A 108,367-nucleotide genomic window follows, 5' to 3' on the forward strand; every position below is an offset into this window, starting at 1 on the left:
CCTCGAACAACGAAAACGCGGCGTAGCCGCCGGCGCTGTCGGCGATGGAGGTGGAAATGCCCGCGTGCAGGTAGCCGTTCTGCTGGCAGAGATCGGCCCGGAACGGCAGTTCGATGTCGACCTGCCCGGGCTCGACCCGCGACAGTTTCGCGCCGAAGGCGGCCATGACCGTCTGCCGGGCGAAGCTGTCGTGAACCCGCTGCAGCGCGGCCTGCGCCGCGTGCGGATCGAGGGCGGCGTTCATGCCGGCTTGCGGGTGTACAGGTTGACGATGCTGGAGAAATCGAGCTTGCCGCTGCCGCCCGTGCTGTGCAGCGAATACAGGTTGCGGGCCAGTTCGCCCAGCGGAATGGAAGAGCGCGACGACAGCGCCGATTCGGCGGCCAGGCCCAGGTCTTTGAGCATCAGGTCGACGCCGAAGCCGCCCGCGTAGCCCTTCGAGGCAGGGGCGTGGTCCATCACGCCCGGCCAGGGGTTGTAGAGCTCGGTCGCCCAGTTGCGGCCCGAGCTTTTGGCGACGATGTCCGACAGCACTTTGGGATCGAGGCCGTTGGCCACGCCCAGCGCCAGCGCTTCGGAGGTGCCGGCCATCAGGATGCCCAGCAGCATGTTGTTGCAGATCTTGGCCACCTGGCCGGCGCCGGCGGCGCCGGCGTGGAAGATGTTCTTGCCCATGTTCTGCAGTACCGGCATGGCCCGCTGCAGCGCGGCGGCCTCGCCGCCCACGATGAAGGTCAGCGTGCCCGCGGCGGCCCCGCCCGTGCCGCCCGAGACCGGCGCGTCGATCATGGCCAGGCCGCGCGCCTGCGCGGCGGCGGCCACCTTGCGCGCCGAATCGGGGGCGATGGTGCTGCATTCGATGATCAGGGCGCTGGCATCGATGCTGGACAACAGGTCGTCGGCCAGGTACAGCGCTTCGACGTGCTTGCTGGCGGGCAGCATGGACACCACGATCTCGGCGCCGCGCACCGCTTCGGCGGCCGAGCCGGCCGCGCGCGCGCCGGCGTCGGTCAGGCCCTTGACCGCGGCGGGCACCAGGTCGAACACGGTGAGTTGATGGCCGGCCTTGATCAGGTTGTGCGCCATGGGCGCGCCCATGTTGCCCAGGCCGATGAATGCGATGCTGCTCATGTCGGTGTCTCCTTTGGATGGGGGTGCGGTGTCGGGGCGCCGGCGGGGCTCAGGTTTCGGCGGGCCCCAGGTCGGCCAGCGGATGCGCCTGGCCGGCTGGCCAGGGGGCTTCGAAATAGCGCCGCACCCAGGTGTCGGAGGCCTGCTCCAGGGTGGCCGGATTCCATTTGGGCTGCTTGTCCTTGTCGATGAGCAGCGCGCGTATGCCTTCGGCGAAATCGCCCTGCACCGTGCAGGCCAGCGCCGCCACGTATTCGATGCGGAAGACGTCCGCCAGCGAGCGCAGCCGCGTGTGCTGCTGCAGGGCGAACGCCAGCCGCGCCGAGCCGGGCGAGCCCGCCAGCATGGTGCCGGCGGCGCGCGCCAGCCAGGGGTCGGCGTGGTCTTTCAGGGCGGCGATGGACTGGTAGATGTCGGGCAGGTCGTTGCCGCTGCACAGGCTGTTGATCTGGAAAGCGTGCTGGCGCAGCGGCCCGGGCTGCAGCGGCGTGGCGGGCTCGTGGGCCAGCAGCGCGCGGCGCAGCAGCCCGTCGTTGATGGCGCGCGGCGGCGGCGAACCGTCGCCCGGGCCGCCGGCCTGGCCCGCCCAGGGCGTGTCGAGCAGGGTTTCGGCAAAGCGCGGCCAGTCGGCGGATTCGAGGCGGAAATCGGCAACGCCGGCGTAGAAGGCGTCGGAGGCGTTGAGCTGTGCGCCGGTCAGGGCCAGGAACAGCCCGGTGCGCCCCGGCATGCGGTTCAGCAGCCAGCTGCCGCCCACGTCGGGAAACAGGCCGATCGAGATTTCAGGCATGGCGATGCGCGTGGTTTCGCTGACCACGCGGTGGCTGGCGCCCATCATCAGGCCCACGCCGCCGCCCATGACGATGCCGCTGCCCCAGCACAGCAGGGGCTTGGGATAAGTGTGGATGCGGTAGTCGAGCCGGTATTCGCGTTCGAAGAAATCGCGCGCGTGCTGGTTGGCCCAGGCGCCCTGCCCCTGGTGCTGCTGCATGCTGCGGTACAGGCCGTGCAGGTCGCCGCCGGCGCTGAAGGCCTTGCCGCCGGCGCCCTGCAGCACCACCATGGCCAGCCCGGCATCGTGCGCCCAGGCGTCGAGTTGCGCGGCCAGCAGGTCGACCATGTCGAGCGACAGCCCGTTGAGCGTTTGCGGCGCATTCAGCGTGGCGAAACCCAGCCGCATGCCGTTGGCAGCGGTTTTTTCTTCGAACAGCACCGGGGAGTTCATCGGATGTCGGCTCCTTTTTCGAGCAATTGGCGGGCCACGATCACGCGCATGATTTCGTTGGTGCCCTCGAGTATCTGGTGGACACGAGTATCGCGCACCAGGCGCTCCAGCGGATAGTCGCGCAAGTACCCATAGCCGCCATGGATCTGCTGGGCGTCAAGGCAGACCTGGAATCCCATGTCGGTGGCAAAGCGCTTGGCCATGGCGCAATAGGTGCCGGCGTCGGGCAGGCCCGCATCGAGCTTGCAGGCGGCCAGCCGCACCATCTGGCGCGCCGCCACCAGGTGGGTGGCCATGTCGGCCAGCTTGAACTGCAATGCCTGGAATTCGGCCAGGCGGCGGCCGAACTGGCGCCGCTCGTCCATGTAGCGCCGCGCCGCGTCCAGCGCGCCCTGGCCGGCGCCCACCGAGCAGGTGCCGATATTGATGCGGCCGCCGTCCAGCCCTTTCATGGCGATCTTGAAGCCTTCGCCCTCGCTGCCCAGCATGTTGGCCGCGGGCACGCGCACGTTCTCGAAAGTGATGGGACGGGTGGACTGGCTGTTCCAGCCCATTTTTTCTTCTTTGCGGCCGTAGCTGATGCCGGCGCTGTCGGCCGGTACCGCGAAGGCGCTGACGCCGCCCGGGCCTTCGCCGCCGGTGCGCGCCATGACCACCAGCAGGTCGGTGTCGCCGCCGCCGGAAATGAACGCCTTGGCGCCGTTCAGGACGTAATCGTCGCCGTCGCGCTGGGCCCGCGTGGACAGCGAGCCCGCGTCGGACCCGGCGCCCGGTTCGGTCAGGCAGTAAGAGGCGAGTTTCTGGCCGCTGGCCAGCAGCGGGCCCCAGGCCTCGCGCAGGGCCGGCTGGCCCCATTGGCCCACCATCCAGGTGGCCATGTTGTGTATGGTGAGAAAAGCGGTGGTGGAGGGGTCGACGGCGGCCATTTCCTCGAACACCAGGGTGGCGTCCAGCCTGGGCAGGCCCAGGCCGCCGATGTCTTCCGCCGCGTAGATGGCACAGAAACCGAGCTCGCCCGCGCGCGCGAAGGCTTCACGCGGGAAGATGCCCTCGGCGTCCCAGTGCGCCGCGTGGGGCGCCAATTCGCCCTGGGCGAAATCGCGCGCCGCCTGGGCGAAGGCGCGCTGCTCGTCGGTGAGTTCCAGATCCACGGCTTTGTCTCCTGTTGGGGCGATCTTGGTGGCGCCGCGGCCGCCTTGTGAGCCGCCGCGCCTGCCTAGCGCCGATTTTGCATGACGTTAACGTAAACGTAAACCTATCGCCGCCATCTTACGCCGGATTCCGGGCCGGATTTTGTCTTGCCGAAGACAATGCGCGAGCGGGCCGCGCGCCTTTACAGCAGCCCGGGCGGCCGCTCGCGACCCTGGCGGGCGGCCTTGGCCCGCCGGTGCTCGGCGCGGCGCCGGCGCGACACCTTGGGGTCGAACGCCAGCGGCCGGTAGATTTCAACGCGGTCGCCGTCGGCCAGCGGGGTATCGGCCTGGCACAGCCTGCCGAACACCCCTACTCCCAGTTGCCAGGCATCTTTGCCCGGAAACCGCGCCGCGAAGCCGCTGGCCCGCACGGCGTCGCCCACCGTGGCGTGCGCGGGCAAGTCCAGCGTGCGCTGCCACACCGCCGCCGCGGATTCGGCGTGGCATACGCAGACGCGCAGCGGGCCGTCATTCGCCATAGACGGCCTGCGCGCGCTTGGTGAACGAATCGATGAAACTGGTGGCAATGCGGTTGAACACCGGCCCCACCACCATTTCGAGCGCCCGGTTGGAAAACGCGTATTCCAGGGTGAACAGCACCTTGCAGGCGTCGTCGGCCAGGGCCTGGAACTGCCAGTGGCCCACCAGCATCGAGAATGGCCCGTCCACCAGTTCGAGGTCGATGCGCTCGGGGTAGTCGTGGGTATTGCGGGTGGTAAAGCGCTGCTTCATGCCGGCGAAACTGATCAGAATCGACGCCTGCATGCCGTTTTCGCTGCGCGACTGCACTTCGGTGCCGCCGCACCAGGGCATGAATTCGGGATACTTTTCCACGTCGGCCACCAGGTCGAACATCTGCGCGGCGCTGTAGGGAACCAGGACGGATCGCTGTACTTTGTGCATCGGCTATCGCAAATCGCTAGAATGATCGGATTTTACCGGTAGCGCCGCTACCTACGGATTTTCCGCCGCATACCTGCCTCATGAGCATTATCGATAATCGCAAGGCCACGCACGACTATTTCATCGAAGACCGCTTTGAAGCCGGCCTGGTCCTGCAAGGCTGGGAGGTCAAGGCGATCCGCGACAACCGCGTGCAGCTGAAAGAAAGCTACGTCATCGTGCGCGACGGCGAGCTGTTTCTGCTGGGCATGCATGTCAGCCCGCTGCCCACGGCATCCACGCACATCCACCCCGACGCCATGCGCACCCGCAAGCTGCTGCTCAAGGCCGAGGAAATCAGCAAGCTCATCGGCAAGGTCGAGCAGCGCGGCTATACGCTGGTACCCCTGAATTTGCACTACAAAAACGGGCGTATCAAGCTCGATTTTGCCCTGGGGCGCGGCAAGAAGCTGTACGACAAGCGCGACACCGCGCGCGAAAAAGACTGGCAGCGCGAAAAAGAGCGCATGATGAAGCACGACACGCGCAACTCGCGTAAAGATAAAGAGTGAGCAGGTGCCTGGCTCCCGCAGGGCGCCAGGCACCGGAGTGTGCGGCAACTGTCTCAACAGCACGGTGTCAGGCGCCGGAGCCTGACACCTGGCGCCCTGAGGCGCCACGGGCTTCGTCTCAGGCGGCCTTGCCGGTTTTCACGATGGCCATGGCCGAGGCGATCAGGCCGCCCACATCCGACAGGTTCGACGGCAGGATCAGCGTGTTGCCTTCTTTGGCCACGTTGCTGAACGCGTCGACGTAGCGTTCGGCCACCTTCAGGTTCACGGCCTCCATGCCGCCGGGCTGGCGCACGGCCTCGCCCACTTGCGTAATGGCCTTGGCCGTGGCTTCGGCGATGGCCAGCACGGCCGCGGCCTCGCCCTGGGCCTGGTTGATCTGGGCCTGTTTCTCGCCTTCGGAGCGGGCGATGGCGGCCTCGCGCTCGCCGGTGGCGATGTTGATCTGTTCCTGGCGGCGCCCTTCGGACGCGGCGATCAGGGCGCGCTTTTCGCGTTCGGCCGTGATCTGCGCCTGCATGGCCCGCAGGATCTCGTTGGGCGGCGTCAGGTCTTTGATTTCGTAGCGCAGCACCTTCACCCCCCAGTTCAGCGCGGCTTCGTCCAGCGAGCTGACGATGGTGCTGTTGATGAACTCGCGCTCTTCGAAGGTGCGGTCGAGCTCGAGTTTGCCGATGACGGAACGCAGGGTGGTCTGCGACAGCTGGGTGATGGCCGAGATGTAGTTCGACGACCCGTACGACGCCCGCATGGCATCGGTGACCTGGAAGTACAACACCCCGTCGACCTGCAGCTGGGTATTGTCGCGCGTGATGCAGACCTGGCTGGGCACATCCAGCGGGATTTCTTTCAGCGAGTGCTTGTACGACACCCGCTCGATGAACGGAATGACGAAGCCCGCGCCCGGCGACAGCACGCGGTCGAACTTGCCCAGCCGCTCGACCACCCAGGCATGCTGCTGCGGCACGATGGCGATGGCCTTGACGATGATCAGCAGCGCCAGGACGACCAGTACGATCAGGACGATGGTGGAAGTATCGAGCATCATGAAGGGATTCCTGCGTGGATGATGAGGTAAGCCGGCTCAGGCATGACCGGCGGTGGGCCTGGGCGCCAGCACCAGGCGTGTGCCCCGTACTTCGGCGATGACGTGCAGGCCCGGCCGGCGCGGCTGCCCCGCGGCCAGTTCGGCCTGCCAGTGCGCGCCGCGGTACCAGACCCGCGCCACGCCGGCATCGGACCAGGCTTCGACCTCGACCGTCTGGCCGATGTCCATGTTGACGTCGGCGTTGCGGCCGGCGTCGACTTCGCGCTTTTTAAGGACGCCCGTGCGGCGCAGCACCAGCAGCCCGGCCAGCGCCACGGCCGCGCAAGCCACGAGCTGCCATTCGAGGCCGGCCGCCAGCCACGCGGCAATGCCCCCGGCGGCCAGGCCCAGCGCCACCAGCAGCAGATAGAACGTGCCGCTGGCAACTTCGCCGATCAGTGCGGCCGCCGCCAACCCGAACCAGATCCACATCGTTTTATGCCTTGTTCAAGCCGAGTACCGCGTCGATTGTACGGATTTCCGCCCTGCCCCGGTGCGAAATCGTGCCATGGCGACTATCATCATGTCCATGAACGCCTTTGCCGCCCCTGCGCTGCCGGTCCTGATCCTGCACACCGGCGATCCCGACGACACCCTGCGCGACCGCCACGGCGACTACGCGCAGATGCTGCGGCATGCCGCGGGCCTGGGCCCCGACGCCGTGCACATCGTGCGGGCCGATGCGGGCGAGCGGCCGCTGGCGCCTGCCGCCTACCGCGCCGTGCTCATCACCGGGTCGCCCGCCATGGTCACCGACCGCGAGCCCTGGAGCGAGCAGGCCGCCGATTGGCTGCGACAGGCCGCCGCCGCCCGCCTGCCCATGTTCGGCGTCTGCTACGGCCACCAGTTGCTGGCCCACGCCCTGGGCGGCGCGGTCGACTACAACCCGCGGGGGCGCGAACTGGGCACGCAGAACATCGAATGCCTGGCGGCCGCCGCCGGCGATCCGCTCATGGCGGGGCTGCCGGTCAGTTTTCCCGCGCAGCTGCTGCATGCCCAGACAATTACCCGCCTGCCCGCGGGCGCGGTGGCCCTGGCGCGCTCGGCGCTCGATGATCACCAACTGGTGCGGCTGGCGCCGGGCATCTACTCGGCCCAGTTCCATCCCGAGTTCGGCCCGGAATTCATGCGCGACCACCTGCTGCGCTACCAGCCCGACTACGCCCGCGAAGGCCTGGACGCCGGCGCGCTGGCCGCCAGCCTGAAGCCCACGCCCACCGCGGCCAGCCTGCTGCGGCGGTTTCTGAACCTGCGGCAGCACGCCACGGCGCAACACTAGGCCAGGCAGGCGCCCGCATAAAAAAAGCCCCTGCTTCGCATGAAGCAGGGGCTTTTTGCCATGCCCGCCCGGCGCGCCGGACAGGCATGGATCATTTGGCCAGGCGCTGCCAGGTCTCGACCACGGTATCCGGGTTCAGCGACATGGACAGGATGCCTTCGTCTTTCAGCCACTGGGCGAAATCGGGATGATCGCTGGGGCCCTGGCCGCAGATACCCACGTATTTATTGGCCGCCAGGCATGCCTTGATGGCCCGGCGCAGCATGAACTTCACCGCGTCGTCGCGCTCGTCGAAGTCGGCGGCCAGCAGCTCCATGCCCGAATCGCGGTCCAGGCCCAGCGTGAGCTGGGTCATGTCGTTCGAGCCGATGGAGAAGCCATCGAAGTACTGCAGGAACTCATCGGCCAGCAGCGCATTGGACGGCACTTCGCACATCATGATCAGCTTCAGGCCGTTTTCGCCGCGCGCCAGGCCATGCCCGGCCAGCAGCTCGACCACGCGGCGCGCCTGGCCCACCGTGCGCACGAACGGCACCATGATCTCGACGTTGGTCAGGCCCATTTCGTCGCGCACCTTCTTCAGGGCTTCGCATTCCATGCGGAAGCACTCGGCGAAGTCGGCCGCGATGTAGCGCGAGGCGCCGCGGAAACCCAGCATGGGGTTTTCTTCTTCGGGCTCGTAGCGCGAGCCGCCCACCAGCTTGCGGTATTCGTTCGACTTGAAGTCGGACATGCGCACGATGACAGACTTGGGCCAGAACGCCGCCGCGATGGTGGCGATGCCTTCGGCCAGCTTCTCGACGAAGAAGGCGCGCGGGCTGGCATAGCCGCGCGCCGCCGACTCGACCGCCTTTTTCAGCTCGCCGTCGACATTGGGGTAGTCGAGCACCGCCTTGGGGTGGATGCCGATGTTGTTGTTGATGATGAATTCCAGGCGCGCCAGGCCCACGCCCGAATTGGGGATCTGGGCGAAATCGAACGCCAGCTGCGGGTTGCCCACGTTCATCATGATCTTGACGTCGATGGGCGGCATTTCGCCGCGGCGCACTTCTTCGACCTCGGTCTCGATCAGGCCGTCGTAGATTCGGCCTTCGTCGCCTTCGGCGCACGATACGGTGACCGCCTGGCCTTCTTTCAGCACGTCGGTGGCCTCGCCGCAGCCCACCACCGCCGGGATGCCCAGCTCGCGGGCAATGATGGCCGCGTGGCAGGTGCGCCCGCCGCGGTTGGTGACGATGGCCGAGGCGCGCTTCATGACCGGTTCCCAGTTGGGGTCGGTCATGTCGGTGACCAGCACGTCGCCGGGCTGGACCTTGTCCATTTCGGAAATGTCGGCCACCACCCGCACCGGGCCGGCGCCGATCTTCTGGCCGATGGCGCGGCCCGTCACCAGCACCTGGCCGGTGGCCTTCAGGCGGTAGCGCTGCTGCACGTCGTTGCCGCTTTGCTGCGACTTCACGGTTTCGGGACGCGCCTGCAGGATGTAGATCTTGCCGTCGACGCCGTCGCGGCCCCATTCGATATCCATGGGGCGGCCGTAGTGCTTCTCGATGATGACGGCGTAGCGCGCCAGCTCGGAGACCTCGTCATCGCTGAGCGAATAGCGGTTGCGCTCGGACACCGGCACGTCGACGGTGCGCACGGCGCGGCCTTCGGTACGCTGGGGGTCGAATTCCATCTTGATCAGCTTCGAGCCGATGCGGCGGCTGACGATGGGATAGTGGCCCTGTTCGAGCGTGGGCTTGAACACGTAGAATTCGTCGGGATTGACCGCGCCCTGCACCACGGTTTCGCCCAGGCCGTACGACGAGGTGATGAACACCACGTCCTGGAACCCGGACTCGGTGTCGATGGTGAACATCACGCCGGCGCTGCCCTTGTCGGAACGCACCATGCGCTGCACGCCCGCCGACAGGGCCACTTCGGCGTGCGCGTAGCCCTTGTGCACGCGGTAGGAAATGGCGCGGTCGTTGTACAGCGAGGCGAACACGTGGCGGATCTTGTCCAGCACGTCGTCGATGCCCACCACGTTCAGGAAGGTTTCCTGCTGGCCGGCGAACGATGCGTCGGGCAGGTCTTCGGCGGTGGCCGACGAGCGCACGGCGAACGAGCCCTTGCCGTCGGCATCGAGCGCGGCGAAGGCGGAGCGGATCTGCTGTTCGAACTCGGACGAGAACGGCGCCTCGACGATCCATTGGCGGATCTCGGCGCCAGCCGAAGCCAGTTCGCGGACGTCTTCGGGATTGAGCGTGCTGAGGCGGGTGGCGATGCGCTGATCCAGGCCCGATGCCTTGAGGAAGTCGCGGAAAGCCTCGGCGGTCGTGGCGAAGCCGCCCGGTACGCGGACGCCCGCGCCGGACAGCTGGCTGATCATTTCACCTAGCGATGCGTTTTTGCCTCCTACCGAGTCCACATCCGTCATGCGGAGCTGCTCGAACGAAACGACATACGACATTGAAGTCACCTTTTACAATGGAGAGAAAGCGAGTTTGGTCAATGCATCCGGATGCGCTGACCAAACTGGCCTTGGACCGCTCTTGGGGTGACTTATATCGGGGTCAGATTGTACCCGGTCGGGCACCATGGCTTTCCCCTTTGGTTGGAATATTTTACATATGGCTTCGCCCCCTATCGAACGGACTGTCTACATCGTTTCGGACAGTACCGGCATCACCGCCGAGACCTTCAGCCACTCGGTGCTTTCGCAATTTGAGCAGGTGCATTTCAGGCCGGTGCGCCTGCCTTTCATCGACACCGTGGAAAAGGCCCGGGAAGTCGCCGCCCGCATCAACCGCAACGCCCAGGAAACCGGGGTGCCGCCCATCGTTTTCAGCACCCTGGTCAACCCGGCCAGCATGGAATGCGTGCGCAGCGCCAATGGCATCTTCCTGGACCTGTTCGGCACTTTCGTAAGCCACATCGAACAGGCCCTGGGGCTGAAATCCAGCCACTCGATCGGCCGCTCGCACATGGCGGCCAATTCCGAGCAGTACCGCAACCGCATCGATGCCATCAATTTCAGCCTGGCGCACGACGACGGCCAGTTCATCACCCAGCTCGACCAGGCCGACGTCATTCTGGTGGGGGTGTCGCGCTGCGGCAAGACGCCCACCAGCCTGTACCTGGCCATGCAGTACGCCATCAAGGCGGCCAATTTCCCGCTGACCCCCGACGATTTCGAGCGCGGCGTCCTGCCCTCGACAGTGGCGCCGCACCGGGCCAAGCTGTTCGGCCTGTCGATCCAGCCCGAGCGCCTGGCCGAAGTGCGCAACGAGCGCCGCCCCAACAGCAAGTACGCCAAGCTGGAGCAGTGCCGCTACGAAGTGGCCGAGGCCGAGCGCATGATGCGGCGGGAAGGCATTTCATGGCTGTCGACCACCACCAAGTCGATCGAGGAAATCGCCACCACCGTCATGCAGGAAGTGGGGCTGGACCGCTCGAATTGACGGGGGTCAGGTGTCAGGCTCCGCAGGTGCCTGACACCGCTGTGTGCTACCGCTGTCTCGGTCGTACGGTGTCTGGCACCCTGCGGGAGTCAGACACCTGTACGGGGGCCCGGGCCTGCCGGCGTTGTTCGAACAGGCACAGGGCGGCCGCCACCGCCACATTGAGCGATTCCACCGCCGGGGCGTGATCGATGCGCACGCGCAGCGTGGCGGCCTGCTGCAGGGCGGGCGCCACGCCCTGCCCTTCGTGGCCGAACACCCAGGCGCAGGCGGGCGGCAGGCCGGTGGCGTACAGGTCTTGGGCGCCGTCCAGGGTGGTGGCCGCCAGCGGCACTTCGAGCCGCGCGGCGCAGGCCTGCAGGTCGGCGTGTTCATGCACCGCCAGCGCGAAATGGGCGCCCTGGCCGCCGCGCAGCACTTTGGGCGACCACGCCGCCGCGCAGCCCGGCGACAGCAGCACCCGTTCTATGCCCGCCGCCGCGCAGACGCGCAAAATGGTGCCGACATTGCCGGGGTCTTGCACCCGGTCCAGCCACACCATGGATTGGTTCAGCCGCGCCGGCAGCTCAGGCGCCGGCGGTTCTACCACGAACAGCACGCCCTGCCCGGTTTCAACGGTTTCCAGGTGGTGCAGCAGCCGGGGCTCCAGCAGCAGCACCTGCCGCGGCGGCAGCGCTGCCAGCAAGGCGGCCAGTTCGGGCCGCTGCGCGCGCTCGGCGTCGAAGGCGGCCAGCAGCGGCGCGCCGCCCTGGGCCAGCCAGGCCTGGCACAGGTGCACGCCTTCAAGAATGGCCGGCTCGCCCCGGCGCCCCGCGTGCCGCGCCAGGCGCTGCAGCTGCTTGAACTGGGGGTTGTCGCGCGAAGCGATCTGCTTCATGGCAGGATGGCGAGCCGCTCGCGCACGGGCGCGAAGCTGCGCCGATGTTCGGGGCACGGGCCGTGTTCGCGCAGCCGTTCCATGTGCAGCGGCGTGCCGTAGCCCTTGTGCTGGTCGAACCCGTACTGCGGGTACAGCGTGTGCAGGCGCAGCAGGTCGGCGTCGCGCGCCGTCTTGGCCAGGATCGAGGCGGCCGAAATGGCGGGTACCAGCGCGTCGCCCTTGATCACTGTCTGCACCGTGCAGCGCAGCCTGGGCGCCTGGTTGCCGTCCACCATGGCCACCTGCGGCGCGTGGCCCAGGCCCTCGACGGCGCGCTGCATCGCCAGCAAGGTGGCGCGCAGGATGTTCAGCGTATCGATCTCGAGCACGCTGGCGCTGGCCACGCACCAGGCCAGCGCCCGCTCTTGTATGTGCGCGGCGAGTTCTTCGCGCCGCTCGGGGGTCAGCACTTTGGAATCGGCCAGGCCGTCGATGCAACGGCCCGGGTCCAGGATGACGGCGGCGGCATAGACCCCGCCGGCCAGCGGCCCGCGCCCGGCCTCGTCCACGCCGGCCATCAGGATGCCGGTGAAATCGGGCGCCTCGGCGAACAGGCTAGGCTGCGCCATGGGCCACCTCGAGGATGGCGCGCGCGGCCAGGCGGGCCGTGTCGCGCGTCAGGTCGCGATGCAGGACGGTAAAGCGCGCCTCGATGCGGGCCGCGTGGGCGTCGTCGGTCAGGGCCGTCCAGGCGGCGTCGGCCAGTTTGTCGGGCGTGGCGTCGTCCTGCAACAGCTCGGGCACCGCGAAATCGCGCAGCAGCACGTTGGGCAGCCCCACCCACGGCAGGTAAGGACGCTGCTGGCCGGATTTCCAGGCCATGATGCGCCGCATCCAGGGCGACAGGTAATACGAGATGACCATGGGCCGCTTGAACAGCGCGGCCTCGAGCGTGGCGGTGCCGCTGGCCACCAGCACGGCGTCGCTGGCCTCGAGCGCGCTCCAGGCCACCGGCAGGCCGCCGGCGGCCGCGTCTTCGGCGGTCAGGCAGCGCAGCCTCGGCACCGGATGCCGCGCCAGCACGGCTTCGAACTCGGCGCGCCGCTGGGCGTTGACCATGGGCACCACGCACACCAGGCCGGGATCGCGGCGCTGCAGCTGCTGCGCCGCCTGCAGGAAGCGCGGCGCCAGGATGCGGATTTCGGACGAGCGGCTGCCCGGCAGGATGGCCAGCACCCGCGCATGGGCGTCCAGCCCCAGCCGCTGGCGCGCCGCGGCGCGGTCGGGCTGCATGGGAATGGCGTCGGCCAGCGGGTGCCCGACATAGGTGACCGGTATGCCTTCTTTGCGGTACAGCTCTTCTTCGAACGGGAACAGCACCAGCATGTGCGAAACGGCTTCGCGGATCTTGTGGATGCGCTCGTAGCGCCACGCCCAGATCGACGGCCCCACGAAATGCACCGTGGGCGTGCCGGCCTGGCGCAGCGCGAGTTCGAGCTTCAGGTTGAAATCGGGCGCATCCACGCCCACGAATACCGAGGGGGGCCGGGCCAGCCAGCGCCGCTTGACGTCGCCGTAGGTGCGCAGCAGGCTGGGCAGGCGCTTGAGCGCGTCGACATAGCCGAATACCGTGAGCGCATGCATGGGGTGCCAGGCCTCGAAGCCGGCGGCCTGCATCGCGGGCCCGCCGATGCCCTGGCACTGCAGGCCGGCCTCGTTCTGGCGCAGCCCGGCAATCACCCGGCTGGCCAGCAGGTCGCCCGAAGGCTCTCCTGCCACCATGCCTATGGACAGGCTCATGGCCGGATGATGCCCCGGTTGGAGGCGTCGAGGAAATCCAGCAGCACCTGCAGCGCATCTTTGGCGTCGGGGTGCGACTGCTGCCGGGCGCGCAGCTCGGCGCGCGCCTCGTCGAGCGACAGGCCGCGCCGGAAGACGATCTTGTAGGCTTCGCGCAGGCTGGAAATGACCGGGGCGCTGAAACCGCGCCGGCGCAGGCCTTCGACGTTGACGCCCACCGGCCGGCACGGGTTGCCCGCGCCCAGCACATAGGGCGGCATGTCCTGCATCAGCGAGCTGTTGCCGCCCGTCATGCTGTGGGCGCCGATCTTGCTGAACTGGTGCACGCCGGTCAGGCCGCCGATGATGGCCCAGTCGCCCACGTGCACGTGGCCGCCAAGCTGCACCGAGTTGGCGAGAATCGTGTTGTTGCCGATGTGGCAGTCGTGCGCGATGTGCACATAGGCCATGATCCAGTTGTCATCGCCCAGCGTGGTGGCGCCGCCGTCTTGCACGGTGCCGGTATTGAAGGTGGTGAACTCGCGCACCGTGTTGCGGTCGCCGATCACCAGGCGGGTGGGTTCACCCGCGTATTTCTTGTCTTGCGGCATGCCGCCGATCGAGCAGAACCGGTAGAAGCGGTTGTCGCGGCCGATGGTGGTAATACCGTCCAGCACGCAATGCGGGCCGATTTCCGTTCCGGCGCCGATGGTCACGCCGGGGCCCACGACGCAATAAGGCCCGATGCGCACGCTGCCGTCGACCTGCGCGGCAGGGTCGACCAGGGCGGTGGGATGGATGTTTCCGGACATTTAGGGTCCTACGCTTCCAGACTGCGAATGGCGCACATCAGCTTGGCCTCGGCCACGATCTGGCCGTCGACCAGCGCGCGGCCCTGGTACTTGCAGATGGCACGGCTCAGGCGTTCGGCCTGCACTTCCAGGCGCAGCTGGTCGCCCGGCACCACCGGGCGGCGAAAGCGCGCCTCGTCGATGCCCACCAGGTAATACGCCGTCTTGGCGCTGTCGCACTTCAGGCCGCCATCGTCGTCGGTAAACGAGAACAGCGCGGCCGCCTGGGCCATGGCTTCGGTGATGAGCACGCCGGGCATGACAGGATGATGCGGGAAATGGCCTTCGAAGAACGGCTCGTTGATGGACACGTTTTTGATGGCGACAATGGACTTGCCGGGCACGATATCCAGCACGCGATCGATGAGCAGCATCGGATACCGGTGCGGCAGACGCTCCATGATCGCCTTGATGTCGAGTTCCATTTCGTAAAGTTTCCTACCGTTTTGAATTATGTTGCCGCCCCGCCGCCATCTGGCGGCGGATCAGGCTTTTTCCAGCGTCCGCAGGCGGCGGCGCAGTTGCGACAATTGTTGTATCACGGCCGCGTTGCGCTGCCATTCGCCGTGTTCGGCGTAAGGATACACGCCGGTGTAGCGGCCCGGCTGCGAAATACTGGATGTGACGGCGGTGCCGCCCGAAATATGGACATCGTCGGCCAGCACCAGGTGCCCCGACAGCATGGCCGCGCCGCCGATGGTGCAGCGCGCGCCGATGACCGTGGACCCGGCCACGCCCACGCACGCCGCCATGGCGGTGTGCGCGCCGATGCGCACGTTGTGGCCCAGCATGATCTGGTTGTCGAGCTTGACCCCGTCGCCGATGTCGGTGTCTTCGAGGGCGCCGCGGTCGATGGTGGTATTGGCGCCGATTTCGACGTCGTCGCCGATGCGCACTCCGCCCAGCTGGGCGATCTTGCCCCAGGCGCCCTGCCCCAGCGTGGGATCGGGCGCGAAGCCGAAGCCATCGGCGCCCAGCACCACGCCGCTGTGCAGAATGGCGCGCGCGCCGATGCGCACGTTGGCATACAGGGTGACGCGAGCATGCAACAGGCAGTCAGGCCCCAGGCTGGAGCCCGCGCCGATCACGCAGCCGGGACCCAGCGTGCTGCCGCGGCCGATGCGCGCACCGGATTCCACCACGCAGTGCGGGCCGATGCGCACGTCGTCTTCGACGACGGCATCGGGCGCCACCACGGCCAGCGGATGCACGCTGGCCGGCAGCCTGGGCTGGCGCGCGGCATCGAACCATTGCGCAAGCCGCGCGTACAGCAGGTAGGGATGCGGGCACACCACCCGCGCGCACGCGGGGGCGTCGGGATTACCGGCCAACGCCTGGGCGGCGTCGGGCGTGACGATGACGGCGGCCGCCCGCGTACCGGCCAATTGGCTCTGGTAGCGCGGGTTGGTCAGGAAACTGATTTCTTCGGGCCCGGCCGAAGCCAGGGTGCCGATGCCGCGGATCACGGGCAGCGCGCCACCCGCGGCCGCTTCGATACGCCAGTCCAGCCCCTGTGTGTTGGCGGCCGCCAGCAGTGCGTCCAGGGCCGGTGCGCGGGCGGGATCCAGCAGGATCGGCATGCGTTCGGCGCCAGCGCTTATTTGCCGAGGGCCTGGATCACCTTGTCGGTGATGTCGACGCGCGGGTTGACGGTAACCGCATCCTGAACGATCAGGTCGTAGTTTTCCTGTTCGGCGATGCGCTTGATGGCCTGGTTGGCCTTGGTGACGATGGCCGAGAACTCTTCGTTGCGACGGCGGTTGAAGTCTTCCTGGAACTCGCGGCGCTTGCGCTGCAGTTCGGTATCCAGGCGCGACAGCTCGCGCTGGCGGCTGGTGCGGTCGGACTCGGACAGCACGGGGGAATCTTTGTCGAACTTTTCGGCCTGGGCGCGCAGGTTGCTGCTCAGGCGCTGGAGTTCGTCGTCGCGCTTCTTGAATTCGGACTCGATCTTGCTTTGGGCAGTCTTGGCCGGCGCGGACTCGCGCAGGATGCGCTCGGTGTTCACGAAGCCGATCTTGGTGCCTTGCGCGTGGGCGGGCAGCGCCACGGCGGAACCCAGGAGCAGCGCACCCGCCAGGGCCAGCGTACCGCGCAGTTTGCCGGCGCGCTGGCCGCGTGCCGGGCTCGAGGTGTTGAGTGCGGAATCAGACATCATGAAAATCTCACCTTCCAATGAGGTAAAGCAAAGCCATTATTGTGCCACTAAACGGGCCGGATGCCGGGACGGGGCGCCCTGCCCATGTGATCAGGCGTAACCATCAGGAGATTAAAACCCCGTGCCGATCTGGAATTGGAAACTCTGCTGGTCGTCGCCCGACTTGGCATTGAGCGGGCGGGCGTACGATAGCTGCAGCGGCCCCAGCGGCGACTGCCACGACAGGCCGATACCGGCCGAATAGCGCCAGCCGCAGGGATCGTCGACCTCGTTGCCGGGTTCGCCGGCCGTGCACTTCATGCCGCTGCCGGCGGCCACCTGGCCCGCGTCGGCGAACAGGAACCAGCGCAGCGTGCGGTCTTTCGAGGCGCCCGGGAACGGCAGGTACAGCTGCGCGTTGGCCACGATGCGCCGCGAACCGCCCAGGTAATCTCCGGTGAGCGTGTCGCGCGGGCCCAGCGAGGCGCCGTCGTAGCCGCGCACCGTGCCGATGCCGCCGGCGTAGACGTTCTTGATGACCGGATAGTCCAGGCTGCCGTAGCTGCGGCCGTAGTCGACCATGCCGTTGAGCGCCAGCGTGTAGCTGCGGCCCAGCGGGATGTAGTACTGCTGCTGGGCGGTCAGCAGGTAGTACTTCAGGTCCATGGTGGAGAAGTCGCCCTTCAGGCGGGTATACGAACCCTTGGTGGGCGCCAGCGCGCTGTCGCGCGTGTCTTTCGACCAGCCGACGTTGAAGATGAGCGCGTTGGTGCTGTCGCCGTACTGGTCGACGAAGTCGCGGTAGGCCAGCGGCGAATTGTCGTACAGGTCGATCTGGTTGCGTTCGAACGTGGCGCCCAGGAATACGCGGTCGTATTCGGAGATGGGCACGCCGAAGTTCATGCCCAGGCCCATGGCCTTGACGCGGTAGTCGCCGTCGTTGTTGTCCCAGGGCTCGGTGACCCGGTAGTAGGCCGAGGTGGTGCGGCTGATGCCGTCTTTGGTGAAGTACGGGTCGGTGTGCGACAGCACGGCCGCGCGGTTGGTCTTGCTGGTGTTGAACTGCAGCGTCAGGTTGGTGCCGCTGCCGAACACGTTGTCTTCGCTGATGCCCGCCGACAGGATGGCCTTTTCGGACGAGCCGTAGCCCACGCCCAGGTTGATCATGCCGGTGGGCTTTTCCTTGACGTCGACGTTGACGTCGACCTGGTCGGGCGAGCCCGGCACCGGGTCGGTGGACACGTTGACTTCGCTGAAGTAGCCCAGGCGGTCGATGCGGTCGCGCGAGATTTTCAGGTCGCCCGAGTCGTACCAGGCGGCTTCTTCCTGGCGCATTTCACGGCGCACGACTTCGTCGCGGGTGCGCGTGTTGCCGCCGATCTGGATGCGGCGCACATAAACGCGGCGGCTGGGGTCGACGTAGAACGTGACGTCGGCTTCGTGCTTGGCGCGGTCGAGCGTGGGATTGGGGTTGACGTTGGCGAACGCGTAGCCCAGCTCGCCCAGGTAGTCGGTGATGGCCTTGGCGGAATCGTTGGCCTGGGCCGCCGAGAAGGTTTCGCCTTCCTTGACCTGCACCAGGTTGTTGATTTCTTTGTCGAGGCCCAGCAGGTTGCCGGCCAGCTTGACGCTGCGCACCTTGTAGGGCTCGCCTTCATGCAGCGTGACGGTAATGTAGATGTCTTTGCGGTCGGGCGAGATGGTGACCTGCGGCGGCTCGACCGAGAATTCGAGGTAGCCCTGGTCGAGGTAGAACGAGCGCAGGCGCTCGATGTCGCCCTCGAGTTTCTCGCGCGAGTATTTGTCGGTGTTGGTGTACCAGGTCAGCCAGCCCGGCGTGGTGAGATCGAACAGGTCGAGCAGCTCGCTTTCCGAGAAGGCCTTGTTGCCCACCACGCTGATCTGGCGGATCTTGGCGACTTCGCCTTCGAATACGTCGAAGCTGACGCCCACGCGGTTGCGCGGCAGCGGCGTGACGGTGGCGGTGACTTCGACGCCGTACTTGCCCTTGCCCAGGTATTGTTCCTTGAGCTCGAATTCGGCGCGCTCGAGCATGGACTGGTCGAAGATGCGCCCTTCGCCGAAGCCCACCTGCATCAGCGACTTGGTGATCGCCTTGGAGTCGAATTCGCGCATGCCGTTGAACGTGACCGACGCGATGGTGGGCCGCTCTTGCACCACGACCACCACGACATCGTTGTCGGTCTGGATTTTGACATCGCTGAAGAAGCCCGTGCCGTACAGCCGGCGCACCGCCTCGGTGGCTTCGGCTTCGGTGAATTCTTCGCCGACCTTGACCGGCAGGTATCCGAACACGGTGCCCGCGTCGGTGCGCTGGATGCCTTCTACGCGGATATCCCGCACGACAAAAGGGTCGAACGCGTGAGCCAGGGCCGGCATGAGCAGCGCGGCGAGCAGGCTCGGCATGACGCCCTTCTTGTGATGAAACATCCGAAAAGACATGTCCTTGGCTATCCTAGGTCGAGCAAATGGCGGAGGATTTTATTCGATCGCCAGTCAGGTGAACAGACGGGCGAAATCGTTGAACAGCGCCAGCCCCATGAGGCCCGCGAGCAAACCGATGCCGGCGCGCTGCCCGATGTCGATCCAGCGGTCCGGCGGCGGGCTGCCACGCACAATTTCGACGAGATAGTACAGCAGATGCCCGCCGTCCAGCATCGGAATCGGCAACAGGTTGAGTACGCCCAGGCTGATGCTGATCAGCGCCAGATACGCCACGTAGGCGGCGATGCCCAGGCGTGCGGTCTGGCCGGCGTAATCGGCGATGGTGACCGGGCCGCTGATGTTGCGCCAGGACACTTCGCCGATCACCATGCGCCCCATCATGCGCAGCGACAGCCAGGCCGTGTCCCAGGTGCGCGCCGCGGCGCGCCCCATACTCTCGAACAGTCCGTAACGTACCGTCACCATGGGCAGGTCGCCGCCCAGCTGCACGCCGATGCGGCCGATGGTTTCGCCCTGCACCGTTTCGGCGCGCGGCACCACGGTCAGCGAGACTTGCGCCCCGTCGCGCAGCAGGGTCAGCGCCAGGGGCTGCCCGGCGTGGTGCTGGATGATGTCGACCAGTTGGGCGGTGCCCGGCTCGGGCGTGTCGCCGGCGCGGATGATGCGGTCGCCATTGCGCAGGCCCGCGTGCTCGCCTTCGCCGCCCGCGATCACTTCGCGCACGACCGGCTTGGGCAGGGCCAGCCGCAGCCCGGCATCGGCCAGGGGGTCGCCTTGCGCCGGGTCCATGCGGTTGCCGGGCACCTGCAGGGCGCGCTGCTGCGTGGCGCCGCTGGCCGCGCGCACCTCGACCCGGGCCTGGCCGCCGGCCGACAGCACATCGAGCAGGCGCCAGCGCGCGTCGTTCCAGGAGGCCACCTGGCGCCCGTCGATGGCCAGGATGCGGTCGCCGCCCTGGAAACCGGCCTGCTCGGCCGATGAGCCGGCGGCAGGCGGGGCGATGACGGCGGCGGGTTCCTGGGTGCCGGCCAGGTTCAGCCCGGCATAGAGCAGCACGGCCAGCACCAGGTTGAATATCGGGCCGGCCGCCACGATGGCGATGCGCCGCCCCACCGGCTGGGTATTGAACGATTGCGCGGCCACGGCGCGCGGCGCGCCGGCCGGCGGATCGTCCTGCATTTTGACGTAGCCGCCCAGCGGAATGGCCGATACGGCCCATTCGGTGCCGTGCCGGTCGGTGCGGCGCAGCAGCACCTTGCCGAAGCCGACGGAAAACCGCAGCACGCGCACGCCGCACAGGCGCGCCACCCAGTAGTGCCCCAGTTCGTGGAACGTGATCAGTATGCCCAGGGCGACGATGAAGGCAAGCAGGGTGAAAAGCATGGATAAATTTCTGAGGGCGCGGCCAGGTCAGGCCAGGCCGAGATTGCCCGCGTAGGCCCGCACCGCGGCATCGAGCGCCAGGACGTCGGCCAGGCTATCGAGCGTAACAGAAGACTGGCGCTGCTGCCATTCGAGCGCGGCGGTGATTACCCGGGGAATCCAGGTATAGCGCAGGCGGCCGGACAGGAACGCGTCGACCGCCACTTCGTTGGCGGCGTTCAGGGCCACGCAGGCGGCCTGCCCGGCGCGCAGGGCGTCGAAAGCCAGTTGCAGGCACGGAAAACGCTGCATGTCGGGGGTTTCGAACTCGAGCTTGCCCCAGCGGGCGAGGTCCAGCGCCCCTACCCCGCTGTCCAGGCGCTCGGGAAAGCCCAGGCCGTAAGAGATGGGCGTGCGCATGTCGGGCTGGCCCAGCTGCGCCAGCACCGAGCCGTCGTCGTACTCGACCATGGAGTGCACCACGCTTTGCGGATGGATCAGCACCTGGATGCGCTCGGCCGGCATGGCGAACAGCCAGTGGGCCTCGATGACTTCGAGCCCTTTGTTGACCATGGTGGCCGAATCGACCGAGATCTTGCGCCCCATGCTCCAGTTGGGATGGGCGCAGGCCTGGTCGGGCGTGACGTCGTGCAGGTCTTGGGGGTCGTGCCGGCGGAATGGCCCGCCCGAGGCGGTGAGGATCAGCCGCCGCACGCCGCGTGCCGGTTCGCTGGGCGCGCCGGCGCGGCCGCCGTGCGGCAGGCATTGGAAGATGGCGTTGTGCTCGCTGTCGATGGGCAGCAGTTCGGCGCCGTGCGCGCGCACGGCCCGCATGAACAGCGCGCCCGCGGCGACCAGGGCTTCTTTGTTGGCCAGCAGCACGCGCTTGCCGGCGTGGGCCGCGGCCAGCGCGGCCGGCAGGCCCGCCGCGCCGACGATGGCGGCCATGACCGTGTCGCAGGCCGCGTCGGCGGCGGTGTCGGCCAGCGCCTGGGCGCCGACGCGGATTTCGGGCGGGGTGCGCCCGGCGGGCCAGGCGGCCAGGAAGCGCTGCCGGGCGGCCGTATCGGGCACCACCACCACCGCCGCGCCGCTGGCGGCGGCCTGCCCGGCCAGGCGTTCCATCCGGCTGCGGGCCGACAAGGCGAATACCGCCAGCCGCTCGGGATGACGGGCGATGACATCCAGGGTGCTTTCGCCGATCGAACCGGTAGAGCCCAGGACAGCAACGCGTTGGAAACGACTCAAGACAGCACTCCAGACAACAGCAAGGCGAACGGCGCGACCGGGAGAATGGCGTCGATGCGGTCGTAGACCCCGCCGTGACCCGGCAGCAGCGCGCTGGAATCTTTGCGGCCGGCGCGGCGCTTGAGCAGGGATTCGAACAGGTCGCCCACGATGGATATGGCGCCCAGCAGCGCCGCGGCCGGCAACGCCAGCCAGAGGCCGCCCCGCTCGACCAGCAACTGGCCGAAACTGCCTGTCCACAGGCTGGACAGCCAGACCCAGGCGACCGCCCCGGCTATGCCGGCCACGGCCCCCGCCACGGTCTTGCCCGGGCTGACCCTGGGGGCCAGTTTACGCTTGCCGAATGCCCGGCCGGCGAAATAGGCGGAAATGTCGGCCACCCAGACCAGGGCCAGCAGCGACACCACGAACCAGCCGCCGCGCGCCATGAACATCAGGGCCAGCACCGACCAGGCGGCCAGGACGGCCGGCACGCTGAACAGCGACCAGCCCAGGCTGGCGGCCGGCGCGTCGGCGCGGCCGCGCACCACGGCGGTGGTGGCGGCCAGCAGCCATGCCAGGACCACCGCCGGCACCAGCCAGCGCACCACGGCGGCCTGCAGCGCCGCCGCCGCGGGCGCGCCCGACAGCCAGGCCCAGGCCAGCCACAGCATGATCGCCAGCAGCGCGGCCGCGGCCCCCACGCACAGCGCGCGCGAGGGCGGCTGGGGCACGGTCAGGCGCAGCCATTCCCAGCAGGCGCAGGCAGCGGCTGCCGCCAGCAGCGCCACGAACCACCAGGGGTTGCCCGATGCCAATGCGGCGGCCAGGACGGCCAGCAGGACGATGGCGGTAAGGACTCGTTGGCCGAGCATGGGGTCTCCGTAGCCTGGGGCCTGTTTACGCTAGCGCGCAGCGTCTTCGCGCAACTGGGCGCTGGTGCGCCCGAAACGGCGTTCGCGGGTGCGATACCACTCGAATGCGGCGTCGAGCTCGGCCGCGCCGAAATCGGGCCAGTACTGGTCGGTGAAGTACAGCTCGGCATAGGCCAGCTGCCAGATCAGGAAATTGGAAATGCGCTGCTCGCCGCCGGTGCGGATGAACAGGTCGGGCTCGGGCGCCCATGCCATGGACAGGTGGTCGGCCAGATGCGCCTCGTCGATGCGCTGCGGGTCGCGGGCCAGTTCGGGGTGCTGGCTGAGCATGGCGCGGGTGGCCTGCAGGATGTCCCAGCGCCCGCCGTAGTTGGCCGCCACCGACAGGTGCAGGCGGTCGTTGCTGGCGGTGCGCGCCTGGGCGTCGGCGATCAGGGCCTGCAGGCGCGGTTCGAAGCGCGACATGTCGCCCACCACGTGCAGGCGCACGCCTTGTTCATTGAGCTTGTCGACCTCGCGCTCGAGCGCCTGCACGAACAGGCGCATCAGCAGCGAGACTTCTTCGGGGGGGCGCCGCCAGTTTTCGGAACTGAACGCGAACAGGGTCAGATAGCGCACGCCGCGCCGCCCGCAGGCCTCGACCACACGCCGCACGGCCTGCACGCCCTTGGCGTGGCCCGCGGTGCGCGGCAGGTGCCGGCGCGTGGCCCAGCGGCCGTTGCCGTCCATGATGATGGCAACATGCTGGGGAACCGCCTGCGTGGCGGGGACTGCCTGGGTGGAACTGATAGCCATGAGCAGAAAGCGTCGCGCCCTCGGTACCTGGCCGTGCTTATACGGTCATGATTTCCGCTTCTTTCTGGGTAATGAGCTTGTCGATCTCGGTGACGTTGCGGTCGGTGAGCTTTTGAATGTCGTCTTGCGCGCGGCGCTCGTCGTCTTCCGAGATTTCCTTGTCCTTGACCAGTTTCTTGAGCGATTCGTTGGCTTCGCGGCGCAGGTTGCGCACGGCGATCTTGGCGTCTTCGCCCTCGCCCTTGACCACCTTGGTCAGGTCGCGGCGGCGTTCTTCGGTAAGCGCCGGCATCGGCACGCGGATGCTGTCGCCCAGGCTCATGGGGTTCAGGCCCAGGTCGGATTCGCGGATGGCCTTCTCGATGGCCGCGGCCATGGGCTTTTCGTAGGGCTGCACGCTGATGGTGCGCGCATCGACCAGGTTCACGTTGGCAACCTGGCTCACGGGCACCGGCGAACCGTAGTATTCGACCTGGACGTGGTCCAGGATGCCCGTGTGGGCACGCCCGGTGCGGATCTTGGACAAGTTGACCTTCAGCGTGTCAAGCGACTTGGCCATCCTGGTTTCGGCGGATTTACGGATTTCTGCGACGCTCATGAGGATTTCCTTTGCTTAAACGTGTACCAGGGTGCCTTCGTCTTCGCCGCTGACCGCGCGCTTGAGCGCGCCGGACTTGTTGATCGAAAACACCTTGATGGGCAATTTCTGGTCGCGGCACAGCGCGAACGCGGTGGCATCCATGACTTCGAGCCGGCGCACGATGGCCTCGTCGAAACTGATGCGCGCATAGCGCGTGGCGGTGGGATCTTTATTGGGGTCGGCGCTGTAGATGCCGTCGACCTTGGTGGCCTTGAGCACGATCTCGGCGCCGATCTCGGCGCCGCGCAGCGCGGCCGCGGTATCGGTGGTGAAGAACGGGTTGCCCGTGCCGGCCGCGAAAATGACGACCTTGCCTTCTTCGAGGTAGCGCAGCGCCTTGGGGCGGATGTACGGCTCGACCACCTGGTCGATGTTCAGCGCCGATTGCACCCGGGTGTCGACATCTTTGTGCTTCAAGGCATCCTGCAGGGCCAGGGCGTTCATGATGGTGGCCATCATGCCCATGTAGTCGGCCGTGGCGCGGTCCATGCCCTGCGCGCCGGGCGCCACGCCGCGGAAAATGTTGCCGCCGCCGATGACGATGGCCAGCTCGACGCCCAGCGCCACCACTTCGGCGATTTCATCGGTCATGCGCACGATGGTGCTGCGATTGATGCCAAAGGCATCTTCGCCCATCAGCGCTTCGCCGGAAAGTTTGAGAAGAACCCGTTTGTATGATCTGCTGCTCATAGGTGATGTCCCAAGGACCGATCCGACGAAAGTGTAAGACAAGAAATAGGGCCGGACTAGATATTTTCTAGCCGGCCCTGGGTACCACGACCTATCAGGCGCGGCCGGCAGCGGCAGCGGCGACCTCGGCGGCGAAGTCGCTGGTCTTCTTCTCGATGCCCTCGCCCACCACGAACAGCACGAACTTGCTGATCAAGGCGTTCTTTTCCTTGAGCATCTGTTCAACGGTCTGCTTGTCGTTCTTGACGAAGGGCTGCGACAGCAGCGTGACTTCTTTCAGGAACTTCTGCACCGAGCCCTCGACCATCTTGGCCACGATCTCGGCGGGCTTGCCCGACTCGGCGGCCTTCTGCTCGGCCACCGAGCGTTCGGCGGCGATGTCGGCGGCCGGCACGCCGTCGGCGTTCAGGGCGCGGGGCTTGGTGGCGGCGATGTGCATGGCCAGGTCTTTGCCGATTTCTTCGGCGCCGGCGTATTCGACCAGCACGCCGATCTTGCCGCCGTGCACATAGCTGGCCAGGGCGTTGGCGGTGTCGATGCGTTCGAAGCGGCGCACCGAAATGTTTTCGCCGATTTTGCCGACCAGGGCGGTGCGGGTGGTTTCAACCGTGCCCTCGCCCATCGGCAGCGCCGACAGCGCGGCCACATCGGCGGGCTTCTGGATGGCGGCCAGTTCGGCCAGCTGGTTGATGAACGCGACGAAATCGTCGTTCTTGGCCACGAAGTCGGTTTCGCAGTTGACTTCGATGATGGCGCCCTGCTTGGCGTCGGGCGAGATGTACAGGCCGATCAGGCCTTCGGCGGTGACGCGCGCGGCGGCCTTGCTGGCCTTGTTGCCCAGCTTGACGCGCAGGATTTCTTCGGCGCGGGCCAGGTCGCCCTCGGCTTCGGTCAGGGCCTTCTTGCACTCCATCATGGGCGCGTCGGTCTTTTCGCGCAGTTCCTTGACGAGGGCGGCGGTAATTTCAGCCATGATTGCTCCAGTTTCGCTAAGACATGCCCCGGCGGGCCGGGGCACATGGATTGATTCGACAAGACGCCCGCGCTGGCGGGCCGTGAGACGGGAGCCCGTCTCGAGACTTCCGGCCGGCCCGGGCGCGCGGCGCAATGCCCGCCGCGCCCGGCCCGCCGGATCAGGCTATTAGCCCTGGTTGTCCTGCACTTCGACGAACTCTTCCGAACCTTCGCCGGCCTCTTCGACCAGGCCGTTAAGGTTTTGTTCGCGGCCTTCCAGCACGGCGTCGGCGATGCCCTTGGCGTACAGCGCGATGGCCTTGGCCGAGTCGTCGTTGCCCGGGATGACGTAGTCGATGCCATCGGGCGAGTGGTTGGTGTCGACCACGGCCACGACCGGGATGCCCAGCGTGCGGGCTTCGGCCACGGCGATCTTGTGGTAGCCGACGTCGATGACGAACAGCGCATCAGGCAGGCCGTTCATGTCTTTGATGCCGCCGATGGACTTGTTGAGCTTGTCGAGTTCGCGCTGGAACAGCAGGCCTTCTTTTTTGATCATGCGCTCGGCGCCGCCCTCGGCGACGACGGCTTCCATGTCTTTCAGGCGCTTGACCGAGGTTTTCACCGTTTTGAAGTTGGTCAGCATGCCGCCGAGCCAGCGGGCGTCGACGTAGGGCATGCCGCAACGGGCGGCTTCGGCCGCGACCAGTTCACGGGCGGCGCGCTTGGTGCCGACGAACAGGATGTTGCCGCCGCGGGCAGCCAGCTGCTTCACGAACTTGGTGGCGTCCTGGTACTTGGCGACCGTTTGTTCCAGGTTGATGATGTGGATTTTGTTGCGATGGCCGAAGATGTACGGGGCCATCTTGGGATTCCAGTAGCGGGTCTGGTGGCCGAAGTGGACGCCAGCTTCCAGCATTTCGCGCATGAGGGACATGAGTTTCTCCGAGGGTTGGTTCTTGCGCTACGCCTGTACCCGCCCATGCATGGCATGGGCCGGCACCCTGGGTGGCATAACGCGCGATTTCCTGGCGCCGGTATCCGACGCCAGGATGAAAAGCCCGAAACCCGGTGGCCGATCGCCGCGGCGAACCCTGCGGCGAATAAACCCAGACGGCCGTGGCGGCCAGGGCCTACAATGGAAAAACACCCTGGCTTTGCCCCCGGTTTTTAGGCAAGCCTATAATTCTACTATTTTTCCACCCAGTTACTCAAGCCACCTACATGGGCCTCGTTACCAATCCCGCCGACCTGGACAAGATGCGCGCCGCCTGCCAGGACGCCGCGAAGATACTCGATTTCATCACCCCCCACGTCAAGCCCGGGGTCACCACGGGCGAGCTCGACCGCCTGTGCCTGGAATACCTGACCGACGAGCTGAAGGTGAAATCGGCCACGGTGGGCTATGCCCCTCCGGGCTACCCCCCCTTCCCCGGCGCCATCTGCACCTCGGTCAACCACCAGGTCTGCCATGGCATCCCGGGCGACAAGGTGCTGAAAAACGGTGACGCACTCAATATCGACGTCACCATCATCAAGGACGGCTGGTTCGGCGACACCAGCCGCATGTATCACGTGGGCGAGCCGTCGATCCAGTCGCGCCGCCTGGCCGAGATTACTTTCGAATGCATGTGGAAGGGTATCCAGCAGGTGCGCAACGGCGCCACCCTGGGCGATGTCGGCCACGCCATCCAGAAGCATGCCGAATCCAACGGCTATTCGGTGGTGCGCGAGTTCTGCGGCCACGGCATCGGCCAGCGCTTCCATGAAGACCCGCAGGTGCTGCACTATGGCAAGCCGGGCAGCGGCGTGCCCCTGACCACCGGCATGATCTTCACCATCGAACCCATGATCAACGCCGGCCGCCGCGAAATCCGCCAGCTGGCCGACGGCTGGACGGTCGTGACGCGCGACCACAGCCTGTCTGCGCAGTGGGAACACACGATCTGCGTGACCGACACCGGCTATGAAGTCCTGACCCTGTCGCCGGGCGTGCGCCAGCCGCCGGCGTTTGTTGCCGAACCCCTGACGCTGCCCGCCACCTGACCGGCAAGCCCCATGACCGCAGCCGCCCCGCCTTCGCTGCCTGACCTGCGCCGGCGGCTGCAGGCCGCCCGCGGCGAGGCCATTGCCCAGTTCCGCCAGCACCGGCGGCCGGACACCCTGCTGTTCGGATTGCGGCGCATCGTCGACCATGCGCTGCGCGACCTGCTCAAGCTGCACCCCCTGCCCGCCGGCGCCACGCTGGCGGCGGTGGGCGGGTATGGCCGCGGCGAGCTCTATCCGCATTCCGACGTCGACCTGCTGATCCTGCTGCCGCACGCGCCTTCGCCCGGCGACGCCACCGCGATCGAGACCCTGGTGGCGGCCCTGTGGGACCTGGGCCTGGAGCCCGGCCACAGCGTGCGCACCCTGGCCGACTGCGAACAGGAAGCGCAGGCCGACATCACCGTCGAGACCGCTCTGCTGGAATCGCGCTGGCTGGCCGGCAGCCGCGCCCTGATGAAGCAGTTCGAGGCGGCTATCCAGGCCCAGCTCGACGCCCCGGCGTTTTTCCAGGCCAAGCGCGTCGAGATGCAGCAGCGCCACGCGCGCTACCAGGAGACCCCCTACGCGCTGGAACCCAATTGCAAAGAATCGCCCGGCGGGCTGCGCGACCTGCAGGTGATTCTGTGGATGGCGCGCGCCGCGGGCTTCGGCCGCACCTGGCGCGAAGTGGCCCAGGCCGGGCTGCTGACGCCGTCCGAGGCGCGCGACCTGCGCCGCGCCGAGCAGGCGTTCAAGCGCCTGCGCATCGAGTTGCACCTGCTGACCGGCCGGCGCGAAGACCGCGTGCTGTTCGACCTGCAGCCCGGGCTGGCCGAGGTCTACGGCATCCAGGCCACCGCCACGCGGCGCAGCAGCGAATTGCTGATGCAGCGCTATTACTGGGCCGCGCGCCTGGTGACGCAGCTCAATGCGATTCTGGTGCCCAGCATCGAAGAGCGGCTGTTTCCGCGGCCCGACACCGGCGCGCGCGAGATCGATGACGATTTCCGCAACCTGCGCGACCGGCTCGACATCGTGCGCGACGATGGCTTCGAACGCAATCCCACGCTGCTGCTGCGCGCCTTCCTGGTGATGCAGCAGCATGCCGAACTGACCGGCCTGACGCCGCGCACGCTGCGCGCCATGTGGCATTCGCGCCATCGCATCGACGCGCAGTTCCGGCGCAACCCGGTCAACCGCAAGCTGTTCCTGCAGATCCTGCAGCAGCCGCGCGGCATCGTGCACGAGCTGCGGCGCATGACCATGCTGAACATCCTGCCCCGCTACCTGCCGGTGTTCCGCCGCATCGTCGGGCAGATGCAGCACGACCTGTTCCACGTATACACGGTCGACCAGCACACGCTGACGGTGGTGCGCAACATCCGGCGCTTCACCATGCCCGAGCATGCGCAGGAGTACCCGCTGGCCAGCCAGCTGATCGCCAACCTGGAACGCCACTGGCTGCTGTACGTGGCGGCGCTCTTTCACGACATCGCCAAGGGCCGCGGCGGCGACCATTCCGAACTGGGCGCGCGCGAAGTCAGGCGCTTCGCGCACGAGCACGGCCTGGAACCCGACGACGCCGAACTGGTCGAGTTCCTGGTGCGCCAGCACCTGCTCATGTCGGCCGTGGCGCAAAAGCGCGACCTGTCCGATCCGGGCGTCATCAAGGATTTCGCGGCCACCGTGCGCGACGAGCGCCACCTGACGGCCCTGTATCTGCTGACCGTGGCCGATATACGCGGCACCAGCCCCAAGGTTTGGAACGCCTGGAAAGGCAAGCTGCTGGAAGACCTGTACCGCCTGACCCTGGCCGCGCTGGGCGGCTCGCCGGCCGACACGCACACAGTGCTGACTGAACGCAAGGAAGAAGCGGCGCGCCTGACGCGGCTGGCAGGCCTGCGCGACGACGCGCGCGCGGCCTTCTGGAACGAGCTGGATGTGGCGTATTTCCTGCGCCACGATGCGTCGGACATCGCCTGGCACACCCGCCACCTGTATTACCAGGTGGCTCCTGACGGCCCGGTGGTGCGCGCGCGCCCCACCGAACACGGCGAAGGGCTGCAGATCATGGTGTACACGCGCGACGTGCCCGAACTGGTGGTGGCGATCTGCGCTTATTTCGACGCCAAGTCGCTGGGCATCCAGGACGCGCGCATCCACACGACCCGGCACGGCTGGGCGCTGGACAGTTTCATCGTGCTGCTGCCCGAGGGCAGCACCGACCTGCGCGCCCAGGCCACGCTGGTCGAACATGAGCTGGCGCAGCGCCTGCGCGACCCGCAGGACGCGGCCGGCGCGCGCGGCGCGTACGGCGCCCCGGCGCGCCGGCGGCAATCGCGCATTTCCAAGGTCTTTCCTGTCATGCCGCAGGCCGAACTGCAGCCCGACGAGCGCAGCCAGTCATGGCGGCTGTCGGTCACCGCCACCGACCGACCCGGCCTGCTGCACGCGCTGACGCGCGTGTTCGCCAGCCATGGGGTCAGCGTCAGCATGGCCAAGATCATGACCCTGGGCGACCGGGTCGAAGACGTGTTCATCCTGACCGGTTCGGCGCTGGAACGGCCCCGCACCCAGATGCAGTTCGAACGCGCCGTGCTGGACGCCCTGGCCGGCGACGACGCGCGCCAGCGGGCCGCGTAAGGCCGAGCTGCGGGAGGTTTCCGGGCGGAACCGCCCAGGTGTCTGGCGACACTTGCCGAGCCGGCCAGGGCGGACCCCTCAGTGCTTTCAGGCAGCCTGCCGCCGCGCGTCGCGGGCTTCCTGCAGGCGGGCCGCGGCGTCGCGCAGCGCGGTGCGCAGGCCCTCTTCCACCACGGGATGGTAGAAAGGCATGTCCAGCATCTGCGCGATGGTCAGCTGCTGCTGCGCGGCCCAGGCCAGCAAGTGGCCGATGTGCTCGGCCGCCGGCCCCACCATCTCGGCGCCCAGGAATTGCCCGGTCTCGCTGTCGGCGTACACGTGCAGCATGCCCTTGTTCTTGAGCATGACGCGCGAGCGGCCCTGGTCGCCGAAATCGACTTCGCCCGTCACGAAGCCGTCCCGCGGCAGGCGCGCATACGGAGTGCCGACCAGCGCGATCTGCGGGTCGGAGAACACCACCGCCAGCCCCGCGCGCCGCAGCCCGGGCCGCACATCCGGATAGTGCGCCGCGTTCGTCCCGGCGATGCGGCCTTCGTCGGCGGCCTCGTGCAGCAGCGGCGCGTCGGCATTGGCATCGCCCGCGATGAAGATCGGCGCCGCGCCGGCCTGCAGGGTGGTGCGATCGAATTCGGGCACGCCGCGAGCGTCGCGCGCCAGACTGGTGTGGTGCAGGTCGAGCCGGTCGACATTGGGCCGGCGGCCGGTGGCCACCAGCGCATAATCGAAACATTCGGTGCGCTCGGTATTGTCCAGCGCCACGTAGCGCACTTCGACCTGGTCGCCGACGCGGCGGGTGGACAGCACGCGGGCATCCGGATCCAGGTAGAACTCGCCCTGGAAACTGCGGCGCGCGCGCTGGCGCACCGCCGGATCGCCCAGGCCGCCCAGGCTGCCGCTGACGCCGAACACCCGTACCCGCACGCCCAGCCGGGCCAGCGCCTGGCCCAGTTCCAGGCCGATGACGCCGGGGCCGAACACGGCCACGCTGCGCGGCAGGTCCTGCCAGGCGAACACGTCGTCGTTGACGACCAGGCGATCGCCCAGCGCTTCGAACGGCGGCGGCACCGACGGCCGCGAACCGGTGGCGATGACGACGCTGCCGGCGCGCACCTCGATGCGTTCGTCCACGCGCAGCACCGTATCGGATACGAAGCGCGCATAGCCGGCCAGCTTGTCTTCGGCGGGGATGTTTTCCACGCCTTCCAGCACGAACCCGACAAAGCGGTCGCGCTCGCGGCGCACCCGCGCCATGACTTCGCGGCCGTCCACGCGGACAGCGCCATCGACATGCACGCCGAACGGGGCCGTATGCGCGGCGGCATGCGCGGCCTCGGCCGCCGCGATCAGCAGCTTGGAGGGCATGCAGCCCACGCGGGCGCAGGTGGTGCCGTACGGGCCGCCTTCGATCAGCAGCGCCCGCTTGCCGGCGGCGCGGGCCGCGCGATAGGCCGCCAGGCCGGCCGTGCCGGCGCCGATGACGGCGATGTCGGTATGCAGAATGTCCATGACTGTCCCATGCTGTGCCGGCTTCGCCCTGCGGCGACGCCGGAAGAAAAAAAGCCCGTGCCGGGCAGGTACGCGCCCGACTCCCGAGGGGTGTCGAGCACGGTACGGTTGATGCAGTTGCCGCCGGCGCCGGTGCCTGACACCTTTCGGCAGTCAGACCCCGGCGCGATGCGCGGCGCTTTGGGGGTTACAGATAGGCTTTCAGGTCTTCCAGGCCGCCGATCAGGCTGCCGTTGATGAACACCTGCGGAGCTGTGCCCTTGCCCGAGACCGCGCCGATGACCCGGCCGCGCACTTTGTGCTCCAGCGGGATCTCGATCGGGTCGTAGCCCTTGTCGGCCAGCAGCGCCTTGGCTTCGATGCAGAACGGGCAGCCGGGCTTGGAAAACACCACTACCTGGTCGGGCTTCCTGGCTTGCGGGGCAATGTAGGCCAGCATGGTGTCCGCATCCGAGACTTCGAACGGGTCGCCTTCTTTCTGGGGCTCGATGAACATTTTTTCGATCACGCCGTCTTTCACCAGCATCGAATAGCGCCAGCTGCGCTTGCCGAAGCCGAGATCGCGCTTGTCGACCAGCATGCCCATGCCTTCGGTGAAATCGCCGTTGCCGTCGGGCAGCAGCGTGATGTTGCCGGCTTCCTGGTCTTTGGCCCATTCGTTCATGACGAAGGTATCGTTGACCGACACGCACACGATGGCATCCACGCCCACGCCGGCAAAGGTTTGCGCCAGTTCGTTGTAGCGCGGCAGGTGGGTGGACGAGCAAGTGGGGGTGAAGGCGCCCGGCAGCGAGAAGACCACGACGGTCTTGTTCTTGAACAGATCGTCGGTGGTGACCTGTTTCCAGTCGTTGCCCTGGCGGATGGGGAAGGTCACGTTGGGGACCCGCTGGCCTTCGCGATTCTGCAGCATTCAATCATCTCCTAGAGTGGTTTGGTGGCCTCACCACCATGGAAGAGATGATAAATATCCGCTATCGATATATCAAATTTAATTATTTAACTTAATTGATAGCCAGGGCCAATCGGGCCCTGGCTGCGCCGGCGCCTACGCCACTGGCTGGGCGTCGTAGCCGGCCTGCTCGATGGCCGCGCGCACCGGCTCGGCGGCCGGCGCATTTTCGACCGTGACGCGGCGGGTGGACAGATCGACCGCGACGCGGGCGCCGGGCACGGCCTGCTGCACGGCCTGTGTGATGGTGCCGACGCAATGGCCGCAAGACATATCAGGCACGCTGAACTGGAAAGACATGGCAACTCCTGTAGAAAAAGCAGTGGAAAGGCACAACGGAACCCAGCTTAAACCTTCCCATCATGGCAAAGTCAAGCGTAAAATAGGGCTTGACCTTCCCATCATGGTAAGGATGAAACTGCTGGCATATCCTCTTTCCGGAGCTGCAGCATGACTGCCCTCGCCCTTGTACAGACTGAACTCGCCATTGAAGGCATGACCTGCGCCTCGTGCGTCAAGCGGGTCGAGAAAGCCCTGTCGGCCGTGGCCGGCGTGGGCTCGGCCAGCGTCAACCTGGCCACCGAAAGCGCCCGGGTCGACCATACCCCGGACGCCGACACCCAGGCGCTGGTGGCAGCGGTGGCGCGCGTCGGCTATACGGCCCATCCGATTGCCGCGCAGGACGGCCACGAAGCCCGCCAGGAACAAGCCCGCGCCGACGAAGCGCGCAGCCTGCGCCGCGCGTTCACCGTGGCCCTGGTGCTGACGCTGCCGGTTTTCGCGCTGGAAATGGGTTCGCACGCCATTCCCGCCGTGCACCACTGGGTGGCCACGCGGCTGGGCATGCAGAACAGCTGGCTGCTGCAGTTCGTGCTGACCACCGCCGTGCTGGCCTGGCCGGGCCGGGCCTTCTTTACCAAGGGGCTGGCGGCGTTGTGGCGCCGCGCGCCCGAAATGAATTCGCTGGTTGCGGTGGGCGCCGGCGCGGCCTGGGCCTATTCCGTGGCCGCCACCTTTGCTCCGCAGTGGCTGCCCGAAAACGCCCGCTATGTGTATTACGAAGCGGCGGCGGTGATCGTCACGCTGATCCTGCTGGGACGCATGCTGGAAGCGCGTGCCAAGGGGCGCACCGGCGCCGCCATCAAGCGCCTGGTCGGCCTGCAGCCCCGCACCGCGCGCGTGCTGCGCGACGGCCAGGCGCAGGACGTGCCCATTGAACAGGTGCGCCGCGGCGAGCACGTCGTGGTGCGGCCCGGCGAGAAAATCCCCATCGACGGCGACGTCATCGAAGGCAGCTCGTATGTCGACGAATCGATGCTCACCGGCGAACCCATGCCCGTGGAAAAACGCGCCGGCATGCGCGCCACCGGCGGCACGCTGAATACCTCGGGCAGCTTTACCCTGCGTGTCACGCACACGGGCGCCGACACCATGCTGGCCCGCATCATCCACATGGTGCAGACGGCCCAGGGCGCCAGGCTGCCCATCCAAGCGCTGGTCGACCAGGTCACGGCCTGGTTCGTGCCCGCCGTGATGGCGATCGCGCTGCTGGCCTTCTCGGCGTGGCTGGCCTGGGGCCCCTCGCCCGCCCTGCCGCTGGCCCTGGTCAACGCCGTGGCCGTGCTGATCATCGCCTGCCCGTGCGCCATGGGCCTGGCCACGCCGACCTCGATTATGGTGGGCACCGGCCGCGCCGCGGACCTGGGCGTGCTGTTCCGCCAGGGCGATGCGCTGCAGTCGCTGCGCGACGTCGAGGTGGTGGCGTTCGACAAGACCGGCACGCTGACGCTGGGCAAGCCGGCCCTGGCGGGCCTGCAGGCCGCGCCCGGCTTCGACGGCGACCAGGTGCTGGGCTGGCTGGCCGCGGTGCAGGAACGTTCCGAACACCCCATCGCCCGGGCGATCGTGGCGGCGGCGCGTGAGCGCGGCCTGCCCGCGCAGCCCGCCGACGACTTCCAGGCCGTGACCGGCGCCGGCGTGCAGGCGCGCGTGGACGGCCGGCAGATCGTGGCCGGCGCGGCCCGGCTGATGGACCGGCACGGGGTCGATCTGGCGGTATTCGGCGACCAGGCCGCGAACTGGGGCGCCGAGGGCAAGACACCGGTGTATGTGGCGGTGGACGGGCGCGCGGCCGCGCTGGTGGCGGTCAGCGATCCGCTCAAACCGTCGGCCGCCGGCGCGATCAACGCCCTGCATGCGCTGGGCATCAAGACCGCGATGATCACCGGCGACAACGCGCTCACCGCGCACAGTGTGGCGCGGCAGCTGGGCATCGATGAAGTGCGCGCCGAAGTGCTGCCCGACGGCAAGGTGGCGGCCATCGAGACGCTGCGCGCCGGCGGCCGCAAGCTGGCCTTCGTGGGCGACGGCATCAACGATGCGCCTGCGCTGGCCGCGGCCGATGTGGGCATTGCCATCGGCACCGGCACCGACGTGGCCATCGAAGCCGCCTCGGTGGTGCTGATGGCCGATGACCTGCATGGCGTGCCCAATGCCATCGGCCTGAGCCGCGCCACGCTGGCCAACATCCGACAGAATCTGTTCTGGGCCTTTGCCTACAACGCCGCCCTGATCCCGCTGGCGGCCGGCGCGCTGTATCCCGCCTTCGGCCTGCAACTGTCGCCGGTATTCGCCGCAGGCGCCATGGCCTTGTCCAGCGTGTTCGTGCTGGGCAATGCACTGCGCCTGCGCGCATACCGCCCTGTCCACCCCATTGCTGATGGAGGCCCGCAGTCATGAATATCGGACAAGCCGCAAGCGCCACGGGCATCTCGGCCAAGATGATCCGCTATTACGAAAGCATCGGCCTGATCGGCCCGGCCACGCGTACCGAGGCCGGCTACCGGGTGTACAGCGAAAACGACCTGCATACCCTGCGCTTCGTGCGACGCGCCCGCGACCTGGGGTTTTCGGTGGAACAGATGCACGAGCTGCTGGCGCTGTGGCGCGACCGCGGCCGCGCCAGCGCCGACGTCAAGCGCGTTGCGCTGGACCATGTGCAAGGCCTGGAGCGCAAGGCCGCCGAACTGCAGCAGATGGCGGACAGCCTGAGGCACCTGGCGCGCCATTGCCACGGCGACAGCCGCCCCGATTGCCCCATCATCGAAGAGCTGGGCGGCGGCGCGGGCTGAACGCGCCGGGCCCGGCCCGGCGGCGGCCATCGGCTTCGACAGTGGGCGCGGCTCCGCAATGGGGCCGCGCCTTTTTTTGCCATTCGGCGGCATCGGCACGCCGGCGCGCGACGCCTCTGCACGCCCCCACTTTCCGGCCATCGGCCTTCAAAAAAGGGTTTGCACAAAGCTATCCGTTCTTTTATAAATATATTTATAAAGGCTTTAAATAATACAAAACAGGTATTTTTGTATGCAAAATCAGCCCGCGAGCCAGGTAAGCCGCGCCAGCGCGGAGCCGCCGCCCGATATCGCGGCCATCCAGGTGCTGCTGCGGCGCGCGGGCATCCCGGCCAGCGATGCCGAGATCCGCGCCGTGGCCAGGACGCTGGCACGGCTGGCGCCGCCCGCCGAGGCACGCGCATGACACCGGCCGGGCTGCCCAATACGATCCACGCGTTGCGGCAACTGCTCGCCAATGCGGAATTGAGCGTGGACGAGGCTCTGGCCAGGCAGCGGCGCGCCTTTGCCGCCGACACGTCCCATTGCGCCGTCAGCCTGCTGCGCGCCGGCCCCCCGGCCGACCCGGCGCTGCCGCTGGCGGGCGTGGGCCTGGCCCACAAAGACATCTATACGCTGCCAGGCCGCGCGCCGGAATGCGGCGCCGGGCGCCCCTGGCCGGGCTCGCCGCCGCTGGCCGCGACCGTGATCCGGCGGCTGCACGCCGCCGGCAGCAGCCCGCTGGCGGCGCTGGCGATGGCCGAACATGCCTGCGGCGCCACCGGCGAGAATCCCAACTACCCGCTGCCGATCAATCCGCTGGCTCCGGCCGCCGCGGTGGGCGGGTCGTCCAGCGGCTCGGCGGTGGCCGTGGCCAGCGGGCTTTGCTATGGATCGCTGGGCACCGACACGGCGGGCTCGGTGCGCATTCCGGCAGCCACCTGCGGCGTGCTGGGGCTGAAACCCACCCGCGACCTGCTGCCGCGCGACGGGGTGGCCCCCCTGGCGCCCGCGCTGGATACCGTGGGCATCATTGCCCGCAGCGCCCCCGATGCGGCGGCGCTGCTGCAAGCGCTGCAGCCGGCCGCCGAGCCTGGGGCCCCGGCCCCGCCCGCGCCGGGCCACTGGCGCATCGCCACCTGCTGGCGCCACCCCGACCCTGGCGTGCAGGCCGACACACCCATCGTGGACGCACTGGAGGACTACGCCGCCGAATGCAGCGCGCGGGGCCGGCGCCGCGAGCACCGCCTGGGCCAGTTGCCCGAATGGATGCGGCTGGCCCAGATCCTGCTGTATGCCGAAGCGGCCACCAGCCACTCGGCGGCGCTGCGCGGCCAGACGGCGCCCCTGTCGCCCTTGCCGCGCACACTGGCGCTGGCCGGCGCCGCCCTGCCCGCCGCCTGGCATGCCGAGGCCACGCAGCGGCGCGCGGGCCACGCGCAGGCTTTCCTGGCCGACGTGCTGCAAGACTGCGACGTGCTGCTGACCCCGGTGCTGCCGCGCGGCATACCCGATTGGGCCGAGGTCATCACCACATCGCCGGGCTTTGTGCCGCGCCGCCTGCTCGATCTGTTCTGCTGGCTGTCGTTTGTGAATTACCTGGGCCTGCCGGCCATTGTGTTTCCCATCGCCCAGGGGGCCGACGGGCGGCCCATCAGCGTACAGGCCATTGCGCGCCCCGGCGCCGAAGGCCTGTTGCTGGCGCTGGCTCGGCAGGCCGAACACAGCCGTTTCGGCGCATCGGGCTACGCCGGCATGCGCCCCGCTTTCTCATCTGGAGGTTGAACCGCACCATGCCATCGCTCTCTGCCTCGCCCGCGCTGCGCCGTTTCCGCGTGCTGGACCTGTCCCGCGTGCGCGCGGGCCCCACTTGCGTGCGCATGCTGGCCGATTTCGGCGCAGACGTCATCCGGATCGAACCGCCGCCCGGCGTCGATCCGAATGAAGCCATGTTCGCCGCCGACCGCTGGAGCGGCGATTTCCAGAACCTGAACCGCAACAAGCGTTCGCTGACGCTGAACCTGAAAAAGCCCGAGGGCCTGGCAGTGCTCAAGCGCCTGGTCGCCGATGCCGATGTGGTGGTGGAGAACTGGCGGCCCGATGTCAAGGCGCGCCTGGGCGTCGATTACGAGGCGCTGCGCGCGCTGAACCCGCGCATTATCCTGGCCAGCATCTCGGGCTTCGGCCAGTCGGGCCCCTACGCGGCCCGGCCTGGCTTCGACCAGATCGTGCAAGGCATGGGCGGGCTGATGTCGGTGACCGGGCTGCCGGGCCAGGGGCCGGTGCGGGCCGGCCTGGCCGTGGCCGACTCGAGCACCGGCCTGTACACGGCGATCGGCATTCTGACGGCCCTGCTGGAACGCGAAGTGTCGGGCCAGGGCCAGTGGGTGCATGCCTCGCTGCTGCATGCGCAGGTGGCCATGATGGACTTCCAGGCCGCGCGCTACCTGAACGATGGCGACATTCCCCGGCAGGAAGGCAACGACCATCCCACCAGCAGCCCGATGGGCCTGTTCCAGGCCAGCGACGGCCCGTTCAACCTGGGCGCCTCGGGCGAAGGCAACTGGAAGCGGTTCTGCGAGGCGCTGGGCCGCTCCGACTGGCTGGCCGATCCGGAATACGCGACCGAAAAGTTGCGCGTCAGCCATCGGCAGCGGCTGAACCGGGAAATCCAGGACGTGTTCATGACCGCCACCGTGGCGCACTGGGTGGAGCTGCTCAATGCGGCCGGCGTGCCGGCCGGCCCGGTGTACACCGTGCCGCAGATGTTCGAGGACACCCAGATCCGCCACCTGGGCGTTGCGCGCCGCTGCGATGCCTGGCAAGGCGGCCAGCGCAGCATGATCACTCAGCCGGTCACACTGGCGCGCACCCCTGCCGACATCGCGCGCACCGCGCCCGGATGGGGCGAACATACCGACGAAGTGCTGCGCGAAGCCGGCTACGGCGCAGACGACATCCGCCGCCTGCGCGATGCAGGCGCCATCTGAACATCACCGCGAGCACCACCCCATGCCTACCGATACCGCACCTCCCGGCCGCCTGGACATCGAGGCCGACGCCGGCCTGCTGCGCATCCGCATCGTCAATCCGGCGCGCTACAACGCCATGTCGCTCAGCATGTGGGAAGCGCTGGGCGCCGCCGTGGCCGACGCGCAGGCGCGCCCGGGCCTGCGCGCCATCGTGCTGGAAGGCGACGGCGAGCGCGCGTTCGTGTCGGGCGCCGATATTTCGGAATTCGGCGCGCAGCGCGGCGACCCCGCGCAAGTGGCGCGCTACGACCGGGCAGTGGCCGGCGCGCAGCAGGCGCTGACCGCCAGCACGGTGCCCACGGTTGCGCTGATACGCGGCATCTGCATGGGCGGCGGCATGGGCCTGGCGCTGGCCTGCGACCTGCGCTACTGCAACCAGGGCGCGCGCTTCCGGATGCCGGCCGCCCGCCTGGGGCTGGGCTACGCGCTGGGCGGCGTCAAGCGTATGTGCGACGTGCTGGGCGGCGCCCGCGCGGCCGACCTGTTCCTGACGGCCCGTACCTTCGACGGCCGCGAGGCCGCGCGCATCGGCCTGGTGCAGGAGGTGTTCGCGGACGCCGATTTCAATGCCGCCGCCGCCGAACGGGTGGCCGCCGTGGCCGGCAACGCGCCGCTGACCGTGCGCGCCGCGCGGCTGGCCCTGCAGCATTTGCAAGGCGGCGGGCAGGCGCCGTCGGCCGAGGCCGTGCACCAGGCGGTGCGGGCCTGCTTCGACAGCGACGATTACCAGGAAGGCCAGGCCGCTTTCCGCGAGAAGAGAACACCGGTTTTCAAGGGCCGCTGACGTGCCATGCGCGCGTGGGCGGGCCGCCATCGATCGGCCACGCAGTTTCATCGGCCACACTGCAGTCTGCACCAGGGGGAAACGTATGAAAACGCTCTACCGGACAGCCTCGGCCGTCCTGATTTCCGGATACATGGCAAGCGCCGCCGCGGTCGGGCCGCAGCCCGCTCCCGCGCCGCAAAAACAGACCCTGACGATCGGCTATGTGAAGGTCGGCCATCTGTCGCCCATGCTGTTCGTGTCCGAGCCGCTGAAAGCCTGCAACGTCGACGTGCGCCCGGTCGAGTTCGTGCGCTATGCCGATGCGCGCACGGCCCTGCTGTCGGGATCGATCGACGTGTCGGGCATCGGGCCGGCCGACCTGGCGATCGCCCTGGCCCAGGGCAGCGACAAGCTGGTGGGCCTGACCGGCGTAGCCTCTTCGCCCAAGTACCTGGTCACGCGCAAAGGCGTGAAAATGGACGACTGGAAAGACCTGGCCGGCAAGCGCGTCGGCATCGCGCCGGGCTCGGCCGTATGGTTCCAGTGGGCCGCCACGCTGGCCGAAAAGGGCATCCCGTACAACACCTTTACGGCCGTGAACATCCAGGGCGGCGGCACCGCCTTCGTCCAGGCCCTGCAGCGCGGCGACGTGGACGCGGTCGCGCTGTGGGAACCGTTCGAATCCCAGCTGGTGGCCGACGGCACGGCGTTCTTCGCCAAGAACCTGGAATACAGCCAGTCGAAAGCGGTGGGCGCCGAACTGGGCCTGCTGGCCGCCACCCGCGATGCCCTGAAGGACAAGCGCGAGGCCGTCAAGTGCTTCCTGTGGGCCTACAAGCAGGCTGAAGAACGCCTGGAAAAAGACCCCAAGGCGTTCGCCGAAACCTACTCGAAGTACACCGGCCTGCCGCTGCCGGTGACACAGGAATCGGTCAAGCTGATCAAGCTGGGGGGCGTGCTGGACCTGGACCAGCTGCGCCGCCAGGCCAAGACCTTCAATGAGCTGGGCGTCATACCCAAGGATGTCAGCGGCGAGATCGATAAAGTGTGGGATCCGGGCCTGGTGCAGGAAGTCATGTAAGACGGCCGCCCGCCCAAGGAGATGCAGGTGAGTTCATCCACATTGAAGCAGCCGGCCGCGATGCGCCCGCGCCAGCCGGGCCCGGCACCGCGCTCCCGGGCGCTGCGCCGGGCCGGCCTGGGGCTGGTCGTGCCCATATTGATACTGATCATATGGCAGCTGGTGGGGCAGTCCGACGCCATGGCCGGCGTGGTGCCCACGCCCGTGCAGGTGGCGCGCGCCTGGTATGCCTGGATATTCGGCAATCCCGGCATGGGCCTGAACCCCTACCAAGGGACCTGGCTGGCCAACGTGCAGTACTCGTCGCTGCGCGTGGCGCAGGGCTTCGCCCTGGCCATGGCGCTGGGCATTCCCCTGGGGCTGGCCATCGGCTGGAGCCGGCTGACCGCGCAGCTGATGGATCCGCTGATCCAGGGGCTGCGGCCGATTCCCATCACCGCGTGGCTGCCCTTTTCGATCGCCCTGTTCGGCATCCGCGACATGGGATCGATTTTCCTGATCTTCCTGGGCGGCTTTTACGCCATCGTGGTCAATACCACGCAGGGCGCGCGCGACGTCGATCGCAACCTGGTGCGCGCGGCCAGCATGATGGGCGCCTCGTCGGCCCAGCTGCTGCGCCGCGTGGTGCTGCCGGCCGCGATGCCGTCGATATTCACCGGCCTGCGCATCGGACTGGGAATTTCCTGGACCGCGGTGATCGTGTCCGAAATGGTGGCGGTCAAGTCGGGCCTGGGGTACGTGCTGTGGGACGCCTATTACGTGGGCCGTATGGACATCGTGCTGGCCGACATGGTGTCCATCGGCCTGATGGGCTTCCTGAGCGACCGCCTGATCGTCGCCATCGAGTATCGCGTCCTGGCGTGGCGCATCCTGCAGAATCATTGAGGCCCGCATGTCGCACATCTCGATTTCGCAACTCAGCAAGACCTACCCGGGCGCCACGCCGGTGCAGGCCCTGGACGGCATCGACCTGCAGGTGGCCCAGGGGGAATTCATCGCGCTGCTCGGGCCTTCCGGCTGCGGCAAGTCCACGCTGCTGAACCTGGTGGCGGGTTTCGAGGCGCCGACCGCCGGCCGCCTGCAAGTGGGTGGCAGCGACATCGAGCGGCCCGGCCCGGAACGCGGCGTGGTGTTCCAGGAAGCCGCGCTGTTTCCGTGGCTGAACGTCTGGGAAAACGTGGTGTTCGGCCCGAAGATCGCCGGCCAGCCGAAAAGCGAGTACGCCGCGCGCGCCGACGAGATGCTGGAAATTACCGGCCTGTCGGCGTTCAAGCAGCATCTGCCGGTGCAGCTGTCGGGCGGCATGCGCCAGCGCGTGGGCATTGCCCGGGTGCTGACACTGGGCTCGAAGGTGCTGCTGATGGATGAGCCCTTCGGCGCGCTGGATGCGCAGACCCGCCTGACCATGCAGGAGCTGCTGCTGTCGGTATGGCAGAACCTGCGCACGACCGTCGTGTTCGTCACGCACGACATCGACGAAGCCATTCTGCTGGCCGACACCATCTATGTCATGTCGGCGCGCCCCGGGCGCATCGCCACCCGCATCCCGGTGCCCATCGAGCGGCCGCGTTCGCTGGACCTGATTACCGGCGAAGTGTTCAACACCTTGAAACGCGACATTCTCAAACAGATGCGGCATTGACCCGCCCGGAGCCCGCCATGTCCAACCCCCGCATTCCGCATGCCTTCCCCGATGACCGCGCGCCATGCGCGGCGCCCGACGGCGGCCGCATCATGGTGCACCTGGTCGTCAACGTCGAAAACTGGCGCTTCGACCAGGCCATGCCGCGCAGCATCATCACGCCGCCGCACGGCAAGGAAACCGTGCCCGACGTGCCGAATTTCAGCTGGGCCGACTACGGCATGCGCGCCGGCCTGGCGCGCATGCTGCAGGCCATCTCGGACCGCGGACTGCCGGCCTCGACCAGCTGCAACGCCAGCGTCATCGATGCCTATCCCCGCGCCGCCGAGGCCATGCTGAAGGCCGGCTGGGAATTCATCGGACACGGCATGCACCAGCAGTCGCTCGACGCGGGTTCGGGCGAGCGCGAACTGATCATGCAGTGCCTGGAAAAACTGCGCGCCTTCACCGGCGCCCTGCCGCGCGGCTGGCTCAGCCCCGGCCTGCGGGAAACCGCCGACACCCCGGACCTGCTTGCCGCCGCCGGAGTCGAATACGTGTGCGACTGGGTGATCGACGACCTGCCCAACTGGATGCGCGTCAAGCAGGGCAGCCTGATCCAGATGCCCTACAACCTGGAACTGAACGACTCGGTGATCTACGCGGTGGAAAAGCACTCGTCGCCGGAGTTCCTGCTGCGCCTGCAACGCACCCTGGAACTGTTCGAACGCGAAGCGCGCCGCTGGCCGCGCGTGCTGGCGCTGGGCCTGCACCCGCACCTGATGGGCGTGCCCCATCGTTTCGGCTACTTCGAGCAGATGCTGGACCTACTGACCGGGCACCCCGACGTCGTGTTCATGGCGGGCGGCCAGATCGCCGACTGGTTCAAGTCCCAGTACCCCGCCCCCGCCGCCTGAACCCGTCCGGCCCTGCGCGCCGGGGCCGGCAAGGAGAAACAACCATGCCTGTTGCGTCGACCGACGATGGCGTCAAGCTGCATTATGAAAGCGTGGGCGCCGGAACGCCGGTGGTGTTCGTGCACGAATTCGCCGGCGACCACCGCAGCTGGGAGCCGCAGCTGCGCGCCTGCGCGCGGCGCCACCAATGCGTGGTCTACGCGGCGCGTGGCTACCCGCCATCCGATGTGCCCGCGGATGCGGCCGCGTACTCGCAGGCGCGCGCCGTGCGCGACCTGGCCGCGGTCATGGACGCCGCGCGCCTGGACAGCGCACATATCGTGGGCTTGTCGATGGGCGGCTTCAATGCCCTGCACTTCGGGCTGGCGCATCCCGCCCGCGCGCGCTCGCTGACGATAGCCGGCGCCGGCTACGGCGCCCTGGCCGCCGACCGGCCGGCATTCCAGGAAGTTTCGCGCGCCGCCGCCGGTCAGTTCGAACAATTGGGCAGCGCCGTCTACGGCCCCATCTACGCCGAAAGCGCCGCCCGCGTGCAATACCAGAACAAGGATCCGCGTGGCTGGCGGGAATTCGCCGCCGCGCTGGCGGCGCACGATGCCCGCGGCTCGGCGCTGACGCTGCGCGGCGTGCAGGCCGAACGGCCGGCCCTGGACACCATGGCCGACGCCTTGCGCGCCATGCGGGTGCCGGCGCTGATCATCGCCGGAGACGAAGACGACCACAGCCTGATGGCGTCGCTGTTCCTGAAGCGCGCCTTGCCGGCCAGCGGCCTGCTGGTGCTGCCCAAGACCGGGCACACCATCAACCTGGAAGAACCGGATGCGTTCAACCGCGCGGTGCTCGATTTCATTGCCCAGGTCGAGGCCGGCCGCTGGCCGCCGCGCGATGCCCGCGCGAGCGGCGAGGCCCTGAAGGTCAGCTAGCCGCCGCCGCGGCCTCGGCCTCTTTCTGCCGGGCTCTTTCCTGGGCCGCCAGCACCTCGTCGGCGGGCAGCGACTCGAATACCGCGATCGATTCCACGTGGCCGGTGTGCGGGAACATGTTGATCACCCCCGCGCTCTTGAGCACATAGCCGCCTTCGTGAACCATGATGGCGGCGTCGCGCGCCAGGGTGGCCGGATTACAGGACACGTACACGATGCGGCGCGGCCGCTCGGCGGGGCCCAGCAGCGCCAGTGCCTGCGCGACCGCCTGCGCGCCTTCGCGCGGCGGGTCGATCAGCATGCGGTCGAAGTAGCCCAGGCCGCGCAGCCACTCGATATCGACTTCGAACAGGTTCAGCGTCGCGAAGCGGGTGCGATCGGCCAGGCCATGGCGTTCGGCCGCGGCCAGGGCGCGGTCGGTAAGGGCCTTGCTGCCCTCGACGCCCACCGCTTCGCGGCCGCGCGTGGCCAGCGGCAGAGTGAAGTTGCCCAGCCCGCAGAACAGGTCTGCCACGCGGTCTTCGGGCTGCACGTCGAGCAGCATCAGCGCGCGCGACACCATCGCCCGGTTGATGGCATGGTTGACCTGGGTGAAATCGGTGGGCCGGTACGGCATGCTGAGGCCGAACTCGGGCATGGTGTACGACAGCGTATCGGCGTGCGCGGGTTCGAGCGGATGCACGGTGTCGGGCCCCTTGGGCTGCAGCCACCATTGCACGCCGTGCTGGGCGGCGAACTGCCGCAGCACGGCCAGGTCGCCGTCGGTCAGGGGCTCGAGATGGCGCAGCACCAGCACGGTGACCCGGTCGCCCAGCGCCACTTCGATCTGCGGCATGCGATCGGGCGCCGACATTGCCGCAATCATGGCGCGCAGAGGCATCAGCATGCCGCTGACATGCGGCGGCAGCACATGGCATTCGCGCATGTCGGCCACGTAGCTGCTCTTGCGTTCATGGAACCCCACCAGCACGCCGCCTTTCTTGGGCACCACCCGCACCGACAGGCGCGCCCGGTAGCGGTAGCCCCAGGTGGGGCCGTGCAGGGGCGGCAGGATGCGCTGGGGCCGCAGCTTGCCGACATGCCAGAAGGTGTCTTCCAGCGCCCGCTGCTTGATGGCCACCTGCGCGGTGGGTTCCAGGTGCTGCATGGCACAGCCGCCGCACACGCCGAAATGCGGGCAGCGCGGCGCCACCCGCAGGGCCGACGGCCGCAGGATCTCTTCCACGCGGGCGATTTCATACGAGGGCTTGCGCCGCACCGTCTGCGCGGTTACGCGCTCGGTGGGCAGCGCTCCCTCGACGAACACCACCTTGCCGTCGCGGCGGGCGATTCCCCGGGCTTCGAGGTCCAGGGATTCGATATTCAGTACTTCGGCCATCTCTTGTGCAATCCAGGCTGATACAGGCAACCGGGCATTGTAAAAGAGGAAACCGGGGCGCGCCGCCGCCCGCCCCGGGGCCGTCCGCCTAGAACGACCGGGCCACCGAGAACACCGCCCCCAGCCGCCCTGACGGATGGCCGTTCTTGGTGGGCAGCCAGTTGTCCGCGCTGGCGCCCACGGCGGCCAGGCCCAGCACCCAGCCGTTCAGGTCTTTGGTGACGCCCAGCTTGTAGTCCACATAATGGCCCAGCGAATCGCCGTCCATGTCGGTCTGCTGTTTCAGCTTCTGGTAGCCCAGGTGCGCCACCAGCCCCCAGCCGTCGCCCAGGTCGAAATTGGCGGTGCCGTCGAGATACCAGGTGCCTTTGCTGTCCGGGGTGCTGAAGAAGTCGCTGGGCGTGTACGAGTACTTCAGGGAATAGTTTTCATAGCTCAGGCCCACGTACAGGTCGGTGTTGTTGTAATTGCCGCCCTTGGGCGAAGACGAGCCGGGATAGTAGTAGTACAGCGCGCCCACATCCAGGCCCAGGCCATGCCCCAGGTCGCCCTTCCAGCCGCCGTAGAAATCCATTTCCAGGTTGCCTTCCGGAAAGACGAAATCGGAAACGTTGGAGTTCCAGTTACCCAGGTAGAAGCCCGAACTGTGCGCCAGGTCGAAGCCCAGTTGCACGGCCGGCCGGAAATTGGTCTGGGAATAACCGCGGAACCGGTAGTCGCTGACGATGGCGGCATTGCCGCTGAGCGAGAATCCCGCCCCCAGGTCGGTGGGCTCGGCGTGGGCAATGGCGGTGAAGCCGGCGCATAGCGCCAGGGGCAAGGCAAGCAGCGTGCGTTTCATGGTGCGGATCCTGTGCATAGGAAGCAGGCGCCGGCAGGGCTGCCGGCGCGGGCGGCCGGGTTTCTTTTCAGAAAAATGACAGCGGCCCGTCCTGCCTCAAGCACCTTTCGTGCCAACCCGGCCGGCCCGGCGCGGCCCCGGCGGCGGGCCGCGGGCCGCACCATCGCGGTGCCGGATGCGCATGCCGCCGCACAGTTTCGGCGCGGCGGGCCCCATGCCTGCGCCCCGGCGGGCCTGGTCCGCGGCAAAAAAAAGCGCGGCATGCAGCCGCGCGGCGTCGTGTCTGTTCGTCAGGAGTCCGCTATTGCCAAGTGTCCGGCTCCCGTCAGGGTGCCAGACACCGCACGGCTGAAACAGCTGCCGCGCACAGCGGTGTCAGGCTCTTGCGGAGCCTGACACCTTTCCTGGGGACACCCTCTCAGGGGATCAGTTGGCCGGAGCAGTCTGTGCCGCCTCGGGAGCCGCCTTGCCGGCGTGGCGGGCCTGCATCTTGGCAACGCGTTCCTTCATGCGGGCCTGGCGCGCCTTGACCAGCTCGGCAACCTGCTGGCGCTGGCTGTCGTTCAGAGTATCCCAGGCGGCCAGCCATTTGCCGCGCACTTGCTCGGCCTGCTCGCGGAACTGGCCGCGGCCTTCGTCTTCGCGGGCCGCCAGAGCGCGCGGATCGAGCTTGCCGCTTTCCAGCTGGCTATCGAGCAGCTGGTGCCGCTTGGCGCCGGCGTCGCGCATGGATTTGTGCAGTTCGCCCTGCGCCTGCTTTGCCGCATCGAAGGCCGCCTGCTGCTTGGCATCGAGCTTGAGCGATTCGACTTGCTTCTTGGACAGCGGACCCACGCCCGGGATCATGAAGCCATCGCGCATTTTCATGCCCATGTGATGGCGGCCATGCTTGCCGTCGTAGTGCCGGCCCTGTTCGTGGCGCACGGAATCGGCATCGGGCGCGGCCAGGGCGGTGCCGGACAGGCCGGCGGCGGCCACCACAAAACCCAGGGCAGCAAGGGAAGAACGGATCGCGTATCGGGACATAGTGGTCTCCTGAAAAAGTGAACGCGAGACCATTGTGGGCCGGGGCCCGTTACGAGTGGATTTCTTGGGCGCGTGCGATATTTCAGTCGGTTGCAGCGCCGCGCGGGCCGTTCAGTCCGCGTCCCAGGCCGCCAGGTAAGCGCGCCAGTGGGCGCCCTCGCTGGCGGACAGCGTGTCGCGCACCAGGTCGATTTCGGCCTGGTAGGCAGCCGCGTCGAGCTCGCCGCGCAGAAAGCGGAAGCGGCAATACACCAGCCAGGTGTTGACCACATCGGTTTCGCAGTAGGCGCGCACCTCGTCGGCCTTGCCCTGCTGCCAGGCCGGCCATACCTGCCCGCCGTCCATGCCCAGCTTGCCGGGAAAGCCGCAAAGCTTGGCCAGTTCGTCCAGCGGCGCATTGGCGCGGCCGTTGTACTTGGCCAGCAGGTCCATCAGGTCGATGTGGCGGTTGTGGTAGCGGCTGATGTAGTTGTTGAACTTGAATTCGCGGTCGTCGTCGCCGGTGTCCCAGTAGCGCGGGGCCGGCACGCCGTGTATCAGGCTGCGGTAATGCAGCACCGGCAGGTCGAAGCCGGAGCCGTTCCAGCTGACCAGCCGCGGCGTATAGCGTTCGATGGTCTTGAAGAAGCCGCTGATCAGAGCGGCTTCCGGGTCGTCGGGCTGGCCCAGCGTCTTGACGCGGAAGCCCTGGTCATCGCGGAACACGCAACCGATCACCGCGATGCGCTGCAGGTGCAGCGGCAGGAAATCGTGCCCCACCGCCTCGCGGCGCGCCTGGAAGGCACGTTCGGCGACCTCGGCATCGGGCACGTCGGCGCCCCAGCCGTTGAGCTTGCGCAGCCCGTCTGTGTCGGGCAGCGTTTCCAGGTCGAAGACCAGGGTGGGCGTCATCGCGGCGGCAGGTACTGCAGCGGGTCGACCGGCGTGCCCTGGCGGCGGATCTCGAAGTGCAGGCGCGGCGAGGTGGTGTCGGTCTGGCCGACTTCGGCGATCTTGGCGCCGCGCTTGACGGTCTGGCCGGTTTTGACCAGCAGCGTCCGGTTGTGCGCGTAGGCGGTGATGAAGCCGTTCTGGTGGTTGATGATGATGAGGTTGCCCAGGCCGCGCACGCCGTTGCCGCTGTACATGACCTTGCCGTCGGCGGCCGCGGCGACCGGATCGCCCAGGGCGCCGCCGATGTCGATGCCCTTGGTGCTGCTGTTGAAGGTTTGCATGACCGGGCCGCTGGACGGCCAGCCCCAGCTGATCAGGCTGGCATCGGAGGCGCGCGGCGGCGTGGGCACCGGCGCGGGCCTTTCGGCGGGCGGCGTGGTGGCCGGCGGGGTTTCAGGCTCGCCCAGCGGAATGGGCTTGGGTTCGGCGCTGGGCGCCGGCGACGGGGTGGCGGCCGACGCGGCGGCGCCGCTGCCCGACAGCTTCAGCACCTGGCCCACGGCCAGCTGGGTGGGATCGGTGATGTTGTTCCAGCGTTTGATCTCGTTGACATCGACGTTGTTGTTGCGGGCGATCTGGTACAGCGTATCGCCGGGCTTGACCACGTACGTGCCGCCAGGCTGCGCGGCAGCCGGCTGGTTGGACAGGTCGACGACGGGGGCGCGGTTCTTGGTGAACGAACACCCGGCCAGCAGTGCCAGGCCGAACATGCCGGCCAGCCAGGCGGCTCGCGGCAAGCGTGCGGCACGCGCCGCGGAAAACGAAAAGTCGGTCAGTGGCAACTGCCCGTTGAGCATGTGCTTCTCCTGGTTGCTCAAGATTGTATTCCTGCCCTCAGCGGTACGAAACGCACGGCTTCGAGCTCGGTGCGCTTCCAGTTCGAGGCGCCGGTGCGTTCAATGAGCACCAGCCTCTGGTTGGAGGCACCTTCCGGGGCGATCAGGCGTCCGCCCGGCGCCAGCTGGTCCAGCAGCGCTTGCGGAATGGCCAGACCGGCCGCAGCCACAACAATAGCATCGAACGGCGCCACGCCGGGCAGGCCCAGCATGCCGTCGCCGTGGATCAAGCGCACGCGGGTAGCCAGGCGCAAGGCGCGCAGATGGGCGCGCGCCAGTTCGAACAGGCCGCGGATGCGCTCGATGGCGTGGACTTCGCGCACGAACTGCGCCAGCACCGCGGCCTGGTAGCCGCACCCGGCGCCGACTTCGAGCACGCGCGTGGGGCTGCGGTCTTCGCAGGCCGCGGCGATCATGCGCGCCACCACCCATGGCTGCGAAATGGTCTGCGAATGGCCGATGGGCAGCGCGGCGTCTTCGTAGGCGCGGCTGGCCAGCGCTTCGTCGACGAACAGGTGGCGCGGCACGGCGGCCATGGCGTTGAGCACGCGCTCGTCGGTAATGCCCTGCGTGCGCAGCCGCTGCACCATGGCCTGGCGCAGGCGGTCGGAATTCAGGCCCAGGTTGCCGCCCTGCCCGCCCGCGCCGCCGGCGGGCGCCGGCCGCGCCAGCGTGGGCGGCGAGATGCGCGTATTGCTGTTGGCGGCCGTGATGCCCGGCGCCAGGGCCGTCGAGCCGTAGTGCGGGCCGCGCGCGCCCGGCGGCTTGCCGGGGGGAGTCACAGGCTTGCGCATAGCGGCTCCGCCCAGTGCCGGACTTCGTCCAGCTGGCTGTGTTGGGTCAGGTCCAGCCGCAGCGGCGTGACCGATACCGCGCCCTGGGCCACGGCGTGGAAATCGGTGCCCGGCGCGGCGTCGGCGGCCAGGCCCACCGGCCCGATCCAGTAGACCGTGTCGCCATAGGGCGTGGTGGTGCGCACCACCGGCTCGGAAGGATGGCGCTTGCCCAGGCGCGTGACCTGCAGGCCGCCCAGGGCCTCGAACGGCCGGCTGGGGATATTGACGTTGAGCAGCACCGGCGCGGCCAGCCGCTGGGCGATCTGGCGCTCGACCACCTGGCGCGCCACGCGGGCGGCTGCCTCGATATGGGCCCAGCCCTTTTCGGCCAGCGAGAACGCGATGGCCGGGATGCCGAACAGATAGCCTTCGGCGGCGGCCGCCACAGTGCCCGAATACAGCGTGTCGTCGCCCATGTTGGCGCCGTTGTTGATGCCCGAGACGACCAGGTCGGGGCGCGTGTCCATCAGGCCGGTCAGGGCCACGTGCACGCAGTCGGAGGGCGTGCCATTGACGCACACGAATCCGTTGGCCGCGGTACGCACGGTAAGCGGCCGGTTCAGGGTCAGGGAATTCGAGGCGCCGCTGTGGTTGGTTTCAGGCGCCACGACGGTAAGTTCGCCCAACCCCTGCAGGGCCTGCACCAGCGCCTCGAGGCCCGGGGCGGTGTAGCCGTCGTCGTTAGAAACCAGAATTCGCATTGTGCATCCAGAAGAAAGCGCGCTCGATGAAACGCGACCGATTGTACCGCCGGAACCTTGCCGGCTTGCATGACAGCGGCAGCTGCCGCGCTCTGCGGTTCTCATGGATAACCCGCAGACGCCGCCCCGGGCCGCGCGGTAGAATCCGCAGCCACGATCCCTTACACAATGGACGCTTCCCATGGTGCAGACCGCCCCTTCGCTTTTCCTCAGCGCCGCGCTCATCGCGCTGGCCTACCTGATCGGGTCGATTCCCTTCGCGGTGGTGGTCAGCAAAGTCATGGGCCTGCAAGACCCGCGCAGCTACGGGTCGAAAAACCCCGGGGCCACCAATGTGCTGCGCACCGGCAACAAGGCGGCCGCCGCGCTGACCCTGCTGGGCGACGCCGCCAAGGGCTGGTTCGCCCTGTGGCTGGCCCAGCTGCTGGCGCCGGGCCTGTCCTGGACCGTGTTCGCCCTGGTGGCGCTGGCCGCGTTCCTGGGCCATCTGTACCCGGTGTTCCTGGGCTTCAAGGGCGGCAAGGGCGTGGCCACGGCGCTGGGCATCCTGCTGGCCGTTCATCCCGGGCTGGCGCTGGCCACGGTGGCCACCTGGGTCATCATTGCCGTATTTTCGCGCTATTCGTCGCTGGCGGCGCTGGTGGCGGCGTTCTTCGCGCCGGTGTATTACCTGTTCGGCTCGGGCGTGGCCTGGTATGCGCAGGCGCCGGTGGGCGTGGCGCTGGCCATCATCACCCTGCTGCTGTTCTACCGCCACCGCGCCAATATCGCGCGCCTGCTGGCCGGCACGGAAAGCCGCATCGGCGCCAAGAAGAAATAGCCGCCCGGCCCGGGGCCCGTCCACGCTAGGCCGGAGCGTCGGCACAGATATCGGCCAGGTCCCAGCGCGGCCTGACCGTGAAAGCATGCTGGCCGGCCTGCAGCGGCGCCAGCCCGGCCTTGACCCGCTCGGCGGCCGCGAACGCGATCATGGCGCCGTTGTCGGTGCACAACGCCAGGGGCGGGAAATAGGCGCGCGCGCGCAACGGCTTCAGGGCCTGCGCCAGCAACTCGCGCAGCAGCTGGTTGGCGCCCACGCCGCCAGCCACCACCAGCCGTTTCAGGCCGGTTTGCTTGAGCGCCCGCACGGCCTTGGCCACCAGCACTTCGACAATCGCCGCCTGGGTGGTGGCGGCCAGGTCGGCGCGCGCGCCTTCGTCCAGGCCGCCGGCGCGCTCGGCTTCTTTCACGCGCGTCAGCACCGCGGTTTTCAGGCCGCTGAAGCTGAAATCGAGGTCGCCGCTGTGCAGCATGGGCCGCGGCAGCGCGAAGCGGCGCGGGTCGCCGCTGGCCGCCAGGCGCGACAGCGCCGGCCCGCCCGGGTAGCCCAGGCCCATCAGCTTGGCGGATTTGTCGAAGGCCTCGCCGGCCGCGTCGTCGAGCGTTTCGCCCAGCAGGGCATAGCGCCCCACCCCGTCGACCCGCATCAATTGTGTATGGCCGCCCGACACCAGCAGCGCGACGAACGGGAAATCGGGGCGCGGGTCGTCGAGCAGCGGCGACAGCAGGTGGCCTTCGAGGTGATGGATGGGAATGGCCGGCAGCCCGCGCGACCAGGCGAAGGCCTGCGCCACGCTGGCGCCCACCAGCAGCGCGCCGGCCAGGCCCGGCCCGGCGGTGTAGGCCACGGCATCGACGTCCTGCAAGCCCAGGCCCGCCTCGGCCAGCACCTGGCGCGCCAGCGGCACAGCGCGGCGGATGTGGTCGCGCGAGGCGAGCTCGGGCACCACGCCGCCATATTCCTGGTGCATGGCGATCTGGGTATGCAGGGCGTGCGACAGCAGGCCGCGTTCGGTGCTGACGGCGGCCACGCCGGTTTCGTCGCACGAACTTTCGAAGCCAAGGATGATCATGGCGGGAAGTTTACATCTGGTGCGAAAATGGCGGCTTCATAACCACACACCGATCAACCACCGGGGACCTGAAAAATGCTGGAGAAGCTATTCAAATTGCGCGAACACGGTACGAACACCCGTACCGAGATCGTGGCCGGCCTGACGACCTTCCTGACGATGTCGTACATCATCTTCGTCAACCCGGACATCCTGTCCTCGACCGGCATGGACCGCAATGCCGTGTTCGTGGCCACCTGCCTGGCGGCGGCGCTGGGCTCGCTGATCATGGCGCTGGTGGCCAACTGGCCCATCGGCATGGCGCCGGGCATGGGGCTGAACGCCTTCTTCGCGTTCACGGTGGTCAAGACCATGGGCTACACCTGGGAACAGGCGCTGGGCGCGGTGTTCATCTCGGGCGTCATCTTCCTGCTGCTTACCGTGACCGGCGTGCGCGCCTGGCTGATCAAGGGCATTCCGCATTCGCTGCGCAGCGCCATCGCCGCCGGCATCGGGCTGTTCCTGGCCATCATCGCGCTGTCCAACGCGGGCATCGTGGTGCCGCACCCGGCCACCAAGGTCACCCTGGGCGACCTGCGCGGACATGCGCCGCTGTTCGCCATATTGGGCTTCTTCATCATCGCCTCGCTGGATGCGCTGCGCGTGCGCGGCGCCATCCTGATCGGCATACTGGCGGTCACGCTGCTGTCGATGGCGCTGGGCTACAACGAATTCCACGGCGTGTTCTCCAGCCCGCCCAGTCTGGCGCCCACCTTCCTGCAGCTGGACATCATGGGGGCCCTGCACGCCGGCTTCGTGCATGTCATTCTGGTGTTCGTGCTGGTCGAGGTGTTCGACGCCACCGGCACGCTGATGGGCATTGCCAAGCGCGCCGGGCTGGTGCCCGAAAACCGGCCCAACCGGCTGGGCCGCGCGCTGTTCGCCGACAGCACCGCCATCGTGGCCGGCTCGATGCTGGGCACCAGCAGCACCACGGCCTACGTCGAAAGCGCCTCGGGCGTGCAGGCCGGCGGCCGCACCGGCCTGACGGCCCTGGTGGTGGGCCTGCTGTTCCTGGCCGCGCTGTTCATTTCGCCGCTGGCCGGCTCGGTGCCCGCCTATGCCACCGCGCCCGCCCTGCTGTACGTGGCCGGCCTGATGATGCGCGAGCTGATCGACATCGACTGGAACGACGTTTCCGAAGCCACGCCGGCGGCCCTGACCGCGCTGGTCATGCCGTTTACCTATTCCATCGCCAACGGGCTGGCGTTCGGCTTCATCAGCTATGTCGTGCTGAAAACCTGCACCGGCCGCGGCCGCGAAGTGCACGCCGCGACCTGGCTGGTGGCGGCGCTGTTCGTGATCCGCTACGCGTTCTTCCCGGGCTGAGCCCGGCCGCGGACGGCCCCTGGCACGCCGCTTGCGGGCCATTGACCCAGGCTATCGACCCGATCGACCACAAGGTTGATCGGGCAACGGGTTGATTTCGCCGATACACTCTCCATGTATAGAACAGGCGCCCGTCGATCCGGGCGCCTTCTTGTCATGACCTGGAGACCCACCCCATGACCGAACTGGCCCGCGTGCCGTTTTCCGTGCTGGACCTGGCACCCATCGTGCAAGGCGGCGATGCCGCGGGCGCGTTCCGCAATACGGTCGACCTGGCCCAGCATGTCGAGCGCTGGGGCTACCGGCGCTTCTGGCTGGCCGAACACCACAACATCACCGGCGTGGCCAGCAGCGCCACCGCGGTGATCATCGGCCAGGTGGCGGCCCACACCCAGACCCTGCGCGTGGGGTCGGGCGGCATCATGCTGCCCAACCACGCCCCGCTTATCATCGCCGAACAGTTCGGCACGCTCGAAAGCCTGTTTCCCGGCCGCATCGACCTGGGCCTGGGCCGCGCGCCCGGCAGCGACGGCGCCACCCAGCAGGCCTTGCGGCGCGGCCCGCGCAGCGGCCTGGAATTCCCGGCGCTGCTCGACGAGCTGCGCGCCCTGCTGGCCCCGGCCCGGCCCGGCCAACCGGTACGCGCCATTCCGGGCGCCGGCCTGGACATCCCGATCTGGCTGCTGGGCTCGAGCGACTTCAGCGCCCGCCTGGCGGCCGAGCTGGGCCTGCCCTTCTCGTTCGCCGGCCATTTCTCGCCCGAAGGCATGGCCGCCATGCGGCTGTACCGGCACCTGTTCAAGCCATCGGCCGCGCTGCAGCGCCCCTATGCCATGATCGGCGTGCCGGTCATCGCCGCCGACACCGACGAGCAGGCGCAGTACCTGGCGACCACGCAGCAGCAGAAGTTCCTGTCGCTGATCCGCGGCAACCGCCTGCCGCTGCAACCGCCGGTCGACAGCATGGACGGCGTCTGGAACGAATGGGAGCGCCAGGCCGTGCAGCAGAAGCTGGCCGCCTCCATCGTGGGCGGACCCGATACGGTCAGACAAGGTTTGCAGGCACTGGTCGCACAGACCGAAGCCGACGAGGTCATGATTGTTTCGGACTTCTATCGCCACGCCGACCGCCTGCGGTCGTACGAAATACTTGCTTCACTGAAAAACGGCGCCGGCACGGCCACCCAGGCCGCCGCATAGCTGTACAGCCCGCCCTGCGGGGCGGGAAACCGCGCGGGCCCACCCCGCCCAACCGGCCGAACCGGCCATCGACGCCGCCCACCCGGCGGCAAGGAAGCCAAGCATGAGCAGCATTGTTGAACTGACCAAAGATTCCTTCCAGGAAGCCATCAAGCCCGACAACACCTTGATCGTCGATTTCTGGGCCCCGTGGTGCGGCCCCTGCCGCGGCTTCGCGCCCGTGTTCGAGCAGGCCGCCGAGCAGAACCCCGATGTCACCTTCGCCAAGGTGAACACCGACGTCGAGCAGGAACTGGCCGGCGCGCTGGGCATCCGCTCGATTCCCACGCTGATGGTGTTTCGCGAGCAAGTCCTGCTGTTTTCGCAGCCCGGCGCCCTGTCGGCCGGCCAACTGGACGAGCTGCTCGAGAAGATCAAGGCGGTGGACATGGCCAAGGTGCACCAGGAAATCGCCGCCGCGCAAGACGGCAGCGAAAAGTAGGCCGGCGCCGGGCGCGCTATGGAGCCGGCGGGTCCTGTACCTGCCAGCGGGCGCGCCCGCGCGTGATGTCGGCCACGGTGCCCGCCAGCCCTTGCAGCGCCTCGCGTGGAACGGCCAGCGTCAGCGCGACGCCGTCGCCGTCGAACGACTCGGCCTGCACCGATGCGCCCGCCTGGGCGGCGCGCGCCTTCAGTAGCGGCAGTTCGGCATAGTCGCAGCGGCAGTTCACCGCCACCGTCTCGATGATGGCCACGCGCGGCCCCAGGCGCAGGCATTGCGCGGCGCAGCCCCCATAGGCGCGCACCAGCCCACCGGCGCCCAGCTTGACGCCGCCGAACCAGCGCACCACCAGCACCCCCACCCGGTCCAACCCCTGTCCTTCGATGGCCTGCAGGATGGGGCGTCCGGCGGTGCCGCCCGGCTCTCCGTCGTCATTGAACCGATAGGCCTGGCCGATGCGGTAGGCCCAGCAATTGTGGGTGGCCGTCGGGTCGCCGTGCGCGGCGAAGAATGCCATCGCCTCGGCCACGCTGGCCACGGGCGCCGCATGGGCCTCGAAACGGCTTTTCTTGATGTCTTCGAAATAGGCGCAGGGCCCGCTGAGTGTGTCGCTCATACGCCGCGATTGTAGGCCGCATGGCGGGCCGGCTGGCAGTGACGCCGCGCGCCTGCGTTCGCAGCTTCAGCCGTGGCAGTCGGGCACTTCCTGGTCCAGGTAGACGTCGAAGGCCACGTCGCGCGCCCATTTCCGGATCATGGCGGTCCAGACGTCGTGCTGGCGCCATTGGCGCATGGCGGCGGCCAGCCAGCGCACCGAGGCCTCGTCGGCGGCCCGCGCCAGCCAGACGCGCTCTGCCCCGGGGCCATCCAGAGGCAGCGTGGCCGAGAATTTTTTCCATTCGGGGAACTGCATCAACGGCTCCCAGGCGGCATCGTCGATCAGGCCGAGGTCGCAGGCGCCTTCGCGCACCGCCACCAGCGCGTCGGACGGCACCCGGAAGGTGCGCACCGTGGCGCCCCAGCGCTCTGCCAGGGCCCTCGCCTGGAAGGCGGCGCCGGCCATGCATACACTGCGGCCCTTGACCTGCGGCCAGCTGCGCAGCTTAGTATCGCTGCGTATCACCGCCCGGGGCCGGGCCTCGTAGCCGGCCGGCACCACCGCCACGCCCGGATCATCCAGCCCCGGCGCCGATTGCCCGGCGACGCGGTCGGCCAGCAGCAGGTCTACCGTGCCGTCGGCCAGCGCCGCGGCGCGCCGCCCCGCTTCGATCTGCACCACAGTGACCGGCAGTCCCAGCCGTTCGCCCAGCCTGGCCGCCAGGACGGTGTCCAGCCGCTCGGGCGTGCGCACCTTGGCGCCCGCCGCGGCCGGCGGCGCCAGGTAAGGCACGCCCACCACCAGGGCGCCGCGCTCGCGCGCCTGCGCAAAAGGCTGGCTGGATGGCCCGGCGGGCGCCAGCGCCGGCGAGCCCAGCAGCCCCGCCAGCGCGGCCGCCGCCAGCGCCGGCCGGCCACAACGGATGAGAAAGCGCAACCAGGGCTTCATGGCGTGCGGCGGGCCCGCGCCCGCCGTTCCTTTCTAGACGTACTGATACCGCAGCAGGCGGTGCTTGAGGTTTTCGAGCACGAACTGGTCGATCAGCGCCGCCAGGATGGCAATGACGAGGATATTGGCCATGACGCCCGTCATGTCGGCGATCTCGCCCGAATAGGCCAGCGAGCGGCCCAGGCCCTTGCCGAAGCCGATCAGCATCTCGGCCGAGATCAGGGCGCGCCAGGCATTGCCGAACGCCAGCTGCGCGCCCGTGATGAGCTCGGGCATGACGGCCGGCAGGTACACGCGCTTGATCAGGCCCCAGGGCGTGGCGCCCATGACGCGGGCGGCCGACACATGCACGCGCTGCACCGACTCCGTGGCGTTCATGACGCTGAGCGCGGCGGGAAAGAACGCCGCCAGCGCCACGACCACGATGATGGGCGTATTGCCGAAGCCCATCACGATGAGAAACAGCGGCACCCAGGCGATGGACGGGATCGACTGCAGGATGACGATGGCGCTGCGCAGCACTTCGCGGAAGAAGTACAGCACGGCCGCCACCAGGCCGAAGCCGATGCCGGCCAGCAGCGCCAGCCCATAGCCGGCGCCCAGGCGCCCCAGCGTGCCCACCAGGCTCTGGTGGAAGGACGATTCGCCAAGGTCCTGCACCAACCGGCTCACCACGGTGGGCACGCCCGGCATCAGGAAGTCGGGCAGCGCCCAGGCGGCCGCCTGCCACAGAAAAAAAATGAAGGCCACGCCAAGCACCCCCGCGAGGTGCTTGCGCAGGCCGGTTACGCGGGTCGAGGAACTCAAAGCTTGCGCGCCTCTTGCCAGGACAGGTCGATGATGCTCGATACGTCGTACGGCTTGCCGTCACGCGTCTTGAGCGAACCCTGGTCTTGCAGGATGCCGGCGATTTCCTGCATGCGCGCGGTGTCCTTGTCGGTGAGCTTGGCCGTGAAGACCTGGGTCTTGATGGCTTCGGCAATCACTGTTTCGCGCGGCAGCTCGCCGCGCTCGCGCGTTTTCAGGGTGGGTTCGGCGATGAAGTACGAGGCGATCAGCTTGGAAGCCTGGTCGGGCTTCTGCTGCAGCAGGTCGATGGCGGCCTTTTGCGCGTCCAGCGCCTTCCAGACGTCATCCTTGCGCTTGTCCAGCACCTCGCCCGAGGTGATCACGACCATGCACGGGAACGGCCAGGCCTGGCCCACTTCGTAGATCTGCTTGACCGGCGCCACCAGCTGGGCGATGCGGTCATAGGGCTCGAACAGGAAGGCGGCGTCGACGCGCTTGCCCACCAGCGACTGCACCGCCACCGCCGGGCTGACGCCCATGATGTTGACGTCGGACGGCTGCAGGTTGCCTTCTTTCAGCACCACGCCCTTGAGCACGACGTCGGCCGTGCTGCCCTCTTTTTGCGAAGCCAGGCTCTTGCCCTTGAGATCGGCGATGCTGTCGATACCGGCATCGTCGCGCACCACCAGCGAGTGGTAGCCCTGCTGCGCGCCGCCCACCACCTTCAGGTCGGCGCCCTTCGAGGCCCAGGCCACCGCGTTGGTGAAGCCCAGCACGCCGATGTCGGCCTGGCCGCCCACGATGGCCTTGATGAGGTCGGTGCCCGACTTGAACTCGATCAGTTCGGTGTCCAGCCCCGCTTTTTTGTAGAAGTCGCCTTCCTGGGCCACGATGGCCTGGGCGTCGTCCATGACGCGCAGATAGCCGACGCGGAATTTCTCGGCGGCCATGGCCGGGGCGGCCGCCACCAGTGCCGCGGCCAGCGGCAGGGCCAGCCATTGCTTCATTTTCATCACGTGCTCTCCAGTGCTTGGAATAATAGGTATGGAATGGATCCGGCCGCGCGGGCCGCGAGTCCCGCCGCGGGGCCGCGGCGGGCGGTCAGGCCGCCAGCGCCACGTCGCCTTCGGCGACCTGGATGCCCAGCAGGCTGAGAATTTCGCGCTTTTCGCCGGCCAGGTCGGACAGGTCGTGCGTCTTGCGGCGGTGCTTGAGGTTGAATTCGCGCAGCACCCGCGCCGGGCGCTGGCTGAAGACCACGATGCGGTCGGCCAGGAACAGGGCCTCGTCGACGTCGTGGGTGACCAGCAGCACCGAAGGTTTTTCCTGCTGGATCAGCTGCCGCAGCACGTCTTGCAGGCTGAGGCGGGTCAGCGCGTCCAGCGCGCCGAACGGTTCGTCCATCAGCATGGTCTTGGGCTGGGCGATGAAGGCGCGGGCCAGCGCCGCGCGCTGGCGCATGCCGCCCGATACCTGTTGCGGGTAATAGTTTTCAAAGCCGGCCAGGCCGACCCGGGCCAGCCAGGCCACGGCCTTCTGGCGCGCATCGGCCTTGGGCACGTTCTGGAATTCGAGCGCCAGCGCCACGTTGTCGCGCAGCGTCAGCCAGGGGTACAGCGCATGTTCCTGGAACACCAGGGTGCGGCTGGGGTGCGGCCCGGCCACCGGCTTGCCGTCGGCCAGCACCTGGCCCTGGCTGGGCTTTTCCAGGCCGGCCGCCATGTGCAGCAGGGTTGATTTGCCGCAGCCCGACGGCCCCACCAGGGCGACCAGCTCGCCAGTCTTGAATTCGCTGGAAAACCCGTCCACGACCTGCAGTGCGCCGAAGTTCTTGTGGACGTGGTCGAAGGTAAGGTTCATGTGACAGGCTCGCGCGCGGGGGCGTGGAATAGGGAAACCCTAATCTAACAACCTGTTATATGAACCCAAACTATATTTTCATAATGCATTAACAACTTCTAGTTATATGAAAATACGGCCGCCCCGTCCGCCCTAGCCTTCGATGCCGCGCGAGGCCAGGTAGTCTTCGTAGCCGCCACGGTAATCGACGATTTCGCCGCTGGGCAGGATCTCGATGACGCGGGTGGCCAGGCCGGACACGAACTCGCGGTCGTGCGACACGAAGATCAGGGTGCCCTGGTATTTTTCGAGCGCGAATTGCAGCGATTCGATGGATTCCATGTCCAGGTGGTTGGTGGGCTCGTCGAGCAGCATGACGTTGTGCCGGCCCAACATCAGACGGCCGAACGTCATGCGGTTCTTTTCGCCGCCCGACAGCACCTTGGGGGCCTTGGGCAGGTCGTCGGCCGAGAACAGCAGGCGGCCCAGCACCGAGCGGATGGACTGGTCGTCGTCGCCCGGCTGGCGGTATTCGCCCATCCAGTCGAACAGGTTGATGTCGGTTTGCTGGAACTGGTCGGAGACGTCTTGCGCCATGTAGCCCAGGTCGGCGTTGTCGGACCACTTGATGGAGCCCGAATCGGCCGCCAGGTCGCCCGCCAGCATGCGCAGCAGCGTGGTCTTGCCCACGCCGTTGGCGCCGATGATGGCGATTTTCTCGCCGGCGTCGATCATGGCCGAGAAATCGCGGATGACCGGCGCGTCGTACGACTTGGACAGGCCTTCGATGGTGGCGGCCAGGCGGTGCATGACCTTGTTCTGCTCGAAGCGGATGTACGGGTTCTGGCGCGACGACGGCTTGACCACGACCTGCTCGGCCTTGATGCGGTCGATCTGCTTCAGGCGCGAAGTGGCCTGGCGCGACTTGGACTTGTTAGCCGAGAAGCGGCGCACGAAGTCCTGGAGCTCGGCCACGCGCTCTTTGGCCTTGGCGTTGTTGGCCACCAGGCGTTCGCGGGCCTGCGTGGAGGCCAGCATGTAGTCGTCGTAGTTGCCCGGATAGATGCGGATCTCGCCATAATCCAGGTCGGCCATGTGGGTGCACACCTGGTTCAGGAAGTGGCGGTCGTGGCTGATGATGATCATGGTGCTCTGGTAGCCGTTGAGCACGGTTTCAAGCCAGCGGATGGTGTTGATGTCGAGGTTGTTGGTGGGCTCGTCGAGCAGCAGCACGTCGGGGTTCGAGAACAGCGCCTGGGCCAGCAGCACGCGCAGCTTCCAGCCCGGGGCGATTTCGCGCATGGGCAGCTGGTGCTGGTCGACGCCGAATTCCAGGCCCAGCAGCAGTTCGCCGGCGCGGGCCTCGGCGGTGTAGCCGTCGTACTCGGCGAACTTGGCCTCGAGTTCGGCCGCGCGCATGTAGTCGTCTTCGGTGGCCTCGGGGTTGGCGTAGATGGCGTCGCGCTCGGTCATGGCGGCCCACATTTCGGTGTGGCCCATCATCACGACGTCGAGCACGCGCTGGTCTTCGAAGGCGAACTGGTCCTGGCGCAGCTTGCCCAGCCGCACGCCGGGTTCCAGCGAGACATTGCCGGCCGACGATTCGAGGTCGCCGCCGATGATTTTCATGAAAGTCGACTTGCCCGAGCCGTTGGCCCCGATCAGACCATATCGGTTGCCTTCCCCGAACTTGACGCTGACGTTCTCGAAAAGGGGCTTGGGGCCGAACTGGATAGTGAGATTGGCAGTAGAAATCACGGCTTGTATATAGAAAGTCGAAGCGCCCGCGAACGCGCAGGCTAAACCCGGTAGTGTAGCAAGTACCGGTTTCCCGTCGAGACACGGAGGCCGGCCCGGCCCGTTTGCATTCCCCGGGCGCCGCCCGCCCAGGCGGCAAGGGCGGGCCGGCACCACAAACTTCAAGCCTCAAGCAACAAGCACAAAACCGTCCCTCGGCCCCATAGGGGTTATTCCCGACCGTCAGACAATTGTCAGATTACGTTCAGCACGGTTTAATCCGGAGGCGTCCCATGTTTGCGCTACCAGCGCCACATCCGGCCGCCCCGCACCATGCATTGCGCTTTGTTCTTGCTTCATGCTGCCCCACAAGTTGTTCACAACAAGCTGGTTCATGCAGTCCACTCCGGAGACAACAAGCCATGCAACACCCCACCTCCTCCCGCCGTCGCTTCATCGCTGGCGCCACCTCGGTCGGCGCCGCGGCGCTGGGATTTCCCGCCGTCAGCCGCGCCCAGGGCTCGCCCATTTCCCTGCGCTTCCAGAGCACCTGGCCGTCCAACGACATCTTCCACGAGTTCGCGCAGGATTACGCCCGCAAAGTCAATGACATGGCCGAAGGCCAGCTGAAGATCGAAGTGCTGCCCGCCGGCGCGGTGGTCAAGGCTTTCGACCTGCTCGATGCCGTATCGGCCGGCACCCTGGACGGCGGCCATGGCGTGGTGGCCTACTGGTACGGCAAGAATACCGCCGTGGCCCTGTGGGGCTCGGGGCCGTCGTTCGGCATGGACGCCAACATGCTGCTGGCCTGGCATGAATATGGCGGCGGCAAGGAATTGCTGACCGAGATCCAGAAAGCCATGGGCGTGAACGTGGTTTCGATGATGTACGGCCCGATGCCGACCCAGCCGTTCGGCTGGTTCAACAAGCCGGTCACCAAGTCGGATGACGTCAAGGGCCTGAAGTTCCGCACCGTGGGGCTGGCCATCGACATGTATACGGCCATGGGCGCGGCCGTGAACGCCCTGCCCGGCGGCGAAATCGTGCCGGCCCTGGACCGCGGGCTGCTCGATGGCGCCGAATTCAACAACGCCTCGTCCGACCTGGCGCTGGGCTTCCAGGACGTGTCCAAGATCTGCATGCTGCAGAGCTTTCACCAGAGCGCCGAACAGTTCGAGATCCTGTTCAACAAGAACAAATACGAATCGCTGCCCAAGCACCTGAAGCACGTGCTGGCCTATGCGGCCCAGGCCGCCAGCGCCGACATGTCGTGGAAGGCGGCCGACCGCTATTCCGCCGACTACATCAAGCTGCAGAAGGACCACAAGGTCAAGTTCTACAAGACGCCCGACGCCATCCTGCAGCAGCAGCTCAAGATCTGGGACGACATGATCGAGAAGCGGTCGGCCGAGAATCCGCTGTTCAAGAAGGTGCTGGACTCGCAGCGCGCGTTCGCCCAGCGGGCCGGACGCTGGCACAACGACACGTCCGTGAACTTCCGGATGGCGTTCAACCACTACTTCGCGCGCAAGCCTTCGGCCTGACCTGCCGCCGGCTGATGCACTGCCGCGGCCTTGCACCCGCCTGTCCCGGGCCGGATCCCGTATCCGGCCCGGCAGGCGGGTGCGCCGTTGCCGCCGCCCTATTTTCTGATCTGGATTGCGCCCGATGCTCAAGCTGATACGCATGGTGGACCGCCTGTCCACCTTCGTGGGCCAGGCTTTCGCCTGGCTCATCGTGATACTGACCGTGCACATATGCTGGGAAGTGATGGCCCGGTATTTGTTCAACACCCCCAGCGCATGGGCTTTCGATCTGCAGCTGATGTACTACGGCGTGTTGTTCATGATGGCCGGCGCGTACACGCTGGCCAAGAACGGCCACGTGCGCGGCGATATCCTGTACGGCTTCCTGCCGCCGCGGGTGCAGGCCGGGCTGGACATCATCCTGTACATCGCGTTCTTCATTCCGGGCGTGGTGGCGATGGTGTGGGCCGGCTGGTACTACGCGGGCGAATCCATCGCCATCCGCGAGCATTCGTCGCTGATGGCGGACGGGCCGCCCATCTATCCCTTCAAGTCGTTCATTCCCATTGCGGGCGCGTTCCTGCTGCTGCAGGGCCTGGCCGAGATCGCGCGCTGCGCCTTGTGCCTGCGCCATGGCGCCTGGCCGTCGCGCGCCGAGGACGTGGAGGAAGTGGACGTCGACAAGCTCAAGGAAATGGTGCACGTCAAAGACGAGGACATCGCCGAGCTGGACCGTTTTGTCACCGATGAGGAGAAGGCCAAATGAAGATCCACAAGGCACTGTGGTTCGGCCTGAGCTGCATCGGCATCGTGGTGGCGATGATCGGCTTCCTGACGCCCTGGCACGACATCACCACCGGCCACCTGGGGCTGCTGATGCTGGCGCTGATCGTGGTGGCGATCATGCTGGGCTTTCCCACCGCGTTCACGCTGATGGGCATGGGGGTGATCTTCACCTTCCTGGCCTATTACCTGCAAAACGCGGACGCCCAGCATTCGGTGCGGCAGACGCTGGACCTGATGGTACAGCGCACCTATGCCACCATGACCAACGACTCGCTGATCTCGGTGCCCCTGTTCGTGTTCATGGGCTATCTGGTCGAGCGCGCCAACCTGATCGAGAAGCTGTTCCGGTCCATGCACCTGGCCCTGGCGCGGCTGCCCGGCGCGCTGGCGGTGGCCACCCTGACCACCTGCGCCATCTTCGCCACCGCCACCGGCATCGTCGGCGCGGTGGTGACGCTGATGGGGCTGCTGGCCATGCCGGCCATGCTGAAAGCGGGCTACAGCGTACGCCTGACGGCGGGCTCGATTACCGCGGGCGGCTGCCTGGGCATCCTGCTGCCGCCCTCGGTGATGCTGATCGTCTATGGCGCCACCACCGGCGTGTCGGTGGTGCAGCTCTATGCCGGCGCGTTCTTCCCCGGCCTGATGCTGGCCGGCCTGTACGTGACGTACGTGATGGTGGTGGCCAAGCTGCGGCCCGACATGGCGCCGCCGCTGACGGCCGAAGAGCGGCGCATCGCCCTGCCGGCCGGCGCCGAGGCCCTGTCGCGGCAGGGCTACACGCATGCCATGACCGGCATGCTGGCCGCGATGTTCAAGGGCCGCCGCAACAGCGCCGTGTCGATGCGTTTCCTGTCGCGCAACATGATGCTGGCGCTGGCCCCGCTGATGGCCTTCGTGGTGCTGACCGGGTCGGTGTACTACATGGTGACCGAGCCGCCGGCGGTGTACGAGATACCCGATGAATTGCGCCTGGGCGGCGGCGGCGACTACAGCAGCGGCCTGGCCGAGCCGCCCATGGAAGACGGCGGGCTGGCCGAGCCTCCGCCGGCCGACGGCGGCGTGGCCGAGCCGCCCGGCACGCCGGCCGCGCCCGGCGCGGACGCGGCGGCGCCGGGCGAACCGGCCGCCGAATCCGGGCCGGCGCGCGAACCGGCGCCCGACGGCTACTGGATATTCTTCGGCATCTGCCTGGCGCTGCTGGCGGTCTTCTACGCCCTGCTGACCTGGGCGCGGCTGGAGATCTTCAAGATGCTGATGGGCTCGTTCTTCCCGCTGGCGCTGATGATCGCCGCGGTGCTGGGCTCGATCACCTTCGGCCTGGCCACGCCCAGCGAGGCGGCGGCCATGGGCGCCATGGGCGGCGCCCTGCTGGCGCTGGCCTACCGCCGCCTGAACATGCCCGTACTGAAGGAATCCGTCTTTCTCACCGCCAAGACCAGCGCCATGGTGTGCTGGCTGTTCGTCGGGTCGTCGATTTTCTCGGCGGCGTTCGCGCTGCTGGGCGGGCAGCGCATCATCGAAGAATGGGTGATGTCGCTGGGGCTGACGCAGATCCAGTTCATGCTGCTGGCGCAGGCCATCATCTTTTTGCTGGGCTGGCCGCTGGAATGGACCGAGATCATCGTGATTTTCATGCCGATCTTCGTGCCGCTGCTGATCACCTTCGACATCGACCCGCTGCTCTTCGGCCTGCTGGTGGCGCTGAACCTGCAGACGGCGTTCCTGTCGCCGCCCGTGGCCATGTCGGCCTTCTATCTGAAGGGCATATCGCCGCCGCACGTGACGCTGAACCAGATTTTCCTGGGCATGATGCCGTTCATGCTTATCCAGGTGGTGGCGATTTTCCTGCTGTATGTGTTTCCGGAAATCGGCCTGTGGCTGCCCACCCTGTTGTACCGTTGAGCTTCACCTGCCCTTGAAGGAACCCGCAAATGCTGCAAACGCTGGAAGTTGCGTACGGGCCCCAGACCGCGGTGGTCTGGCTGGCCCGGCCCGATGTGCGCAACGCGCTGGATGCGCGCCTGATCGCCGAGCTGACCGAAACGTTCATGACCCTGGGCGACGACAGCGAAGTGCGCGCCATCGTGCTGGCCGGCCGCGGCAAGGCCTTCTGCGCCGGCGCCGACCTCAACGCCATGCGCCGCAGCGCGCAGGCCAGCCAGGCCGACAACCGGGCCGACGCGCTGGCCATGGCCACGCTGCTGCACACCATCCATACCTGCCCCAAACCCACCATCGCGCGGGTGCATGGCGCCTGCATGGCGGGCGGCATGGGGCTGGCGGCGGCGTGCGACATTGCCGTGGCGGCTCGCGAGGCGCGCTTCGCCCTGACCGAGACCCGGCTGGGGCTGATACCGGCCATGATCTCGCCGTACATTCTGCGGGCCATCGGCGCGCGTGCGGCCAGCCGCTGGTTCCTGAGCGCCGAAGTGTTCGAGGCTGCCGAGGCCTGGCGCATGGGCCTGGTGCACGAGCTGTGCGAAGCCGACGAACTGGACGCCCGCATCAATGCCCTGCTGGGCAGCTTCATGCTGGCCTCGCCGCAGGCCCTGGCGGAATCGAAGCGCCTGATCCGCGAATTGTCGGGCCGGCCCATCGATGCCGCGGTGCTGGAAGACACCGCCGCCCGCCTGGCCGCGCAGCGCGCCACGGAAGACGGATGCGAAGGCATCGCGGCCTTCCTGGAAAAGCGCGCGCCGCGCTGGGTGCCGCAAGAACAGGAGTAAGGCGCGGGCGCCTGGCTAGTGGCGGTGCTCGTCGATGACCAGGTGCGCCATGCCCGGCTCGGTGGCCAGGCCCACCTTCTTGCCGATGGGCAGGGTCGCCTTGGTGTCGATGTGCCCATACGGCAGCCCCGTGACCACCGGCACTTTCACCGTGCGGCGCAGCCACTTCAGCACTTCCGGCATGTCGTAGCCGGCATCGTGCGGCGCCAGGCGGTAGTTGGTGAAATAGCCCAGCACAATGGCCTTCTGCCGCTGCAGCACGCCCGCCTGCCACAGCTGCGCCAGCATGCGCTCGACGCGGTACGGGTGCTCGGCCACGTCTTCCAGGAACAGGATGCCGCCGCGCACGCGCGGCATGTACGGCGTGCCCAGCAGCGAGACCAGCGTGGCCAGGTTGCCGCCCCACAGCACGCCGCGGCAGTCCACCGGGTCGGCGTCCGGCGTTTCGAAACTCAGGATCTCGAGTTCGCCGCGCATCAGTTCGCCGAACAGCGCGGCGGTCAGGTCGTCGACCTGGTCGCCGCCGAAATCGGCCACCGCCGTGGCGCCCGAATAGCTGACCGCGCCGGTCTGCGCCAGCAGCGCCAGGTTGAACGCCGTGAAGTCGCTCATGCCCACGAAGCGCTTGCCGCTGTCGGCCATGGCGCGCCAGTCGATGTCGGGCAGCAGCCGGCTCAGGCCGTAACCGCCGCGCGTGACCATGACAATGGGGTGCTTCTGGCGGATGGCGCGCGCCAGGCCGGCCAGGCGCTGCTTTTCGGTGCCGGCGAAGCGCTGCCGCACCGCCAGCGCGGCGCGGTCGACAGTGGTCTGGAAGCCCTCCTGCGCCAGGCGCCGGCAGGCGCGCTGCACGGTGGCCGGATCGCGCACGGCCGAGGACGGCGAAATCAGGTAGATGCCGCCAGCGGCGGGCGCCGGGCCGTGGCCATGCTGCCCGTGGCCGCAGTCTTCGGCGCAAACATGGCCATGCTGCCCATGCGCGGGGTGATGCGGGGTGCTCATGAAAGGGATTCCTTGGCGCGGCGCACGCGGAAGAACTGGCGCAGCAGGTCGCCGCACGGTTCGGCCAGCACGCCGCCGGTAATGGTAGTGTGATGATTGAGGCGCACGACCGCGCCCACGTCGAGCACGCTGCCGCAGGCGCCGGTCTTGGGGTCGGCGGCGCCATAGACCACCCGCGCCAGCCGCGCGTGCAGCATGGCGCCGATGCACATGACGCAGGGTTCCAGCGTGACGTACAGGCTGAGGCCCGGCAGCCGGTAATTGCCCAGCTGTTTCGCGGCGGCGCGCAGCGCCACGATCTCGGCGTGAGCGGTGGGGTCGCTGTCGGTGATGGTGCGGTTGTAGCCGGCGCCCAGCACCCGCCCCTGCGCATCGACCACCACGGCGCCCACCGGCACTTCGCCGGCCTGCCCGGCGGCTTCGGCCTGGCGCAGCGCCAGGGCCATCATGTCGGTGTCGCCGGGCTGCGGCGCGGCCGGTAGCGGCGCCAGGCCGGCGTCAGCCACGGTACACCCGCGATTTCAGGGCGATGCGCCCCGCCAGGCTGGTGACGGCCTCTTCCAGCCATTGGTACAGCTCGGCATTCTCGTCGTAGCGCGCCTGGTTCAGGTTGGACACGCGCCCTTCTTCGATGAAGCCCCAGGCCCGGCTGCGCTTGTCGCGGTGCTTGGGATCCCATACGCCGAAAGCGAAGCCGCCGGCGCGGCGGATCAGCGAAAAACACGGAATATCGGTGTAGCCGTCGCCGACAAAGACCATCTGGTCGAACGGCACGCGCAGGCGGTCTTCGGGCACCTTGCGGTTGACCTCGAAGGGCTTGTTGCGGAATTCGCGTCCGATGATGCCTTTCTGGATATGGAACAGGTAGCGGGTCTTGTCGGTAAAGCTGACCAGCCGGCGCGGGAATTCAATGCCGCCGTCGGCGCCGTAGACGAATTCGGAGGCCCAGATTTCGGTGAATTCGTGGGCGATGGGCGTGGCGCGCACCACGTCGCCGATGCCGCTGGAAATCAGGTAGAACTCGAGCTGCACCTGCGGGTGCTCAGCCCGCACCGCGGCGCGCAGCCGCTGGAACAGCGTGGGCACGCCATCGTGCAGCGGCAGGCTGGCGCCCCACTGTGCCAGGCGCTGCTGCGTGATGAGCCCGTGCGCGCCGCTGCGCGAGAGCTCAATCATCTGGTGCAGATAGGCCGGCACCGGGTCCCAGTCCTGGCTGGACAGCAGCGGGTCGACCTTGTCTTTCCAGAAGGCGGCCGTGTCCACCCCCATGCTGTCCAGGAAGCCGGACGTGCTGTCGGGGGCCAGCGTATCGTCGAAATCGAATATCAGGGCGATGACGTCGGACATGGATGCGGCGGAAAGTCGTCAATAGGCGACATTTTGCCTGATTGCGGCCGCGGGCGGTGCCGCGGCCCCCGTCCGGCCCGCCGCCCTACTGCACCGGCACGGGCGTGGCGGGCATGCCCGGCGCGGTCGTGCCGGGGGCCGCGCCCGGCGGCACCGGGATCACGGTTTCGCGCAGCACGCCGCCGCTTTCGATGCTGCCCTTCACGCTGGTGGGCGACGACATCTGGCGCATGCAGTCCGCGCGCTGGGTCTGCGGCAGGTTGTTGCAGCGGGCCGTGGCGTTGGCGCCGTAATTGGCCGACTGGCCGTTGTCCAGGCGCTTGCGCTGCGCCTCTTCGCGCGCCGCCCCGGCTTCCCGCAGGCAGGTAGCCCGGTCCTGGTTGGTCTGGCCGCTGTTGCAGCGCTGCACGTCGTATTGGTACTGGGATTGCACAGAGCCGGACGCCGCCGCGCCGGCTGCCTGGGCGGCCGTCATGCCGGCCAGGCCCCCCGCGCCCAACATCAGGGCGCAGTACAGTTTCTGCATACGTCGCATGTTCATCTTCCGCTCCTTGTTGCGTTGCCGCGCCGGGCGCGGCCGTCTATTTACGGTACGGGAAAGCAGCGGCCAATAAGGAATGCAGATGTTACAAATCCGTCTGGCGGTTACCTGCCCCAGGCGGCGTAGCGGTCGGATACGATTCACCGCGCCGGCGCCGGTCGCGGTAGACCGCCGCGCGCATCAGCAGCATGGCGGTCACCGGCGATGAGATGAACAACAACAGCGTGATCAGGATTTCGTGCACCACCGGCCGCTGCTGCAGCGCCGAAAAAACCAGGATCGACGCCACCAGCACGCAGCCGGCGCCCATGGTGTTGCCCAGGGTGGGCGCATGGATGCGGCAGAAGAAATTATTGAAGCGCAGCAGCCCGGCCGAGCCGACCAGGGCCAGCAGGCCGCCCGCCACCAGCAGGATGCTGGCGGGAATGCCCGCCCACAGGGGGATGTCGGCGTTCATGGTTCGATTACCTCGCCGCGCAGCAGGAACTTGGCCATGGCGGTGGCGCCCACGAACCCGAACAGGGCGATCAGCAGCGCCACGTCGAAATACACCGGCGTGCCCGAGCGCACGCCGAAGGTCAGCGCGGCCAGCATGCCGTTGATGTAAAGCGCGTCGAGCGCCAGCACGCGGTCTTGCGCGGTGGGCCCGCGCACCAGCCGCACGGTGCCGCACGCCATGCCCAGCACAAAGCACAGCAAGGCGAACGACGCGGCCCAGTACAGGACGAGGTTCATTCGAAGATCTCCTTCAGGGTGCGCTCGTAGCGCCGCTTGATCAGGTCGATCCAGGCCTGTTCGTTTTCCAGGTCGAGCACGTGCAGCGTCAGGGTGTCGTCGGACACATCCACCCATACCGTGCCGGGCGTGTAGGTCAGGATGCAGCCCAGCAGCGCGCGCGCATGCGGATCGCGCAGCTCGAGCGGGATGTGCACGTAGCCGGGCGAGAATTCGCGCCGGAAGTCGAGGATCAGCCTGCCCACCGCGATATTCGAGCGCACGATGTCGACCGCCACGCGCCAGACCAGGCCGGGCAGCAGCCACAGCTTGTGCGGCCGGCTGCGCAACGGCCGCAGGCGGCTGGCCGCGAAGCCCAGCCACAGCGCCAGGAACAGGCCCAGCGCCACCTGCCCCGCCGACAGCGACTCGTTGAGCAGCAGCCACAGAGCCAGCAGCACCGCAGGCAGCAACAGCAGGTACGCGCGCCGCATCACTGGCCCTCCAGGTTGCGCACGGTGCCGGCCGACAGCACCGCGTCGATATACAGCGCCGGCTGGTCGAGCACGCGGGCGGCTTCGTCCAGGTAGGCCGACACCGGCCCGGCCCCGGCCGCCAGGCCCACGCACAGCAGGATCAGCACGGCCACCGGGCCGGCTTCGCTGAGGCGCAGGCGCGGCGTGCTGCGCTCGTCGGCGCTCCAGAAGATGCGGATGCCGGCGCGGCCGAACGCCACGATGCCGGCCAGGCCGGACACCAGCACCGCGGCCACCAGGACCCAGGCGTCGGCCGGCTGCACCGATGCATTGGCCGCGCTGACCGCCGCCGACAGCAGCGAGAACTTGGCCACGAAGCCCGACAGCGGCGGCAGGCCGGTGACCAGCAAGGCGCACGACACGAAGGCCAGGCCCAGGAAGGCCATGGCCGCCGGGATGGCCACGCCGACCACGTCGTCGGAACGGTTGGGCGCTTCGGGGTCATCGAGGTCGAACATGTCCATGGTGACGGCCAGCACATTGGCGCCGAATGTGCGCGTGCGCTCGACCAGTTCGACCAGCATGAAAAAGGCGCCGGTGGTCAGCACCGAGCTGAGCAGGTAGAACAGCGCCGGCCCAGTCAGGGTGACGCCGGGCATGCCCAGCGCGGTCAGCAGCGTGCCGGCCGAGATGATGACGCAATAGCCCACCATTTGTTCGAGCTGCTGCGTGGCCAGCAGGCCGATGGCGCCGAACACCAGCGTGGCCAGCCCGGCGGCGAACATCCAGTCGAGGCTGAAGGCGGCCGGCGCGCCGGTGGGCAGCAGCAGCGAGCCGATGCGCAGCAAGGCATAAATGCCGACCTTGGTCATGATGGAAAATACCGCCGCCACCGGCGCGCTGGCCGATCCGTAGCCGCGCACCAGCCAGAAGTTCAGCGGCCACGCCCCGGCCTTGACCAGGAAGGCGATGCCCAGCACGGCGGCGCCGGCCTCGAACAGCAGCCGCTCGCTGCCGTCCAGCGTGCCCGCGCGCACCGCCAGGTCGGCCAGGTTCAGGGTGCCGGTCACGCCGTAGATGGGCGCGATGCTGATCAGCAGCAGGAACGACGCCACCAGGTTGACGACGATGTAGTGCAGCCCGGCGCTGACCCGCGCCGCGCCCGAGCCATGCAGCAGCAGGCCGTAGGACGCGGCCAGCAGCACCTCGAAGAACACGAACAGGTTGAACAGATCGCCCGTGAGGAAGGCGCCGTTCAGGCCCATCAGCAGGAACTGGAACAAGGGGTGGAAATGCACGCCCAGGCGATCCCAGCGCGCCAGCGAGTAGATCAGCGCCGCCAGCCCCAGCACCGCATTGAGCGCCAGCATGATGGCCGACAGCCGGTCGACCACCAGCACGATGCCGAACGGCGCCGGCCAGTCGCCGGGCAGGTAGACGCCGACGCCTGTGGGCCAGTGCCCCCCTGCCCCGGCCGCCAGCGCCAGCAGGGCGATGGCGGCGGCCAGCTGGGCCAGCCCCGACGCCACCGCGATGCCGGCCCGCAGGCCGCGGCGGGTGTCGGCCAGCAGCAGCATCGCCGCGCCGGCGATCAGCGGCACCGCGATGGGATAGATGGGCGCGTGTTGCAGCCAGTCGATCAAGATTCCGACTCCCTGCCATCGACATGGTCAGTGCCGGTGAGGCCGCGCGAGGCCAGCAGCACCACCAGGAACAGCGCGGTGGTGGCGAAGCCGATGACGATGGCGGTAAGCACCAGCGCCTGGGGCAGCGGATCGGCCATCGCGGCCGGGTCGGGCGCCACCGCCGGGTCGATGACCGGCGGGCGGCCGACCGTCAGCCGGCCGATGCCGAAAATGAACAGGTTGACGGCGTACGAGACCAGCGTCAGCCCCATGATGAGCTGGAAGGTGCGCGGCCGCAGAATCAGCCACACGCCGGATCCGGCCAGCACGCCGATAGCGGCGGCGTATATCAATTCCATCAGGCGGTACCTCCGGCTTCTTGCGCGGCTGCCTGGGCTTCGGCCGCCGCCTTGCGCTGCGCGCGCAGTGATTGGTGGGCCAGCGCAACCAGCACCAGCAAGGTGCCGCCGACCACCAGCATATAAACGCCCACGTCGAACAGCAGCACGGTGGAAAGATGGATGTGCCCGAGCAGCGGCACCGGGACATCCCAGGCCAGCGCCGACAGGAACGGCCGCGCGGCCAGCCAGGCCGACGTGGCGGTAAGGCCGGCGCACAGCAGGCCCAGCCCGATCCAGTGCTGGGGGTTGAGGCGGCTGCGCGACTCGACCCAGTAGACGCCGCCCACCATGTATTGCAGGATCACCGCCGTGGCCATGACCAGGCCGCCCACAAAGCCGCCGCCCGGCTGGTTGTGGCCGCGCAGCAGCAGGTAGGCCGACACCATGGCCGCCACGGGCAGCAGCAGGCGCACCAGCACCGCCGGCAGCGCCATCGCGCCATCGGGCAGTTCCGCCTGGATGTCGGGCGCCGCGCTGGGCGCGCTGGCCGGGTCGCGCTGCTGCAGCGGCAGGTCGGCGCTTTCGGGGGCCGGCCGGAAGCGGCGCAGCAAGGCGTATACGGTGAGCGCGACGATGCCTACCACGGTGATTTCGCCCAGCGTATCGAAGCCGCGGAAGTCGACCAGGATGACATTGACCACGTTGGTGCCGCCGCCTTCCGGCAGGGCCTTGTCGACAAAGAAGGACGAGATGGTCTGCCGCGGCGAGCGCGTCAGCATGGCGTAGGCCAGCGCCGCCACCGACGTGCCCGCGACCGCGGCGATGATCACGTCGCGGGTGCGCCGCAGGCGCGCGCGCGTTTCGTGCCGTTCGCCGTCGAGGCTGCCCTCGATGCGGCGCGGCAGCCAGCGCAGCCCGGAAAGCAGCAGCACCACCGTGACCACTTCGACGGCCAGTTGCGTCAGGGCGAGGTCGGGCGCCGAAAACCAGACGAAAGTCAGACAGGTGGCCAGCCCGGCCCCGCCCGCCAGGATGAGCGCGGCCAGGCGGTGGTACTTGGCCTGGAAGGCCGTGCCGACCGCGCAGATGCCGCCCACGATCCAGAGCACGGCAAAGGCCGGATCGAGCGCCGTGACCGGAGCCGGGGCATCGTTCCAGCGGCCATGGTGCAGCGGCAGCCAGGCCACCAGCAGCGCGCCGACCACGATCAGCACCATCTGCACCTGCAGGCGCGGCGAGGCGACGCGGCCCAGCAGCCAGCCGGCCGCCACGCTGGAGTAGTCGAGCAGGAACTCGAACGAGCGCCGGCCGTCGAGCCGGTAAATGAACGGCACCCGCCCCGGCTGCGCCTGCTGGCGCGCCCGCAGCGCCAGGTACAGCGCTATGCCCGCCACCATGGCCGCGAAGCTCATGACCAGCGGCAGGTTCAGGCCGTGCCATACCGCCAGGCTGTATTCCGGCATGTTGGAGCCCAGCACACTCTGGGCGGCGGCGTGCAGGAAGGGGCCGACGGTGATGCCGGGAATCACGCCCACCACCAGGCACATCAGCACCAGCAGGCCACTGGGTACCAGCATCCAGCGCGGCGGTTCGTGCGGCGCGCGCGGCAGGTCGCGGGCGGACGGACCGAAGAAGACCTGCAGGATGAAGCGCAGCGAATAGGCCACGCTGAAGGCGCTGGCCAGCACCGCCAGCGCCGGCAGGCCGTACTGGATGAGCGGGTCGCCGCTGACGAAGGTGGTCTCGGCGAAGAACATTTCTTTCGAGATGAAGCCGTTGAGCAGCGGCACCCCGGCCATGGCCGCAGCCGCCACCATGGCCAGCGTGGCGGTGATGGGCATGGCGCGCCGCAGGCCGCTGAGCCGGCCCAGGTCGCGCGTGCCGGTTTCGTGGTCGACGATGCCGGCCGCCATGAACAGCGACGCCTTGAAGGTGGCGTGGTTGACCATGTGGAAGATGGCCGCCACCAGCCCCAGCGAGCTGTTCATGCCCAGCAGCAGCGTGATCAGGCCCAGGTGGCTGATGGTGGAATAGGCCAGCACGCCTTTCATGTCTTGCTGGAAGATCGCCGCGTAGGCCCCCAGCACCAGCGAGCACAGCCCCGCCCCGCCGATGATCCAGAACCATTCTTCGGTGCCGGCCAGCACCGGCCAGAAGCGCGCCAGCAGGAACACGCCGGCCTTCACCATGGTGGCCGAATGCAGGTAGGCCGACACCGGCGTGGGCGCGGCCATGGCGTTGGGCAGCCAGAACTGGAAGGGAAACTGCGCGCTTTTGGTCAGCGCGCCCAGCGCCACCAGGGCGACCACGGCCGGGTACCAGGGATCGGCCCGCACCAGGTCGCCGGACGCGAGTACGCGGTCGAGGTCGTAGCTGCCGACGATGTGGCCCAGGATGAGCACGCCGGCCAGCAGGCACAGCCCGCCCGCGCCGGTGACGGTGAGCGCCATGCGCGCGCCCCGCTTGGCGTCGAGCCGGTGGTGCCAATAGGCGATCAGCATGAACGACGCCAGGCTGGTCATTTCCCAGAACAGCACCAGCTGGATCAGGTTGCCCGACAGCACCACGCCCAGCATGGCGGCCATGAAGGCCAGGAAAAACGAGAAGAAGCGCGGCACCGGGTCTTCGGGCGACATGTAGTACCGCGCGTACAGCACCACCAGCGCGCCCATGCCCGAGACGATCAGCGCGAACAGCCAGGCGTAGCCGTCCATGCGCAGGGTGAACTGCAGGCCCAGCGCCGGCGCCCACGCCAGGTCGGCCCGGATTACGCCGCCGTCGGCAACCTGCGGGTACAGGCCGGCCACCAGCAGCATGCATGCCAGCGCGGTAAGGCCGGCCAGCCAGGCCTCGGCATTGCGGGCGTTGGACGGCAGCAGCGCGGCGCACAGGCTGCCGGCAAACGGCAGAGCGAGGATGAGAATCAGCGACATGGCGTTCCGGGAGGACCAGCGGCTTGTCTCGTGGGCGTGAGCCAAGCATACGGCCAGGGTGGCGTTACTCGGAAGCCCGGCGTGGCGCGCCGTTGCAGCGACGCCGCGACCGCGACGCCAGCGCGTCGAAGAAGCCGGCCAGGAATCCACCCCGAAAAATATCAGATTCTTGTAAGGTTCGCACGGCGCGGGGATTGCCTAGTGCAATAATGCGCGCGCATCCGACCCGTTATGGCGGAATGCGCACAGGAGACTTTATGTTGAAGCACACCCCCTTTTTCAAGACTGCACTGCTGGCCGCGGCCTGCCTGATCGGCGCCGGCGCCCATGCCCAGGGCTACCCCGAGCGCCCCGTGCGCCTGCTGGTGCCCTTTGCCGCGGGCGGCACCACCGACCTGGTGGCGCGCATCGTGGCCGACGGCCTCAGCCGCGAGCTGGGCCAGCCGGTAGTGGTCGAGAACCGCGGCGGCGGCGGCGGCGCGATCGGCGCCGAAGCCCTGACCAAGGCCGCGCCCGACGGCTATACCCTGGGCGTGGCCACGGTGAGCACCATGGCCACCAACCCCGCCACCAACGCGCTGACCCCGTACGATCCGCTGAAAGACTTCACGCCGATCACCAACCTGGTCAACGTGCCCAACGTGTTGACGGTGAACCCGAAAACGCCGGCCAAGACCCTGAAGGAATTCATCGCCCTGCTGAAGTCGCAGCCCGGCACGTACAGCTATGCATCGGCCGGCACGGGCAGCATCTCGCACCTGGACGGCGAGCTGTTCAAGTCGCTGACGGGCACCGACATGATCCACGTGCCCTACCGGGGTTCGGGCCCGGCGCTCAATGACACGCTGGCCGGCCAGGTCAGCGCCCAGTTCGACAACCTGCCGTCGTCGATCTCGCACATCCAGGCCGGCAAGCTGCGCGCGCTGGCCGTGGCCGCCCCGGCGCGCGTGGCCAGCCTGCCCGACGTGCCCACCTTCGCCGAAGCGGGCCTGCCCGCCATGGACAACATGGCCTGGTACGGCCTGGTGGCCCCGGCCGGCGTGTCGCCCGCCATCGTCAAGCGCGTGCACGACGCGGCCGTGAAAACACTGCAGGACCCGGCCATTCGCCAGCGCCTGGAAGAGCGCGGCGCCCTGGTCGACGGCAACACGCCCGAGCAGTACGCGGCACAGATCAAGCACGAGCTCGAACTGCGCAAGCGCATCGCCAAAGAGCAGAACATCCGGCTGAACTGAGCCGGGACGGTGAGCTCGGTAAGGTGTCGGGCTCCCGTCAGAGTGCCAGGCACCGTGCTGTTGAGACAGTCGCTGCACACTTCGGTGTCTGACACCCTGCGGGAGTCAGACACCCGGCCGAGCCACCAACGACACGGATGCTGTGCGGCGGTTCGACTCACTGATCGAGTCCCGCGGCGTCCGGCCGGGCGGTGGCGGCGCGTTGGGCGGCGGGGCAGCCTGCGCAGCAGGCCGAGGGCGCCTGGTTGCGCCCGAGCCCGACGCACGTGCGCCGCCACCGCCCGGCCGGACGCCGCGGGACGGGGCTAGAACGCAACTCTCAGCGCCCCTTCCCAGCGCAACCTCCCAGCGCAATACCCACAGGCGCCTGAACTCAGGCAGCCGGCACTTCCCGCACCCCTACCCCCATATCCTGCCAGGCATCGGCATGGCAGGTGAACAGCAGCACCTGGTGGCGCGAGGCCGCGTCGTACAGCGCGCGCTTCATCAGTTCGCGCCGGCTGTCGTCGGCATGGACCAGGGTGTCGTCCAGCACCAGCAGGGTCGGCCGGCCGGCCTGCTGCAGCAGGTCGGCATAGGCCAGCCGCGCCAGCACGCCCAGTTGCTCGCGTGTGCCGAAGCTGAGCGCTTCGATCGCATCGTCGCCGCCGCCGCGCGCCAGCGCCGCCGGCATCAGGGCATCGTCCAGGCGCCATTGCGCGCCCGGAAACAGCAGGCCCGCATAGTGCTGCAACCGGCGCGCCAGCGGATCGAGCAGGCGCTGCGTCGCCGCGGCGCGCCGCTCGCTTACCAGTTGCCACAGCAGGTCGAGCGCCTGCGCCCGCGTGGCGAACTCGTCTCGCCGCCGGGCCAGCCGCTGGGCATCGGCCTGCGCCTGCAGCAGCTGTTCGCCCAGGCCCTGGGCCTGGGCCTGTTCCAGCTTGCCCTGCAGTTGCAGCAGCTCGGCATGGCGGCGCTGGTGCGCGTCGCGGGCCAGCACCGCCGACTGCTCGAAGCGCTGGGCATCCTGCTCGATGAGTTCGGGCTGGTGCGCCTGCAGGGCCGCCTGCGCCGCCTGGACGCGCTGCGCCAGCGTGTCGCGCCGCGCCCGCGCCTCGACCAGCCGGGCGCCGCGCTGCTCGCGCTGTTCGGCGCGCCCGGCGGCGTCGAACTCGCCCTGCCGCGCCGCCCACTGCGCCTGCAGCACCTGCGCGCGCGCCTGCTGCGTGTCCAGCGCGGTGCGGAACGACACCACTTCCTGGCCGGCGTGCCCGGCCTCGGCCGTGGCCGTTCGCAACGTCTGCTGGGCCTGCGCCAGGTCGGCCGGCGCGGCGCTGTCGGGCAGGCTGGCGCGCAGGGCCTGCAGCTGCGTGCGGCGCTCGTGGGCCTGGCCCTGGGCCGTCTGCAGCGCCTCGACGCCTTCCGGCGCCTGGATCCGCAAATGCTGGCGCGCCATGTCCAGGTCGCGGCGCGCCTGCTCATGCGCGGCGGCGCGCGCCTCGGCGTCGGCCAGGCTGGCGCACCCCAGGCGCGCCAGCAGCCCCTCGTGTTCGGCGCGGGCCGTGTGCAGCGCTGCCAGCACGGCCGGCAAGTCGCGCCCGCCCGGTTCGATGCGCAGGGTGCCGACCCCCGGAATGTGCAATTCGGCGGCTTCGGCCAGCAGCACCTCGCCCGCGCCCGTCAGCGCCGAGCCTTCCATGTCGATGTGCTGGCCGGCCTGCAGGCGATGCTGCAGCCGGGTCGCGCCGGCGCGCTGCTGCACCTGCAACTGCGCGATGCGTTGTTCGACGTCGCGCAGGGCGCGCAGGCCGGTTTCATCGATCGCCAGGCCGGCGGCGCCGCGCTGCAGGGCCTGGATCTGCTGCGCCAGCCGGCCTGCCTGGGCGATGGCTTCGTCCAGGCGCTGCAGCTCGCGCTCGAGCCGCTGCAGCTGTTCATCGCAATCGCGCCGCTGCGCCGCCTGCTGCGCGGCCGCCACTTGCGCCTGGCAGCGGGCCAGCTGTTCGTCGCCCTGCTGCTGCAATTGCAGGGCCCGCTGCAGCGCGGCGCGGGCCGGCTCCAGGCCGGCGGCGGCCGCCTCGGCCTGGGCCCGCAATTCGCGCAGCGCCGCGCCATCGCGCTGGTCGCGCTCGACCTGTTCATGCAGCAAGGCCAGCGTGTCGTCGGCCTGCGCCAGTTCGCGCTGCAGGCCCGCCAGCGCCTCGCGCTCGCGGCCGATCTCGGCCAGGCGCGCGCGCGCCTGCGCCGCGCGCTGTTCCAGCTCGAGCCAGGGCTGCTCTTGCTGGGCCTTGTCGTAATCGCGGCGCAGCGCGGCCAGCCGGTCCACATCGGCATCCAGCGCCCGCTTGGCCGCGGCCAGCGTGTCGGCGGCCTGCGCCGCCCGCTGGCTGGCGTCTTCGGCTTCTTTATAGGGCCCCTTGGGCCGGCCGCTGCGCGCATCGCGCAGCGCGGCGCGTTCGGCTTCGACGCGCTCGTAGAGATGATCGCCGTCGGCCGAGGCCAGTTCGCCGGTCAGGCGCGTCAGGGCCTCGCGCAGATGCCCCTGCGCATGGCCCGCCGGCTCGGCCAGGTTCTGGCCTTCGCCCTGCGGGATCCAGAGCAGGCCGGGAATGCCGCCGTGCTCGGGCCGGCTATGCCCTTTGGCGGGAAACTCGAACCCCAGCAGGCCCGCCAGCGCGTTCTCGGCCGCTTCGCCTTCGTGCCGCTCGGCGCCGCCATCGACCAGCAGCTCGCAACGCGCGCGGCTGAGAAAGGTCTTGCGCAGCAGATAGCGATGCCCGCCATGCTCGAAATCGATCTCGACCGACGGCCTGGCGCCCTGCGCGCCCCAGGGCGCCAGGCCGGCCACCTTGGTGGTCTTGTAGCGCTCCAGGAACGCCGCCCGGATGGCGGCCACGAAAGTGCTTTTGCCGGCCTCGTTCGGGCCGGCGATCACGTTCAGGCCATCGGCCAGCTGGTCCAGCACGGCCGAGCCGCGGAACTTGCGGAACTCTTCCAGCGCGATGCGGCGCAGCTTCATGGCGCCTCCGCGCGCTCGCGCTGGAACTGCACCAGCAGGCGCAGCGCCTGCCTGGCCGCCGGCGCCTGGGCGGGGTCTTCTTGCAGCGCCTGCAGTTGCGCGGCCACTTCGCCCACATAACCGCTTGCCCCCAGGGCCGCCAGGTCTTGCGCATCGGGCGCCAGCGACACGCCGGCGGCATCGAGCAGCAAGGCGCGCGTGCGCGCCGCCGCGCGCGCAATGGCCTCTTGCAGCGCATCCCAGGTGTCCAGCGGCAACTGGCCGGACAGTTCCAGGCGCAGCACATCATCGGCGCCCACCGCCTGCAGGCGGTGGGCCAGCGACTCGGCATCGGAAGGCAGCGACAGCGATTCGACCCAGTGCGCCCACCGGTACTGCGCCACCGGCAGGGCCTCGACCACCGGCTCGGCGCCGGCGCCGGGCAGCCGCACATCCAGGGCGCAACCGGACGCGTTGGCGCGGAAGCGGTCCGGCTCGGGCGTGCCGGCATACCAGGTGCGCGCATCGATCTGCAGGCAGCCGTGCCAGTCGCCCAGCGCCAGGTAGTCGAGCCTGGCGCGCGCCGCGCGGTCGGCGGCGATGGGGTTGGCCGAATCCACCGCGTCGGGCAGCCGGCCGGCCACGCTGCCGTGGGCCAGGCCCACCCGCACGCGTCCCGGCTCGGTTGCCAGCGTGTCGAACACGGCGGTCGTGTCATCGTACGTGTGGCGCTGCGTCAGGGGCGCGGCCAGCACGGCCAGGTTCAGGCCGGGCAGGTCGACCACGCCGGGCCGCAGCGGCACGTGCACGTTGGCGCCGATGCAGCCCAGCTGGTGCGCCCGCGACCACACGCTGTCGGCCAGCGCGGCATCGTGATTGCCGGCGATGAGCACCCAGGGGCCGGCATAGGCCGCCAGCGCGTCGAACAGCCGGCGGATGCTGCGGTCGGAGACGGCCTGGGTATCGAATACGTCGCCGGCCACCAGCACCGCGTCGGCGCGCCGCTCGGCCGCCAGCGCGGCAATGCGCGCCACCGCCGCATAGCGGGCCTCGGCCAGCATGGCGGCGTCATCGGTGTCGAACTGGCCGTACTGCCGCCCGATCTGCCAATCGGCGGTATGAATGAGATGGATCACGAGTCGCCCGCAGAATGCCCGCGCCGCCACGGCACGGGGCCATGGCGCGATTGTGGCACAAGGCATGCGCCGCACGGGGCGCAGCCCGCGCGGCGCCGGCGCGCTTACGCCGTAGAGCGTTCGCCCAGCGCGGGGCCGGCGCGGCGCGCCTGCGGGGCGTGGTAGCGCGACAGGGCCAGGTCGTCGGCGCGGATGGCGGGCCGCTGGCCGGTGACCAGGTCGGCCACCAGCTTGCCCGACCCGCAGGCCATGGTCCAGCCCAGGGTGCCGTGCCCGGTATTGAGAAACAGGTTGGCGTAGCGCGTGGCGCCCACGATGGGCGTGCTGTCGGGCGTCATGGGGCGCAGGCCGGTCCAGAACTCGGCCTGGGCCACATCGCCGCAGCCGGGGTACAGGTCGTTGACAACGTGCTCGAGCGTGCGGCGGCGCGCCGGGTTCAGGCGCAGGTCGAAGCCCGCCAGCTCGGCCATGCCGCCGACCCGGATGCGGTTGTCGAAGCGCGTGACGGCAACCTTGTAGGTTTCGTCCAGCACCGTGGAAACCGGCGCCGCGTCGGCGCGGGCCAGCGGGATGGTCAGCGAATACCCCTTGACCGGGTACACCGGCAGGCGCAGGCCCAGGGGGGCCAGGAAACCGCGCGTATAGCTGCCGAAGGCCGCCACGTAGCGGTCGGCCGTCAGGATGTCGCCGCCGACCCGCACGCCGCGGATCTCGGCGCCGCTGGCTTGCAGGCCTTCGACATCCTGGCCGTAGCGGAACTCCACGCCCAGGCCGGCCGCCAGCAGCGCCAGGCGGCGCGTGAACAGGCGGCAATCGCCGGTTTCGTCGTTGGGCAGGCGCAGGCCGCCGGCCAGCTTGTGCGCGGTGCGGGCCAGGGCCGGCTCGACGGTTTGCAGGCGGGCGCTGTCCAGCAGTTCGTAGGGCACGCCGCAGGCGTCCAGCACCTGGATGTCGCGCTGCGCCGCTTCGTACTGGTGGGCGCTGCGGAACAGCTGCAGCGTGCCGCGCGTACGGGCCTCGTACTGGATACCGGTATCGGCGCGCAGCTCGCGCAGGCAATCGCGGCTGTATTCGGCCAGGCGCAGCATGCGTTCTTTATTGACCGCGTAGCGGCCGGCCGAGCAGTTGGCCAGCATCGCGGCCATCCAGCGCCACTGGTACAGCGTGCCGTCGGGCCGGATCGCCAGCGGCGCGTCTTTCTGGAACAGCCACTTCAGCGCCTTCAGGGGAATGCCGGGGGCCGCCCAGGGCGTGGAATAGCCCGGCGACACCTGCCCGGCATTGGCGTAGCTGGTTTCGCAGGCGGCCTCGGGCTGGCGGTCGAGCACCGTGACCCTGGCGCCCTGCCGGGCCAGATAATAGGCAGTGGTGATGCCGATCACGCCGCTGCCCAGGACGATGACGTGCATGAGAATTCCCCGATTTAGACATGTCACACGAATATTCGAATAGTCTAGAAGCGGCCTGGCAGTGAAAAGCACTAAAATCACCCGTTCCAATCCATTTTTCGACTGGCGGCACGGGCCCCGGCGGCCCGGCAAGAGTGAAATGCGCGAACTCGACCGTATCGACCTGAAAATCCTCGACATCCTGCAGCGCGACGGACGCATCTCCATTACCGATCTGGCCGAACGCATCAACCTGTCGGCCACCCCCTGCTCCGAACGCGTCAAGCGCCTGGAACGCGAGGGCGTCATCGCCGGATATCATGCCCGCGTCAACCCCGCCGCCCTGGGCCGAAACTTGCTGGTGTTCCTTGAAATCAAACTGTCGGCCAAGTCCGGCGACATGTTCGACAAGGTCAAGCAGGAACTGCTTTACGTGCCCGAAGTCATGGAATGCCACCTGGTGTCGGGCGATTTCGACTACCTGGTGAAGGCCCGCCTGACCGAAATGAACGAATACCGCCGGCTGCTGGGCGAGATTCTCAAGCGCCTGCCCGCGTCGGCGGAATCGCGCAGCTATGTGGTCATGGAAGAAATCAAGGAAACCCTGTTCCTGCCCACCCATGGCCACTAGTATTGATAGCCCGAGGCCGCCGCGCCCAACCGGAGACCCGATCTCATGACGCGCCTGTACCGATATTTTTTCCGCGGGCTGATCACCGTACTGCCGATCGCGCTCACGATCTACCTGCTGTACATCGTGCTGGCCTGGACCGAACGCATGGCGCTGGCGCTGCTCAGCCCGTTCATCGGCAGCTTCTACATTCCCGGCATGGGCCTGGCGCTGGGCGTGCTGGGCATTCTGCTGATCGGCTACCTGGTGTCGAAAGAACGCGTGCAGCGCGTGTTCCACCTGGTTGAAATGCCCTTCACCAACCTGCCGGTGGTCAAGAGCATCTATTCGTCGCTGAAAAGCTTCGCCGATTATTTCTCGCCCAGCGCCAAGACCGATACCCAGCACGTGGTGATCCTGCGCATTCCCGGCCAGCCGCTCGAACTGGTGGGCCTGATCACCCGGCGCGGCACCGCCGGCCTGCCCGACGGCTTCCTGCCGGGCGAGCGCGTGGCGGTATACCTGCCCATGGGCTACATGATCGGCGGCTATACCGTATTCGTGCCGACCGACTGGGTACAGCCCATCGACATGTCGGTCGAAGAAGCCATGCGCGCCTCGCTGATCGCCTGGATGGCGCGCGCCCCGGACGGCTCGCCGGCGGTGCGGCCCGAGCCGCCCGCCCCTCCCGCCGCCCCTCCCGCTGCCGAGCCCCCACCGGCCGCGCCGCCCGGCGCCCCGGCCCCCTGATCCACCCTGCCCCGCTGCCCAGGAACCTTCCATGAAACTCATGGCCAAGAATTCGCTGTTCGCCATTTTGCTGCGCTCCCCCTGGTGGATCAGCCTGCTGGTGGCGGCCGTGCTGATCGTCATCGGGCTGGCGGCGCTGCCGCCGGCCTACGCGCCTTTCCCGGTCTTTGCGGCCATTCCGTTCCTGGCCATCGCCGGCATCGCCGCCTGGAAGCAGCGCGGCAAGCCTTCGCCGGCCCGCGTCGAGCAAACCGCGGCCACCTTGGCCGCGCTGTCCTGGCCGGCCTTTGCCGACGTGCTGGAAGCGGCGCTGCGCCGCGACGGCTGCGAGATCAGGCGCCTGAACGGCAACGCGGCCGATTTCGAAGTCACGCGGGCCGGCGGCGGCCGCGCCCTGCTGGCGGCGCGCCGCTGGAAAGCCGCCCACACCGGCGTCGAGCCCCTGCAGCGCCTGGAGTCCGCCCGGGCCGATGCGGGCGCCGGCGAAAGCATCTACGTGGCGCTGGGCGCCCCCTCGGCGCCGGCGCGCGACTACGCCTCGCGCCACAACATCCGCTTCATGGACGCCGAGGCCCTGGCGCGCCTGCTGCCGGCGGGTGTGCCACAGGCGTCCGCCCGGCAGTAGAATCTGGCGCCTGACGGCGCGCGCGGCCTCATCCCGATCGGACGCGCACCGCGCCACGGAGCCTGCGCATGCCCTCATCCGAATCGCCCCGCCAGCCCGCCCCGCGGCAAGGCATCCGCATCGCCGCGCCCAGCGCCGGCGCGCTGCGGGCCGAACGCCAGGCGGCCCACGATTTCCTGCAAAGCCTGGGCCTGGCGCCCTACGCGCAGGCGGTGCCCGACGGCCCCTGCGCCGTGCATTTCGAGCCCAGCCAGGCCTTGCTGGAACTGGCGCCGCAGCGCGACACCACCTCGCTATGCGCCGCCCTGGAACTGGACACCGAAGCCCGTGCCGACGACCTGGCGCGCGAGATCCTGCTGGCCATGCTGCTGGGGCCGGTGGCCTTTCCGTTTCCCGATGCCGCCGAACTGCGCAGCGCCGTGCGCATCCGCCAGCACATCGTGCAGGCCGCGCGCAAGACCGCCCTGGCCTTCGACACCGAACAGGCTGAACGGCCGGCGGGCTACTGGCGCTATGACGAGACGCGCGGCTTCACCATCGAACCGGGCGTGTCGCTGATCGAGGCCCTGCAAAAAGCCACCCAGCCCGAGGCTTCGGGCAAGCTGTATTCGTTTTCGTGCTACCGCGCCACCGAATACGTGACGCTGCTGGGCATCGCCCTGGAACTGCAGGCCGCGCATCCGGCGCTGTACGCCAGCCTGCAGCGGCAGTGGGAAACGCGCGCCATCATGTCGGGGCCGTTCCATGACGTGTTCCTGCGCGAATACGGCTCGATGGACGCGCCGCTGCCGCCCCGGTACTACGTGCCGGGCGACCGGCTGTGGTTCCGCAACCCCGACGCGCATTCGTCCAACGTGGAAGGCTACGAGGGTTCGTGGGTGTTCTACCTGGGCAGCGGCCTGTTCAACAACTTCTGGAAGCGCGACCAGCCCTACACCCTGACCGCCAAGTGCGTCGAAATCTACCACTGGCGCGACGGCGCGCGCCTGGATGCGCAGGGCCGGCTGGTGCTGGACGAAGCCATGGTCGAAGACCGGGTGGCGCGCACCCTGGCCGATCCGGCCGCGGTGCGGGACATCCTGGCGCGCATGCTGCGCCGGCGCGACCCCCAGGGCGTCTACGCGGAAGGCGGCTGCATCGACGCCACGCGGGAATGCGCGCAATGGGTGCTGCCGGGCACGGCGCAGATCGTGCTGCCTGATGTGGCGGCGCGATAACGGCCGGCTTTGCGCGACAGATTTGCCGGGTGCCTGGCGCCGTACTGCTGGAACAGCCGCTGCGCACTTCGGTGTCTGACACCCTGCGGGAGTCAGACACCTGGCCAACTGCCAGGTGTCAGGCTCCCGCCAGGGTGCCTGACACCGTACGACTGAGACGGCCGCGGCCTACAGCGGTGTCAGCCACCTGGCAGTTGGCCGCTCAGCGAACCTTGCCTTCTTTCCAGGCCTGCAGCAGCTGGTCGTACGGAATCGTCTGGCCTTGCGGCTTTTCGTTGGCCAGTTTCTTCCAGGGCGCGTGCTGGTCGGACAGCCACTTCGACGGATCGCTCTTCTTGTTGAGCTTGGGCGCGCAGTGGCTCATGCCGGCGCGCTCCAGGCGGGCCATCACGCGGTCCATCTCTTCGGCCAGGTTGTCCATGGCCTTCTGCGGCGTCTGTTCGCCCGTGACCGCCGTGGCCACGTTCTTCCACCACAGCTGGGCCAGCTTGGGATAGTCGGGCACGTTATTGCCGGTGGGCGTCCAGGCCACCCGCGCCGGGCTGCGGTAGAACTCGATCAGGCCGCCGTAGCGGTTGGCGTTCTTGGTGAAATAGTCGCTGTGGATGTCGCTGTCGCGGATGAAGGTCAGCCCGGTGATGGACTTCTTCAGCGACACCGTCTTGGACGTGACGAACTGGGCGTACAGCCAGGCGGCGGCCAGGCGGTCGGGGTCGGTGGACTTGAAGAAAGTCCATGAGCCCACGTCCTGGTAGCCGTTCTGCATACCGTCCTTCCAGTACGGGCCATAAGGCGACGGCGCCATGCGCCACTTGGGCGTGCCGTCTTCATTGACCACCGGCAGGCCCTTCTTGGTCATGTCGGCCGTGAAGGCGGTGTACCAGAAGATCTGCTGGGCGATATGGCCCTGCGCCGGCACCGGCCCGGATTCAGAAAACGTCATGCCCATGGCCTGCGGCGGCGCGTACTTCTTCATCCAGTCGATGTACTTGGTCAGCGCATAGACGGCGGCCGGGCTGTTGGTGGCCCCGCCCCGCTCTACCGACGCGCCCACCGGCGTGCACTTGTCGTCGGCCACGCGGATGCCCCATTCGTCCACCGGCATGCCGTTGGGCAGGCCCTTGTCGGCCGCGCCCGCCATCGACAGCCAGGCGTCGGTGAAACGCCAGCCCAGCGACGGGTCTTTCTTGCCGTAGTCCATGTGGCCGTAGATTTTCTTGCCGTCGAGCTCCTTCACGTCGTTGGTGAAGAAATCGGCAATGTCTTCGTAGGCCGACCAGTTGGTGGGCACGCCCAGCTCGTAGCCGTACTTGGCCTTGAATTTCTCGCGCAGGTCCGGACGCGCGAACCAGTCGGCGCGGAACCAGTACACGTTGGCGAACTGCTGGTCGGGCAGCTGGTACAGCTTGCCGTCCGGCGCGGTGGTGAACTTGGTGCCGATAAAATCCTTCAGGTCCAGGCCGGGGTTGGTCCAGTCTTTGCCCGCGCCCGCCATGTAGTCCGACAGCGGCAGGATGGCGCCGTACCGGTAGTGCGTGCCGATCAGGTCCGAGTCGGATATCCAGCCGTCGTAGATGGACTTGCCCGACTGCATCGAGGTCTGCAGCTTTTCGACAACGTCGCCTTCCTGGATCAGGTCATGGTTGACCTTGATGCCGGTAATCTCGGTGAAGGCGCGCGCCAGCGTCTTGGACTCGTACTCGTGGGTGGTGATGGTCTCGGACACCACGTTGATCTCGTTGACGCCCTTGGCCTTGAGCTTGGCGGCGGCGTCGATGAACCATTGCATCTCGGCCATCTGTTTGTCTTTGGACAGCGACGACGGCTGGAATTCGGAGTCGACCCATTTCTCGGCCTCGGGCACTCCTGCCCAGGCGACCGACCACCCGATCAGGGCGATGCTCGCCGCCATGGCTTGCCTGCGCAATTTCATGATCTTGCTCCTCGTTGTACCTTCCCGTCCATGCTGCCGACCGGAGGCCTGGGAAGATGCCGGCCGGCGGTCGTACGCTACAGCTCGTTGTGGCTTACCCCTTGCGCATGATCCACGCCAGCAGCAGCATCGATGCCGCAAAGCTGATCCACACCGTGGGCGGATCATCCAGCGTGAACCAGTCCATCATCTTTTCGCCCAGCCCCACGTAGGCCAGGTTGACCCAGGCCGCGGCCATCAGGCCGATGAACAGCCGGTCGCCGCGCGTGGTGGCAATGGGCAGGAAGCCCTTGCGCAGCCGCGTGGGCGATTTCAGTTCCCACACCGTCATGCCCGCCAGCATCAGCACGATGCAGATGAAGAACACCGCCACCGGCGTCGTCCATACCATCCACTGGAACATGGCCAGCCCCCCTATACCCGGCCCATCGCGAAGCCTTTCGCGATGTAATGCCGCACGAACCAGATGACAATGCCGCCGGGCACGATGGTCAGCACGCCCGCCGCAGCCAGCACGCCCCAGTCCATGCCCGAGGCCGATACCGTGCGGGTCATGGTGGCCACGATGGGCTTGGCGTTCACCGAAGTCAGCGTGCGCGCCAGCAGCAGCTCGACCCAGCTGAACATGAAGCAGAAGAAAGCCGCCACGCCCACGCCCGACTTGATCAGCGGCAGGAAAATCGTCAGGAAAAACCGCGGGAACGAATAACCGTCTACATAGGCGGTTTCATCGATCTCGCGCGGCACACCCGACATGAAGCCTTCCAGTATCCAGACCGCCAGCGGCACGTTGAACACCAGGTGAGCCAGCGCCACCGCCAGGTGCGTGTCCATCAGCCCCAGCGAGCTGTACAGCTGGAAGAACGGCAGCAGGAACACGGCGGGCGGCGTCATGCGGTTGGTCAGCAGCCAGAAGAACACGTGCCGGTCGCCGATGAAGCGGTAGCGCGAGAACGCGTAGGCGGCCGGCAGCGCCACGGCCAGCGACACCACCGTGTTGATGGCCACGTAGATCAGCGAATTGATGTAGCCCGAATACCAGGCCGGGTCGGTGAAAATGGTGCGGTAGTGCTCCAGCGTGAAATGGCTGGGCCACAGCGTCAGCGTGCTGACGATCTCGGTATTGGTCTTGAACGACATGTTCAGCATCCAGTACAGCGGCAGGATGGCGAACAGCAGGTACAGCGCCAGGAAGGCCGCGCGCCAGGCCGAGCCCCGCTTATCCATGAGCGTTCTCCTCGGCGGCGGTGCCGGCCCGCAGCATCCAGTTGTACAAGATGAAGCACAGCAGCAGGATGATCAGGAAATACACGATCGAGAACGCCGCCGCCGGGCCCAGGTCGAACTGCCCCACGGCCTTCTGCGTCAGGTATTGCGACAGGAAGGTGGTGGCGTTGCCGGGCCCGCCGCCAGTCAGCACGAAGGGCTCGGTGTAGATCATGAAGCTGTCCATGAAGCGCAGCAGCACGGCGATCATCAGCACGCCGCGCAGCTTGGGCAGCTGTATGTAGCGGAACACCGCCAGGCGCGACGCGCCGTCGATGCGCGCGGCCTGGTAGTAGGCCTCGGGAATGGCGCGCAGGCCCGCATAGCACAGCAGCGCCACCAAAGGCGTCCAGTGCCAGACATCCATGGCCAGCACCGTCAGCCAGGCGTCCAGCGAATCGCCGGTGTAGTGGTAGTCGACCCCCAGCCAGGTCAGCGCCGCGCCCATCAGGCCGATGTCGGTGCGCCCGAACACCTGCCAAATGGTGCCCACCACGTTCCAGGGGATCAGCAGCGACAGCGCGATCACCACCAGCACCGCCGAGGCGCGCCAGCCCGAGGCGGGCATGCACAGCGCCAGCAGGATGCCCAGCGGAATCTCGATGGCCAGCACCGCCAGCGAAAAGCCGATCTGGCGCAGCAGCGCCCCGTGCAGTTCTTCGTCCTGCAGCACCATGGCATACCACTCGGTGCCCACGAACACCCGCCGGTCGGGCGAGATGATGTCCTGCACCGAATAATTCACGATGGTCATCAGCGGCAAAATGGCCGAGAACGCCACGCAGATCACCACCGGCAGCACCAGCAGCCAGGCGCGTTGGTTGATGGGCTTCATGAAATGCGCTCCTCGTTGCGGTAGAAGCAGGTGTGGGGATTCAGCAGCGGCAGCCACACCGTGTCGCCCTCGGCGGCCGCGCTGCCCGGGCGCGCGCGGGCCCGCAGCGTGGCGCCCTCGAAATCGCCGGTCAGCAGCAGGTAGGTGCCCAGGTCCTGCACGCGCGAAATGCGCACCGGCACGGCCCCCTGCGCACCCGCCGTGCAGGGCTGCAGGTATTCGGGCCGCACGCCCAGGCGCACCTCGCCGGCTTCGGCCAGGGCTCCGGCCGTGCCGGCGGGCAGGCCCGACAGGCGGCGCGTGCCCACCGCCAGCGCGCCGTCGCGCCACTGCGCGGGCAGGAAGTTCATGCCCGGCGAGCCGATGAAATGCCCCACGAAGGTATGCGCGGGCCGTTCGAACAGGTCGTCGGGCGTGCCGATCTGCACGGCCTTGCCGCGCGACATCACCACCACCTGTTCGGCGAACGTCAGGGCCTCGGTCTGGTCGTGCGTCACGTAGATGAGCGTCAGGCCGAGTTCTTGGTGGATTTCCTTGAGCTTGCGCCGCAGCTGCCATTTCAGGTGCGGATCGATCACCGTCAGCGGCTCGTCGAACAGCACGGCGGACACATCGCTGCGCACCAGGCCGCGGCCCAGCGAGATCTTCTGCTTGGCGTCGGCGGACAGCCCGCTGGCGCGCCGGTCCAGCTGCGCCGACATGTCCAGCATCTCGGCGATGCGGCCCACCCGCTCGCGGATGTGCGCCGGCGCCATGCCGCGGTTGCGCAGCGGGAACGCCAGGTTCTGCGCCACCGTCATGGTGTCGTACACCACCGGGAACTGGAACACCTGGGCGATGTTGCGCTGCTGCGGCGTCAGGCCGGTGACGTCGCGCCCGTCGAACAGGATGCGGCCCTGCGACGGCCTGAGCAGGCCCGAGATGCAGTTCAGCAGCGTCGTCTTGCCGCAGCCGGACGGCCCCAGCAGCGCATACGCGCCGCCGTCGCGGAAGGTGAAGCGCAGCGGCAGCAGCGCGTAATCGTCGTCGGATTGCGGATCGCTGGCGTACGAATGGGCCAGGTCCAGTTCAATGGCCGCCATCAGGCTGCTCCAGCGGCGCTGCCGGCGGCCAGCAGGCGGCCGCCGGCGTCGAAGGCATACAGGCTGGCCGGCTCGAAATACAGGGTCAACGGGTCCTCCAGTTCGTAGCGGTGCACGCCGGGCAATTGCGCCACCACGGGGCCGGCCGCCGTCATGGCGTGCACATAGGTGTCCGACCCGGAAATCTCGGCCAGCTTGACCTTGCCGGGCAGCGCCACGCGGCCGCTGGCCGGCGCCACGTGGAACGCGCCGGCCCGCAGACCGGCCGTGATCTGCGCCGCGCCGCCGTCATCCGGCAGCGGGCGCGACGCCGTCACCCCGCCCGGCAGCGCGATGCCGTCGGGCCCGCGGCGCGCGGCGAACAGGTTCATGGGCGGGTCGCTGAACGCCTGCGCCACGCGCAGCGAGGCAGGCTGGTGGAACACCTGCGCCGCCGGCCCGTACTGCAGCAGTTCGCCGGCGTCCATGACCGCGGTATAGCCGCCCAGCAGCAGCGCCTCGGCCGGCTCGGTGGTGGCATAGACCACCGTCGAGCCGCCGTCGGCGAACAGCCCCGCCAGCTCGTCGCGCAGCTCTTCGCGCAGCTTGTAGTCCAGGTTGACCAGGGGCTCGTCCAGCAGCACCAGCGGCGCCTCTTTGGCCAGCGCGCGCGCCAGCGCCACGCGCTGCTGCTGCCCGCCGGACAGCTCGGCCGGATGGCGCTTGAGCAGGTGGTCGATGTGCAGGCGCGCGGCCATGGCCTGCACACGGGCGGCGATATCGGCGGCGCCGCGCAGCTTCAGGGGCGAAGCAATGTTGTCGTACACCGTCATCGACGGGTAGTTGATGAACTGCTGGTACACCATCGCCACGTTGCGGCGCCGTACCGGCACGCCCGTGACGTCGGCGCCGTCGACCAGCACGCGGCCTTCGGTGGGGCGGTCCAGGCCCGCCATGATGCGCATCAGCGAAGTCTTGCCTGCCTGCGTGGCGCCCAGCAGCACCGTCATGGCGCCGGGCGCCGGGGCCAGGCTCATGGGGTACAGGTGGGTCTGAGACCCGGCCTGCAGGGCGATCTGGTCCAGCGTCAACTGCATCGTTCTCCTCCAGATGGGCGGATGCGCTTCGCTTTCGTTGTTTTTTTGCTTTTTTGCGTTTTACCCAACAAGCGAAAGAAAAACAATCTTGCAGCGCGTCATTATTTTTCGCTTTTGTTGTTTTATGATGCGAATATGACACTGAATCCTCGACAAAGCGCCCTGGTCGAAATGGTCCGATCCCAGGGGTCGGCCACCATCGAAGCCCTGGCCCGCCACTTCGACGTCACGCTGCAAACCGTGCGGCGCGACGTCAACCTGCTGGCCGAAGCCGGGCTGCTGTCGCGCTTTCACGGCGGCGTGCGCATCGAAGCGTCCACCATCGAGAACATCGCCTACCGCAAGCGCCAGGGGCTGCATGCCGAGGCCAAGCAGCGCATCGCGCAGGCCGTGGCGCAGGCCGTGCCCGACGGCTGTTCGCTGATCCTGAACATCGGCACCACCACCGAGGCCATCGCGCGCGCCCTGCTGCGCCATCGCGGCCTGCGTGTCATTACCAACAACCTGCATGTGGCCGACATTTTGTCCGACAACCCCGATTGCGAAGTCATTGTGGCCGGCGGCGTGGTGCGCCCGCGCGACCGCGGCATCGTGGGCGAGGCCACCGTCGATTTCATTCGCCAGTTCAAGGTCGACATCGGCCTGATCGGCATTTCCGGCATCGAGGCCGACGGCACGCTGCGCGACTACGATTTCCGCGAAGTGCGCGTGGCGCGCAGCATCATCGAGCAATCCCGCGAGGTCTGGCTGGCCGCCGACAGCAGCAAGTTCCAGCGCCAGGCCATGGTCGAACTGGCACACATCTCGCAAATCGACCGCTTCTTCACCGACGCGTATCCGCAAGAACCCCTGGCGCAAGTCCTGCAAGAGTCCGGCGTGCGCTGCGAGATCGCGGCGGCCGCCGCCGAGCCCGGCGCGGCAGCGCCCGCCGACGACTCGCGCAGCCTTGCCTGATCCCGCCCCGCATCCCGCCACACGCCCCTCTACATGAATCCCACCCCTGCATCCCTGCCCGCGCCCAGCCGCGCCGCCCTGCTCGACACGCTGAACGACAGCGCCGCCTGGGACGTCATCGTGATCGGCGGCGGCGCCACCGGCCTGGGCACCGCGGTGGACGCCGCCGCGCGCGGCTACCGCACGCTGCTGGTCGAGGCCGCCGACTTCGCCAAGGGCACGTCCAGCAAGGCCACCAAGCTGGTGCACGGCGGCGTGCGCTACCTGGCCCAGGGCAATATCGCGCTGGTGCGCGAAGCCCTGCACGAACGCGGCCTGCTCAACCGCAACGCGCCGCACCTGGTCTGGCCGCTGGGCTTCGTGGTGCCCGCCTACGGCCTGTTCGACCAGCCCTTCTACGGCATCGGGCTGAAGATGTACGACATGCTGGCCGGCAAGCTCAACCTGTCGCCCAGCCGCTGGCTGTCGCGCGCCGAAACGCTGGCCCAGGCCGCCACGGTGGCGCCGTCGGTGGCCGGCCGCGGCCTGCGCGGCGGCGTGCTGTACTACGACGGCCAGTTCGACGACGCGCGGCTGGCCATGGCCCTGATGCGCACCTTGTTCGACCTGGGCGGCACCGCGGTCAACTACGTGCGCGCCAGCGGCCTGACCGGCGACGACAAGGGCGCCATCGACGGCGTGCGGGTGCAGGACGCGCTGGGCGGCGGCGAATACACGCTGCGCGCGCGCTGCGTCGTCAACGCCACGGGCGTATGGGTCGACAGCGTGCGCCGCATGGACGACGCGCAGGCGCAGACCATGGTGGCGCCCAGCCAGGGCGTGCACCTGATGCTGCCGCGCGATTTCCTGCCGGGCGACAAGGCCATTCTCATTCCCAAGACCGACGACGGCCGCGTGCTGTTCGTGGTGCCCTGGAACGGCCACACCCTGGTCGGCACCACCGACACGCCGCGCAGCGACCTGCCGCTGGACCCGCCGGCCACCCAGGCCGAAGTCGATTTCATTCTGCAGACCGCCGCGCGCTATCTCAGCCACAAGCCCACCCGCGCCGACGTCACCAGCGTCTGGGCCGGGCTGCGCCCGCTGGTCAAGGCCACCGGCGAGACCAAGACCCTGTCGCGCGAGCACACCATTGTGGTGTCGCGCGCCGGGCTGGTCACCGTCACGGGCGGCAAATGGACCACCTACCGGAAAATGGCCCAGGACGTGGTCGACACCGCCATCCAGCACCAGTTGCTGCCGCAGGCGCGCTGCCGCACCGCCGACCTGCCGCTGCATGGCGCGGGCGCCGCCGTGCCGGACGCCCCGCCGCGCGGCACGCCCGACAGCTACTACGGCACCGACCTGCCGGCGTTGCGCGCCCTGCCCGGCATCGGGCACATGCTGGTCAAGGCCAGCGGCCTGACCGAGGCCCACGTGCGCTTCGCCGCCCGCCACGAGCTGGCGCGCAGCGCCGAAGACGTGCTGGCACGGCGCAACCGGGCCCTGTTCCTGGACAGCCAGGCCGCCCTGCTGGCCGCGCCCGAAGTGGCCCGCATCCTGGCCGAAGAGCTGGGCCACGACGCCGACTGGCAGCGCGCCACCGTCGAAGACTTCACGCGCACCGCCGCGCATTACCGGCTGGATTAAGCCTTCCGAAGCGTCGGCTTGCAAGGCCTCCGGGTGTCTGGCTCCGCAGGTGCCGGGCACCGTGCCGATCATGCGCCTGTGGATATTGCGCTTTGGGGTTTGGGGGGTTGCGTTCTAACCCCGTCCCACGCCGTCCGGGCGAGCGGTGTCGGCGCACGTGCGTCGGGCTCGGGCGCATACAGGCGCCCTCGGCCTGCTGCGCAGGCTGCCCCGCCGCCCAACGCGCCGACACCGCTCGCCCGGACGCCGCGGGACTGCGACTGTGAGTTCGAACCGCCGCATGGCACGTGCGAAGCCTGATACCTGGCAATCAAATTCCTTCGTTCGGCCTCTTTTAATTAATTAAACAATTAATTAAACTGCCGGCATGCCTACCTCCGTACCAAAGCCGGCCCGCAGGCTCGGCCGCCCCGCCCGCCCGCAGCGCGCCGACAGCCGCGATGCGATGCTGGATGTCGCCACCGCGCTGTTCGCCTCGCAGGGTGTCGCCGCCACCACCATCGCGCATATTGCGCGGCGCGCCGACGTGACGCCGGCCATGGTGCACTACTACTTCAAGAACCGCGAACAGCTCATCGACGTGGTGGTGGCCGAGCGCCTGTCGCCGGTCATTGCCTTCGTCTGGGCCCCGGCGGCCCTGCCCCCGGCCGACACCGCCGGCGCGCCGCCGCCCGGGCCGCGCGCCATGGTGGCGCAGATCGTGGCGCGCATCGTGCAGTGCGCCGCCGAACGCCCCTGGCTGGCGCCGCTGTGGATGCGCGAAGTGGTCAATGAAGGCGGCCAGCTGCGCGAAAAAGTCTTTCGTTATCTGCCCGTCGACCACTTGCACGCCTTCGCCGCCGCGGTCGCGGCGGCCCAGCGCCAGGGCGCCGTGAACCCCGGCATCGAGCCGCGCCTGGTGTTCCTGTCGATCCTGGGCATGACGCTGCTGCCCCTGGCCACCGCGGCGCTGTGGCAGCGCATCTGGGCCCCGCAGGGCGGCACGGCCGGGCTGGATGCCGACGCCATTGCCGCCCACGCCACCGCCATGCTCACCGGCGGGCTGTTCCCGCCTGAATCCCGCGCGCGGCGCCCCGCCGCGCGCCGTTCCCCTGCCCGGCAAGGACGCTGACCCATGCCTGCCCGCCGCCATCCGCCCGCGTTGCCCCGCCTTCCCATCTGGTGCCGCCTGGCGCTGGGCTGCCTGCCCTTGTGGCTGGCGGCCTGCGGCAACGATGCCGCGCCGTTCTACCAGGGCTACGTCGAAGGCGAATTCGTCTACATGGCCGCGTCGCAGGCCGGGCGGCTGCAAACCCTGCACGTCGCGCGCGGGCAGCAGGTAGAGGCCGGCGCGCCCCTGTTCGCCCTCGAGGCCGACCCCGAAGCCGAGGCGCAGCGCGAGGCCCGCGCGCGCCTGGCCGCCGCCCAGGCGCAGCGGCAGGACCTGGCCACCGGCCAGCGCCCGCCCGAAGTGGACGTGGTGCGCGCCCAGCTGGCGCAGGCCGAGGCCGAGGCCCGGCGCGCCGCCGCGCAGCTGGCGCGCGACCGGGTGCAGTTCCGCGCCGGCGGCATTGCGCGCGCCCAGCTCGACGACAGCCGCGCGCAGGCGCAATCCAGCGCCGCCCGCGTGCGCGAACTGCGCGCCCAACTGCAGGTAGCCGCGCTGCCGGGCCGCGAGCAGCAGCTGCGCGCCCAGGATGCCCAGGTCGACGCCGCGCGCGCCGCCCTGGCGCAGGCCGACTGGGCGCTGGCGCAAAAGCAGGTGGCGGCGGCCCAGGCCGCGCGGGTGTTCGACACGCTGTTCCGGGTGGGTGAATGGGTGCCGGCCGGCAGCCCGGTGGTGCGGCTGCTGCCGCCCGGCAACATCAAGCTGCGCTTTTTCGTGCCCGAAACCGCGCTGGGCGGGCTGCGCACGGGCCAGCCGGTGCAGGTGCGCTGCGATGCCTGCGGCGAGCCCATCCCGGCCTCGATCAGCTACATCGCCACCGAGGCCGAATACACGCCGCCGGTGATCTACAGCCGCGACAGCCGCGGCAAGCTGGTCTACATGGTCGAGGCGCACCCGGCCCCGCGCGACGCGGAGCGCCTGCACCCCGGCCAGCCCGTCGAGGTCACGCTGCCATGAAGCGGCCCGACGCCGGCGACCGGGTCATCGACGTGCACGGCCTGAACAAGCACTTCGGCGACAAGCACGTGGTCAACGATGTGTCGCTGCAAGTGGGGCGCGGCGAGATCTACGGTTTCCTGGGCCCCAACGGCAGCGGCAAGACCACCTGCATCCGGCTCATGTGCGGCCTGCTGACGCCCGACTCGGGCAGCGGCACCTGCCTGGGCTACGACATCCTGACCCAGAGCGCCGACATCAAGCGCCATGTGGGCTACATGACGCAGAAATTCTCGTACTGGGAAGACCTGACCATCCGCGAGAACCTCGACTTCGTGGCGCGCATGTACGAAATGCCCGACCGCCGCCAGGCCGTGGAGCAGGCGCTGGAAGGCCTGGGCCTGCAAAGCCGCGCCAACCAGCTCACCGGATCCCTGTCGGGCGGCTGGAAACAGAGGCTGGCGCTGGCCGCCTGCCTGCTGCACGAGCCCCAGCTGTTGCTGCTCGACGAGCCCACCGCGGGCGTGGACCCGACCGCGCGGCGCGATTTCTGGGAAGAGCTGCACGCCCTGGCCGCGCGCGGCATTTCGGTGCTGGTCAGCACCCACTACATGGACGAGGCCGAGCGCTGCCACAAGCTGGCCTACCTGGCCTACGGCCGCCTGCTGACGCAGGGCACCGCCGAAAGCGTCACCGCCGAGCAGGGGCTGGCCACCTGGGCCATCCATGGCCGCGACCTGGTGCCGCTGGGCCAGCGCCTGCGCGGCAGCCCCGGCGTGGACCAGACCGTGGCCTTCGGCTCGTCGCTGCACGTCAGCGGCAAAGACCATGCGCTGCTCGAACGCACCCTGCGCCAGGCAGTGGCCGGCAATGACCTGAAACTGGAGCCGGTCGACACCAGCCTGGAAGACGTGTTCATCTACCTGATGAACCATTCCACCGACAACTGGAGCCGCGCATGACAGCCCGTGAGCGGCGCTTTTCCTGGACGCGCTGGTGGAGCATGGTGCTCAAGGAATTCCTGCAGCTGCGCCGCGACCGCATCACCTTCGGCATGATCGTCGGCATTCCCATCATGCAGCTGGCCCTGTTCGGCTATGCCATCAACACCGATCCCAAGCAGATGCCCACCGCGGTGATCGTGTCCGACCACAGCGAATTCACGCGCACCTTCGTATCGGCCATGAAGGCGTCCGACTATTTCCACATCGTCGAAGAGCTGCCCAGCGAAGAAGCCGGCCGCGCCGCGCTGGCCCAGGGCCGCGTGCTGTTCGTGCTGAACATCCCGCCCGGCTTTACCCGCAGCCTGCTGCGCGGCGAGCGGCCCACGCTGCTGATCGAGGCCGACGCCACCGACCCCATGGCCACCGGCATGGCGGTGGGCGCGGCCACGCAGCTCAGCCAGGCCGTGGCGCGCAAAGACCTGACCGGCCCGCTGGCGCACCTGGCCGGCGGCCAGCCGCCGTTCGAGGTGCGCGTGCACCGCCTGTACAACGAAGAGCAGATTGCCCAGTACAACACCGTGCCGGGGCTGATGGGCGTGATCCTGAGCATGACGCTGGTCATGATGACGGGGCTGGCGATGACGCGCGAACGCGAGCGCGGCACCATGGAAAACCTGCTGGCCACGCCGGTGCGCCCGCTGGAAGTCATGACCGGCAAGATCGTGCCCTACATCGCCATCGGGCTGATCCAGGCCACCATCATCCTGCTGGCGGCGCTGTACGTGTTCCATGTGCCATTGATGGGCAGCCTGTTGGCCGTGTACCTGGCCGCGCTGCTGTTCGTGGCGGCCAACCTCACGGTCGGCATCACGCTGTCGTCGCTGGCGCAGAACCAGTTGCAGGCCATGCAGCTGACCATGTTCTATTTCCTGCCCAACATCCTGCTGTCGGGCTTCATGTTTCCGTTCCAGGGCATGCCCGTCTGGGCGCAGTACATCGGCAACCTGCTGCCGCTGACGTATTTCAACCGCCTGATCCGCGGCATCCTGCTCAAGGGCAACGGCTGGGCCGACCTGTGGCCGCATGTCTGGCCGCTGCTGCTGTTCACCGCCCTGATCATGGCGCTGGCCGTAAAGTTCTATCGCCGCACGCTGGACTGAACCCATGAAGCCCATTCCTGCTTCCTCGCCACGCGCCCGCGGCCCCCTCGCCGCCTGGGCCGTGCTGCTGGCGCTGTCCGGCTGCGCCGTGGGGCCCGATTTCGAACCGCCCGCCGCGCCCGCGGCCGACCGCTACACCGCAGCCCCCACGCCCGCCGCCACCACGGGCAGCGCCCGGGCGCCGGCGCAGCGCCTGCATGCCGGCATGGATATCCCGGCGCAATGGTGGACGCTGTTCCGCTCTCCCGAACTCGACCAGCTGGTGCGCGAAGCGCTGGCGCACAGCCCCACGCTGGCACAGGCCCGCGCGCGCCTGCGCCAGGCGCAGGAAGAATTCAGCGCCGAATCCGGCGTGCGCACCCTGCCCTCGGTGGATGCCAACCTGTCCGGCGCGCGCCAGAAGGTCGACCCCTCGGCCTACGGCGTGCCCGTCGTGCAGCAGCCGGCGCCCTTCACGCTGTACAACGCGTCGATCGACGTGTCGTACACGCTGGACCTGTTCGGCGGCGAACGGCGCGCGCTGGAAGGCCTGCGCGCGCAAGTCGATTACCAGCGGCACGAACTGCAGGCGGCCCGCATGACGCTGGCCGCCAACGTGGTCACGGCGGCCATCCGGCAGGCCGGGCTGCGGGCCCGCCTGGAAGCGACACAGGCACAGCTTGACGCGCAGGCCCGCCAATTGGCCATCATGCGCCAGCGCCGGCAGGCCGGCGGCGTGGCGGACCTGGATGTGCGCAGGCAGGAATCGCTGCTGGCGCAGACGCGCGCCGCGCTGCCGGCGCTCGAACAGGACATCGAACGCACCCGGCATCAATTGGCGGCGTACCTGGGCCGCCTGCCGGCCCAGGCCGACTGGCCGGAGCTGCCGCTGCGGGCGCTGCAGTTGCCGCTGGACGTGCCGCTGGGCGTGCCTTCGCAACTGACCCGCCAGCGCCCCGATATCCTGGCCGCCGAAGCCCTGTGGCATCGCGCCGCGGCCGACGTCGGCGTGGCCACCGCCAACCTCTACCCGCGCTTCACGCTGACCGGCAGTTTCGGCTCGCAGCGCACCCGGGCCGGCGACGTCGCCGACGGCGTCAATGTCTGGAGCCTGGCGCTGGGCCTGACCCAGCCGCTGTTCCATGGCGGCGAACTGCGGGCGCGCCGGCGCGCCGCCGAAGCCGCCTACCAGGGCGCCGCGGCGGCCTATCGCGACACGGTGCTGCAGGGCTTCCGGCAAGTGGCCGACGCGCTGCGCGCCGTGCAGGCCGATGCCGACACCCTGCGGGCGCGCGCCGAAGCCGAGCAGCAGGCCGAGGCCGCGTATCGCATCACAGTCCGGCAATACCAGGCCGGCGGGGTCAGCCAGCTGGCCCTGCTCGACGCGCAGCGCGAACAGCTGCGCACCCGCGCCGAGCGCATCCAGGCCCAGGCCGACCGCCATGCCGACACGGCCGCGCTGCTGCAGGCGCTGGGCGGCGGCTGGTGGAACGAGCCGGAAGGCGTATCATCCCTGCATCCGCCGCCATCCCCGCCCGCTTGTCATGGATGTCTTCCTGCAACTGCAAGCCCTGCTGACTGACCATCAGGTTCCCTACCGCCTGCTGCGGCACGAGCCCGCCGGCAAATCCGAAGAAGTGGCCGCCATCCGCGGCACCGCCGTCAGCCAGGGCGCGAAGGCGCTGGTGTGCCGCGTGAAAATCACCTCGAACCAGCGCATGCATGTGCTGGCCGTGTTTCCGGCCGACAAGCAGGCCGACCTGGCCGCCATCGCGCTGGCCGCCGGCGGCAAGAAGGCTTCGCTGGCCTCGCACGACCAGGCGCGCGAACTGACCGGCTGCGAGATCGGCGCGATTCCGCCGTTCACCTTCAACCCCGACCTGGCGCTGCTGGTCGACCCCACCCTGCGCGACCGGCACGACGAAATCGTCTTCAACGCCGGCCGGCTCGACGCCTCGATCGTGATGCGCACCGACGATTACTTCCGCCTGGCCCGGCCCCGGCAGGCCTCTTTCGTGCACGCCTGAGCGGAACGCGCCATGTGTCTTGCCGTGCTTGCCCTGCATAGTGTTGCCGGTGTCCCGGTGCTGATGGCCGCCAACCGCGACGAGTTCCACGCCCGCCCCACCCAGGCGGCCGCGGCCTGGCCGGGCCGGCCCGCCATTTATGCCGGCCGCGACTTGCGCGCCGGCGGCACCTGGATGGGCGTGGACGAGCGCGGCCGCTTCGCGGTCGTTACCAATTTCCGCGACCCTTTGCATATTCTGGCCGACGCGCCCTCGCGCGGCGCGCTGACCGAAGACTACCTGCGCGGCACGCTGTCGCCGGCCGACTATGCCGCGGCCGTGCACCAGCGCGGCGCGCGCTACAACGGCTTCAACCTGATCGTGGGCGACGCCGCCACGGCCTGGTATGTCAGCAACCGCGACGGCGCGCCGCGCGCCTTGCCGCCGGGCATTTATGCGGTGTCCAACCATCTGCTCGACACGCCCTGGCCCAAGCTGGCGCGCACCAAGGCGGCCTTCGAGCAAGTACTGCGCCAGGCGCCGCAGCCCGACCTGCCGGCGCTGTACGCCACGCTGTTCGACCGCACGCCCGCCGACGACGCCAGCCTGCCCGACACCGGCATCGGGCTGGCGCGCGAACGGCTGCTCAGCAGCCCGTTCATCATCAGCCCCGACTACGGCACGCGCGGATCCACCGTGCTGGCCCTGCACGCCGACGGGCGCGGCGAATTGCACGAACGCCGCTACGGGCCCGACGGCGCGCCCGCCGGCGATAGCGACCTGGCCTTTCAATGGCACGGCTGAATGAAGCCCCACACCAGGCGTCAGGCTCCGCTGGAGCCTGACACCGCATGGCTGAAATAGCCGTGGCACACAACGGTGTCAGGCACCTGCGGAGCCTGACACCTGCACCTTGGACAAGCCTGCCCGCGGCGCGCGCGCCCTGATACCTGCCGACACACCCGCTTCCATCCTGAGCGGGACGAACTTCGCCGGCGCAATATGATCTAAGTACTTCTGTCCCGCGCATCCGGGACACCGCCGCGCCCGGCCGCGGCCAAGCGCCGGGCTTGCAGGAGTACGCCCATGAACAAGCGCCACGAACGTTCCCGCATGGCCGCCATGCTGGCGGCCGGCAGCCTGGTCCTGGCCACCGGCGCGGTTGCCGCGCAAACACCCGCCGCACTGCCGGCCGTGCAGCAGCAGGGCCAGGTGCAATACCTGACAGGCGGCTTCGGCCACGACGAGTCCGAAGCCATGAAAGCCGCCAGCAGCAGCTACCCCCTGGCCCTGACCTTCGCCTCGAAACAGGGCGGCGCCTACCTGGCCGACGTGCAGGTCACCATCACCGACGCGCAAGGCAAGACCGTGCTCGACACGACCTCCGACGGCCCGTACCTGCTGGTGAAACTGCCGGCCGGCCGCTACAAGGTCTCGGCCCGCTTCAACGGCAACGAGCAGACCCGCCACGTATCGATATCCGCGCACGGCACGGTGCGCCAGACCTTCACCTGGAACGCCTGACGGTTCGCGGCTCAGGCCGCCGCGAACAGAATGGCGATGTTCAGCGCCAGCGCGGCGGCCCATACCAGCGAGCGCAGCGTGCCCAGCCCGGCGATGTACAGGCCGGCATAGGCCAGGCGCAACGCCAGCCACGCGCCGGCCAGCCACGCCAGGTGCGCCGCGGCGGCGCCGTTGTGCAGCGCCAGCAGCACCGCGGCATAGAAAAACGGCAGGGCCTCGAAAGCGTTGGCCTGCGCCGCGTCGGCGCGCGCCCGCCATCCGTGCTGGCCGGCCAGCCAGGCGCGCGGCGCGTTGTTGTCGAATGCGCGGCCGCCCGCCTTGGCAACCAGCGCGGTCAGGGGCGGCAGCAACGCCGCCGCCAGCATCAGGCAAGTCAGTGTGGTCATGAATCGCCTCGGTTCCAGAACGCGACATCACTGACTGTAAACCGGCCCGTCGCGGCGCGGGCGTTTTGGCGTTACGCTGGCGCTCCGCCGTCGTATTGCCGCCACCATGCCGCTAGCCGCCCTGTTTCCCTGGATCGCCCTGTGTGTTGCCGCCGCCCTGTTATGGCCGCCCGCCACCCGCCCCTATGCCCTGATACCGCTGGGCGTGGGCTATGCCTGGGCGCTGGGCCAGGGCGCGCTGGAGCCGGTGGCGCTGCTGTGGCTGGCGCTGCTGGCGGCCGCGGGCTGGGCGGTGCGCGCGCCCGGGCCGCCGTGGCGCATTGCCGCGGGGCACCTGCTGTTCGTGATGCTGGCCGTGGGGCTGGGCCTGCACCTGCTGCCGGGTTTCCATAACGCACAGGCCATCGCGGCGGCCCGCTACACTGCCGATGCCGCGCCGTTCAGCATGTACCTGAACCTGGACAAGCCGCTGGTGGCGTTCTGGGTGGTGCTGGCGCTGGCGCCGCCCATGGCCGGCGCGGGTGCGGCCGCCACGCTGCGCGCCACAGTGGCTGCCTGCGCGGCCGCCGCCGTGGCTTGCCTGGGAATCGCCCTGGCCGCCGGACTGGTGGGCTGGGCGCCCAAGTGGCCGGCCCAGGGCTGGCTGTGGCTGGCCAATAACGCCTTGCTGGTCACGCTGGCCGAAGAAGCGCTGTTCCGCGGCTACATACAGCAGCAATTGACAGCCCGCTGGGGCCGCCGGCGCGGCGGCGCGGCCCTGGCCATCGCGGCGGCCGCCCTGCTGTTCGGGCTGGCCCATTTCGCGGGCGGCCTGCACTGGGTGGCGCTGGCCGGCCTGGCCGGCGCGGCCTATGGCGTGGCGTATCGATATGGCGGCCTGGCCGCGGCAGTGCTGGCCCACCTGGGCCTGAACACGCTGCATTTCGCCTGGTTCACCTATCCGATGCGCGCCGCGGCGGGCTAGCCGGGGCCCGTTTCCGCGGTAAAAACCGGGGCAGGCCTAGGGCTTGAGGCTGTCGGCCCATTCGCGCGCCAGGTCGCGCCGCGCGCCGCGGTTGGCCAGCGCCGTCACCAGCATGGCGATGCAGGCCCCGGTGGCGGCCAGGGCCATGTCTTTCTGGGCATCCCAGATATCGCCCTGCATGCCCAGATAGGCGGCGCCCAGCTCGCCGCCGAACAGCGACGCGGCGCCCCATTCGATCAGTTCGTACAGCGCCGAGGTGGACAGCGCCACGTCCAGCGGCAGCAGATAGCCCCAGAAGCCGCGCACTTCGACCACGCGCAGGAAGATTTCGCGTATCGGATAGGCAAACAGCAGGCCGTACGAAAAATGCACCAGCCGGTCGAAGTGGTTGCGCTGCCAGCCCAGCGCCTCGTTCAGGCCGTGGCCGGTCAGGGCGCGCCACCAGTCGTCGTACGGCACGTTGGAATAGGTGTAGTGGGCGCCCACCGCGTGCAGGCACAGGAACAGGAATATCAGCGTATACGACACCCGCGAAAACGCGAACCAGCGCCGCGTCACCACCAGCACCGCGCCGAACAGCAGCACCAGCGCATTCTCCAGCAGCCAGTCGGACCGGTCGAACGGGCGGATGGCCAGCGCCACCCACAGCACGGCGTACAGCGCGGCCAGCAGGCCCAGGTAAGTGTGGCGTGCGGAAGGTTTTTTCATGGGTCAGTCGTCGGTGATCCTGCCGCGCAGGCGCTTGACCTCGCCGTGCAGCACCTTGCGCTGCACGCGGCGGCGCTGCGAGGCGCGGGTGGGACGCGTGGGGCGGCGCGGGGTGACCGGCCGGGCCGCCTCGCGCACCATCCCGGCCAGCCGTTCCAGCGCCTCGGCGCGGTTTTTTTCCTGGCTGCGAAACGCCTGCGCCTTGATCACGATGACACCGTCTTTGGACACCCGGCGGTCGGACAGCGCGCACAGCGCCTCTTTGATGTGCGCAGGCAGGCTGGAGGCGCGCACATCGAAGCGCAGGTGGACGGCGCTGGATACCTTGTTGACGTTCTGGCCGCCGGCGCCCTGGGCGCGGATCATGCCGAACTCGATATCGCGCTCGTCCAGGTACAGATCTTCTTGGACGTAATACATAGGCCGCCAGTCTACGCCAGCCGGCCCGTCGCCGCGACCGGCGCCATGCCGGTAAAATGGCGGTTTGGACAGGGCCGGCCGCCAGGCCGCGGCCATTGCATGACTTATTCCACCAAAGAAATCTTCAAGACGCTGCAGGGCGAAGGCGCCCAGGCCGGCCGCGCGGCCGTGTTCTGCCGGTTTGCCGGCTGCAACCTGTGGTCGGGCCGCGAAGCCGACCGCGTCGGCGCCGCCTGCACGTTCTGCGACACCGACTTCGTCGGCACCGACGGCCCGGGCGGCGGCAAGTTCGCCACCGCGGCGCTGCTGGCCGATGCCATTGCGGCGGCCTGGGGCTCCGGCACGCAAGGCCGCTATGTCGTGTTCACCGGTGGCGAACCGCTGCTGCAGCTGGACGCGGCGCTGCTGCAGGCCGTGCACGGCCACGGCTTCACCGTGGCCATCGAAACCAACGGCACCCTGCCCGCGCCGGACGGCATCGACTGGATCTGCGTCAGCCCCAAGGGCAGCACGCGGGTGGTCATCGAGCGCGGCCACGAGCTCAAGCTGGTCTACCCGCAGGCCGAGGCCCGGCCCGAAGCCTACGCCCACCTGGACTTCCAGCATTTCTTCCTGCAGCCCATGGACGGCCCGGCGCGCGCCGCCCATACCGAACAGGCCGTTCAATACTGCCTGCGGCACCCGCAATGGCGGCTCAGCCTGCAAACCCACAAATACATAGGCATTCCATGACTACCCCCCGCGCCGCGCGAGGCCGCCGATGATCTCGGTGACCCGCAGGCTGGAATTCGATGCCGGCCATCGCATTCCCGACCACCGCAGCCAGTGCCGCAACCTGCATGGCCACCGCTACGTGCTCGAAGTCACGCTGGCGGGCGACATCGTCGACGCGCCGGGCGCGTCCGACAACGGCATGCTGATGGACTTCTCCGAAATCAAGGCCATCGCCAAGCGGCATATCGTCGACCCCTGGGACCACGCCTTCCTGGTTTTTCGCGACGACACCGCCGTGCGCGGTTTCCTGGATACGCTGCCGGGCCACAAGACCGTGGTGCTCGACTGCATTCCCACGGCCGAGAACCTGGCCCGCGTCATATTCGCCACGCTGGCGCCGCACTACCACGGGCATTACGGCGCACAGCTGCGCCTGGCGCGCGTGCGGCTGTACGAAACCCCCAACTGCTGGGCCGACTGCAGCGGCTGACCCCGGCGCGGCCCTACAGGCCGTTTTCGCGCGTGGCCATCAGGTAGTTCTCGGCGGCGCCATCGTTCACGCTGGCCCACAGCAGCTGGTCGGACCGGAATGCGCGCCACGACGCCAGCACCTTGGCAAAACCCGGGTCCTTGGCGGCGTAATCGTCCAGCACGTCGCGGGTGGCGCGCTGCATGGCGTGCATGACCTCGGGCGGCCAGGCCTTCAACTTGACGCCCTGCCCCACCAGCCGCTTCAGGGCCGGAATATTGTTGGCGTCGTACTTGGCAAGCAGGTCGTCGGCCGCGCAGGCGCTGGCCGCGCGCAGCGCTTCCTGATAGCGCGGCGGCAGCCTGGCCCAGCTGTCGCGGTTGATGGCCAGGCACAGGCTGGCGCCCAGTTCCAGCACGCCCGGCCCATAGTAGTAGCGCGCCACCTTGGCGAAGCCCAGCTTCTCGTCGTCGTACGGCCCGACGAACTCCACCGCGTCCAGCGACCCCTTTTCCAGCGCCGGATAAATATCGCTGCCGGCCACCTGCTGCGGAATCGCGCCGAGCTTTTCGTACACCATGCTAAGCAGCCCCGGCGTGCGGATGCGCAGGCCCTTCAGGTCGTCGGGGCTGTTGATTTCCTTGCGGAACCAGCCGCCCATCTGCGCGCCGGTATTGCCGCACGGGATCGCCAGCGCATTGAAGCGGGCGTAGGCCTCGTCGACCAGCGCCTGGCCGCCGCCATGCAGCAGCCAGGCCATGTGCTGGCGCGGCGTCAGGCCGAACGGCACGCCCGTGTCGAACACCAGCGCCGGCTCTTTGCCCAGGTAGTAGAAGCCGGCGGTGTGGCCGCATTCGGTGGTGCCGTTCTGCACTGCATCCAGCACCTGCAGCGGCGGCACCAGCTCGCCGGCCGAAAACGGCCGGATGCTGAATTTGCCATCGGTCAGCGCGGCCACTTTCGCGGTAAGAAACTCGGCCGCGCCCCACACGGTATCGAGCGAGCGCGGAAAGCTGCTGGGCATGCGCCAATTGACGGTGGGCGCCTCTTGCGCCACGGCGGGCGCGGCCAGCGCGGCGCCGCCGGCGCCGGCCAGGGTCAGGAATCGACGACGTTGCATGGCACGGCTCCTTATTCGATGCAGTCGGGCGCCTCGCGCAGGACGCGGCGGGCGAAATAGGCAAACGTCAGCGCCAGGATCTTCGGCTTGACCAGGAAATCGTGCGACTCGCGCGCCAGCTCGGCGGGCACCGGCTTGACCGGCCCGATGGCGCGGGCGCGCAGCTGCAGGGCGGCCACCTGCTCCAGCCAGATCGCCATGACCGTGGCCTCTTCGATCGACTTGCCGGCCGTCAGCATGCCGTGGTTGGCCAGCAGGATGGCGCGCTTGCCGCCCAGCGCCGCCGAGATGATTTCGCCCTCGTCGTCGCCGATGGGCAGGCCCGGCCATTCAGGCAGATAGGCGCAGTCGTCGAAAAACGGCGTGGCGTCCATGTGCGCCACCACCAGCGGCTCGCCCACCATCGACAGCGCCGATACCGCCGGCGGGTGCGTGTGCACGATGCACTGCACCTCGGGCCGGTGCCGGTACACCCAGGCATGGAAGCGGTTGGCCGGATTGGGCAGCGACTTGCCGTCCAGCGGGTTGATGTCTTCGTCGATCAGGATCAGCTCGCTGGCGCGCGCCTCGTCGGCGCCCATGCCGAACGGCAGAGTCAGGATCGAGCCCGGCGCCTCGCCGCGCGCGGTGATCTGGCCGGCCAGGCCGCCATGCCAGTGGCCTTGCGCGGCCAGCATGCGGCAGGCCAGCGCCATTTTCTGGGCAGGCGTCCAGGCCGCCTGCGGCGCCGCGCGCTCTTCGATCTCGCGATCGACACGGCGGCGCAGGGCGTCCTTGTCCTGGGAAGTGTAGTTCGACATCTTGATCATCCTGGTAATGGCAAAACGGTATTTTTTATGTTGCCTTATAGGCAACTTGTTGCCCAAAGTACAAATAATTGCCCAAACACTCAACGCGGGGAAACCCGCAGACGGGCGCTGCCGCGGCCAGCCAAAAGTGGCATCATGCTGCCTTCGCTGTCTTGATTGCCGCCCGCCCCATGCCGCCGAAACGCCTGCCGCCGCCCGCTCCCGCCGCCCCCGATGCCCAGCAGGTGGGGCTGCGGATGCGGGCCACGCGGCGCCGCCGCAAGCTGACGCTGGCGCAGCTGTCGGCCCTGACCGGCCTGGACAAGGGCTTCCTGTCGCGCCTGGAGCGAGGCGAAAAATTCGCCTCGGTGGGCTCTCTGCACACGGTGGCGGTAGCCCTGGACACCACGCTGTCGGCGCTGCTGGGCGAAACCGATCCGCAAGATGAAATCCACATCGTGCGCGCCAACGAGCGGCACCGCATGGCCTCTTCCGCCACCGACCCGGGCGAGCACGCCTACGAGGCCATCACCATGGGCGGCACCGGCAGCGGCCTGTCGGTCATGGTGGTGCAAGTGGGCACCCATGGCGAACGCACCGTCGCCCACCACGGCGGCGACGAGCTGATCTTCGTGCTGGAAGGCCGCGTGCGCGTGCATTTCGGCGAACACACCGTGCTGCTGGAACGCGACGACAGCGTGCGCTTTCCCGGCTACCTGCCGCACAGCCTGCGGGCCGAGGGCCGCAAGACGGCCCGCGCCCTGATCATCATCGCCAGTGATTGATCCCCCCGGAAGCGGGAGGCACTTCAGGCACCCTGAATTTCATTGCAGGCCGACCTAGTTGCCGACCTTGCTGCACAGGATCCGGCAGCGGTTCGCATGCATCGATCGCCGTCCCGCGCCGTCCGGTCGGGCTAGCACGCGAACCGCGCAATG

General features: G+C 68.5%; 111 protein-coding genes (1 of these 111 running past the window's edge). 44 read left to right on the top strand and 67 right to left on the bottom strand.

Annotated features, from left to right (window positions below; translation table 11 throughout):
- The 6 genes from J2P76_RS13175 to J2P76_RS13200 all read right to left on the bottom strand — a co-directional run.
- Positions 1–244 carry the 5' portion of a PaaI family thioesterase gene (locus J2P76_RS13175; RefSeq protein ID WP_207408153.1) on the bottom strand. Its footprint begins 203 nt before the window's first position, so only the first 244 of its 447 coding nucleotides appear in the window; the start codon lies at positions 242–244; its stop codon lies beyond the left edge, outside the window.
- Positions 241–1,131 carry a 3-hydroxyisobutyrate dehydrogenase gene (mmsB, locus tag J2P76_RS13180; protein WP_207408154.1) on the bottom strand — a complete coding sequence of 297 codons (891 nt, stop codon included), beginning with the start codon at positions 1,129–1,131 and terminating at the stop codon, positions 241–243. The genes J2P76_RS13175 and mmsB overlap by 4 nt, the downstream gene beginning before the upstream one ends.
- A gap of 49 nt (positions 1,132–1,180) precedes the next feature.
- Complete coding sequence (locus tag J2P76_RS13185; protein WP_207408155.1) at positions 1,181–2,356, bottom strand: enoyl-CoA hydratase/isomerase family protein; 1,176 nt, start codon at positions 2,354–2,356, stop codon at positions 1,181–1,183.
- A complete protein-coding gene (locus J2P76_RS13190) occupies positions 2,353–3,507 on the bottom strand; it encodes an acyl-CoA dehydrogenase family protein (RefSeq protein WP_207408156.1) in 1,155 nt (384 codons plus the stop codon). The genes J2P76_RS13185 and J2P76_RS13190 overlap by 4 nt, the downstream gene beginning before the upstream one ends.
- A 182-nt stretch (positions 3,508–3,689) precedes the next feature.
- Positions 3,690–4,028 (bottom strand): RnfH family protein, encoded by a 339-nt coding sequence (locus J2P76_RS13195; protein WP_207408157.1) that lies wholly within the window; start codon positions 4,026–4,028, stop codon positions 3,690–3,692.
- On the bottom strand, positions 4,018–4,452 hold the full coding sequence (locus J2P76_RS13200) for a type II toxin-antitoxin system RatA family toxin (protein ID WP_207408158.1): 435 nt from the start codon (positions 4,450–4,452) through the stop codon (positions 4,018–4,020). Before J2P76_RS13200 ends, J2P76_RS13195 begins: the two co-directional genes overlap by 11 nt.
- Positions 4,453–4,532: 80 nt before the next feature.
- Between J2P76_RS13200 and smpB the strand changes: the two genes are divergently transcribed.
- On the top strand, positions 4,533–5,003 hold the full coding sequence (gene smpB, locus J2P76_RS13205; RefSeq protein WP_207408159.1) for an SsrA-binding protein SmpB: 471 nt from the start codon (positions 4,533–4,535) through the stop codon (positions 5,001–5,003).
- A 118-nt stretch (positions 5,004–5,121) separates the two neighbouring features.
- Here the strand turns inward: smpB and J2P76_RS13210 are convergent, their stop codons facing one another.
- A complete protein-coding gene (locus J2P76_RS13210; RefSeq protein ID WP_207409205.1) occupies positions 5,122–6,048 on the bottom strand; it encodes an SPFH domain-containing protein in 927 nt (308 codons plus the stop codon).
- 39 nt (positions 6,049–6,087) lie between these two features.
- Positions 6,088–6,522, bottom strand: coding sequence for an NfeD family protein (locus J2P76_RS13215; RefSeq protein WP_207408160.1), 435 nt, complete (start codon positions 6,520–6,522; stop codon positions 6,088–6,090).
- A gap of 97 nt (positions 6,523–6,619) precedes the next feature.
- Between J2P76_RS13215 and J2P76_RS13220 the strand changes: the two genes are divergently transcribed.
- On the top strand, positions 6,620–7,369 hold the full coding sequence (locus J2P76_RS13220; protein ID WP_207409206.1) for a glutamine amidotransferase: 750 nt from the start codon (positions 6,620–6,622) through the stop codon (positions 7,367–7,369).
- 91 nt (positions 7,370–7,460) lie between these two features.
- On the opposite strand, the gene ppsA is transcribed toward J2P76_RS13220, so the two are convergent.
- The gene (ppsA, locus tag J2P76_RS13225) at positions 7,461–9,824 is read right to left on the bottom strand and encodes a phosphoenolpyruvate synthase (RefSeq protein WP_207408161.1); all 2,364 of its coding nucleotides are present in this window, start codon (positions 9,822–9,824) and stop codon (positions 7,461–7,463) included.
- 160 nt (positions 9,825–9,984) lie between these two features.
- Here ppsA and ppsR point away from each other — a divergent pair, with 160 nt between their 5' ends.
- Positions 9,985–10,815 (top strand): posphoenolpyruvate synthetase regulatory kinase/phosphorylase PpsR, encoded by an 831-nt coding sequence (gene ppsR / locus J2P76_RS13230; RefSeq protein ID WP_207408162.1) that lies wholly within the window; start codon positions 9,985–9,987, stop codon positions 10,813–10,815.
- 46 nt (positions 10,816–10,861) lie between these two features.
- Here the strand turns inward: ppsR and J2P76_RS13235 are convergent, their stop codons facing one another.
- From J2P76_RS13235 to rpsB, 16 genes are all read right to left on the bottom strand, one after another.
- Positions 10,862–11,692 (bottom strand): TrmH family RNA methyltransferase, encoded by an 831-nt coding sequence (locus tag J2P76_RS13235; RefSeq protein WP_207408163.1) that lies wholly within the window; start codon positions 11,690–11,692, stop codon positions 10,862–10,864.
- Positions 11,689–12,303 (bottom strand): ribonuclease HII, encoded by a 615-nt coding sequence (gene rnhB, locus J2P76_RS13240; RefSeq protein ID WP_207408164.1) that lies wholly within the window; start codon positions 12,301–12,303, stop codon positions 11,689–11,691. Before rnhB ends, J2P76_RS13235 begins: the two co-directional genes overlap by 4 nt.
- Positions 12,290–13,474, bottom strand: coding sequence for a lipid-A-disaccharide synthase (lpxB, locus tag J2P76_RS13245; RefSeq protein ID WP_207408165.1), 1,185 nt, complete (start codon positions 13,472–13,474; stop codon positions 12,290–12,292). The genes rnhB and lpxB overlap by 14 nt, the downstream gene beginning before the upstream one ends.
- Entirely contained in the window at positions 13,471–14,265 is a 795-nt protein-coding gene (lpxA, locus tag J2P76_RS13250; RefSeq protein WP_207408166.1) for an acyl-ACP--UDP-N-acetylglucosamine O-acyltransferase, read from the bottom strand. The genes lpxB and lpxA overlap by 4 nt, the downstream gene beginning before the upstream one ends.
- A gap of 8 nt (positions 14,266–14,273) precedes the next feature.
- Positions 14,274–14,729 (bottom strand): 3-hydroxyacyl-ACP dehydratase FabZ, encoded by a 456-nt coding sequence (gene fabZ / locus J2P76_RS13255; protein ID WP_207408167.1) that lies wholly within the window; start codon positions 14,727–14,729, stop codon positions 14,274–14,276.
- A gap of 60 nt (positions 14,730–14,789) precedes the next feature.
- Entirely contained in the window at positions 14,790–15,884 is a 1,095-nt protein-coding gene (gene lpxD / locus J2P76_RS13260; protein ID WP_207408168.1) for a UDP-3-O-(3-hydroxymyristoyl)glucosamine N-acyltransferase, read from the bottom strand.
- Between the two features lie 17 nt (positions 15,885–15,901).
- On the bottom strand, positions 15,902–16,462 hold the full coding sequence (locus tag J2P76_RS13265; RefSeq protein ID WP_207408169.1) for an OmpH family outer membrane protein: 561 nt from the start codon (positions 16,460–16,462) through the stop codon (positions 15,902–15,904).
- A gap of 111 nt (positions 16,463–16,573) precedes the next feature.
- Positions 16,574–18,904, bottom strand: a complete 2,331-nt coding sequence (bamA, locus tag J2P76_RS13270; RefSeq protein WP_207408170.1) for an outer membrane protein assembly factor BamA — start codon at positions 18,902–18,904, stop codon at positions 16,574–16,576.
- Positions 18,905–18,958: 54 nt separating this feature from the next.
- Complete coding sequence (gene rseP, locus J2P76_RS13275; protein WP_207408171.1) at positions 18,959–20,290, bottom strand: RIP metalloprotease RseP; 1,332 nt, start codon at positions 20,288–20,290, stop codon at positions 18,959–18,961.
- 27 nt (positions 20,291–20,317) lie between these two features.
- The gene (locus tag J2P76_RS13280) at positions 20,318–21,517 is read right to left on the bottom strand and encodes a 1-deoxy-D-xylulose-5-phosphate reductoisomerase (RefSeq protein ID WP_207408172.1); all 1,200 of its coding nucleotides are present in this window, start codon (positions 21,515–21,517) and stop codon (positions 20,318–20,320) included.
- The gene (locus tag J2P76_RS13285; protein WP_207408173.1) at positions 21,514–22,371 is read right to left on the bottom strand and encodes a phosphatidate cytidylyltransferase; all 858 of its coding nucleotides are present in this window, start codon (positions 22,369–22,371) and stop codon (positions 21,514–21,516) included. The genes J2P76_RS13280 and J2P76_RS13285 overlap by 4 nt, the downstream gene beginning before the upstream one ends.
- Before the next feature lie 30 nt (positions 22,372–22,401).
- The gene (gene uppS, locus J2P76_RS13290; protein WP_207408174.1) at positions 22,402–23,166 is read right to left on the bottom strand and encodes a polyprenyl diphosphate synthase; all 765 of its coding nucleotides are present in this window, start codon (positions 23,164–23,166) and stop codon (positions 22,402–22,404) included.
- A gap of 37 nt (positions 23,167–23,203) precedes the next feature.
- On the bottom strand, positions 23,204–23,764 hold the full coding sequence (gene frr, locus J2P76_RS13295) for a ribosome recycling factor (protein ID WP_012249441.1): 561 nt from the start codon (positions 23,762–23,764) through the stop codon (positions 23,204–23,206).
- 15 nt (positions 23,765–23,779) lie between these two features.
- Positions 23,780–24,496, bottom strand: coding sequence for a UMP kinase (pyrH, locus tag J2P76_RS13300; RefSeq protein ID WP_012249442.1), 717 nt, complete (start codon positions 24,494–24,496; stop codon positions 23,780–23,782).
- A 94-nt stretch (positions 24,497–24,590) separates the two neighbouring features.
- Positions 24,591–25,469 carry a translation elongation factor Ts gene (gene tsf / locus J2P76_RS13305; RefSeq protein ID WP_207408175.1) on the bottom strand — a complete coding sequence of 293 codons (879 nt, stop codon included), beginning with the start codon at positions 25,467–25,469 and terminating at the stop codon, positions 24,591–24,593.
- A 168-nt stretch (positions 25,470–25,637) separates the two neighbouring features.
- Complete coding sequence (gene rpsB, locus J2P76_RS13310; protein ID WP_207408176.1) at positions 25,638–26,387, bottom strand: 30S ribosomal protein S2; 750 nt, start codon at positions 26,385–26,387, stop codon at positions 25,638–25,640.
- Between the two features lie 287 nt (positions 26,388–26,674).
- On the opposite strand from rpsB, the gene map reads away from it, so the two are divergent.
- On the top strand, positions 26,675–27,496 hold the full coding sequence (map, locus tag J2P76_RS13315; RefSeq protein ID WP_207408177.1) for a type I methionyl aminopeptidase: 822 nt from the start codon (positions 26,675–26,677) through the stop codon (positions 27,494–27,496).
- A 12-nt stretch (positions 27,497–27,508) separates the two neighbouring features.
- The gene (locus J2P76_RS13320; RefSeq protein WP_207408178.1) at positions 27,509–30,121 is read left to right on the top strand and encodes a [protein-PII] uridylyltransferase; all 2,613 of its coding nucleotides are present in this window, start codon (positions 27,509–27,511) and stop codon (positions 30,119–30,121) included.
- 87 nt (positions 30,122–30,208) lie between these two features.
- Here J2P76_RS13320 and J2P76_RS13325 read toward each other — a convergent pair whose 3' ends face one another.
- The 3 genes from J2P76_RS13325 to J2P76_RS13335 all read right to left on the bottom strand — a co-directional run bounded on the left by J2P76_RS13325 (position 30,209) and on the right by J2P76_RS13335 (position 32,879).
- Positions 30,209–31,627 carry a dihydrolipoyl dehydrogenase gene (locus J2P76_RS13325; RefSeq protein ID WP_207408179.1) on the bottom strand — a complete coding sequence of 473 codons (1,419 nt, stop codon included), beginning with the start codon at positions 31,625–31,627 and terminating at the stop codon, positions 30,209–30,211.
- 187 nt (positions 31,628–31,814) lie between these two features.
- Entirely contained in the window at positions 31,815–32,540 is a 726-nt protein-coding gene (locus J2P76_RS13330) for a glutathione peroxidase (RefSeq protein WP_207408180.1), read from the bottom strand.
- Between the two features lie 135 nt (positions 32,541–32,675).
- The gene (locus J2P76_RS13335) at positions 32,676–32,879 is read right to left on the bottom strand and encodes a heavy-metal-associated domain-containing protein (protein ID WP_207408181.1); all 204 of its coding nucleotides are present in this window, start codon (positions 32,877–32,879) and stop codon (positions 32,676–32,678) included.
- Between J2P76_RS13335 and J2P76_RS13340 the strand changes: the two genes are divergently transcribed.
- The 12 genes from J2P76_RS13340 to J2P76_RS13395 all read left to right on the top strand — a co-directional run bounded on the left by J2P76_RS13340 (position 32,878) and on the right by J2P76_RS13395 (position 44,029).
- Positions 32,878–33,033, top strand: coding sequence for a hypothetical protein (locus J2P76_RS13340; protein WP_207408182.1), 156 nt, complete (start codon positions 32,878–32,880; stop codon positions 33,031–33,033). The two genes, J2P76_RS13335 and J2P76_RS13340, sit on opposite strands and share 2 nt — an antisense overlap.
- Entirely contained in the window at positions 33,030–35,318 is a 2,289-nt protein-coding gene (locus tag J2P76_RS13345; protein ID WP_207408183.1) for a heavy metal translocating P-type ATPase, read from the top strand. Before J2P76_RS13340 ends, J2P76_RS13345 begins: the two co-directional genes overlap by 4 nt.
- Entirely contained in the window at positions 35,315–35,710 is a 396-nt protein-coding gene (cueR, locus tag J2P76_RS13350) for a Cu(I)-responsive transcriptional regulator (RefSeq protein ID WP_207408184.1), read from the top strand. The genes J2P76_RS13345 and cueR overlap by 4 nt, the downstream gene beginning before the upstream one ends.
- A 232-nt stretch (positions 35,711–35,942) precedes the next feature.
- Positions 35,943–36,116: a hypothetical protein gene (locus tag J2P76_RS13355; RefSeq protein WP_207408185.1), complete on the top strand. Its 174-nt coding sequence runs from the start codon at positions 35,943–35,945 to the stop codon at positions 36,114–36,116.
- Positions 36,113–37,474, top strand: coding sequence for an amidase (locus tag J2P76_RS13360; protein WP_207408186.1), 1,362 nt, complete (start codon positions 36,113–36,115; stop codon positions 37,472–37,474). Before J2P76_RS13355 ends, J2P76_RS13360 begins: the two co-directional genes overlap by 4 nt.
- 8 nt (positions 37,475–37,482) lie before the next feature.
- Positions 37,483–38,679 (top strand): CaiB/BaiF CoA transferase family protein, encoded by a 1,197-nt coding sequence (locus J2P76_RS13365; RefSeq protein ID WP_207408187.1) that lies wholly within the window; start codon positions 37,483–37,485, stop codon positions 38,677–38,679.
- A gap of 22 nt (positions 38,680–38,701) precedes the next feature.
- Positions 38,702–39,505, top strand: coding sequence for an enoyl-CoA hydratase (locus J2P76_RS13370; RefSeq protein ID WP_207408188.1), 804 nt, complete (start codon positions 38,702–38,704; stop codon positions 39,503–39,505).
- Between the two features lie 85 nt (positions 39,506–39,590).
- Positions 39,591–40,568 (top strand): ABC transporter substrate-binding protein, encoded by a 978-nt coding sequence (locus tag J2P76_RS13375; protein ID WP_207408189.1) that lies wholly within the window; start codon positions 39,591–39,593, stop codon positions 40,566–40,568.
- A 27-nt stretch (positions 40,569–40,595) separates the two neighbouring features.
- Positions 40,596–41,453 carry an ABC transporter permease subunit gene (locus J2P76_RS13380; protein WP_207408190.1) on the top strand — a complete coding sequence of 286 codons (858 nt, stop codon included), beginning with the start codon at positions 40,596–40,598 and terminating at the stop codon, positions 41,451–41,453.
- Between the two features lie 7 nt (positions 41,454–41,460).
- Positions 41,461–42,210, top strand: coding sequence for an ABC transporter ATP-binding protein (locus tag J2P76_RS13385; RefSeq protein ID WP_207408191.1), 750 nt, complete (start codon positions 41,461–41,463; stop codon positions 42,208–42,210).
- Positions 42,211–42,227: 17 nt separating this feature from the next.
- Positions 42,228–43,106 (top strand): polysaccharide deacetylase family protein, encoded by an 879-nt coding sequence (locus J2P76_RS13390; RefSeq protein WP_207408192.1) that lies wholly within the window; start codon positions 42,228–42,230, stop codon positions 43,104–43,106.
- A gap of 44 nt (positions 43,107–43,150) precedes the next feature.
- Positions 43,151–44,029 (top strand): alpha/beta fold hydrolase, encoded by an 879-nt coding sequence (locus J2P76_RS13395; protein WP_207408193.1) that lies wholly within the window; start codon positions 43,151–43,153, stop codon positions 44,027–44,029.
- Here J2P76_RS13395 and rlmD read toward each other — a convergent pair.
- The 7 genes from rlmD to surE all read right to left on the bottom strand — a co-directional run bounded on the left by rlmD (position 44,022) and on the right by surE (position 50,580).
- Entirely contained in the window at positions 44,022–45,407 is a 1,386-nt protein-coding gene (gene rlmD, locus J2P76_RS13400; protein ID WP_207408194.1) for a 23S rRNA (uracil(1939)-C(5))-methyltransferase RlmD, read from the bottom strand. The two genes, J2P76_RS13395 and rlmD, sit on opposite strands and share 8 nt — an antisense overlap.
- Before the next feature lie 88 nt (positions 45,408–45,495).
- Positions 45,496–46,248, bottom strand: a complete 753-nt coding sequence (locus J2P76_RS13405; protein WP_207408195.1) for a TorF family putative porin — start codon at positions 46,246–46,248, stop codon at positions 45,496–45,498.
- Between the two features lie 426 nt (positions 46,249–46,674).
- Entirely contained in the window at positions 46,675–47,274 is a 600-nt protein-coding gene (locus J2P76_RS13410; RefSeq protein WP_207408196.1) for a hypothetical protein, read from the bottom strand.
- Positions 47,275–47,385: 111 nt separating this feature from the next.
- Positions 47,386–48,165, bottom strand: a complete 780-nt coding sequence (locus J2P76_RS13415; RefSeq protein WP_207408197.1) for a 3'-5' exonuclease — start codon at positions 48,163–48,165, stop codon at positions 47,386–47,388.
- Positions 48,162–49,004 carry a peptidoglycan DD-metalloendopeptidase family protein gene (locus J2P76_RS13420; protein WP_207409207.1) on the bottom strand — a complete coding sequence of 281 codons (843 nt, stop codon included), beginning with the start codon at positions 49,002–49,004 and terminating at the stop codon, positions 48,162–48,164. The genes J2P76_RS13415 and J2P76_RS13420 overlap by 4 nt, the downstream gene beginning before the upstream one ends.
- 17 nt (positions 49,005–49,021) lie before the next feature.
- Complete coding sequence (locus tag J2P76_RS13425; RefSeq protein WP_207408198.1) at positions 49,022–49,837, bottom strand: protein-L-isoaspartate(D-aspartate) O-methyltransferase; 816 nt, start codon at positions 49,835–49,837, stop codon at positions 49,022–49,024.
- On the bottom strand, positions 49,822–50,580 hold the full coding sequence (gene surE / locus J2P76_RS13430) for a 5'/3'-nucleotidase SurE (RefSeq protein ID WP_207408199.1): 759 nt from the start codon (positions 50,578–50,580) through the stop codon (positions 49,822–49,824). Before surE ends, J2P76_RS13425 begins: the two co-directional genes overlap by 16 nt.
- Positions 50,581–50,761: 181 nt before the next feature.
- Here surE and plsY point away from each other — a divergent pair, with 181 nt between their 5' ends.
- On the top strand, positions 50,762–51,400 hold the full coding sequence (gene plsY / locus J2P76_RS13435) for a glycerol-3-phosphate 1-O-acyltransferase PlsY (RefSeq protein ID WP_207408200.1): 639 nt from the start codon (positions 50,762–50,764) through the stop codon (positions 51,398–51,400).
- 25 nt (positions 51,401–51,425) lie between these two features.
- On the opposite strand, the gene tsaD is transcribed toward plsY, so the two are convergent.
- Positions 51,426–52,472 (bottom strand): tRNA (adenosine(37)-N6)-threonylcarbamoyltransferase complex transferase subunit TsaD, encoded by a 1,047-nt coding sequence (gene tsaD, locus J2P76_RS13440; protein WP_207408201.1) that lies wholly within the window; start codon positions 52,470–52,472, stop codon positions 51,426–51,428.
- Positions 52,473–52,547: 75 nt separating this feature from the next.
- On the opposite strand from tsaD, the gene J2P76_RS13445 reads away from it, so the two are divergent.
- The 3 genes from J2P76_RS13445 (at position 52,548) to trxA (ending at position 55,520) form a co-directional block, all read left to right on the top strand.
- A complete protein-coding gene (locus tag J2P76_RS13445; RefSeq protein WP_207408202.1) occupies positions 52,548–53,840 on the top strand; it encodes an NCS2 family permease in 1,293 nt (430 codons plus the stop codon).
- A gap of 176 nt (positions 53,841–54,016) precedes the next feature.
- Positions 54,017–55,039 carry an LLM class flavin-dependent oxidoreductase gene (locus J2P76_RS13450; RefSeq protein WP_207408203.1) on the top strand — a complete coding sequence of 341 codons (1,023 nt, stop codon included), beginning with the start codon at positions 54,017–54,019 and terminating at the stop codon, positions 55,037–55,039.
- A gap of 103 nt (positions 55,040–55,142) precedes the next feature.
- On the top strand, positions 55,143–55,520 hold the full coding sequence (trxA, locus tag J2P76_RS13455) for a thioredoxin (RefSeq protein ID WP_207408204.1): 378 nt from the start codon (positions 55,143–55,145) through the stop codon (positions 55,518–55,520).
- Between the two features lie 16 nt (positions 55,521–55,536).
- Here the strand turns inward: trxA and J2P76_RS13460 are convergent, their stop codons facing one another.
- The 7 genes from J2P76_RS13460 to J2P76_RS13490 all read right to left on the bottom strand — a co-directional run bounded on the left by J2P76_RS13460 (position 55,537) and on the right by J2P76_RS13490 (position 61,827).
- Positions 55,537–56,136: an IMPACT family protein gene (locus tag J2P76_RS13460; protein ID WP_207408205.1), complete on the bottom strand. Its 600-nt coding sequence runs from the start codon at positions 56,134–56,136 to the stop codon at positions 55,537–55,539.
- A gap of 66 nt (positions 56,137–56,202) precedes the next feature.
- A complete protein-coding gene (locus J2P76_RS13465) occupies positions 56,203–57,066 on the bottom strand; it encodes a transporter substrate-binding domain-containing protein (RefSeq protein WP_207408206.1) in 864 nt (287 codons plus the stop codon).
- 33 nt (positions 57,067–57,099) lie between these two features.
- Positions 57,100–57,873, bottom strand: coding sequence for an ABC transporter permease (locus J2P76_RS13470; protein WP_207408207.1), 774 nt, complete (start codon positions 57,871–57,873; stop codon positions 57,100–57,102).
- The gene (locus tag J2P76_RS13475; protein ID WP_207408208.1) at positions 57,870–58,868 is read right to left on the bottom strand and encodes an ABC transporter substrate-binding protein; all 999 of its coding nucleotides are present in this window, start codon (positions 58,866–58,868) and stop codon (positions 57,870–57,872) included. The genes J2P76_RS13470 and J2P76_RS13475 overlap by 4 nt, the downstream gene beginning before the upstream one ends.
- A gap of 88 nt (positions 58,869–58,956) precedes the next feature.
- Entirely contained in the window at positions 58,957–59,715 is a 759-nt protein-coding gene (locus tag J2P76_RS13480) for an ABC transporter ATP-binding protein (protein WP_207408209.1), read from the bottom strand.
- A gap of 132 nt (positions 59,716–59,847) precedes the next feature.
- Positions 59,848–61,452: an ABC-F family ATPase gene (locus J2P76_RS13485; RefSeq protein WP_207408210.1), complete on the bottom strand. Its 1,605-nt coding sequence runs from the start codon at positions 61,450–61,452 to the stop codon at positions 59,848–59,850.
- Between the two features lie 222 nt (positions 61,453–61,674).
- Positions 61,675–61,827: a hypothetical protein gene (locus J2P76_RS13490; RefSeq protein WP_207408211.1), complete on the bottom strand. Its 153-nt coding sequence runs from the start codon at positions 61,825–61,827 to the stop codon at positions 61,675–61,677.
- Between the two features lie 26 nt (positions 61,828–61,853).
- Here J2P76_RS13490 and J2P76_RS13495 point away from each other — a divergent pair, with 26 nt between their 5' ends.
- The 4 genes from J2P76_RS13495 (at position 61,854) to J2P76_RS13510 (ending at position 66,472) form a co-directional block, all read left to right on the top strand.
- A complete protein-coding gene (locus tag J2P76_RS13495) occupies positions 61,854–62,975 on the top strand; it encodes a TRAP transporter substrate-binding protein (RefSeq protein ID WP_207408212.1) in 1,122 nt (373 codons plus the stop codon).
- Positions 62,976–63,099: 124 nt separating this feature from the next.
- Positions 63,100–63,723 carry a TRAP transporter small permease subunit gene (locus J2P76_RS13500; protein WP_207408213.1) on the top strand — a complete coding sequence of 208 codons (624 nt, stop codon included), beginning with the start codon at positions 63,100–63,102 and terminating at the stop codon, positions 63,721–63,723.
- Positions 63,720–65,648: a TRAP transporter large permease gene (locus tag J2P76_RS13505; RefSeq protein ID WP_207408214.1), complete on the top strand. Its 1,929-nt coding sequence runs from the start codon at positions 63,720–63,722 to the stop codon at positions 65,646–65,648. The genes J2P76_RS13500 and J2P76_RS13505 overlap by 4 nt, the downstream gene beginning before the upstream one ends.
- Before the next feature lie 29 nt (positions 65,649–65,677).
- Entirely contained in the window at positions 65,678–66,472 is a 795-nt protein-coding gene (locus J2P76_RS13510) for an enoyl-CoA hydratase/isomerase family protein (protein WP_207408215.1), read from the top strand.
- 15 nt (positions 66,473–66,487) lie between these two features.
- Here the strand turns inward: J2P76_RS13510 and J2P76_RS13515 are convergent, their stop codons facing one another.
- From J2P76_RS13515 to J2P76_RS13560, 10 genes are all read right to left on the bottom strand, one after another.
- Positions 66,488–67,474 (bottom strand): LD-carboxypeptidase, encoded by a 987-nt coding sequence (locus J2P76_RS13515; RefSeq protein WP_207408216.1) that lies wholly within the window; start codon positions 67,472–67,474, stop codon positions 66,488–66,490.
- Complete coding sequence (gene tadA, locus J2P76_RS13520; protein WP_207409208.1) at positions 67,471–67,920, bottom strand: tRNA adenosine(34) deaminase TadA; 450 nt, start codon at positions 67,918–67,920, stop codon at positions 67,471–67,473. The genes J2P76_RS13515 and tadA overlap by 4 nt, the downstream gene beginning before the upstream one ends.
- A 52-nt stretch (positions 67,921–67,972) precedes the next feature.
- On the bottom strand, positions 67,973–68,821 hold the full coding sequence (locus J2P76_RS13525; RefSeq protein ID WP_207408217.1) for an HAD family hydrolase: 849 nt from the start codon (positions 68,819–68,821) through the stop codon (positions 67,973–67,975).
- Positions 68,822–68,906: 85 nt separating this feature from the next.
- The gene (locus J2P76_RS13530) at positions 68,907–69,362 is read right to left on the bottom strand and encodes a hypothetical protein (protein WP_207408218.1); all 456 of its coding nucleotides are present in this window, start codon (positions 69,360–69,362) and stop codon (positions 68,907–68,909) included.
- Between the two features lie 85 nt (positions 69,363–69,447).
- Entirely contained in the window at positions 69,448–69,819 is a 372-nt protein-coding gene (gene mnhG / locus J2P76_RS13535; protein ID WP_207408219.1) for a monovalent cation/H(+) antiporter subunit G, read from the bottom strand.
- Positions 69,816–70,097 carry a K+/H+ antiporter subunit F gene (locus J2P76_RS13540; RefSeq protein WP_207408220.1) on the bottom strand — a complete coding sequence of 94 codons (282 nt, stop codon included), beginning with the start codon at positions 70,095–70,097 and terminating at the stop codon, positions 69,816–69,818. Before J2P76_RS13540 ends, mnhG begins: the two co-directional genes overlap by 4 nt.
- Entirely contained in the window at positions 70,094–70,570 is a 477-nt protein-coding gene (locus J2P76_RS13545) for a Na+/H+ antiporter subunit E (protein ID WP_207408221.1), read from the bottom strand. Before J2P76_RS13545 ends, J2P76_RS13540 begins: the two co-directional genes overlap by 4 nt.
- A complete protein-coding gene (locus J2P76_RS13550) occupies positions 70,570–72,195 on the bottom strand; it encodes a monovalent cation/H+ antiporter subunit D (RefSeq protein ID WP_207408222.1) in 1,626 nt (541 codons plus the stop codon). The genes J2P76_RS13545 and J2P76_RS13550 overlap by 1 nt, the downstream gene beginning before the upstream one ends.
- Entirely contained in the window at positions 72,192–72,536 is a 345-nt protein-coding gene (locus tag J2P76_RS13555) for a Na+/H+ antiporter subunit C (RefSeq protein WP_207408223.1), read from the bottom strand. Before J2P76_RS13555 ends, J2P76_RS13550 begins: the two co-directional genes overlap by 4 nt.
- Positions 72,536–75,451 carry a monovalent cation/H+ antiporter subunit A gene (locus J2P76_RS13560; RefSeq protein ID WP_207408224.1) on the bottom strand — a complete coding sequence of 972 codons (2,916 nt, stop codon included), beginning with the start codon at positions 75,449–75,451 and terminating at the stop codon, positions 72,536–72,538. Before J2P76_RS13560 ends, J2P76_RS13555 begins: the two co-directional genes overlap by 1 nt.
- 257 nt (positions 75,452–75,708) lie before the next feature.
- On the opposite strand from J2P76_RS13560, the gene J2P76_RS13565 reads away from it, so the two are divergent.
- Positions 75,709–76,686 (top strand): Bug family tripartite tricarboxylate transporter substrate binding protein, encoded by a 978-nt coding sequence (locus tag J2P76_RS13565; RefSeq protein ID WP_207408225.1) that lies wholly within the window; start codon positions 75,709–75,711, stop codon positions 76,684–76,686.
- 373 nt (positions 76,687–77,059) lie between these two features.
- On the opposite strand, the gene J2P76_RS13570 is transcribed toward J2P76_RS13565, so the two are convergent.
- From J2P76_RS13570 to J2P76_RS13580, 3 genes are all read right to left on the bottom strand, one after another.
- Positions 77,060–79,684, bottom strand: coding sequence for an AAA family ATPase (locus J2P76_RS13570; RefSeq protein WP_207408226.1), 2,625 nt, complete (start codon positions 79,682–79,684; stop codon positions 77,060–77,062).
- Positions 79,681–80,799: a metallophosphoesterase gene (locus J2P76_RS13575; RefSeq protein WP_207408227.1), complete on the bottom strand. Its 1,119-nt coding sequence runs from the start codon at positions 80,797–80,799 to the stop codon at positions 79,681–79,683. The genes J2P76_RS13570 and J2P76_RS13575 overlap by 4 nt, the downstream gene beginning before the upstream one ends.
- A 104-nt stretch (positions 80,800–80,903) precedes the next feature.
- Complete coding sequence (locus tag J2P76_RS13580) at positions 80,904–82,208, bottom strand: D-amino acid dehydrogenase (RefSeq protein WP_207408228.1); 1,305 nt, start codon at positions 82,206–82,208, stop codon at positions 80,904–80,906.
- A 139-nt stretch (positions 82,209–82,347) separates the two neighbouring features.
- Between J2P76_RS13580 and J2P76_RS13585 the strand changes: the two genes are divergently transcribed.
- The 4 genes from J2P76_RS13585 (at position 82,348) to J2P76_RS13600 (ending at position 85,389) form a co-directional block, all read left to right on the top strand.
- Positions 82,348–82,818 carry a winged helix-turn-helix transcriptional regulator gene (locus J2P76_RS13585; RefSeq protein WP_012249488.1) on the top strand — a complete coding sequence of 157 codons (471 nt, stop codon included), beginning with the start codon at positions 82,348–82,350 and terminating at the stop codon, positions 82,816–82,818.
- A gap of 45 nt (positions 82,819–82,863) precedes the next feature.
- Positions 82,864–83,547, top strand: coding sequence for a DUF502 domain-containing protein (locus J2P76_RS13590; RefSeq protein WP_207408229.1), 684 nt, complete (start codon positions 82,864–82,866; stop codon positions 83,545–83,547).
- A gap of 31 nt (positions 83,548–83,578) precedes the next feature.
- Positions 83,579–84,172 carry a restriction endonuclease gene (locus J2P76_RS13595; RefSeq protein ID WP_207408230.1) on the top strand — a complete coding sequence of 198 codons (594 nt, stop codon included), beginning with the start codon at positions 83,579–83,581 and terminating at the stop codon, positions 84,170–84,172.
- Between the two features lie 68 nt (positions 84,173–84,240).
- Positions 84,241–85,389, top strand: a complete 1,149-nt coding sequence (locus tag J2P76_RS13600) for a hypothetical protein (RefSeq protein WP_207408231.1) — start codon at positions 84,241–84,243, stop codon at positions 85,387–85,389.
- Between the two features lie 202 nt (positions 85,390–85,591).
- Here the strand turns inward: J2P76_RS13600 and J2P76_RS13605 are convergent, their stop codons facing one another.
- From J2P76_RS13605 to J2P76_RS13630, 6 genes are all read right to left on the bottom strand, one after another.
- The gene (locus J2P76_RS13605; RefSeq protein ID WP_207408232.1) at positions 85,592–87,322 is read right to left on the bottom strand and encodes an ABC transporter substrate-binding protein; all 1,731 of its coding nucleotides are present in this window, start codon (positions 87,320–87,322) and stop codon (positions 85,592–85,594) included.
- A gap of 94 nt (positions 87,323–87,416) precedes the next feature.
- Complete coding sequence (locus J2P76_RS13610; RefSeq protein ID WP_207408233.1) at positions 87,417–87,725, bottom strand: DUF2160 domain-containing protein; 309 nt, start codon at positions 87,723–87,725, stop codon at positions 87,417–87,419.
- Between the two features lie 11 nt (positions 87,726–87,736).
- Positions 87,737–88,549 (bottom strand): carbohydrate ABC transporter permease, encoded by an 813-nt coding sequence (locus J2P76_RS13615; RefSeq protein ID WP_207408234.1) that lies wholly within the window; start codon positions 88,547–88,549, stop codon positions 87,737–87,739.
- Positions 88,542–89,423 carry a carbohydrate ABC transporter permease gene (locus J2P76_RS13620; RefSeq protein ID WP_207408235.1) on the bottom strand — a complete coding sequence of 294 codons (882 nt, stop codon included), beginning with the start codon at positions 89,421–89,423 and terminating at the stop codon, positions 88,542–88,544. The genes J2P76_RS13615 and J2P76_RS13620 overlap by 8 nt, the downstream gene beginning before the upstream one ends.
- Positions 89,420–90,505, bottom strand: coding sequence for an ABC transporter ATP-binding protein (locus J2P76_RS13625; protein ID WP_207408236.1), 1,086 nt, complete (start codon positions 90,503–90,505; stop codon positions 89,420–89,422). The genes J2P76_RS13620 and J2P76_RS13625 overlap by 4 nt, the downstream gene beginning before the upstream one ends.
- Entirely contained in the window at positions 90,505–91,581 is a 1,077-nt protein-coding gene (locus J2P76_RS13630; protein WP_207408237.1) for an ABC transporter ATP-binding protein, read from the bottom strand. The genes J2P76_RS13625 and J2P76_RS13630 overlap by 1 nt, the downstream gene beginning before the upstream one ends.
- Positions 91,582–91,716: 135 nt before the next feature.
- Here J2P76_RS13630 and J2P76_RS13635 point away from each other — a divergent pair, with 135 nt between their 5' ends.
- The 10 genes from J2P76_RS13635 to J2P76_RS13680 all read left to right on the top strand — a co-directional run bounded on the left by J2P76_RS13635 (position 91,717) and on the right by J2P76_RS13680 (position 101,860).
- Positions 91,717–92,535, top strand: coding sequence for a DeoR/GlpR family DNA-binding transcription regulator (locus J2P76_RS13635; RefSeq protein WP_207408238.1), 819 nt, complete (start codon positions 91,717–91,719; stop codon positions 92,533–92,535).
- 33 nt (positions 92,536–92,568) lie between these two features.
- On the top strand, positions 92,569–94,164 hold the full coding sequence (locus J2P76_RS13640; protein WP_207408239.1) for a glycerol-3-phosphate dehydrogenase/oxidase: 1,596 nt from the start codon (positions 92,569–92,571) through the stop codon (positions 94,162–94,164).
- A 367-nt stretch (positions 94,165–94,531) separates the two neighbouring features.
- Positions 94,532–95,275 carry a TetR/AcrR family transcriptional regulator gene (locus J2P76_RS13645; protein WP_207408240.1) on the top strand — a complete coding sequence of 248 codons (744 nt, stop codon included), beginning with the start codon at positions 94,532–94,534 and terminating at the stop codon, positions 95,273–95,275.
- A 3-nt stretch (positions 95,276–95,278) separates the two neighbouring features.
- The gene (locus tag J2P76_RS13650; protein WP_207408241.1) at positions 95,279–96,268 is read left to right on the top strand and encodes an HlyD family secretion protein; all 990 of its coding nucleotides are present in this window, start codon (positions 95,279–95,281) and stop codon (positions 96,266–96,268) included.
- Positions 96,265–97,209 (top strand): ABC transporter ATP-binding protein, encoded by a 945-nt coding sequence (locus J2P76_RS13655; RefSeq protein WP_207408242.1) that lies wholly within the window; start codon positions 96,265–96,267, stop codon positions 97,207–97,209. Before J2P76_RS13650 ends, J2P76_RS13655 begins: the two co-directional genes overlap by 4 nt.
- The gene (locus J2P76_RS13660) at positions 97,206–98,351 is read left to right on the top strand and encodes an ABC transporter permease (protein ID WP_207408243.1); all 1,146 of its coding nucleotides are present in this window, start codon (positions 97,206–97,208) and stop codon (positions 98,349–98,351) included. Before J2P76_RS13655 ends, J2P76_RS13660 begins: the two co-directional genes overlap by 4 nt.
- A 4-nt stretch (positions 98,352–98,355) precedes the next feature.
- Positions 98,356–99,912, top strand: a complete 1,557-nt coding sequence (locus tag J2P76_RS13665; RefSeq protein ID WP_207408244.1) for an efflux transporter outer membrane subunit — start codon at positions 98,356–98,358, stop codon at positions 99,910–99,912.
- Positions 99,875–100,357, top strand: a complete 483-nt coding sequence (locus tag J2P76_RS13670; RefSeq protein WP_207408245.1) for a YbaK/prolyl-tRNA synthetase associated domain-containing protein — start codon at positions 99,875–99,877, stop codon at positions 100,355–100,357. The genes J2P76_RS13665 and J2P76_RS13670 overlap by 38 nt, the downstream gene beginning before the upstream one ends.
- A 12-nt stretch (positions 100,358–100,369) precedes the next feature.
- On the top strand, positions 100,370–101,140 hold the full coding sequence (locus tag J2P76_RS13675) for an NRDE family protein (protein ID WP_207408246.1): 771 nt from the start codon (positions 100,370–100,372) through the stop codon (positions 101,138–101,140).
- Positions 101,141–101,422: 282 nt separating this feature from the next.
- A complete protein-coding gene (locus tag J2P76_RS13680) occupies positions 101,423–101,860 on the top strand; it encodes a carboxypeptidase-like regulatory domain-containing protein (RefSeq protein WP_207408247.1) in 438 nt (145 codons plus the stop codon).
- 11 nt (positions 101,861–101,871) lie between these two features.
- Here the strand turns inward: J2P76_RS13680 and J2P76_RS13685 are convergent, their stop codons facing one another.
- Positions 101,872–102,246: an MAPEG family protein gene (locus J2P76_RS13685; RefSeq protein WP_207408248.1), complete on the bottom strand. Its 375-nt coding sequence runs from the start codon at positions 102,244–102,246 to the stop codon at positions 101,872–101,874.
- A 106-nt stretch (positions 102,247–102,352) separates the two neighbouring features.
- Here J2P76_RS13685 and J2P76_RS13690 point away from each other — a divergent pair, with 106 nt between their 5' ends.
- Positions 102,353–103,210 carry a CPBP family glutamic-type intramembrane protease gene (locus tag J2P76_RS13690; RefSeq protein ID WP_207408249.1) on the top strand — a complete coding sequence of 286 codons (858 nt, stop codon included), beginning with the start codon at positions 102,353–102,355 and terminating at the stop codon, positions 103,208–103,210.
- A 36-nt stretch (positions 103,211–103,246) separates the two neighbouring features.
- Here the strand turns inward: J2P76_RS13690 and J2P76_RS13695 are convergent, their stop codons facing one another.
- Positions 103,247–103,918, bottom strand: coding sequence for a DUF2238 domain-containing protein (locus J2P76_RS13695; RefSeq protein ID WP_207408250.1), 672 nt, complete (start codon positions 103,916–103,918; stop codon positions 103,247–103,249).
- A 3-nt stretch (positions 103,919–103,921) separates the two neighbouring features.
- Positions 103,922–104,338, bottom strand: a complete 417-nt coding sequence (arfB, locus tag J2P76_RS13700) for an alternative ribosome rescue aminoacyl-tRNA hydrolase ArfB (protein WP_207408251.1) — start codon at positions 104,336–104,338, stop codon at positions 103,922–103,924.
- Between the two features lie 99 nt (positions 104,339–104,437).
- On the opposite strand from arfB, the gene queE reads away from it, so the two are divergent.
- Both queE and queD read left to right on the top strand, forming a co-directional pair.
- On the top strand, positions 104,438–105,070 hold the full coding sequence (gene queE / locus J2P76_RS13705; protein WP_207408252.1) for a 7-carboxy-7-deazaguanine synthase: 633 nt from the start codon (positions 104,438–104,440) through the stop codon (positions 105,068–105,070).
- Positions 105,071–105,098: 28 nt separating this feature from the next.
- On the top strand, positions 105,099–105,542 hold the full coding sequence (gene queD / locus J2P76_RS13710; RefSeq protein WP_207408253.1) for a 6-carboxytetrahydropterin synthase QueD: 444 nt from the start codon (positions 105,099–105,101) through the stop codon (positions 105,540–105,542).
- A gap of 13 nt (positions 105,543–105,555) precedes the next feature.
- Here queD and J2P76_RS13715 read toward each other — a convergent pair whose 3' ends face one another.
- Both J2P76_RS13715 and J2P76_RS13720 read right to left on the bottom strand, forming a co-directional pair.
- Positions 105,556–106,641, bottom strand: a complete 1,086-nt coding sequence (locus J2P76_RS13715) for a TRAP transporter substrate-binding protein (protein ID WP_207408254.1) — start codon at positions 106,639–106,641, stop codon at positions 105,556–105,558.
- A gap of 11 nt (positions 106,642–106,652) precedes the next feature.
- The gene (locus J2P76_RS13720) at positions 106,653–107,441 is read right to left on the bottom strand and encodes an aldolase (RefSeq protein WP_207408255.1); all 789 of its coding nucleotides are present in this window, start codon (positions 107,439–107,441) and stop codon (positions 106,653–106,655) included.
- A 179-nt stretch (positions 107,442–107,620) separates the two neighbouring features.
- Here J2P76_RS13720 and J2P76_RS13725 point away from each other — a divergent pair, with 179 nt between their 5' ends.
- A complete protein-coding gene (locus J2P76_RS13725; RefSeq protein ID WP_207408256.1) occupies positions 107,621–108,214 on the top strand; it encodes a helix-turn-helix domain-containing protein in 594 nt (197 codons plus the stop codon).
- The last annotated feature ends 153 nt before the right edge of the window (positions 108,215–108,367 follow it).

It is taken from the genome of Bordetella petrii (genome assembly GCF_017356245.1).
Lineage (GTDB): Bacteria > Pseudomonadota > Gammaproteobacteria > Burkholderiales > Burkholderiaceae_B > Bordetella_A > Bordetella_A petrii_D.

What these genes read in the sequence shown, in the direction of transcription:
- J2P76_RS13555 (WP_207408223.1), bottom strand. Translation starts at nt 72,536, where the DNA reads ATGGAATTGATATACGCCGCCGCTATCGGCGTGCTGGCCGGATCCGGC.
- J2P76_RS13510 (WP_207408215.1), top strand. Translation starts at nt 65,678, where the DNA reads ATGCTGCAAACGCTGGAAGTTGCGTACGGGCCCCAGACCGCGGTGGTC.
- frr (WP_012249441.1), bottom strand. Translation starts at nt 23,764, where the DNA reads ATGAGCGTCGCAGAAATCCGTAAATCCGCCGAAACCAGGATGGCCAAG.
- J2P76_RS13330 (WP_207408180.1), bottom strand. Translation starts at nt 32,540, where the DNA reads ATGCTGCAGAATCGCGAAGGCCAGCGGGTCCCCAACGTGACCTTCCCC.
- J2P76_RS13720 (WP_207408255.1), bottom strand. Translation starts at nt 107,441, where the DNA reads ATGTCGAACTACACTTCCCAGGACAAGGACGCCCTGCGCCGCCGTGTC.
- mnhG (WP_207408219.1), bottom strand. Translation starts at nt 69,819, where the DNA reads ATGAACGCCGACATCCCCCTGTGGGCGGGCATTCCCGCCAGCATCCTG.
- J2P76_RS13475 (WP_207408208.1), bottom strand. Translation starts at nt 58,868, where the DNA reads ATGAAAATGAAGCAATGGCTGGCCCTGCCGCTGGCCGCGGCACTGGTG.
- J2P76_RS13505 (WP_207408214.1), top strand. Translation starts at nt 63,720, where the DNA reads ATGAAGATCCACAAGGCACTGTGGTTCGGCCTGAGCTGCATCGGCATC.
- J2P76_RS13685 (WP_207408248.1), bottom strand. Translation starts at nt 102,246, where the DNA reads ATGACCACACTGACTTGCCTGATGCTGGCGGCGGCGTTGCTGCCGCCC.
- J2P76_RS13495 (WP_207408212.1), top strand. Translation starts at nt 61,854, where the DNA reads ATGCAACACCCCACCTCCTCCCGCCGTCGCTTCATCGCTGGCGCCACC.
- lpxD (WP_207408168.1), bottom strand. Translation starts at nt 15,884, where the DNA reads ATGCCGATCCTGCTGGATCCCGCCCGCGCACCGGCCCTGGACGCACTG.
- J2P76_RS13360 (WP_207408186.1), top strand. Translation starts at nt 36,113, where the DNA reads ATGACACCGGCCGGGCTGCCCAATACGATCCACGCGTTGCGGCAACTG.
- map (WP_207408177.1), top strand. Translation starts at nt 26,675, where the DNA reads ATGGGCCTCGTTACCAATCCCGCCGACCTGGACAAGATGCGCGCCGCC.
- J2P76_RS13420 (WP_207409207.1), bottom strand. Translation starts at nt 49,004, where the DNA reads ATGCTCAACGGGCAGTTGCCACTGACCGACTTTTCGTTTTCCGCGGCG.
- J2P76_RS13200 (WP_207408158.1), bottom strand. Translation starts at nt 4,452, where the DNA reads ATGCACAAAGTACAGCGATCCGTCCTGGTTCCCTACAGCGCCGCGCAG.
- J2P76_RS13265 (WP_207408169.1), bottom strand. Translation starts at nt 16,462, where the DNA reads ATGATGTCTGATTCCGCACTCAACACCTCGAGCCCGGCACGCGGCCAG.
- J2P76_RS13670 (WP_207408245.1), top strand. Translation starts at nt 99,875, where the DNA reads ATGGATGTCTTCCTGCAACTGCAAGCCCTGCTGACTGACCATCAGGTT.
- J2P76_RS13600 (WP_207408231.1), top strand. Translation starts at nt 84,241, where the DNA reads ATGCCCTCATCCGAATCGCCCCGCCAGCCCGCCCCGCGGCAAGGCATC.
- smpB (WP_207408159.1), top strand. Translation starts at nt 4,533, where the DNA reads ATGAGCATTATCGATAATCGCAAGGCCACGCACGACTATTTCATCGAA.
- mmsB (WP_207408154.1), bottom strand. Translation starts at nt 1,131, where the DNA reads ATGAGCAGCATCGCATTCATCGGCCTGGGCAACATGGGCGCGCCCATG.
- J2P76_RS13355 (WP_207408185.1), top strand. Translation starts at nt 35,943, where the DNA reads ATGCAAAATCAGCCCGCGAGCCAGGTAAGCCGCGCCAGCGCGGAGCCG.
- J2P76_RS13210 (WP_207409205.1), bottom strand. Translation starts at nt 6,048, where the DNA reads ATGCTCGATACTTCCACCATCGTCCTGATCGTACTGGTCGTCCTGGCG.
- J2P76_RS13375 (WP_207408189.1), top strand. Translation starts at nt 39,591, where the DNA reads ATGAAAACGCTCTACCGGACAGCCTCGGCCGTCCTGATTTCCGGATAC.
- lpxA (WP_207408166.1), bottom strand. Translation starts at nt 14,265, where the DNA reads ATGTCCGGAAACATCCATCCCACCGCCCTGGTCGACCCTGCCGCGCAG.
- J2P76_RS13650 (WP_207408241.1), top strand. Translation starts at nt 95,279, where the DNA reads ATGCCTGCCCGCCGCCATCCGCCCGCGTTGCCCCGCCTTCCCATCTGG.
- J2P76_RS13405 (WP_207408195.1), bottom strand. Translation starts at nt 46,248, where the DNA reads ATGAAACGCACGCTGCTTGCCTTGCCCCTGGCGCTATGCGCCGGCTTC.
- J2P76_RS13610 (WP_207408233.1), bottom strand. Translation starts at nt 87,725, where the DNA reads ATGTTCCAGTGGATGGTATGGACGACGCCGGTGGCGGTGTTCTTCATC.
- J2P76_RS13395 (WP_207408193.1), top strand. Translation starts at nt 43,151, where the DNA reads ATGCCTGTTGCGTCGACCGACGATGGCGTCAAGCTGCATTATGAAAGC.
- J2P76_RS13450 (WP_207408203.1), top strand. Translation starts at nt 54,017, where the DNA reads ATGACCGAACTGGCCCGCGTGCCGTTTTCCGTGCTGGACCTGGCACCC.
- J2P76_RS13625 (WP_207408236.1), bottom strand. Translation starts at nt 90,505, where the DNA reads ATGGCGGCCATTGAACTGGACCTGGCCCATTCGTACGCCAGCGATCCG.
- J2P76_RS13615 (WP_207408234.1), bottom strand. Translation starts at nt 88,549, where the DNA reads ATGGATAAGCGGGGCTCGGCCTGGCGCGCGGCCTTCCTGGCGCTGTAC.
- J2P76_RS13320 (WP_207408178.1), top strand. Translation starts at nt 27,509, where the DNA reads ATGACCGCAGCCGCCCCGCCTTCGCTGCCTGACCTGCGCCGGCGGCTG.
- tsf (WP_207408175.1), bottom strand. Translation starts at nt 25,469, where the DNA reads ATGGCTGAAATTACCGCCGCCCTCGTCAAGGAACTGCGCGAAAAGACC.
- J2P76_RS13645 (WP_207408240.1), top strand. Translation starts at nt 94,532, where the DNA reads ATGCCTACCTCCGTACCAAAGCCGGCCCGCAGGCTCGGCCGCCCCGCC.
- J2P76_RS13620 (WP_207408235.1), bottom strand. Translation starts at nt 89,423, where the DNA reads ATGAAGCCCATCAACCAACGCGCCTGGCTGCTGGTGCTGCCGGTGGTG.
- J2P76_RS13660 (WP_207408243.1), top strand. Translation starts at nt 97,206, where the DNA reads ATGACAGCCCGTGAGCGGCGCTTTTCCTGGACGCGCTGGTGGAGCATG.
- J2P76_RS13545 (WP_207408221.1), bottom strand. Translation starts at nt 70,570, where the DNA reads ATGCGGCGCGCGTACCTGCTGTTGCTGCCTGCGGTGCTGCTGGCTCTG.
- bamA (WP_207408170.1), bottom strand. Translation starts at nt 18,904, where the DNA reads ATGTCTTTTCGGATGTTTCATCACAAGAAGGGCGTCATGCCGAGCCTG.
- plsY (WP_207408200.1), top strand. Translation starts at nt 50,762, where the DNA reads ATGGTGCAGACCGCCCCTTCGCTTTTCCTCAGCGCCGCGCTCATCGCG.
- J2P76_RS13635 (WP_207408238.1), top strand. Translation starts at nt 91,717, where the DNA reads ATGACACTGAATCCTCGACAAAGCGCCCTGGTCGAAATGGTCCGATCC.
- J2P76_RS13515 (WP_207408216.1), bottom strand. Translation starts at nt 67,474, where the DNA reads ATGAGCACCCCGCATCACCCCGCGCATGGGCAGCATGGCCATGTTTGC.
- J2P76_RS13425 (WP_207408198.1), bottom strand. Translation starts at nt 49,837, where the DNA reads ATGCGCAAGCCTGTGACTCCCCCCGGCAAGCCGCCGGGCGCGCGCGGC.
- J2P76_RS13365 (WP_207408187.1), top strand. Translation starts at nt 37,483, where the DNA reads ATGCCATCGCTCTCTGCCTCGCCCGCGCTGCGCCGTTTCCGCGTGCTG.
- J2P76_RS13690 (WP_207408249.1), top strand. Translation starts at nt 102,353, where the DNA reads ATGCCGCTAGCCGCCCTGTTTCCCTGGATCGCCCTGTGTGTTGCCGCC.
- tsaD (WP_207408201.1), bottom strand. Translation starts at nt 52,472, where the DNA reads ATGATCATCCTTGGCTTCGAAAGTTCGTGCGACGAAACCGGCGTGGCC.
- rseP (WP_207408171.1), bottom strand. Translation starts at nt 20,290, where the DNA reads ATGCTTTTCACCCTGCTTGCCTTCATCGTCGCCCTGGGCATACTGATC.
- J2P76_RS13410 (WP_207408196.1), bottom strand. Translation starts at nt 47,274, where the DNA reads ATGTCCCGATACGCGATCCGTTCTTCCCTTGCTGCCCTGGGTTTTGTG.
- J2P76_RS13340 (WP_207408182.1), top strand. Translation starts at nt 32,878, where the DNA reads ATGGCAACTCCTGTAGAAAAAGCAGTGGAAAGGCACAACGGAACCCAG.
- J2P76_RS13530 (WP_207408218.1), bottom strand. Translation starts at nt 69,362, where the DNA reads ATGAACATGCGACGTATGCAGAAACTGTACTGCGCCCTGATGTTGGGC.
- J2P76_RS13480 (WP_207408209.1), bottom strand. Translation starts at nt 59,715, where the DNA reads ATGAACCTTACCTTCGACCACGTCCACAAGAACTTCGGCGCACTGCAG.
- uppS (WP_207408174.1), bottom strand. Translation starts at nt 23,166, where the DNA reads ATGGCTATCAGTTCCACCCAGGCAGTCCCCGCCACGCAGGCGGTTCCC.
- J2P76_RS13595 (WP_207408230.1), top strand. Translation starts at nt 83,579, where the DNA reads ATGAAACTCATGGCCAAGAATTCGCTGTTCGCCATTTTGCTGCGCTCC.
- rnhB (WP_207408164.1), bottom strand. Translation starts at nt 12,303, where the DNA reads ATGGCGCAGCCTAGCCTGTTCGCCGAGGCGCCCGATTTCACCGGCATC.
- J2P76_RS13220 (WP_207409206.1), top strand. Translation starts at nt 6,620, where the DNA reads ATGAACGCCTTTGCCGCCCCTGCGCTGCCGGTCCTGATCCTGCACACC.
- cueR (WP_207408184.1), top strand. Translation starts at nt 35,315, where the DNA reads ATGAATATCGGACAAGCCGCAAGCGCCACGGGCATCTCGGCCAAGATG.
- J2P76_RS13195 (WP_207408157.1), bottom strand. Translation starts at nt 4,028, where the DNA reads ATGGCGAATGACGGCCCGCTGCGCGTCTGCGTATGCCACGCCGAATCC.
- trxA (WP_207408204.1), top strand. Translation starts at nt 55,143, where the DNA reads ATGAGCAGCATTGTTGAACTGACCAAAGATTCCTTCCAGGAAGCCATC.
- J2P76_RS13445 (WP_207408202.1), top strand. Translation starts at nt 52,548, where the DNA reads ATGCTGGAGAAGCTATTCAAATTGCGCGAACACGGTACGAACACCCGT.
- fabZ (WP_207408167.1), bottom strand. Translation starts at nt 14,729, where the DNA reads ATGGAACTCGACATCAAGGCGATCATGGAGCGTCTGCCGCACCGGTAT.
- J2P76_RS13655 (WP_207408242.1), top strand. Translation starts at nt 96,265, where the DNA reads ATGAAGCGGCCCGACGCCGGCGACCGGGTCATCGACGTGCACGGCCTG.
- J2P76_RS13460 (WP_207408205.1), bottom strand. Translation starts at nt 56,136, where the DNA reads ATGAGCGACACACTCAGCGGGCCCTGCGCCTATTTCGAAGACATCAAG.
- ppsR (WP_207408162.1), top strand. Translation starts at nt 9,985, where the DNA reads ATGGCTTCGCCCCCTATCGAACGGACTGTCTACATCGTTTCGGACAGT.
- tadA (WP_207409208.1), bottom strand. Translation starts at nt 67,920, where the DNA reads ATGGCCCTGGCGCTGCGCCAGGCCGAAGCCGCCGGGCAGGCCGGCGAA.
- rpsB (WP_207408176.1), bottom strand. Translation starts at nt 26,387, where the DNA reads ATGTCCCTCATGCGCGAAATGCTGGAAGCTGGCGTCCACTTCGGCCAC.
- rlmD (WP_207408194.1), bottom strand. Translation starts at nt 45,407, where the DNA reads ATGGCCGAAGTACTGAATATCGAATCCCTGGACCTCGAAGCCCGGGGA.
- J2P76_RS13370 (WP_207408188.1), top strand. Translation starts at nt 38,702, where the DNA reads ATGCCTACCGATACCGCACCTCCCGGCCGCCTGGACATCGAGGCCGAC.
- J2P76_RS13345 (WP_207408183.1), top strand. Translation starts at nt 33,030, where the DNA reads ATGACTGCCCTCGCCCTTGTACAGACTGAACTCGCCATTGAAGGCATG.
- J2P76_RS13580 (WP_207408228.1), bottom strand. Translation starts at nt 82,208, where the DNA reads ATGCACGTCATCGTCCTGGGCAGCGGCGTGATCGGCATCACCACTGCC.
- J2P76_RS13415 (WP_207408197.1), bottom strand. Translation starts at nt 48,165, where the DNA reads ATGACGCCCACCCTGGTCTTCGACCTGGAAACGCTGCCCGACACAGAC.
- J2P76_RS13665 (WP_207408244.1), top strand. Translation starts at nt 98,356, where the DNA reads ATGAAGCCCATTCCTGCTTCCTCGCCACGCGCCCGCGGCCCCCTCGCC.
- queD (WP_207408253.1), top strand. Translation starts at nt 105,099, where the DNA reads ATGATCTCGGTGACCCGCAGGCTGGAATTCGATGCCGGCCATCGCATT.
- J2P76_RS13335 (WP_207408181.1), bottom strand. Translation starts at nt 32,879, where the DNA reads ATGTCTTTCCAGTTCAGCGTGCCTGATATGTCTTGCGGCCATTGCGTC.
- J2P76_RS13570 (WP_207408226.1), bottom strand. Translation starts at nt 79,684, where the DNA reads ATGAAGCTGCGCCGCATCGCGCTGGAAGAGTTCCGCAAGTTCCGCGGC.
- J2P76_RS13390 (WP_207408192.1), top strand. Translation starts at nt 42,228, where the DNA reads ATGTCCAACCCCCGCATTCCGCATGCCTTCCCCGATGACCGCGCGCCA.
- surE (WP_207408199.1), bottom strand. Translation starts at nt 50,580, where the DNA reads ATGCGAATTCTGGTTTCTAACGACGACGGCTACACCGCCCCGGGCCTC.
- J2P76_RS13285 (WP_207408173.1), bottom strand. Translation starts at nt 22,371, where the DNA reads ATGCTCGGCCAACGAGTCCTTACCGCCATCGTCCTGCTGGCCGTCCTG.
- J2P76_RS13680 (WP_207408247.1), top strand. Translation starts at nt 101,423, where the DNA reads ATGAACAAGCGCCACGAACGTTCCCGCATGGCCGCCATGCTGGCGGCC.
- J2P76_RS13385 (WP_207408191.1), top strand. Translation starts at nt 41,461, where the DNA reads ATGTCGCACATCTCGATTTCGCAACTCAGCAAGACCTACCCGGGCGCC.
- J2P76_RS13540 (WP_207408220.1), bottom strand. Translation starts at nt 70,097, where the DNA reads ATGAACCTCGTCCTGTACTGGGCCGCGTCGTTCGCCTTGCTGTGCTTT.
- ppsA (WP_207408161.1), bottom strand. Translation starts at nt 9,824, where the DNA reads ATGTCGTATGTCGTTTCGTTCGAGCAGCTCCGCATGACGGATGTGGAC.
- J2P76_RS13590 (WP_207408229.1), top strand. Translation starts at nt 82,864, where the DNA reads ATGACGCGCCTGTACCGATATTTTTTCCGCGGGCTGATCACCGTACTG.
- J2P76_RS13605 (WP_207408232.1), bottom strand. Translation starts at nt 87,322, where the DNA reads ATGAAATTGCGCAGGCAAGCCATGGCGGCGAGCATCGCCCTGATCGGG.
- J2P76_RS13585 (WP_012249488.1), top strand. Translation starts at nt 82,348, where the DNA reads ATGCGCGAACTCGACCGTATCGACCTGAAAATCCTCGACATCCTGCAG.
- J2P76_RS13185 (WP_207408155.1), bottom strand. Translation starts at nt 2,356, where the DNA reads ATGAACTCCCCGGTGCTGTTCGAAGAAAAAACCGCTGCCAACGGCATG.
- J2P76_RS13725 (WP_207408256.1), top strand. Translation starts at nt 107,621, where the DNA reads ATGCCGCCGAAACGCCTGCCGCCGCCCGCTCCCGCCGCCCCCGATGCC.
- J2P76_RS13215 (WP_207408160.1), bottom strand. Translation starts at nt 6,522, where the DNA reads ATGTGGATCTGGTTCGGGTTGGCGGCGGCCGCACTGATCGGCGAAGTT.
- lpxB (WP_207408165.1), bottom strand. Translation starts at nt 13,474, where the DNA reads ATGAGCCTGTCCATAGGCATGGTGGCAGGAGAGCCTTCGGGCGACCTG.
- J2P76_RS13235 (WP_207408163.1), bottom strand. Translation starts at nt 11,692, where the DNA reads ATGAAGCAGATCGCTTCGCGCGACAACCCCCAGTTCAAGCAGCTGCAG.
- J2P76_RS13560 (WP_207408224.1), bottom strand. Translation starts at nt 75,451, where the DNA reads ATGTCGCTGATTCTCATCCTCGCTCTGCCGTTTGCCGGCAGCCTGTGC.
- J2P76_RS13630 (WP_207408237.1), bottom strand. Translation starts at nt 91,581, where the DNA reads ATGCAGTTGACGCTGGACCAGATCGCCCTGCAGGCCGGGTCTCAGACC.
- J2P76_RS13715 (WP_207408254.1), bottom strand. Translation starts at nt 106,641, where the DNA reads ATGCAACGTCGTCGATTCCTGACCCTGGCCGGCGCCGGCGGCGCCGCG.
- pyrH (WP_012249442.1), bottom strand. Translation starts at nt 24,496, where the DNA reads ATGAGCAGCAGATCATACAAACGGGTTCTTCTCAAACTTTCCGGCGAA.
- J2P76_RS13640 (WP_207408239.1), top strand. Translation starts at nt 92,569, where the DNA reads ATGAATCCCACCCCTGCATCCCTGCCCGCGCCCAGCCGCGCCGCCCTG.
- J2P76_RS13675 (WP_207408246.1), top strand. Translation starts at nt 100,370, where the DNA reads ATGTGTCTTGCCGTGCTTGCCCTGCATAGTGTTGCCGGTGTCCCGGTG.
- J2P76_RS13465 (WP_207408206.1), bottom strand. Translation starts at nt 57,066, where the DNA reads ATGAAGCCCTGGTTGCGCTTTCTCATCCGTTGTGGCCGGCCGGCGCTG.
- queE (WP_207408252.1), top strand. Translation starts at nt 104,438, where the DNA reads ATGACTTATTCCACCAAAGAAATCTTCAAGACGCTGCAGGGCGAAGGC.
- J2P76_RS13490 (WP_207408211.1), bottom strand. Translation starts at nt 61,827, where the DNA reads ATGAACCAGCTTGTTGTGAACAACTTGTGGGGCAGCATGAAGCAAGAA.
- J2P76_RS13695 (WP_207408250.1), bottom strand. Translation starts at nt 103,918, where the DNA reads ATGAAAAAACCTTCCGCACGCCACACTTACCTGGGCCTGCTGGCCGCG.
- arfB (WP_207408251.1), bottom strand. Translation starts at nt 104,338, where the DNA reads ATGTATTACGTCCAAGAAGATCTGTACCTGGACGAGCGCGATATCGAG.
- J2P76_RS13325 (WP_207408179.1), bottom strand. Translation starts at nt 31,627, where the DNA reads ATGGACATTCTGCATACCGACATCGCCGTCATCGGCGCCGGCACGGCC.
- J2P76_RS13525 (WP_207408217.1), bottom strand. Translation starts at nt 68,821, where the DNA reads ATGTCCGACGTCATCGCCCTGATATTCGATTTCGACGATACGCTGGCC.
- J2P76_RS13500 (WP_207408213.1), top strand. Translation starts at nt 63,100, where the DNA reads ATGCTCAAGCTGATACGCATGGTGGACCGCCTGTCCACCTTCGTGGGC.
- J2P76_RS13565 (WP_207408225.1), top strand. Translation starts at nt 75,709, where the DNA reads ATGTTGAAGCACACCCCCTTTTTCAAGACTGCACTGCTGGCCGCGGCC.